Origin of the sequence: Pseudoroseomonas sp. WGS1072 (genome assembly GCF_049340465.1) — a bacterium.
GTDB lineage: Bacteria > Pseudomonadota > Alphaproteobacteria > Acetobacterales > Acetobacteraceae > Pseudoroseomonas.
This window is the reverse complement of record NZ_JBMPSU010000001.1, coordinates 2712623-2825616: the sequence shown is the minus strand read 5'-3', so window position 1 is coordinate 2825616 and position 112994 is coordinate 2712623. Positions and strand designations below refer to the sequence as shown.

At 72.3% G+C, this 112994-nt stretch carries 101 protein-coding genes, 1 tRNA gene and 1 other RNA gene (2 of these 103 running past the window's edge); 48 read left to right on the top strand and 55 right to left on the bottom strand.

What is annotated here, in order from left to right; translation table 11 throughout:
* The 13 genes from ftsH to ACF3NH_RS13225 form a co-directional block, all read right to left on the bottom strand.
* A protein-coding gene (gene ftsH / locus ACF3NH_RS13285; RefSeq protein ID WP_422923430.1) for an ATP-dependent zinc metalloprotease FtsH crosses the window boundary here: on the bottom strand, positions 1-794 show its start. 1132 nt of this gene lie to the left of the window's left edge; 794 of the gene's 1926 nt are visible here — the first part of the coding sequence; the start codon lies at positions 792-794; its stop codon lies beyond the left edge, outside the window.
* Positions 795-922: 128 nt separating this feature from the next.
* Positions 923-2140, bottom strand: coding sequence for a tRNA lysidine(34) synthetase TilS (gene tilS, locus ACF3NH_RS13280; protein ID WP_198367342.1), 1218 nt, complete (start codon positions 2138-2140; stop codon positions 923-925).
* A 24-nt stretch (positions 2141-2164) separates the two neighbouring features.
* Positions 2165-2998 carry a YbgF trimerization domain-containing protein gene (locus tag ACF3NH_RS13275; RefSeq protein WP_198367343.1) on the bottom strand — a complete coding sequence of 278 codons (834 nt, stop codon included), beginning with the start codon at positions 2996-2998 and terminating at the stop codon, positions 2165-2167.
* Positions 2999-3161: 163 nt separating this feature from the next.
* Positions 3162-3662, bottom strand: a complete 501-nt coding sequence (gene pal, locus ACF3NH_RS13270; RefSeq protein WP_198367344.1) for a peptidoglycan-associated lipoprotein Pal — start codon at positions 3660-3662, stop codon at positions 3162-3164.
* A 229-nt stretch (positions 3663-3891) separates the two neighbouring features.
* Positions 3892-5271 (bottom strand): Tol-Pal system beta propeller repeat protein TolB, encoded by a 1380-nt coding sequence (gene tolB / locus ACF3NH_RS13265; protein ID WP_198367345.1) that lies wholly within the window; start codon positions 5269-5271, stop codon positions 3892-3894.
* A complete protein-coding gene (locus ACF3NH_RS13260; RefSeq protein WP_422923426.1) occupies positions 5268-6263 on the bottom strand; it encodes a hypothetical protein in 996 nt (331 codons plus the stop codon). Before ACF3NH_RS13260 ends, tolB begins: the two co-directional genes overlap by 4 nt.
* A 165-nt stretch (positions 6264-6428) precedes the next feature.
* On the bottom strand, positions 6429-6926 hold the full coding sequence (gene tolR / locus ACF3NH_RS13255) for a protein TolR (protein WP_422923424.1): 498 nt from the start codon (positions 6924-6926) through the stop codon (positions 6429-6431).
* 4 nt (positions 6927-6930) lie between these two features.
* Positions 6931-7650 (bottom strand): protein TolQ, encoded by a 720-nt coding sequence (gene tolQ / locus ACF3NH_RS13250; RefSeq protein WP_198367348.1) that lies wholly within the window; start codon positions 7648-7650, stop codon positions 6931-6933.
* A 30-nt stretch (positions 7651-7680) separates the two neighbouring features.
* Entirely contained in the window at positions 7681-8133 is a 453-nt protein-coding gene (locus tag ACF3NH_RS13245; RefSeq protein ID WP_422923422.1) for a YbgC/FadM family acyl-CoA thioesterase, read from the bottom strand.
* Positions 8133-9173 carry a Holliday junction branch migration DNA helicase RuvB gene (gene ruvB, locus ACF3NH_RS13240; protein ID WP_422923420.1) on the bottom strand — a complete coding sequence of 347 codons (1041 nt, stop codon included), beginning with the start codon at positions 9171-9173 and terminating at the stop codon, positions 8133-8135. The genes ACF3NH_RS13245 and ruvB overlap by 1 nt, the downstream gene beginning before the upstream one ends.
* Positions 9174-9198: 25 nt before the next feature.
* Positions 9199-9822 (bottom strand): Holliday junction branch migration protein RuvA, encoded by a 624-nt coding sequence (gene ruvA / locus ACF3NH_RS13235; protein WP_198367351.1) that lies wholly within the window; start codon positions 9820-9822, stop codon positions 9199-9201.
* Positions 9819-10334: a crossover junction endodeoxyribonuclease RuvC gene (gene ruvC / locus ACF3NH_RS13230; RefSeq protein WP_422923418.1), complete on the bottom strand. Its 516-nt coding sequence runs from the start codon at positions 10332-10334 to the stop codon at positions 9819-9821. The genes ruvA and ruvC overlap by 4 nt, the downstream gene beginning before the upstream one ends.
* An 8-nt stretch (positions 10335-10342) precedes the next feature.
* The gene (locus ACF3NH_RS13225; RefSeq protein WP_422923416.1) at positions 10343-11092 is read right to left on the bottom strand and encodes a YebC/PmpR family DNA-binding transcriptional regulator; all 750 of its coding nucleotides are present in this window, start codon (positions 11090-11092) and stop codon (positions 10343-10345) included.
* Between the two features lie 175 nt (positions 11093-11267).
* Here ACF3NH_RS13225 and ACF3NH_RS13220 point away from each other — a divergent pair, with 175 nt between their 5' ends.
* The gene (locus tag ACF3NH_RS13220) at positions 11268-11864 is read left to right on the top strand and encodes a cytochrome b (protein WP_422923413.1); all 597 of its coding nucleotides are present in this window, start codon (positions 11268-11270) and stop codon (positions 11862-11864) included.
* 17 nt (positions 11865-11881) lie between these two features.
* A complete protein-coding gene (locus ACF3NH_RS13215) occupies positions 11882-12520 on the top strand; it encodes an MSMEG_1061 family FMN-dependent PPOX-type flavoprotein (RefSeq protein WP_198367355.1) in 639 nt (212 codons plus the stop codon).
* An 18-nt stretch (positions 12521-12538) separates the two neighbouring features.
* On the opposite strand, the gene ACF3NH_RS13210 is transcribed toward ACF3NH_RS13215, so the two are convergent.
* From ACF3NH_RS13210 to ACF3NH_RS13190, 5 genes are all read right to left on the bottom strand, one after another.
* Positions 12539-13360, bottom strand: coding sequence for a TIGR00282 family metallophosphoesterase (locus ACF3NH_RS13210; protein WP_422923411.1), 822 nt, complete (start codon positions 13358-13360; stop codon positions 12539-12541).
* A gap of 5 nt (positions 13361-13365) precedes the next feature.
* Positions 13366-13995, bottom strand: a complete 630-nt coding sequence (locus tag ACF3NH_RS13205) for a 5-formyltetrahydrofolate cyclo-ligase (RefSeq protein ID WP_422923409.1) — start codon at positions 13993-13995, stop codon at positions 13366-13368.
* Positions 13982-14136: non-coding RNA, 6S RNA (gene ssrS / locus ACF3NH_RS13200), on the bottom strand. Before ssrS ends, ACF3NH_RS13205 begins: the two co-directional genes overlap by 14 nt.
* Before the next feature lie 9 nt (positions 14137-14145).
* Positions 14146-14475, bottom strand: a complete 330-nt coding sequence (locus tag ACF3NH_RS13195; protein ID WP_198367358.1) for a cell division protein ZapA — start codon at positions 14473-14475, stop codon at positions 14146-14148.
* A 2-nt stretch (positions 14476-14477) separates the two neighbouring features.
* Positions 14478-14756: a hypothetical protein gene (locus ACF3NH_RS13190; RefSeq protein WP_198367359.1), complete on the bottom strand. Its 279-nt coding sequence runs from the start codon at positions 14754-14756 to the stop codon at positions 14478-14480.
* Positions 14757-14938: 182 nt separating this feature from the next.
* On the opposite strand from ACF3NH_RS13190, the gene ACF3NH_RS13185 reads away from it, so the two are divergent.
* The 3 genes from ACF3NH_RS13185 to thiE all read left to right on the top strand — a co-directional run bounded on the left by ACF3NH_RS13185 (position 14939) and on the right by thiE (position 17091).
* Positions 14939-15382, top strand: a complete 444-nt coding sequence (locus ACF3NH_RS13185) for a hypothetical protein (RefSeq protein ID WP_422923406.1) — start codon at positions 14939-14941, stop codon at positions 15380-15382.
* A gap of 106 nt (positions 15383-15488) precedes the next feature.
* Positions 15489-16406, top strand: coding sequence for a class I fructose-bisphosphate aldolase (locus ACF3NH_RS13180; RefSeq protein ID WP_422923404.1), 918 nt, complete (start codon positions 15489-15491; stop codon positions 16404-16406).
* Positions 16407-16464: 58 nt separating this feature from the next.
* A complete protein-coding gene (thiE, locus tag ACF3NH_RS13175; RefSeq protein ID WP_198367362.1) occupies positions 16465-17091 on the top strand; it encodes a thiamine phosphate synthase in 627 nt (208 codons plus the stop codon).
* A gap of 7 nt (positions 17092-17098) precedes the next feature.
* Here the strand turns inward: thiE and ACF3NH_RS13170 are convergent, their stop codons facing one another.
* The 3 genes from ACF3NH_RS13170 to ACF3NH_RS13160 form a co-directional block, all read right to left on the bottom strand.
* Positions 17099-17584, bottom strand: a complete 486-nt coding sequence (locus tag ACF3NH_RS13170) for a cupin domain-containing protein (protein WP_422923402.1) — start codon at positions 17582-17584, stop codon at positions 17099-17101.
* Positions 17585-17675: 91 nt separating this feature from the next.
* Positions 17676-18359: a glutathione S-transferase family protein gene (locus ACF3NH_RS13165; protein ID WP_422923400.1), complete on the bottom strand. Its 684-nt coding sequence runs from the start codon at positions 18357-18359 to the stop codon at positions 17676-17678.
* Between the two features lie 4 nt (positions 18360-18363).
* Entirely contained in the window at positions 18364-19074 is a 711-nt protein-coding gene (locus ACF3NH_RS13160; protein ID WP_422923398.1) for a glutathione binding-like protein, read from the bottom strand.
* 285 nt (positions 19075-19359) lie between these two features.
* On the opposite strand from ACF3NH_RS13160, the gene ACF3NH_RS13155 reads away from it, so the two are divergent.
* Together ACF3NH_RS13155 and ACF3NH_RS13150 are read left to right on the top strand one after the other, a co-directional pair.
* Positions 19360-21549 carry a two-component system response regulator gene (locus ACF3NH_RS13155; protein ID WP_422923396.1) on the top strand — a complete coding sequence of 730 codons (2190 nt, stop codon included), beginning with the start codon at positions 19360-19362 and terminating at the stop codon, positions 21547-21549.
* The gene (locus ACF3NH_RS13150; RefSeq protein ID WP_422923394.1) at positions 21546-24092 is read left to right on the top strand and encodes an ATP-binding protein; all 2547 of its coding nucleotides are present in this window, start codon (positions 21546-21548) and stop codon (positions 24090-24092) included. The genes ACF3NH_RS13155 and ACF3NH_RS13150 overlap by 4 nt, the downstream gene beginning before the upstream one ends.
* A 74-nt stretch (positions 24093-24166) precedes the next feature.
* On the opposite strand, the gene ACF3NH_RS13145 is transcribed toward ACF3NH_RS13150, so the two are convergent.
* On the bottom strand, positions 24167-25111 hold the full coding sequence (locus ACF3NH_RS13145; RefSeq protein WP_198367368.1) for a crotonase/enoyl-CoA hydratase family protein: 945 nt from the start codon (positions 25109-25111) through the stop codon (positions 24167-24169).
* Between the two features lie 337 nt (positions 25112-25448).
* Entirely contained in the window at positions 25449-25889 is a 441-nt protein-coding gene (locus ACF3NH_RS13140) for a PRC-barrel domain-containing protein (RefSeq protein ID WP_198367369.1), read from the bottom strand.
* A 193-nt stretch (positions 25890-26082) separates the two neighbouring features.
* On the opposite strand from ACF3NH_RS13140, the gene ACF3NH_RS13135 reads away from it, so the two are divergent.
* From ACF3NH_RS13135 to ACF3NH_RS13120, 4 genes are all read left to right on the top strand, one after another.
* Positions 26083-26286 carry a hypothetical protein gene (locus ACF3NH_RS13135; protein WP_198367370.1) on the top strand — a complete coding sequence of 68 codons (204 nt, stop codon included), beginning with the start codon at positions 26083-26085 and terminating at the stop codon, positions 26284-26286.
* Between the two features lie 213 nt (positions 26287-26499).
* Positions 26500-26787: a con-10 family general stress protein gene (locus tag ACF3NH_RS13130; RefSeq protein ID WP_232477267.1), complete on the top strand. Its 288-nt coding sequence runs from the start codon at positions 26500-26502 to the stop codon at positions 26785-26787.
* A 308-nt stretch (positions 26788-27095) separates the two neighbouring features.
* Entirely contained in the window at positions 27096-27389 is a 294-nt protein-coding gene (locus ACF3NH_RS13125) for a hypothetical protein (protein ID WP_422923390.1), read from the top strand.
* 43 nt (positions 27390-27432) lie between these two features.
* The gene (locus tag ACF3NH_RS13120) at positions 27433-28062 is read left to right on the top strand and encodes a PA2169 family four-helix-bundle protein (protein WP_422923388.1); all 630 of its coding nucleotides are present in this window, start codon (positions 27433-27435) and stop codon (positions 28060-28062) included.
* A gap of 63 nt (positions 28063-28125) precedes the next feature.
* Here the strand turns inward: ACF3NH_RS13120 and egtD are convergent, their stop codons facing one another.
* Both egtD and egtB read right to left on the bottom strand, forming a co-directional pair.
* Positions 28126-29064: an L-histidine N(alpha)-methyltransferase gene (gene egtD / locus ACF3NH_RS13115; protein WP_422923386.1), complete on the bottom strand. Its 939-nt coding sequence runs from the start codon at positions 29062-29064 to the stop codon at positions 28126-28128.
* Positions 29065-29068: 4 nt separating this feature from the next.
* A complete protein-coding gene (egtB, locus tag ACF3NH_RS13110; RefSeq protein ID WP_422923384.1) occupies positions 29069-30262 on the bottom strand; it encodes an ergothioneine biosynthesis protein EgtB in 1194 nt (397 codons plus the stop codon).
* Between the two features lie 264 nt (positions 30263-30526).
* On the opposite strand from egtB, the gene ACF3NH_RS13105 reads away from it, so the two are divergent.
* The 7 genes from ACF3NH_RS13105 to treY are packed head-to-tail and all read left to right on the top strand — an operon-like array spanning position 30527 to position 47826.
* Positions 30527-33796 (top strand): maltotransferase domain-containing protein, encoded by a 3270-nt coding sequence (locus ACF3NH_RS13105; protein WP_422923382.1) that lies wholly within the window; start codon positions 30527-30529, stop codon positions 33794-33796.
* A gap of 3 nt (positions 33797-33799) precedes the next feature.
* A complete protein-coding gene (treS, locus tag ACF3NH_RS13100; protein ID WP_422923380.1) occupies positions 33800-37093 on the top strand; it encodes a maltose alpha-D-glucosyltransferase in 3294 nt (1097 codons plus the stop codon).
* Positions 37086-39248 carry a 1,4-alpha-glucan branching protein GlgB gene (glgB, locus tag ACF3NH_RS13095; protein ID WP_422923378.1) on the top strand — a complete coding sequence of 721 codons (2163 nt, stop codon included), beginning with the start codon at positions 37086-37088 and terminating at the stop codon, positions 39246-39248. Before treS ends, glgB begins: the two co-directional genes overlap by 8 nt.
* A 1-nt stretch (position 39249) precedes the next feature.
* A complete protein-coding gene (gene glgX / locus ACF3NH_RS13090; RefSeq protein WP_422923376.1) occupies positions 39250-41367 on the top strand; it encodes a glycogen debranching protein GlgX in 2118 nt (705 codons plus the stop codon).
* On the top strand, positions 41364-43136 hold the full coding sequence (gene treZ / locus ACF3NH_RS13085) for a malto-oligosyltrehalose trehalohydrolase (RefSeq protein ID WP_422923374.1): 1773 nt from the start codon (positions 41364-41366) through the stop codon (positions 43134-43136). Before glgX ends, treZ begins: the two co-directional genes overlap by 4 nt.
* Positions 43133-45193, top strand: a complete 2061-nt coding sequence (malQ, locus tag ACF3NH_RS13080; protein WP_422923372.1) for a 4-alpha-glucanotransferase — start codon at positions 43133-43135, stop codon at positions 45191-45193. The genes treZ and malQ overlap by 4 nt, the downstream gene beginning before the upstream one ends.
* Positions 45190-47826 carry a malto-oligosyltrehalose synthase gene (treY, locus tag ACF3NH_RS13075; RefSeq protein ID WP_422923370.1) on the top strand — a complete coding sequence of 879 codons (2637 nt, stop codon included), beginning with the start codon at positions 45190-45192 and terminating at the stop codon, positions 47824-47826. The genes malQ and treY overlap by 4 nt, the downstream gene beginning before the upstream one ends.
* Before the next feature lie 13 nt (positions 47827-47839).
* Here the strand turns inward: treY and ACF3NH_RS13070 are convergent, their stop codons facing one another.
* Positions 47840-48808, bottom strand: coding sequence for a Gfo/Idh/MocA family protein (locus ACF3NH_RS13070; RefSeq protein ID WP_422923368.1), 969 nt, complete (start codon positions 48806-48808; stop codon positions 47840-47842).
* Between the two features lie 238 nt (positions 48809-49046).
* Here ACF3NH_RS13070 and secD point away from each other — a divergent pair, with 238 nt between their 5' ends.
* The 3 genes from secD (at position 49047) to ACF3NH_RS13055 (ending at position 53073) form a co-directional block, all read left to right on the top strand.
* Positions 49047-50633, top strand: a complete 1587-nt coding sequence (gene secD, locus ACF3NH_RS13065; protein WP_198367381.1) for a protein translocase subunit SecD — start codon at positions 49047-49049, stop codon at positions 50631-50633.
* A 14-nt stretch (positions 50634-50647) separates the two neighbouring features.
* Positions 50648-51619, top strand: a complete 972-nt coding sequence (secF, locus tag ACF3NH_RS13060) for a protein translocase subunit SecF (protein WP_198367382.1) — start codon at positions 50648-50650, stop codon at positions 51617-51619.
* Positions 51620-51894: 275 nt separating this feature from the next.
* Positions 51895-53073: an EAL domain-containing protein gene (locus tag ACF3NH_RS13055; protein ID WP_198367383.1), complete on the top strand. Its 1179-nt coding sequence runs from the start codon at positions 51895-51897 to the stop codon at positions 53071-53073.
* Positions 53074-53085: 12 nt separating this feature from the next.
* On the opposite strand, the gene ACF3NH_RS13050 is transcribed toward ACF3NH_RS13055, so the two are convergent.
* Positions 53086-54258, bottom strand: a complete 1173-nt coding sequence (locus tag ACF3NH_RS13050; protein WP_422923364.1) for an iron-containing alcohol dehydrogenase — start codon at positions 54256-54258, stop codon at positions 53086-53088.
* Positions 54259-54439: 181 nt separating this feature from the next.
* Between ACF3NH_RS13050 and ACF3NH_RS13045 the strand changes: the two genes are divergently transcribed.
* The 3 genes from ACF3NH_RS13045 to ACF3NH_RS13035 all read left to right on the top strand — a co-directional run bounded on the left by ACF3NH_RS13045 (position 54440) and on the right by ACF3NH_RS13035 (position 57729).
* Positions 54440-55849 carry an L-lactate permease gene (locus ACF3NH_RS13045; protein WP_422923362.1) on the top strand — a complete coding sequence of 470 codons (1410 nt, stop codon included), beginning with the start codon at positions 54440-54442 and terminating at the stop codon, positions 55847-55849.
* A gap of 109 nt (positions 55850-55958) precedes the next feature.
* On the top strand, positions 55959-57392 hold the full coding sequence (locus ACF3NH_RS13040) for an aldehyde dehydrogenase family protein (RefSeq protein ID WP_422923360.1): 1434 nt from the start codon (positions 55959-55961) through the stop codon (positions 57390-57392).
* A 7-nt stretch (positions 57393-57399) separates the two neighbouring features.
* Positions 57400-57729, top strand: coding sequence for a YnfA family protein (locus ACF3NH_RS13035; RefSeq protein WP_198367387.1), 330 nt, complete (start codon positions 57400-57402; stop codon positions 57727-57729).
* A gap of 62 nt (positions 57730-57791) precedes the next feature.
* On the opposite strand, the gene ACF3NH_RS13030 is transcribed toward ACF3NH_RS13035, so the two are convergent.
* Positions 57792-59003 (bottom strand): MFS transporter, encoded by a 1212-nt coding sequence (locus ACF3NH_RS13030; RefSeq protein ID WP_422923358.1) that lies wholly within the window; start codon positions 59001-59003, stop codon positions 57792-57794.
* 175 nt (positions 59004-59178) lie between these two features.
* Here ACF3NH_RS13030 and ACF3NH_RS13025 point away from each other — a divergent pair, with 175 nt between their 5' ends.
* The 7 genes from ACF3NH_RS13025 to ACF3NH_RS12995 all read left to right on the top strand — a co-directional run bounded on the left by ACF3NH_RS13025 (position 59179) and on the right by ACF3NH_RS12995 (position 66794).
* Positions 59179-60162, top strand: coding sequence for a TRAP transporter substrate-binding protein (locus ACF3NH_RS13025; RefSeq protein WP_422923356.1), 984 nt, complete (start codon positions 59179-59181; stop codon positions 60160-60162).
* 115 nt (positions 60163-60277) lie between these two features.
* A complete protein-coding gene (locus ACF3NH_RS13020) occupies positions 60278-60856 on the top strand; it encodes a TRAP transporter small permease (protein WP_198367390.1) in 579 nt (192 codons plus the stop codon).
* Positions 60853-62130: a TRAP transporter large permease gene (locus ACF3NH_RS13015; protein WP_422923353.1), complete on the top strand. Its 1278-nt coding sequence runs from the start codon at positions 60853-60855 to the stop codon at positions 62128-62130. The genes ACF3NH_RS13020 and ACF3NH_RS13015 overlap by 4 nt, the downstream gene beginning before the upstream one ends.
* On the top strand, positions 62130-62801 hold the full coding sequence (locus tag ACF3NH_RS13010) for a DNA-3-methyladenine glycosylase family protein (protein WP_422923351.1): 672 nt from the start codon (positions 62130-62132) through the stop codon (positions 62799-62801). The genes ACF3NH_RS13015 and ACF3NH_RS13010 overlap by 1 nt, the downstream gene beginning before the upstream one ends.
* A gap of 188 nt (positions 62802-62989) precedes the next feature.
* On the top strand, positions 62990-63592 hold the full coding sequence (paoA, locus tag ACF3NH_RS13005; RefSeq protein WP_422923349.1) for an aldehyde dehydrogenase iron-sulfur subunit PaoA: 603 nt from the start codon (positions 62990-62992) through the stop codon (positions 63590-63592).
* Positions 63589-64587, top strand: a complete 999-nt coding sequence (locus ACF3NH_RS13000) for an FAD binding domain-containing protein (protein ID WP_422923347.1) — start codon at positions 63589-63591, stop codon at positions 64585-64587. Before paoA ends, ACF3NH_RS13000 begins: the two co-directional genes overlap by 4 nt.
* Positions 64584-66794: a molybdopterin cofactor-binding domain-containing protein gene (locus ACF3NH_RS12995; protein ID WP_422923345.1), complete on the top strand. Its 2211-nt coding sequence runs from the start codon at positions 64584-64586 to the stop codon at positions 66792-66794. The genes ACF3NH_RS13000 and ACF3NH_RS12995 overlap by 4 nt, the downstream gene beginning before the upstream one ends.
* Positions 66795-66830: 36 nt before the next feature.
* Here the strand turns inward: ACF3NH_RS12995 and ACF3NH_RS12990 are convergent, their stop codons facing one another.
* Genes ACF3NH_RS12990 through ACF3NH_RS12980 form a run of 3 tightly spaced genes read right to left on the bottom strand, consistent with a single transcriptional unit; the run spans position 66831 to position 69490 of the window.
* A complete protein-coding gene (locus ACF3NH_RS12990; protein ID WP_422923343.1) occupies positions 66831-67598 on the bottom strand; it encodes an alpha/beta fold hydrolase in 768 nt (255 codons plus the stop codon).
* Positions 67599-67608: 10 nt separating this feature from the next.
* Positions 67609-68472, bottom strand: coding sequence for a DMT family transporter (locus tag ACF3NH_RS12985; protein WP_422923341.1), 864 nt, complete (start codon positions 68470-68472; stop codon positions 67609-67611).
* A gap of 7 nt (positions 68473-68479) precedes the next feature.
* Positions 68480-69490: an NAD(P)H-quinone oxidoreductase gene (locus ACF3NH_RS12980; protein WP_422923339.1), complete on the bottom strand. Its 1011-nt coding sequence runs from the start codon at positions 69488-69490 to the stop codon at positions 68480-68482.
* Positions 69491-69658: 168 nt separating this feature from the next.
* On the opposite strand from ACF3NH_RS12980, the gene ACF3NH_RS12975 reads away from it, so the two are divergent.
* On the top strand, positions 69659-70894 hold the full coding sequence (locus ACF3NH_RS12975; RefSeq protein WP_422923337.1) for an ABC transporter substrate-binding protein: 1236 nt from the start codon (positions 69659-69661) through the stop codon (positions 70892-70894).
* A 45-nt stretch (positions 70895-70939) separates the two neighbouring features.
* Here the strand turns inward: ACF3NH_RS12975 and ACF3NH_RS12970 are convergent, their stop codons facing one another.
* The 7 genes from ACF3NH_RS12970 to poxB form a co-directional block, all read right to left on the bottom strand.
* Positions 70940-71941 carry a Bug family tripartite tricarboxylate transporter substrate binding protein gene (locus ACF3NH_RS12970; protein WP_370592048.1) on the bottom strand — a complete coding sequence of 334 codons (1002 nt, stop codon included), beginning with the start codon at positions 71939-71941 and terminating at the stop codon, positions 70940-70942.
* Between the two features lie 51 nt (positions 71942-71992).
* Positions 71993-73120 (bottom strand): ABC transporter ATP-binding protein, encoded by a 1128-nt coding sequence (locus ACF3NH_RS12965; protein ID WP_198367400.1) that lies wholly within the window; start codon positions 73118-73120, stop codon positions 71993-71995.
* Between the two features lie 3 nt (positions 73121-73123).
* A complete protein-coding gene (locus ACF3NH_RS12960; RefSeq protein ID WP_422923334.1) occupies positions 73124-74038 on the bottom strand; it encodes an ABC transporter permease subunit in 915 nt (304 codons plus the stop codon).
* 12 nt (positions 74039-74050) lie between these two features.
* Positions 74051-74935, bottom strand: a complete 885-nt coding sequence (locus tag ACF3NH_RS12955) for a carbohydrate ABC transporter permease (protein ID WP_422923332.1) — start codon at positions 74933-74935, stop codon at positions 74051-74053.
* 68 nt (positions 74936-75003) lie between these two features.
* A complete protein-coding gene (locus ACF3NH_RS12950; RefSeq protein WP_422923330.1) occupies positions 75004-76341 on the bottom strand; it encodes an extracellular solute-binding protein in 1338 nt (445 codons plus the stop codon).
* A gap of 88 nt (positions 76342-76429) precedes the next feature.
* Positions 76430-77632, bottom strand: a complete 1203-nt coding sequence (locus ACF3NH_RS12945; RefSeq protein ID WP_422923328.1) for a diaminopropionate ammonia-lyase — start codon at positions 77630-77632, stop codon at positions 76430-76432.
* A 16-nt stretch (positions 77633-77648) separates the two neighbouring features.
* On the bottom strand, positions 77649-79382 hold the full coding sequence (gene poxB / locus ACF3NH_RS12940) for a ubiquinone-dependent pyruvate dehydrogenase (RefSeq protein WP_198367404.1): 1734 nt from the start codon (positions 79380-79382) through the stop codon (positions 77649-77651).
* Between the two features lie 219 nt (positions 79383-79601).
* Here poxB and ACF3NH_RS12935 point away from each other — a divergent pair, with 219 nt between their 5' ends.
* A complete protein-coding gene (locus ACF3NH_RS12935) occupies positions 79602-81041 on the top strand; it encodes an amidase (RefSeq protein ID WP_422923326.1) in 1440 nt (479 codons plus the stop codon).
* Between the two features lie 36 nt (positions 81042-81077).
* Here the strand turns inward: ACF3NH_RS12935 and ACF3NH_RS12930 are convergent, their stop codons facing one another.
* Complete coding sequence (locus ACF3NH_RS12930) at positions 81078-83726, bottom strand: response regulator (RefSeq protein ID WP_422923324.1); 2649 nt, start codon at positions 83724-83726, stop codon at positions 81078-81080.
* 128 nt (positions 83727-83854) lie between these two features.
* On the opposite strand from ACF3NH_RS12930, the gene ACF3NH_RS12925 reads away from it, so the two are divergent.
* Positions 83855-85042, top strand: coding sequence for a M20 family metallopeptidase (locus ACF3NH_RS12925; RefSeq protein WP_422923322.1), 1188 nt, complete (start codon positions 83855-83857; stop codon positions 85040-85042).
* Positions 85043-85075: 33 nt separating this feature from the next.
* Here ACF3NH_RS12925 and ACF3NH_RS12920 read toward each other — a convergent pair whose 3' ends face one another.
* From ACF3NH_RS12920 to ACF3NH_RS12900, 5 genes are all read right to left on the bottom strand, one after another.
* Entirely contained in the window at positions 85076-86650 is a 1575-nt protein-coding gene (locus tag ACF3NH_RS12920; protein WP_422923320.1) for a hypothetical protein, read from the bottom strand.
* A 125-nt stretch (positions 86651-86775) separates the two neighbouring features.
* The gene (locus ACF3NH_RS12915) at positions 86776-88413 is read right to left on the bottom strand and encodes an NAD(P)/FAD-dependent oxidoreductase (protein ID WP_198367409.1); all 1638 of its coding nucleotides are present in this window, start codon (positions 88411-88413) and stop codon (positions 86776-86778) included.
* Between the two features lie 252 nt (positions 88414-88665).
* Positions 88666-89802, bottom strand: coding sequence for a DegT/DnrJ/EryC1/StrS family aminotransferase (locus ACF3NH_RS12910; RefSeq protein ID WP_422923318.1), 1137 nt, complete (start codon positions 89800-89802; stop codon positions 88666-88668).
* Between the two features lie 46 nt (positions 89803-89848).
* Complete coding sequence (locus ACF3NH_RS12905; protein ID WP_422923316.1) at positions 89849-90853, bottom strand: NAD-dependent epimerase/dehydratase family protein; 1005 nt, start codon at positions 90851-90853, stop codon at positions 89849-89851.
* 230 nt (positions 90854-91083) lie between these two features.
* Positions 91084-91449 (bottom strand): RidA family protein, encoded by a 366-nt coding sequence (locus tag ACF3NH_RS12900; protein WP_422923314.1) that lies wholly within the window; start codon positions 91447-91449, stop codon positions 91084-91086.
* A 36-nt stretch (positions 91450-91485) separates the two neighbouring features.
* On the opposite strand from ACF3NH_RS12900, the gene ACF3NH_RS12895 reads away from it, so the two are divergent.
* Positions 91486-92217, top strand: coding sequence for an exopolysaccharide biosynthesis protein (locus ACF3NH_RS12895; RefSeq protein WP_422923312.1), 732 nt, complete (start codon positions 91486-91488; stop codon positions 92215-92217).
* Positions 92218-92340: 123 nt separating this feature from the next.
* The gene (locus tag ACF3NH_RS12890; protein ID WP_422923310.1) at positions 92341-92967 is read left to right on the top strand and encodes a hypothetical protein; all 627 of its coding nucleotides are present in this window, start codon (positions 92341-92343) and stop codon (positions 92965-92967) included.
* A gap of 13 nt (positions 92968-92980) precedes the next feature.
* Here ACF3NH_RS12890 and ACF3NH_RS12885 read toward each other — a convergent pair whose 3' ends face one another.
* The 3 genes from ACF3NH_RS12885 to ACF3NH_RS12875 are packed head-to-tail and all read right to left on the bottom strand — an operon-like array spanning position 92981 to position 94765.
* Positions 92981-93859, bottom strand: a complete 879-nt coding sequence (locus tag ACF3NH_RS12885; RefSeq protein ID WP_422923308.1) for a metal ABC transporter permease — start codon at positions 93857-93859, stop codon at positions 92981-92983.
* Between the two features lie 4 nt (positions 93860-93863).
* Complete coding sequence (locus ACF3NH_RS12880) at positions 93864-94610, bottom strand: metal ABC transporter ATP-binding protein (RefSeq protein WP_232477272.1); 747 nt, start codon at positions 94608-94610, stop codon at positions 93864-93866.
* Between the two features lie 26 nt (positions 94611-94636).
* A complete protein-coding gene (locus ACF3NH_RS12875; RefSeq protein WP_422923305.1) occupies positions 94637-94765 on the bottom strand; it encodes a hypothetical protein in 129 nt (42 codons plus the stop codon).
* Positions 94766-94871: 106 nt separating this feature from the next.
* Between ACF3NH_RS12875 and ACF3NH_RS12870 the strand changes: the two genes are divergently transcribed.
* The 6 genes from ACF3NH_RS12870 to ACF3NH_RS12845 all read left to right on the top strand — a co-directional run bounded on the left by ACF3NH_RS12870 (position 94872) and on the right by ACF3NH_RS12845 (position 101218).
* Positions 94872-96164 (top strand): DUF445 domain-containing protein, encoded by a 1293-nt coding sequence (locus tag ACF3NH_RS12870; RefSeq protein ID WP_232477274.1) that lies wholly within the window; start codon positions 94872-94874, stop codon positions 96162-96164.
* 154 nt (positions 96165-96318) lie between these two features.
* Complete coding sequence (efp, locus tag ACF3NH_RS12865) at positions 96319-96885, top strand: elongation factor P (RefSeq protein ID WP_198367416.1); 567 nt, start codon at positions 96319-96321, stop codon at positions 96883-96885.
* 80 nt (positions 96886-96965) lie between these two features.
* Positions 96966-97823, top strand: a complete 858-nt coding sequence (locus ACF3NH_RS12860) for an inositol monophosphatase family protein (RefSeq protein ID WP_198367417.1) — start codon at positions 96966-96968, stop codon at positions 97821-97823.
* Positions 97824-97887: 64 nt separating this feature from the next.
* A complete protein-coding gene (locus tag ACF3NH_RS12855) occupies positions 97888-98517 on the top strand; it encodes a hypothetical protein (protein WP_422923302.1) in 630 nt (209 codons plus the stop codon).
* Entirely contained in the window at positions 98514-99650 is a 1137-nt protein-coding gene (locus tag ACF3NH_RS12850) for a flagellar motor protein MotA (protein ID WP_422923300.1), read from the top strand. The genes ACF3NH_RS12855 and ACF3NH_RS12850 overlap by 4 nt, the downstream gene beginning before the upstream one ends.
* Positions 99651-99679: 29 nt before the next feature.
* Positions 99680-101218: a peptidoglycan -binding protein gene (locus tag ACF3NH_RS12845; protein WP_422923298.1), complete on the top strand. Its 1539-nt coding sequence runs from the start codon at positions 99680-99682 to the stop codon at positions 101216-101218.
* A 232-nt stretch (positions 101219-101450) separates the two neighbouring features.
* Here the strand turns inward: ACF3NH_RS12845 and ACF3NH_RS12840 are convergent.
* Positions 101451-101531: transfer RNA gene (locus ACF3NH_RS12840), tRNA-Leu, on the bottom strand.
* A 149-nt stretch (positions 101532-101680) separates the two neighbouring features.
* On the opposite strand from ACF3NH_RS12840, the gene cysE reads away from it, so the two are divergent.
* Together cysE and ACF3NH_RS12830 are read left to right on the top strand one after the other, a co-directional pair.
* Entirely contained in the window at positions 101681-102508 is an 828-nt protein-coding gene (cysE, locus tag ACF3NH_RS12835; protein WP_198367421.1) for a serine O-acetyltransferase, read from the top strand.
* Positions 102508-102966, top strand: a complete 459-nt coding sequence (locus tag ACF3NH_RS12830; RefSeq protein WP_198367422.1) for a disulfide bond formation protein B — start codon at positions 102508-102510, stop codon at positions 102964-102966. Before cysE ends, ACF3NH_RS12830 begins: the two co-directional genes overlap by 1 nt.
* 15 nt (positions 102967-102981) lie before the next feature.
* Here the strand turns inward: ACF3NH_RS12830 and ACF3NH_RS12825 are convergent, their stop codons facing one another.
* Positions 102982-103569 carry an HNH endonuclease gene (locus ACF3NH_RS12825; protein ID WP_370592050.1) on the bottom strand — a complete coding sequence of 196 codons (588 nt, stop codon included), beginning with the start codon at positions 103567-103569 and terminating at the stop codon, positions 102982-102984.
* A gap of 150 nt (positions 103570-103719) precedes the next feature.
* Positions 103720-104334: an alpha/beta hydrolase gene (locus ACF3NH_RS12820; protein ID WP_422923295.1), complete on the bottom strand. Its 615-nt coding sequence runs from the start codon at positions 104332-104334 to the stop codon at positions 103720-103722.
* Positions 104335-104439: 105 nt separating this feature from the next.
* On the opposite strand from ACF3NH_RS12820, the gene gluQRS reads away from it, so the two are divergent.
* A complete protein-coding gene (gluQRS, locus tag ACF3NH_RS12815) occupies positions 104440-105306 on the top strand; it encodes a tRNA glutamyl-Q(34) synthetase GluQRS (protein WP_422923293.1) in 867 nt (288 codons plus the stop codon).
* On the opposite strand, the gene ACF3NH_RS12810 is transcribed toward gluQRS, so the two are convergent.
* The 3 genes from ACF3NH_RS12810 to ACF3NH_RS12800 all read right to left on the bottom strand — a co-directional run bounded on the left by ACF3NH_RS12810 (position 105291) and on the right by ACF3NH_RS12800 (position 108950).
* A complete protein-coding gene (locus ACF3NH_RS12810) occupies positions 105291-106724 on the bottom strand; it encodes a mannose-1-phosphate guanylyltransferase/mannose-6-phosphate isomerase (protein ID WP_422923291.1) in 1434 nt (477 codons plus the stop codon). The two genes, gluQRS and ACF3NH_RS12810, sit on opposite strands and share 16 nt — an antisense overlap.
* A gap of 114 nt (positions 106725-106838) precedes the next feature.
* Positions 106839-108341 (bottom strand): tripartite tricarboxylate transporter permease, encoded by a 1503-nt coding sequence (locus ACF3NH_RS12805; RefSeq protein ID WP_422923289.1) that lies wholly within the window; start codon positions 108339-108341, stop codon positions 106839-106841.
* Between the two features lie 15 nt (positions 108342-108356).
* On the bottom strand, positions 108357-108950 hold the full coding sequence (locus ACF3NH_RS12800) for a hypothetical protein (protein ID WP_198367427.1): 594 nt from the start codon (positions 108948-108950) through the stop codon (positions 108357-108359).
* 416 nt (positions 108951-109366) lie between these two features.
* Here ACF3NH_RS12800 and ACF3NH_RS12795 point away from each other — a divergent pair, with 416 nt between their 5' ends.
* Entirely contained in the window at positions 109367-110566 is a 1200-nt protein-coding gene (locus ACF3NH_RS12795; RefSeq protein WP_422923287.1) for a M20 metallopeptidase family protein, read from the top strand.
* 14 nt (positions 110567-110580) lie between these two features.
* On the top strand, positions 110581-111564 hold the full coding sequence (locus ACF3NH_RS12790; protein WP_422923285.1) for a ketopantoate reductase family protein: 984 nt from the start codon (positions 110581-110583) through the stop codon (positions 111562-111564).
* Positions 111565-111592: 28 nt separating this feature from the next.
* Here the strand turns inward: ACF3NH_RS12790 and ACF3NH_RS12785 are convergent, their stop codons facing one another.
* Positions 111593-112519, bottom strand: coding sequence for a hypothetical protein (locus tag ACF3NH_RS12785; RefSeq protein WP_422923283.1), 927 nt, complete (start codon positions 112517-112519; stop codon positions 111593-111595).
* 23 nt (positions 112520-112542) lie between these two features.
* Entirely contained in the window at positions 112543-112761 is a 219-nt protein-coding gene (locus ACF3NH_RS12780) for a hypothetical protein (RefSeq protein ID WP_198367431.1), read from the bottom strand.
* A 103-nt stretch (positions 112762-112864) separates the two neighbouring features.
* Between ACF3NH_RS12780 and ACF3NH_RS12775 the strand changes: the two genes are divergently transcribed.
* Positions 112865-112994 carry the beginning of a DUF1491 family protein gene (locus ACF3NH_RS12775; protein ID WP_198367432.1) on the top strand. The gene runs 203 nt beyond the window's last position, so only the first 130 of its 333 coding nucleotides appear in the window; its start codon is at positions 112865-112867; the stop codon falls past the right edge of the window.

Here is a 112994-nt window from a genome sequence, read left to right as displayed (position 1 = left end):
CGATGGCGGCCCACCGCGTCGATCTCGTCGATGAAGATGATGCAGGGCGCGTTCTTCTTGCCCTGCTCGAACATGTCGCGCACGCGGCTGGCGCCGACGCCCACGAACATCTCGACGAAGTCGGAGCCCGAGATGGTGAAGAACGGCACATTGGCCTCGCCGGCGATGGCGCGGGCCAGCAGCGTCTTGCCGGTACCCGGGGGGCCGACCAGCAGCACGCCCTTGGGGATCTTGCCGCCGAGGCGCTGGAACTTCTGCGGGTCGCGCAGGAAGTCCACGATCTCCTCCAGCTCGCCCTTGGCCTCGTCGATGCCGGCCACGTCCTGGAAGGTGACGCGGCCCTGCTTCTCGGTCAGCAGCCGGGCGCGGGACTTGCCGAAGCCCATGGCCCGGCCGCCGCCGCCCTGCATCTGGCGCATGAAGAAGATCCAGACGCCGATCAGCAGCAGCATCGGGAACCAGGAGAGCAGGTAGTGGAAGAGCGGGTTGACGTCGCTCTCCTCCGGCCGCGCCACGACCCGCACGCCCTTGTCGGTCAGCCGGCTGACCAGGCTCGGATCCTCGGGCGTGTAGGTGGAGAAGTTGCGGCCATCCGCGAGCTGCCCCGTCAGGGTGCGGCCCTGGATGGTGACATCGCGGACGCGCCCGCCATTCACCTCATTCAGGAAGTCGCTGTAGGCGACCTGCTGGCCCGTCTGGCGGTTCGAGGACGAAGGCTGAAACAGATTGAACAGCGCCACCAGAAGCAGCGCCACAATCACCCAAAGCGCCAGATTGCGGCCGAAATTGTTCACCGTGCGGTTCCCATCCGTGTGCCGGCCAGCCTGCACATGCCGGCCCGGCGCCTGCGTAAGATAGGGCGCCCGACGCAATTCCGAAACCACGCCGTGCGCCTGATCTTACACGGACGACATTTATAGCCTCAGATCGGCCCTCCGGCGGGAGAGAATTCCGCCTTCGCCGCGACGCCGAGGCCCAGCGCCGGCACGCCCACCAGGGCGCCGCCCCGCCACAGCGCCGGAAGGCCCGCCGCCACGGGCGCCGGCAGGCCCCGCCGCTCCGCCCGCCGCAATCGCCCCGGACCCAGCGCGCCCAGCACCAGCCCCTCCAGGGCCAGCCCCCCCTCCCGCACCGTCGCGAGGCGCCAGCGACCGTCCCACACCGCCCCGGGGCGCGCCGGAACCGGCGCGGCGCAGGCGGCCGGCTCGCGGCTGAGCGTGTCGCCCGACCAGAGAACCCCGCCCAGCGTGCCGCCGCCGCGTTCCAGCAGGGCCGCCACGGCGGCCGTGGCCGGCGCGTGGCCGCCGCCGCCGATCATCCGCAGAAGCGCCGCGAGGGCATCCCGCGCCACGGCGTCGCGGCCCAGCGCGGCCCGGTCGAGGCTCGCCCAGCCTTCCGGATGCAGCACGGCCGCCGCGGCCAGCCGCGCGCGCAGCGCGGCCTCGCTGCCTCGCCGGCGGCCGGCGAAGGCGGCGGCGGCGGCGACCAGGGCTGCCGTGCCGGACCCGGTGCCGCCGGGATCGCGCATCGCCTGCCGCAGCGCCACGCGGGCGAAGCGGGGATCGTCATTGGAGGGATCGCGCAGCGGCCGCAGGCCCTGGGCGGCGAGCAGCGTCTCCAGCCGGGCCGGCGGCAGCCCGAGCAGCGGGCGCAGGATCAGCGCCTCGGCCGTGGCGCGCAGCGGCGCCATGCCGGCCAGCCCGGCCGCGCCGCTGCCCCGCAGGGCCCGGAACAGCACCGTCTCCGCCTGGTCCAGGGCATGCTGGCCGAGCAGCAGCCAGGGCCGCCCGTGGCGGGTGCAGGCCGCCAGCAGCGCCGCCAGGCGGGCCTGCCGCGCCCGTTCCTGCAGGGCGGCGCCGGGGGGCATGGCCAGGGCAAGGACCTCGGCCTCCAGGCCGAGCCGGCGCAGCAGGCGGACAGTCCAGTCGGCCTCGACCGCGCTGCCGGGCCTCAGGCCATGATCGACGACGAGGCCCAGCACGCTGCCGCCCCGCGCCGCGGCGAAATCCCGCGCCAGCAGGGCGAGCGCCAGGGAATGCGGGCCACCCGAGACGCCGGCGGCGAAGCGGGGCGCCGCGCCGAAGGGGCCCAGCGGTTCCATCAGGGCGGCGAACTCCGCCGCGTCCGGGGGCGCGCGCATGGCGGGGGCCGCCGCCCCCGGGCCTTAGCAGCCGCCGCGGCGCCGCGCCTCGGCCGCGCGGCTGGCCAGACCGCCGGAGAGCTGGGGAAACTGGCTGCGCAGATCGGCCAGCGTGGCGCAGGCCTCGCGCTTGGCGCCGAAGCCCAGGAAGGCATTGGACAGGCCGAGCAGGGCCTCCGGCGCCCGTCCCGAGCGCCGGTTGCGCTGATAGGCGTCGTCATAGGCCAGCGCGGCCGACTGATACTGCTGGCGGCCCAGCAGGGCATCGCCCAGGAGCAGTTGCGCGTCCTGCGCGCGGGCGCTGTTGCGGCTGGCGATCACCTCGCGTGCCGCGGCCTCGGCGGCGGCGTAGTCGCGGCGGCTCAGCGCGGCCTGGCCCTCGGACAGCGCCCGCTCGGGCGTGCGCGGCGCGGCGGCGGCCGGCTCGGCGGCGGGCTGCGCGGGCCGCGCCGGCGGGGCCGCGCCCTGTCGGCCGCCCCCGCCCCCCTGCTCGAGTTGCTGCAGCCGGTAATCCATGTCGCCCTGCAGCTTCTCCAGCGCCTGCTGGTTGGTGCGGAGGCGGTAGTCGAGCTGGTCGGACTGCCCGCGCAGCCGCCGTACCTCCTCCTCCAGGCTGTTCACACGATCGAGCAACTGGCTCAGCAACTCGTTGCCCCCGGCGGTGGCGCCGCGCGGCGCCACCGGGACCGGGGCGGCATAGCCCCCGCCGCCGCCACGCCGAAGGGCCTCCATCTCCTGGCGCAGCTGCAGGATCTGGTTCTGCAGAGCGATGCCCTCCCGGCTCTCCATCTGCGCCAGCGCCGGGGCGGCGCCCAGCATCGGCAGCAGCGGCGCGAGGAGGAGGAGCTTGCGGAGCATGGCGCGGATCCTTTCCGGGAAGCGGGCGGGCCCAGGGAGACGAGGCAGGGAGGCAAAACCAGGCGGCGGAGCGCGGACATGAAGACGGCGGCAACCGCGCTCGCGGATGCCGCCGCTTGTCTCAACCCAGCCGCCCCGCGTCAACGCGGGGCGTGACGGGCCCTCAGCGCACCACCGTGACGGCGCGGCGGTTCTGCGCCCAGGCATCGGCCGAGGAGCCCAGCGCCGCCGGGCGGTCCTTGCCGTAGGAGATGGTGCTGACGCGGCCACCGGCGACACCCTGGGCCACCAGCACGTCCCGCGCCGCATTGGCGCGGCGCTGGCCGAGAGCCAGGTTGTATTCGCGGGTGCCGCGCTCGTCGGCATGGCCCTCGACCGTCACCTGCGCCTGCGGATACTGCGCCAGCCAGGCGGCCTGCCGCTCCAGCGTCGGCCGCTGATCGGCGCCGACCGAGCTGCTGTCGGTGGCGAAGAAGACGCGGTCGCCGACATTGGCCACCAGATCCTCCTGGCTGCCGGGGCGGATCGCGCCGCTCATGCCGGCACCGGCGCCGAGGCCGCCGGCCCCCGCGCCGGCGCCCGTGGCGGCGCCGGAGGTGTCCTCGCTGGCGCAGGCCGCCAGCAGCGCGACGGCGGCCAGGGCACCCAGAAGCTTGGTCTGCATCATTTCGATTCCCGTGTCAGATCGAATTACAGCCGCGGTTACGCCGGGATTGGGGCGCGTTCAAGGCAGACAATCCGTCCCTGCGTGAATAGTTGCCCATTTTCTTGCGAGGAGTGGAGGCGCGCCCCTCTCCTGGCCCTTTCTTCTGCCATCGGGCCGGACAGACAAGTCCTCGTCGCCACTCTGTAAGTCCTTACTTACAATCAAGGGCGTCCGGCCCGGCCCCGCCTCAGGAGGAGAGCAGCGGCGACCAGCTCGGATCGGTCGCGTCCGTTGGCGTGATGACCTGGCGCTCGTTGAAGCCGGAGATGTCGATCATGGCGAGCCGGGCCGCGTAGCCGCCGCCCCGCGTGTCGCGCGCCTGGCTCTCGCGGTAGAAGGCCAGCACGCGGCCATTCGGCGCGAAGGTCGGGCCCTCCATGCTCCAGCCCTCGGACAGGATGCGCTCGCCCGAGCCGTCGGGGCGCATCACGCCGATGCCGAAGCGGCCGCCGGAGATGCGGGTGAAGGCGATCAGATCCCCCCGCGGCGACCAGACGGGCGTGGCGTAACGGCCATTGCCGAAGGAGATGCGCCGGACGCCGCCCCCGTTGGCATCCATGACATAGAGCTGCTGGTCACCGCCACGGTCGGAGTTGAACACGATCTGCGTGCCGTCCGGCGAGAAGCTCGGCGAGACGTCGAGCCCGCCGCCGGAGGTCAGCTGCCGCTCGCGGCGGGAGGCGAGGTCGACCACGAAGATATTGGCATCGCCCCCGCGCGCCGAGGAGAGCACCACGCTGCGCCCGTCCGGGCTGAAGCGGGGCGAGAGCGTCATGCCCTGGAAGTTGCCCAGCACCTCCTGCCGGCCGCTGTTCAGGTCGAAGAGGTACACGCGCGGCTGGTTGTTGGCATAGGACATGAAGGCGATCTGCCGCGCGTTCGGATGGAAGCGCGGGGTCAGCACCTGGAAGCTGCCATCGGTCAGGAAGCGGTTGTTCTCGCCGTCCTGGTCCATGATGGCCAGGCGCCGGGTGCGGCGATCGCGCGGGCCGGTCTCGGCGACATAGACGATGCGGGTGTCGAAATAGCCCTTCTCGCCCAGCATCCGCTCATAGATCACGTCCGAGATGACATGCGCGATCTGCCGCCAGTTGTTGGCCGCCGCGGTGTAGGCGGTGCCCTGCAACTGCTGCTCGGAGCCGACCTCCCAGAGACGGAACTCGATGCGCGCGCGGTCCCCCTGCGGCTCGGCCCGGCCGGTGACCAGCGCCTGCGCGCCGATGACCCGCCAGTCCTGGAAGCGCGGCCCGGCAGCCGCGGCCTCGCCCGACTGGATGTAGGCGCCCCGGTCGAGCGGCCGGAACAGGCCGGAATTGCGCAGGTTGTTGGTGATCACCTGGATGATGTTGCGCCCGAGCTGCTGCGCCTGCGGCGAGGAGCCGGCGAAGTCGGGCAGCGCGATCGGGATCGGATCGGTGCGGGCGCGGGTGATGTCGATGGTCTGGCCGGCCGCCGAGACGCCGCCGGGCGCCGGCGCCTGGGCCCGCACCAGGGAAGGCGCGGCCAGCAGGCCGGCTCCGCCCATCAGGGCGAGGCGGCGGGAGAAGAGAATGTTCTGCTGGGTCATCGGACGAGTCCCCTCGGGCTGAAGCGGAAGACCGTGTTGTTGAGTGACAGGATCTTCTCGCGGGGTAGAGGCAAAGGGCTGCACTTCGGATCGAGCAACGCGCGGCGCGCGCTTTCGTACACGGCGCGCACGCGCGGGTCGCCCGGCGTGCCGCCGGCCGGGCGCACATTGCGGATGGTCCCGCCCTGGTCGATGTCCACCCGCACCTCGACCGTGATCTGGTCGATCCCCATCATGCCGCCATCGACCGACCAGCATTCGCTGATCTTGTCGGCGACGCCCTGGCGCTCGCCGGCGGTGAGCAGGGCCGTGCCGCTGGGCGCGCCGCCTCCGGCGGCCGGGCGGCCCGCGGCCTCGGAGGGGCGGGCGCGGGGCGGCTGGTTCTGCTGCTGGCTGGCGCGCAGGCGCTCCAGCGTGCTCAGCACGGACTGGCTGCGCTCGGCGGTGTTGGGCGGTGGCGGGGTGGGCCGGTGCCGGGCTGCTGGCTGGGCTGCTGCGCCGGGGGGGCGGCGGAGGGCCGGGTCTCCGGGCGCGGCGGCGCCGGCTGCGCGGCCTGCGGCGCGGGGGTCGGCGCCGGCGGCGCCGGCGAGGGCGGCGGCGGCATCGGGAGGGGCGGAGACGGTGCCGCGGCCTGCTGCTGCGGCGGCGCCACCTCGCCCTGCGGCGCCGGCGGCGCGGGGGCCGGGGGTGGCGGCGCCGGCAGCGCCTGCGGCTGCGGCGCGGGCGGGGTCGGCGTGGGCACGGGCGGCGTCGGGCGCGGCGCGGCGGCCGGCGGCGTCGGGCTTGGCGGCGTCGGCGCGGGTGGCGTGGGCGCCGGCGGCGCGGGGGTGGGGGCCGGTGCCGGCGGCGGCGGCGGCGGCGGCGGCGGGCTCGGCGGCGTCGGCCGCGCCTCGGGCGTCGCCGGCTGGTTCACCGTGGGATTGGGCTCGGGCTCCGGGGCGGGCGGCGCCGGCATCGGCAGGGGCGCGGGCGCCTGGCGAGCTGGGGCGCATCCGGCGTCACCAGCTCGACCGGGATCGCTTCCTGCGGCGGCGGCAACTCCCGCCCGGGAAGCTGGAACAGGAGCAGCAGCCCGACCAGCGCGTGCAGCGCCGCCGAGATGCCGCCCCAGAATCGCAGGCCATGCGGGGCCATGAGGAGGTCCGTCCGGTCCCGTCTCAGCGCCGCGGCTGCGCGGGCGCGGGCGCCTGCCCAGGCTGCGCCGCCGGGGCGCCGGAGGGCTGTTCGGCCAGCAGCGCCACCTTGGTGAAGCCGGCGGAGGAGACAGTGCCCATGACCTCCATCACCCGGCCGTAATTGATGCCGCGGTCGCCGCGCACGAAGATGCGCCGCTCCGGCGCGCCGGCCGGCTGGGATTCCATGATGGCGCGCAGCTGCGGCACCAGGTTCTCCAGCGGCACCTCGCTCTCCTGCACGAAGATCCGGCCCTCGGCATTGACCGAGATGGTCAGCGGCTCGGTCTCCTGGTTCAGCGCGCTGGCGCTGGTCTTCGGCAGGTCGATCGGCACGCCGACCGTCATCAGCGGCGCCGCGACCATGAAGATGATCAGCAGCACCAGCATGACGTCCACCAGCGGCGTCACGTTGATCTCAGCCATGGCGCGGTAGCGGCCGCGCCGGCCCGGGCCGCCCGGCCCTCCGCTGGACATCGCCATGGCGTCAGCCCCGCTCCTCGGCCTGGCGCGACAGGATGGCGCCGAACTCGGCCGCGAAGCCCTCCAGCCGGCTGGCGAAGCGCGCCAGGTCGGTGGTGATCTTGTTGTAGGCGAGCACCGCCGGAATGGCGGCGACCAGCCCGATGGCGGTGGCGAAGAGCGCCTCGGCGATGCCCGGCGCGACCACGGCGAGGTTGGTGTTCTGCATCCCCGCGATGGCCGAGAAGCTGTTCATGATACCCCAGACGGTGCCGAACAGGCCGATGAAGGGGGCCACCGAGCCGACCGAGGCCAGGAACACCATCCAGCGCTCCATGCGGTCCATCTCCCGCTGGATGGCGACGTTCATCGCCCGCTCGGCGCGCTGCTGCACACCGGCGAGATGGCCGGTCTCGCCCTCGGGCCGGGCGGCGCTGCGCTGCCACTCGCGCATCGCCGCGCCGAACACGGCGGCGATCGGGTGGGTCGGGCGCTCGCCCTCTTGCTGCTGCAGGGTATCGAGACTGCCACCGGACCAGAACCGGTCCTCGAAGGCATCGGCGGCACGGTTCACCCGCCGGATGGTCGTGATCTTCTCGAAGACGATCGCCCAGACCCAGACGCTGGCCAGCAGCAGCCCGATCATGACCGCCTTGACCACCCAGTCCGCCTGCAGGAACAGGCTCCAGAGCGAAAGATCGTGTGCCACCTGACCGAGGTTCGACGCGCTCACGCTGTCACCCACGGCAATCTCCTTCTATCGCCTCCGGCCGCTTCAGGCCGGGGCAGGTCCATCGTCCAGCGCCGCGCGGAAGGCGCCGCGCCAGGGCTCGGGGACGGCCACCGGGCGCATCCCCTCGGCGCGCACGCAGACCAGCCCCACCCGCAACGCCGCCTTCACCCCGCCCGCCTCGTCCAGCACCCGCTGTTCCAGATCGACGGAAGCGCCGCCGAAGCGGAGAATCCGGGTTTCCACAACCAGGGGTTCGTCCAGCCGGGCGGGGGCCACATACTCCACTTCCATGCGCCGCACCACGAGCAACGAAGCGTGACGTTGAATCATAAGTTGATGCGGCAAGTTTATGGCACGCAACGATTCCGTCCGCCCGCGTTCTGCCCAACGCAGATATGTCGCGTGGTAGGCGATGCCGCCGGCATCCGTGTCCTCGAAATAGACCCGGACCGGAAAGCGGTGCGGCCAGACCGCAGCAGGGGGCGCCTTTGCCATCAGAGGTTGTCCCGCAGGAGGTCGGCCTGGGTGCCCGCCGGCGGCGCCATGCCCAGATGCCGCCAGCCGGGTTCGCCCAGCACCCGCCCGCGCGGCGTCCGCAGCACGAAGCCCTCCTGGATCAGATAGGGCTCGACCACCTCCTCCAGCGTGTCGCGCCCCTCGGCTAGGGCGGCGGCCAGGGTCTCGACGCCGACCGGCCCGCCATGATGGTGCTCGGCGATGCGGCGGAGATAGCGGCGGTCCATCGAATCGAGGCCCTTCGCATCCACCTCCAGCCGGTTCAGCGCGCCATCGGCCATGGCGCGGTCGGCGTGGTGGCCGGAGACCAGGGCGAAATCGCGCACCCGGCGCAGCAGCCGCCCGGCGATTCGCGGCGTCCCGCGCGAGCGGTTGGCGATCTCCTCGGCCCCTTCCGCGCTCAGCTCGAAGCCGAGCTTCTGCGCCCCCCGCCGGACGATCAGCAGCAGCTCGGCCGGGGTGTAGAACTGCAGCCGGAGCGGGATGCCGAAGCGGTCGCGCAGTGGCGTCGCCAGCAGCCCGGCCCGCGTCGTGGCGCCGACCAGGGTGAAGGGCGGCAGGTCGATCCGCACGGTGCGCGCCGCCGGCCCCTCGCCGATGATCAGGTCGAGCTGGAAGTCCTCCATCGCCGGATAGAGCGTCTCCTCCAGCGCCGGCTGCAGCCGGTGGATCTCATCGACGAAGAGCACGTCGCGCGGCTGCAGATTGGTCAGGATGGCGGCGAGGTCCCCGGCCCTCTGCAGCACCGGGCCCGAGGTGGCGCGGAAGCCCACGCCGAGCTCGCGCGCCACGATCTGCGCCAGCGTGGTCTTGCCGAGGCCCGGCGGGCCGTGCAGCAGCACATGATCCAGCGCCTCGCCCCGCGCCTTCGCCGCCTGGATGAAGACGGCGAGGTTCTCGCGCAGCGCCTTCTGGCCGGTGAAGTCGTCCAGCACCTGCGGGCGGAGGGTGGCCTCGGCGGCATCCTCCTCGCCCCGCTGCGGGTCCAGCACCCCCTCGCTCCTTGATGGGCCGCTCATGACGGGCGCCCGGACGGCAGATGGATCATCGCGGCGCCAACTCCTTCAGGGCCTCGCGGATCAGCGGCTCCAGCGCCGCCCCCTCGCCCAGCCGCTCGGCCACGCGGGCGACGGCGGCGCCGGCCTCGGGCCGCTTCCAGCCCAGATTGGTCAGTGCCGAGATGGCCTCGGCCACCGCCTTCTCGGCCGGCGGCAACTGCGCCGCGACGGCCACGGTGCCGGGCGAGACGCCGGGCCCGGTCGGCATCGCGCCGACCTTGTCGCGCAGCTCCGCCACCAGCCGCGCGGCGAGCTTGGCGCCCACCCCCGGCGCCCGGCTGAGCGCCCCGCGGTCGCCCGCCATCAGCGCCCGCGCCATGTCGGCCGGGGAGAGCGTCGAGAGCAGGGCCAGCGCCACCTTGGGTCCGACCCCCTGGATGGCGGTCAGCAGGCGGAACCAGTCGCGCTCCGCCGCCTCGGCGAAGCCGTAGAGGATGATGGCATCCTCCCGCACCACCGTCTCCACCAGCAGGGCGCCGGTGCCCGGGGGCTGCGGCAGGGCGGCCAGCGTGCGGGCCGAGCAGGCGACGAGATAGCCGACGCCGTTGACATCGAAGATGCAGCCACCCTCGAAGGGCGTGTCCAGCCTGCCGGTCAGCTTGCCGATCATGCCGGCACATAGCCCTTCGCCAGCGCCAGCCGGCTGGCGCGGTGGTGCGCGTGGCAGATGGCGACGGCCAGCGCATCGGCGGCATCGGCCCGCCGCAGCGTGGCGCCGGGCAGCAGGCGGCGCACCATGGCCGAGACCTGCACCTTGTCGGCATGGCCGGTGCCGACCACGGCGCGCTTCACCTCCATCGCCTGGTACTCGGCGACCGGCAGGCCGGCCAGGGCGGGCGCCAGCAACACCACGCCGCGCGCCTGGCCGAGCTTCAGCGCCGCACCCGGGTTCTTGTTGACATAGGTGTGCTCCACCGCCGCCTCCTCCGGGCACCAGTGTTCCATCAGCGCGTTGAGCGCGCGGTGGATCTGGCAGAGCCGCTCCGCGAGGGACAGCGCCGTGTCGGTCGAGATCACGCCATCCGCCAGATGGCGCAGCCGGCTGCCATGGCTCTCCACCACGCCCCAGCCGGTGTGCTGGAGGCCGGGATCGAGGCCGAGCAGGCGGATGGCGCCCCCCATGCCCCGCGTCAGGCCGAGAGCTTCTGCAGCACGGCGTCGGGCACCTCGAAATTCGCCGTCACCGTCTGCACGTCGTCGTGCTCGTCGAGCACGTCGATCAGCTTCAGCACCGAGCGCGCCTTCTCCTCGTCCAGCTCGACCGTGACATTGGGCCGCCATTCCAGCTTGGCGCTTTCGGCCGGGCCGAACTTCTCCTCCAGCGCGTCGCGCACGGCGAAAAGATCCTCGATGGCGGTCAGGACCTCGTGCCCCTCCTCGCCGCTGGCGACGTCCGCCGCGCCGGCCTCGATGGCGGCCTCGAGCATCGCCTCCGCATCCGCCGCATCGGCCGGGTAGCGCACCACGCCGTTGCGCTCGAACTGGAAGGAGACCGAGCCGGTCTCGCCCAGCGCGCCGCCATACTTGGAGAAGGCGGAGCGGATGTCGGAGGCGGTGCGGTTGCGGTTGTCGGTCAGCGTCTCGACGATGACGGCGACGCCGGCCGGGCCGTAGCCCTCGTAGCGCACCTCGACGTAATCCTCGCCCCCCGCCGCGCCCGTGGCCTTCTTGATGGCGCGGTCGATGGTGTCCTTGGTCATGTTCGCCACCCGCGCCGCCTGCACGGCCGAGCGCAGGCGCGGATTGGCCGCGGGGTCCGGCAGGCCCTGGCGGGCGCTGACCGTGATCTCGCGGATCAGCTTGGCGAAGACGCGGGCGCGCTTGGCGTCCTGCGCGCCCTTGCGGTGCATGATGTTCTTGAACTGGGAATGGCCGGCCACGCGATGCTACTCCGGGATTCTCGGGATGTTCCGGGCTTTGCGCGGAGCTATACCGCCGCCCGGCGCGGGATGCGAGGGGGCGCGGCCCGCCCCCCTACCCGCGGCGGCCACGCCTCCCCTTGATGGACAACGGGTGAACCGCACCTTACTGCAGTGCAATATCCAGGAGGCCTGCATGGAAACTCTTCCCTGGCGCGACACGCCCAGACGCTTCGGGCGCGTGAGCCGCATCCTGCACTGGGGCATGGCCGCGCTGTTCGCCTGGCAGTTCCTCGGGATGATCCTCAAGGTCACGCTCGGCCGGCATCCGGTGGCCGGCGTCTTTGTCGGCACGCATGCCTCGGTGGGCTTCCTGCTGCTGCTCCTGGTGCTGGCGCGGGGGAGCTGGGCCTTGTTCAACATGCGGTGGCGGCCGCAGCCCGACCGGGGCTGGCTCGGCTACGCCGCCATGGCGGGCCACCTTGCCCTCTATGCGCTGATGCTCATCGTGCCGGCCCTGGCCCTGCTGCGCAGCTACGGCTCCGGCCGCGCCTTCGCCCCCTTCGGGCTTCCCCTCTTCCCCGGCTTCCAGGGCGGCCCGATCGGCTGGATGGTGGCGCCGGGCAACGCCCTGCACGGCTGGCTCGGCTGGACCCTGCTGGCGCTGATCGCCGGCCATGTCGCCATGGTGGTGCTGCACCGCTTTGTCTGGCATGACGAGGTGCTGTCCCGGATGGCCGGCGGTCCGCGCCGGGGTCGGGCACCCCGGCCCGACCTGGCCGGAACGCGCTGAGAAGGAAGAGGCCGCGCATGAACGACGCCACCCGTCCCGCCGCGGCGGCGGACCATCTGATCACCAGCCAGGAGGCGCTGCAGGCGCATTACGCGCCACCGCGCGAGCTGGTGATGAAGAAGGTGGCCGACCGGATCGACCCGCGCACGGCCCGCTTCATCGCGGCGAGCCCCTTCTGCGCCCTGGCCACCTTCGGCGCGCGCGGGCCGCATTGCACGCCGCGCGGCGACGCGCCCGGCTTCGTGGACGTGCTGGACGAGAAGACCCTCGCCCTGCCGGACCGGCGCGGCAACAACCGCATCGACGCGCTGCGCGACATCGTCGACAACCCCGCCCTGGCCCTGCTCTTCCTGGTTCCCGGCGCGGGCGAGACGCTGCGCATCGGCGGGCTGGGGCGGATCAGCACCGATCCGGCGCTGTGCGAGCGCTACGCGGTGCAGGGCCAGACGCCGGCCACGGTGCTGCTGATCGAGGTGCGGGAAGTGTTCATGCAGTGCCAGCGCGCCATCCTGCGCTCCCGCGTCTGGGGCGAGCGGGCCAAGCCGCAGGACCTGCCGAGCGCCGGCGAGCTGCTGGCCGCGCACACCGGCGGCCTCGTCGACGCCGCGGCCTATGACGCCGAGGCGGCGCCGCGGGTCAGCGCGACCCTCTACTGAGCCTCGGAAGCCTGAGCCTTAGAAGTCCGGCATGGCGGGCGCCAGCAGCCCGCCATGCCGGACCGGCGCCACCTCCTGCGCCAGGCCGGTGGCGTCGTCGGTGCGGACCAGGACGCCGCTGAGCGTCGCCGGCCCCTCGGCCGGAGCCAGCTTCTCCCCCGGCACCTTCTTCCAGAAGCGCAGCGCCGCGCCGCCCTTCTGCATGCCGATGACGCTGTCATAGTCGCCGCACATGCCGGCATCCGTCATGTAGGCCGTGCCCCCGGGCAGGATGCGGTGGTCGGCGCTCGGCACGTGGGTGTGGGTGCCCACCACCAGGCTGACCTTGCCGTCGAAGCTGTGCGCCATGGCCATCTTCTCGCTCGTGGCCTCGGCATGGATGTCGATCATCGCCGCCTGCACCGTGCCGGCGGCGCCCAGGCTGTGCCGCGCCAGCTCGGCCTGCACGGCGCGGAAGGGATCGTCCAGCGGCTCCATGAACAGCCGGCCCATGGCGTTGATCACCAGCAGCTTCCGCCCGCCCGCGACCTCGACCACCGTGGCGCCGCGCCCGGGCGTGCCGGGCGGGTAGTTGAGCGGGCGGATCAGCCGTGGCTCGCCATCGATGAAGCCGATGATCTCCTTGCGGTCCCAGGAATGGTTGCCGAGCGTCAGCACATCCGCCCCGGCCACCAGGAAGGCGCGCACCATGTCGGGAGAGACACCGAAGCCGTGGCTGGCGTTCTCGACGTTGACCACCACCGCATCGGCGGCGAGGCGCCGGCGCAGCTCCGGCAGGGCCGCGGTCAGCGCGTCGCGCCCGGAGCGGCCGACGACATCGCCGAGAAACAGGATCCGCACGTCACTCAAACCTTCTCGATGGGGATATAACCACGCTCGGTGGCGATGCCGGCCAGCGGCCGGTCATTGGGGCCGGCCGGCACCGACGCCACCTCCTGCGCCGTATAGCCGACGCCGATCGCGGTCGCCGCCGGCAGCGCGGCCAGGGTCCGGTCATAATAGCCGCCGCCATAGCCGAGGCGCAGGCCCCGGCGGTCGAAGGCCAGCAGCGGCACCAGCAGCCAGTCCGGCACCGCCGTCCCGGCGCTCTCGGCAGGGACAGAGGTGCCGAAGCGGCCCGGCACCAGCGCCTCTCCCGGCCGCCACCGCCGGAAGAGCAGCGGCCGGCCGCGCGGCGGCGTGACCGGCAGGGCCAGAACATGCCCCCGGGCGGCGAGCGCGTGCAGCAGCGGCCGGATGTCGATCTCGGCGCCCATCGGCCAGAAGCCGCCGACCACGGCGCCGGGCGGCGGCGGGGCGGCCCGCAGCAGATGGCCGGCCAGGGCCTCGCCCGCCCCGGCATCGACCCCGGTATCGGCCAGGGCGTCGCGCCGTTCCAGGGCGCGAAGTCGCACCGCCGCCTTCGCGCTTGCCAGCGACGGGGGGTCCGGCAGGCCGGCTTCGAGGGGGGAGGGAATGTTGCGCGGAGCCGCCATGGCCGTTGGCGTCTTATCCTCCTAAGGCCTGCTAGCGCAGGTGGGCGCCAGATAGCCGGACCACGATCCGGCCAGAGCCAGCTCCCGGAGGATGCTTATTGGCCCCAGGGATAAATTGCCTGACGCGCCCGACAGCCCCGCGACGGACATTTAGGGACGGTCGAGCGTCGCGGCAATGCCCTCGATCCGTTCCGCGAGCCGGCCGAGACGCTCGGCCAGGCGGGGATCGGCGGCGGGGGCGGCACCGGACTGGCCCGCCCGGGCCTGGGACAGCTCGACGCGCAGGTCATGGATCTCGTCGGCCAGCAGCAGGGCGGCCAGCAGCAGCAGGCGGCTCTCGCCGAACTGCCCGCCCATGGCGCGGATCGAGGAAACCCGCCGGTCGACATCCGCCGCGAGCGCGATCAGATGCCCCTCCTGGCCGTCCTCGCAGGAGACGGGATGGGTATAGCCGCCAACGCGAACCGTGACCTGACCCAAGCTCAGCTCTCCTTGTGCTCGTCGTCCGGCAGGCCGGGCGACGTCGTCTCATCAAGCCCCGGCCCGGCGGGCTCCGCCGGGGCCTCGGCCCCTTCCACCTCCGCCAGCGCGCCCCGCAGCCGCAGCAGCGCGTCGTCGAGCCGCGCGGAGAGCGCCGCCAGGGCCTCCGGCGGAACGCCGGGCGGCGCACCCGCCGCCGTGTCCAGCCGGCCCAGCACCGCCGCCAACCGCTCGACCGCCCGTTCCAGCCGTGCAGCGGCCTGATCCACCGCGTCGCTCATGCCGCCGCCTTCGCCCCAGCGTGATACCTCATGATGAAGGCTTTAAGCGGCGCAAGCATCCAGGGTCAACGGATGCCCGTCCGGCGGTGCTTCCGCCCGCCTTCCATCGGAGCCTGGAAGCCCGCCGCCGCCGCCTCCCCGGACCATGGCGGGCCAGGCCTCGCCGCGCTATGCGGGGGCGCATGATCCTGGCTCCGGCCGTGACCGTGCATGATGCCGCCGGCGCGCGGATGGCCCTGGCCGCCGCCGCCCGGCGCTGCCCCGGCGCCACGCTGCCCCTCCTGTCGCCCCCCGGCGCCGCGCGCTGGCTCACGCCGGAGACCTTCCTGGCGATGCTGGCCCCCGCCCGGCGCGACTGGCCGGGACAGCCCTGCCTGCCGGTTCTGGACTGCGGCGATGCCCCCGGCTTCGCCCTCGCCGCGCTGCGCGCCGGCCTGCCCGCCGTGGTGCTGGGCGCCGGGGCGCCGGGACGGCCGGCGGTGGAGGCCGTGGCGGCCGCGCTGGGCGCCGCGGCCTGGCGGCGGGCGCCCCCTTCCCTGGTGCTGCGGCCGCCGCTCGGCAGCGCCATGGAGCGCGCGCTGGACGCCTGGCTCGACGGCGGCGCCGGTGACATCCCCCACTGGTGACATCCCCCGCTGGTGACATCCCCCGCTGGTGACATCCTGGGGGGGCTCGGCTAAGCCTGTACGGCCAGAATCCGGCGGAAACAACGCCGACACGGAAGGACGGACGATGCAGCTGACACCCCGCGTGAAGGACATCCTCTCCTGGTACGAGAGCGACAATCCCGGCACCAAGGCGAACCTCGCCCGCATCCTGATGGAGGGGAAGCTGGGCGGCACCGGCCGGCTGGTGATCCTGCCAGTCGACCAGGGCTTCGAGCACGGCCCGGCGCGCAGCTTCGCGCCCAATCCCGCCGCCTATGACCCGCGCTATCACTTCGAGCTGGCGATCGAGGCCGGGCTCAACGCCTATGCCGCCCCGCTCGGCATGATCGAGGCCGGCGCCGCGACCTATGCCGGCGCCATCCCGACCATCCTCAAGGTCAATTCCTCGAACAGCCTCTCCACCACCAAGGACCAGGCGGTGACGGGCACGGTGGCGGATGCCCTGCGGCTCGGCTGCTCGGCCATCGGCTTCACCATCTATCCGGGTTCGGAATACCAGTTCGAGATGATGGAGGAGCTGCGCGAGCTGGCCGAGGAGGCCAGGTCGGCCGGTCTCGCGGTGGTGGTGTGGAGCTATCCGCGCGGCCCCAATCTCGACAAGACGGCGGAGACGGCGCTCGACATCTGCGCCTATGCCGCGCACATGGCGGCGCTGCTGGGGGCGCACATCATCAAGGTGAAGCCGCCGACGGAGGCGATCTCCCTCGACGCCGCGAAGAAGACCTACGAGAAGAACCCGGTGCCCGAGATCGGCAGCCTGGCCGGGCGCATCCGCCATGTGGTGCAGGCCTGCTTCGGCGGCCGGCGGCTGGTGGTCTTCTCCGGCGGCGAGGCGGGCACCAGCGAGTCGCTCGTCGAGATGGCCAGGGGCATCCACGCCGGCGGCGGCAATGGCTCGATCATCGGCCGCAACACCTTCCAGCGCCCGAAGGCGGAGGCGCTGAGGCTGCTGTCGGACATCATCGCCGTCTACAAGGCCTGACCCGGCGGCCGGGGCGGGCCATCCCCGCTCCGCCGCCACTCCTGGATCCCAGCCTCCCATGCCCGACTGCCAGCTCTACCTGATCACCCCGCCCCGGATCGATCCCGGCCACTTCCCGGACCTGCTGGCCCGCGCGCTGGACGCCGGCGAGGTGGCCGCGTTGCAGGTGCGGCTGAAGGATGTGCCGGAGGACGAACTGCGGCGCGCCATCGACGCGCTGCGCCCGGTCGCGCAGTCCCGCGGCGTCGCCGTCCTGATGAACGACCGCGCCGACCTGGCCGTGGCGCATGGCTGCGACGGGGCGCATCTCGGCCAGGAGGATGGCGACCACGCGGCGGCCCGCAAGCTGCTCGGGCCGGACCGGACGCTGGGCATCACCTGCCACGGCAGCCGGCACCTGGCGATGGAGGCCGGTGAGGTCGGTGCCGATTACGTCGCCTTCGGAGCCTTCTTCCCGACCGCGACCAAGCAGGCCGAGCATCGCGCCGAGCCGGAGATCCTCACCTGGTGGACGGAGATGTTCGAGCTGCCCTCGGTCGCCATCGGCGGCATCACCGCGGCGAACTGCGCCCCCCTGGTGCGGGCGGGGGCCGATTTCCTGGCGGTGGTCGGGGCAGTGTGGAGCCATCCGGAAGGGCCGGAGGCCGGGGTGCGGGCGATGCGGGCGGCCATCGCCGCCGCGTGACCGGCTCTCAGGGCCGGCGGCGATAGGGCTGGCCGGTGACCGGACAGGCCGGCGGGTCCGGCAGGCGGGCGATGCGGGCCCGCGCCGCCGCGGCCTGGCCGGGCTCGGCGCACTGCTCATCCGGCCGCTGACCCTCGGGATAGGCGCCCAGCACCAGCAGATCCTCGCTTGCCAGCAGGCATTTGTGGCCGGTGCCGGCAGGCAGCACCACCACGTCGCCGGCCTGCAGCCGCTGCGGCACCGTGCCTTCCCCGCCCAGCTGAAGCAGGACCTCGCCCTCGATGATGGCCAGGGCCTCATGCGCGGTGGTGTGGATATGGACATGGCCGTAGATGCCGTCCCGCCAGGCGGGCGGCCAGCCATGGCCGGCGAACAGCGCCTCCGCCGCCTCGGCCCGCCGGGCCTCGAAGGCCTCGCGGTAGATCAGCACCGGCAGCCGGGGGTTGTTCGGCACCCCCTCCTGCTCGGCAAGCCAGATGGTTTCATACTCCATGGGCAGCTCCCTGACTGTGGCGGTTAACAGCAAGTTCTGTGAAGAGAACGAGCCGCCGCGCTCAGGGTTGCCGCTTGCGGTATCCTGTGCCTCAGGCCGCCGGGGCGTGGCGGGCCAGGCCGCCGAACAGGTCCAGCATGCGCTCGCGCCAGGCGGCCACCGGATCGTCCGGCTCCAGCAGCGCAAGCTCCGAGACCGACCGCGCCCACTGGAAGCCGCCGAAGACCGCGTAGTCGCCGTATCGCGGCGCCTCGCCGCCGAGGAAGGGCGCGTCGCGCAGCAGCAGCCGCAGCGGCTGCAGGCTGGCCCGGAACTCCGGCAGGCGCTGTTCGCGGCCGGCAGTCACCTGTTCCAGGGGCTGGCCGAAGCGGGCCTCGCGGCTGGCGCGGAAATAGGCGCGCTGCCCCTCGCCCAGCCAACGCGGGATGTCGCTGACGATCAGCCGGGCCAGTTGGGCGTTCAGCGTCGCATCGGCCCAGGCGTTGATGAACCGCGTGGCCGCCGGGTCACCGCCGAAAAGGCTCGGCCGGTCGGGATAGGCCTGCTCCAGATACAGGGCGATGGCCCAGGAATCGGCGACCACCGTCTCGCCATCCCGCAGGACGGGAACCTTGTCCTGGCCGGAGAAGGCGAGGGCCTCGCCCTCGGTGAAACGCCAGGGGATGCAGGCGGCGTCGAGCCCCTTGTGCGCCAGCGCCATCCGGCTGCGCCAGCAATAGGGGCTGAAGCGGCGCTCCGGGTCCTCGCCGGTCAGTTCGTAGAGCCCGAGCGCCATCGTCTCAGCCCTGCTTTCCGGTGGTCGAGGTCTGGCCGAAGAGGACCGCCCGGCTGTCCTCCGGCTTGATCGCCTGGGCGCTGAACTCCTCCGCCCGGGCATAGGCCCTGACCGTTCCCGGCCGCGCCTTGATGGCCGCGAACCAGCGCGCGAGGTTGGGGAAGTCCTCCAGCTTCTGGCCCTGCCGCTCATGCGGCACGATCCAGGGATAGATCGCCATGTCGGCAATGCTGTAGTCCGGCCCGGCCACGAAGGCGCGGTCGGCCAGGCGCCGGTCCAGTACGCCGTAGAGGCGGTTGGTCTCCTTCACGTAGCGGTCGATGGCGTAGGGGATCTTCTCCGGCGCATAGACGTTGAAATGGTGGTTCTGGCCCGCCATCGGACCGAGGCCGCCCATCTGCCAGAACAGCCACTGCAGCACCTCGGCCCGGCCCCGGATCTCCTGCGGGGGCGGGATGAAGCGGCCGATCTTGTCGCCCAGGTAGAGCAGGATGGCGCCGCTCTCGAAGAGCGACACCGGCGCGCCGCCATCCGCGGGCTCGGTGTCGAGGATGGCGGGGATGCGGTTGTTCGGCGCGATGGCCAGGAATTCGGGGCGGAACTGCTCGCCCTTGCCGATGTTCACGGGGTGGATCCGGTACGGGAGACCGGCCTCCTCCAGGAACATCGTGACCTTGTGGCCGTTCGGGGTGGTCCAGTAGTGAAGGTCGATCATGGCGGCGTTCTCCGGGCCTGGCCTGGGGGCCCGGCGGGCCGCAGGCGCCTTTGGGGCAGGACGCTACCGGCCCCCCGGGAGACCGGCAAGCCACCTTGTCCGGCCCGTCGCACCCGCCCTTCCGGTGGTCCTCTCCAAGCATCTCCGGACGGAAGGCCGCAAGGTGGTCGGGTTATTCGCCTCATGATTGTGCTTTGTGCAGCGGCCTCTCCCCCGTGTATATGATTTGTGACGCGGCCTCCGGCCGCGACGCCGCACGAGCCGGGGACAGGTCTTCAAGACATTATGGTAACCATCCTGATCCTCGACGACAGGACAACGAACCGGGACATCTTTTCGCGCCTCGCCGCCTCCCTGGACCGCGGCGCCAGGGTCGAGGCCTTCGGCGATCCCCAGCAGGCGCTCGAATGGCTGCGCGGCAACAGCGTGGACCTCGTGGTCACCGACTTCCGCATGCCCGGCATGGACGGCGCCGAGTTCACCCGCCGGCTGCGCGCCCTGGGCGACAATCCCGCCGTCGCCGACGTGCCGGTGATCGTCATCACCGCCTACAACGACCGTGCCTACCGCCTGCGGGCGCTGGAGGCCGGCGCCACCGACTTCCTGCTCAGCCCGGTGGACCACTACGAGTTCATGACCCGCGCCCGCAACCTGCTGCGGATGCGCTGGCAGCAGCAGGTGATCCAGCGCCGCGCGCGCAGCCTGGAGCAGGAGCTGGAGGACAGCGCCCGCACGCGCGAGGCGCTGCTGCGCGACAGCCGCAAGGCGCTGGCGCAGGTGATCGACACCGTCCCCGCCATGATCACCGCCGCCGATCGCCAGGGCCGCTGCGTCTTCGTCAACGCCAGTCAGGCGGCATTTTCCGGATCGACGCCGGAGGCGCTGGTCGGCAACGAGATCGAGCGGGTCTTCGGTGCCGAGCGCGGCGCCGCCTCGCGCGAGCGGGACCGCCGCGTCTTCGAGACCGGCGCGGCCCTGGCCGAGCAGGAGGAGGAGGCGGTCGGCCCCAGCGGCGAGGCGCGGGTGCTGGTCACCACCAAATCCCCGCTGCGCGACTCCGCCGGACAGGTCGTCACGGTGCTGACCACCTCGCTCGACGTCACCGACCGCAAGATGGCCGAGCGGCGGCTCAGCCACATGGCGCATCACGACGCGCTGACCGGCCTGCCGAACCGCATCTTCCTCAGCGAGCGGCTGCGGCACGAGTTGGCGCGCGGGCGGAACAGCGGGCACGCCTTCGCGCTCCTCTTCCTCGATCTCGACCGCTTCAAGTCGGTGAACGACGCGCTCGGCCATCACCTCGGCGATCAGCTGCTGCAGGAGGTGGCGCGGCGGCTGCAGCAGTCGGTCCGTCCGGAGGACACCGTCTCGCGCCTGGGCGGCGACGAGTTCGCCATCCTGCAGGCCGGCATCTCCGGGCCGGAGGATGCCGCGGCGCTGGCCGCGCGGATCGTCGAGAGCCTCTCGGCGCCCTTCGCCTGCGATGGCCAGGTCCTGTCCACCAGCGCCAGCCTCGGCATCACCCTCTCCCCGCGCGATGGCCGCGATGCCGCGGGGCTGCTGCGCAACGCCGACCTCGCCATGTACCGCGCCAAGGCCGAGGGGCGGAATGGATGGCGCTTCTTCGCCGCCGCCATGGACGAGCGGGCGCGGGAGGCCATGCGCGTCGAGCGCGACCTTCGCCTGGGTCTCGAGCGCGACGAGTTCGTGCTGCACTACCAACCCCAGATCTCGCTCCGCACGCACCGCATCGTCGGCGCCGAGGCGCTGCTGCGCTGGCGGCGGGGCGGCGGCGCCCTGGTCAGCCCGGGCGTCTTCCTGCCGGTGGCGGAGGAGACGGGGCTCATCGGCCCGATCAACGAATGGGTGCTGCGGGAGGCCTGCCGCCAGGCCGCCGCCTGGGCCCGGGCGGGGCGGCCGCTGCGGATCGGCGTCAACCTCTCGCCGATCCAGTTCCGCCGCCAGGATGTCGGGCAGATCGTGCGCCGCGCCCTGGCCGAGACCGGACTGGACCCGGCGCTCCTGGAACTGGAGCTGACCGAGGGCATCCTGATGGAGCAGGCGGTGGAATCCGCCGTCATGCTCCAGGAGCTGCGGCAGCTCGGCGTCTGCGTCTCGGTGGACGATTTCGGCACCGGCTATTCCTCCCTCAACTACGTCAAGAGCTTCCCGGTGGACCGGCTGAAGATCGACCAGTCCTTCGTCCGCGGCATGGTCAGCGATCCGAACGATGCCGCCATCGTGCGCACCATCGTGGCGCTGGGCCATTCGCTGCGGCTCTCGGTGGTGGCGGAAGGCGTCGAGACGGCCGAGCAGCTGGCGCGCCTCTCCCAGGAGAACTGCGACGAGGTGCAGGGCTACTACTTCAGCCCGCCCATCCCGGCCGAAGCCCTGTCGCGGCTGCTGGCGGAGCATGACCCGGCGGGAGCCTTCATCCCGGCGGCCAGTCCCGCCGAGCCCTACGGCGTGCCGTGAGCAAGGCCGCCACGCCGCCGCCCGGACGCCGCCCCGGGCCGCTGGCCTGGCTGCGCAACCGGCTGCGGGGGCGTCCGGACAGCGAGCACGAGATGAGCTTCAACCGCCTCGCTTTCGCGGCGGTCATCATCCTCTTCCTGCTGGTCGGCGGCGACTCCCGGGACGCGCTGCTGGCCATGGCGGTCTATGTCGCCCTCGCCCTTGGCATCCTGGGCCATATCCTGCTCGTGCCCGCCGCCTCGCCGCCGCGCCGGCTGGCCGCGCTGCTGCTGGATTGCGGCTTCCTGTCCTGGCAGCTGCACATCGGCGAGGAACCGGTGGCGCTGTTCTTCCCGATCTATCTCTGGGTGATCTTCGGCAACGGCTTCCGTTTCGGCCTGTCCTCGCTGCGGGTCGCCATGCTGGTGGCCTTCCTCGGCTTCGGCCTCGTCATCCTGACCACGCCCTACTGGAACGGCCAGCTCCACCTGTCGATCGGCCTGCTGATCGGCCTGCTGATCCTGCCGCTCTATGCCGGCACGCTGATCCGCCGCCTGTCCGCCGCGCGGCAGCAGGCGGAGGAGGCGAGCCAGGCCAAGTCGCTCTTCCTGGCCAGCGTCAGCCATGAGCTGCGGACGCCTCTCAATGCCATCATCGGCATGGGCGGCCTGCTGCGCGATACCCGGCTCGATGGCGAGCAGCGCGACATGCTGGAGACGGTGAACACCGCCGCGCATTCGCTGCTGGCGCTGATCGACAACATCCTCGACCTGTCGCGCATCGAGGCCGGCCGCATGCCGACCGAGACGGTGGACATCGAGGTGGGCCCGCTGCTCACCGAGCTGCGCCGCCTGCTGGCCGCGCAGTGCCGCGCCAAGGGACTGCGCTTCTCCCTGCACGTCACGCCGCGCACGCCGCTGCTGCTGCGCGGCGACCGCCGGCACCTGATGGAGGTGCTGCTGAACCTGGCCGGCAACGCGGTGAAGTTCACCGCGGAGGGCGGGGTCACCGTCGCCCTGGACGCCGCGCCGCCGGCGCCGGGCGAGACCCGGCTGCGCCTGACCGTGGAGGTCTCCGACACCGGCATCGGCATCGCGCCCGAGGCGCAGGAGCGGATCTTCGAGAACTTCACCCAGGCCGATTCCACCATCATCAACCGCTTCGGCGGCACCGGGCTGGGCCTGGCCATCTGCCGCCGGCTGGTGCGGCTGATGGGGGGCGAGATCGGCGTCACCTCCATCCCCGGACAGGGCAGCACCTTCCGCTTCACCGTCCTGGCCGAGGCGGTCACGCCGCAGCCCCGCCCCTCTCTCGCCGGCCTCGCCGTGGTGCTGCTCGACCCGGCGCCGATCCGGGCGGCGGCCCTGGCCGAGAAGCTGGCGGAGTTCGGCGCCGAGGCACGGCCGGCGGCCGGCGTGGAGGAGGCGGCACGCCTGATGCGGGCCCGCCCCGAAGGGCCGGAAGGGCGCTGCCTGCTGCTGGCCTATGCGCCGGTCGCCCTGCCCGCCGACGCGCCGGCGCATCCCCGGTTGCTGGTGGACGAGGCAGGCGCCGCGCCGGCGCTGCCGCCCGAGACGCTGCGCCGCGCGGCCGAGACCCTGCTGCCGCCCCAGGCCACCGGCGAGGAGCTGGCGCATGCTCTGCGCCTGGCCCTGGCCCTGGCCCCCGCCCCGGCCGGCGACGAGCCGCAGGAGGCGGCACCCCCGGAGGAGGCCGGGGCTGCTCCCGCTCCCGCTCGGCGGCCCGCGCGGCCGCTGCGCGTGCTGGTGGCGGATGACAGCCGGGTGAACCAGCGCGTTGTCGCCAAGATCCTGGAACGGGCCGGCCATGCCGTGCGGCTGGCCGACAATGGCGATGCCGCGCTCGACATCCTGGAGCAGGAGGCCGACAGCCTCGATCTGGTGTTGATGGACGTGAACATGCCCGACACGGATGGCATCGAGGCGACGAAGCTGTTCCGCGTCATGGCGCTCGGGCAGCCGCATCTGCCGATCCTGGCGCTGACCGCCGATGCCACGGAGGCGGCGGTGCGGCGCTGTGCCGAGGCCGGCATGGACGGCCACGTGACCAAGCCGATCCGGCCGGACGAGCTGCTGCGCCTGGTGGAGGAGCGGGCGCGCCCGCCCCGCCCGGGCCAGGCCGCGCCCGCCGGGCCGGTGACCGCCATCGCCAGCCACCCGCGCTTCCGCCCGACCAGCCCGGCGCTGGATGACGAGGTGGTGGAGAACCTGCGCCAGCTCGGCGGCGAGGAGTTCCTGCAGGGACTCGCGCGCGACTTCCTCGACGATGCGGGGGCGCTGATCGAGGAGATCGCCGCCGCCGCCCTGGCCGGCGACGCGACGCGCTTCCATTCCGAGACGCATGCCCTGCGCAGCAGCGCCGCCAATGTCGGCGCCCTGGCGCTCGCCCGCCTCTGCACCGAATGGCGCCGCCTGGGGCGGGAGGCGATGATGCGCGAGGGGGCGGACCTCGCGCAGCGGGCCCGTGCCGAGCTCGAGCGGACGCGCCGGGCCTACAGGGGCGATCTCGCGGACGATGCCGGCGCCGGCGAGCATCGCGGCTGAGCCACCCCGTCCCGGCCCCCCGCCGGGAAGACGGGCGCGTCCTCATGCGACCGGTCTGTTCGTGAGGCCGCGCATCACTCTGCGGCGTGCGCCAGCCCCGCGGAAGGCAGGCTGCCCAGCCGGCGCTCCTGCGCCGCCACCAGCCGGCCCATCTTCTTGAGGTCGGCCTCGCCCAGGTTCATCGCTGCCCCGGCCCACATCTCCACCACGTCGCGCAGTTCGTCGAGCGTCACCGGATCCACCCGGCGGCGGGCGCGGTGCATCGTCAGGTGCGCGTTGTGCTTGCGGCTGTGGCGGGCGATATAGTCGCGCGCCGCCACCTCGCCCTCGCCATCCTCGGCCAGCACATCGACCACGCCCATCGCGTGCAGTTCCGCGGCGGTGTAGATGCGGCCGGAGGTGATCAGCTCCTCGGCCTGCCGACGGCCGATGCGGCGCGAGAGGAAGCTGTAGGCGCCCATGCCGGGGAACATGTTGAACAGGATCTCCGGCAGGCCGATCTTGGCGCTGCGCTCGGCGACGATCATGTCGAAGGAGAGCGCGTGCTCGAAGCCGCCGCCCAGCGCGTCCCCCTGGACCAGCGCCATGGTGATGAGCGGCAGGCCGAAGGCGACGGTGTTCTTGTGGATCGCCTCCACCGCGATGTGGCCGTAGCGCACCAGCGAGGCATGGTCGCGCGAGCGGATGCGCTCGGCGAAGTGCGCCAGGTCACCGCCCAGATTGTAGATGCCCGGCACGGCCGAGTTCATCACGAACCAGTCCGCCGGCCGCTCGCCCAGCGCCGCGCGCTCCGCGAAGAGCGCGGACATGGCGTCCTGCATGCGATGCACATCCTGCATCAGTTCGAGGGTGTAGCTCGGGCGACCCTGCGGGCGCATGGTGCACCAGGCGGTGCGGCTTTCCGGCTCCAGGCGGAGTTCGAGATTGTCGAAGCGCAGGGCCGACAGGGCGACATGCGCCGGCGGCAGGCTGCGGCCAGCGGTCTCGGCGACGACGGGGGTGTTGCGATCGAGATACATGGAGGGTCTCCGGCTGGGTGGTCGTGCCACCGTTATGGTTGCGTAACATCCAAGTACCCTCCACCATGAAGGGCGTTGGCCTTGCCACGCGCACGCATCCTAGCCACCCCCTGCCCTCGCAGTATTGATTTGCTTTGTGCTCCTGACTGTAAGGTTTTGACAGCAATCGATCTGGATCTCGACGCGCCGGAACGACGGCGCCGCCGGCGACGCAGTGTCGCCGACGGCATCCCCGCAGCAGAGAATTCAAGTGTTACGACAACGACGCAGGGCCTCGCGGCCCACTCTCCCGGCAGCCGGCGCGTCGCGAGGACGGCGCCGGCCGTCCGGCCTCGTCTCAGGCGTCGTCGCGTGAGCCGTAGGGGGAAGGGCCGTAGAAGCCGCGCACACGCTCACCCCATTGCTGGTCGGACCAGTCGACCGCCTCCTCCCGCCGGAAGGACGGGGCCTGCTGGAGCTGCTCGGCGCTGACATCGGCGACATAGCCGCCGAGGCCGATGTCGTAGCGCAGCTGGTCCCAGGGCAGAGGGTAGTGGGAGCTGCCGATACCGAGGAAGCCGCCGAAGGACAGGACGGCGTATTCGACCACCCCCCGGACCTTGTCGATCATCAGCGCCTCGATCGACCCCAGCCGGTTGCCGGAGGGATCGAAGACCGCGGTGCCTTCCACCCGGTCCGAGGAGATCAGCCGCGCGCTGCCGCCCGGGGCGATCTCGTTGACCATCTCGTCATGCCGTCGCGCGGACGGGCCGGTGGGGTCGGTGGTCGGATCCGCCATGATGGTCTCCTCCAGCTGCGGGCCGGAACGGCCCTCGCGGAAATAACTCCCGGCGAAGCCGTGGGGTTCCAGGCGCGCGCGGGATGCAACTCTGCTGCCACCCCGCGTTTCCCCTCTGCATGCCATCTGCATACCACCGGCTCCACCGGCATCCGACTGCCAGGATGGCCTGCCACAGCGAGGAGAAGTCGCCATGTCCGATGCCCGAGACGACACCCCGGCCCGCGAACGCGTCATCGAGCCGCCGCCCGGGCATCACGAGGCGCCCATGCCGGAGAAGCCGATCCCGACCACCAAGGTACGGCAGGGGGTCACCTTCGGCCGTATGCGCTGGGTTCTCCTGGCGTCCCTCGTCCTGGTCATCGTCGCGTTCATCGTCGCCGCCATGGTGAGCTGAGGCTTGGCCGGCGTGAGAATGTCGTGTTGCATCAATGGGAAAACCTGCAACGAAGCCGCTGGCGGGGCGTTTTTGCGACAGGTGCCCGCGGCGTTGCCGGGCGTCGCTCCCGCGTGGGCTCGCTGAGCGGGTGGGAGCGGCGCCGGCGAGGACCGTGAGGCCCGGTGCAACCAGGCTCGCCGCTGGCGGGCGTACCAGGGAAGGATCACAGGGATGACCCAGCGCAAGGGCGGTAAGCAGGGTTTTGCCTCGATGGACCAGGCCAAGCAGCGCGACATCGCCTCCAAGGGCGGGCAGAGCGTTCCAGCGGCCAAGCGCAGTTTCGCCCAGGACCCGGCTCTCGCCGCCGAGGCGGGCCGCAAGGGTGGACAGGCCGTGCAGGCGGGGGACCGTTCCTTCTCACGTGACCGCAGCCTCGCGGCGAGCGCCGGACGCAAGGGCGGACAGGCGACTCATGGCCGCGCCGCGAACCGCGGTGCCGAAGCGGAGGAGCAGGGCTGACACCAGTCCGCCTAGCTTCCCGCCACGCCTCTGGATGACGACAGCATGCTGAACTTGAAACCAGGCCGCCCGCGGCTGAAGCCCTCGAGCCGGCTTGAGCGGCCTGTGCCGGACAGCCTTTCCTCCGCCTTGCGCGCCGAACTGGCGGAGCGGTTGCTGAGGCGGCGTCCGGTGGCGGGAGAGACCGGCCCCCGGCCGGCGCTTCCGTCGCCCGTCCCCGCCTCGGACCCGGAACATCGGGCGCCCTGAGTGCGAGACGGCGGCGGACCATCGGCCGCGATGGCCGGAACAGGAACGGGAGGAACACCATGTCCGATCAGTTGACCCCCCCTCGCCCACCGCAGGGTGAGGCCACGAACACGGCTTCCGGTTCCGCCGGTGAGGCGCGGCGCAGCCAGCTGACGCCGGAGGCGCCCTCGCCGCAGCCTCCGCCCGAGAGCCCGCCGATCGACCCGCCCTCGCCCGAACCGCCACCGCCGGAGACGCCGCCGCGGGAGGACCCGCAGCCGCAGCCGACCCCGCCCAGCGCGCGCAAGCATTTCCCGGAAACCGAATACGGGACCGGTGAATGCGAGCCGCCGCCGCCGTCCAACAAGGCCTGACGGCGGAAGGGGTGGCCATACACCGTTGAAGGATGTTCGAGAGATGAATGACCTGACCGCCCCCCAGCGGACTTCGCCTGGTAGCTCCGCCCTGAAGACGCTGAGCGCCTATCTGCATGACAGCCATCGGGGCTACGATCAGGGCCGCCGGCTGACCTCCGACCGCTTCCTGCGCATCGAGTTCGCGGAGCTGGCGGAGCGGCGGGAGAAGATGGCGCAGGATCTCGACCGCCTGCTGCACCTCGAAGGAGGCGAGCCGCGCCGCTCGGGCAGCACGCTGGGCGCCGCGCATCGCGTCTTCCTCGACCTCAAGGGCAGCCTTTTCGGCCAGGGCCGCCGTCGGGTGCTGCGCGAGGTGGTGCGGGGCGAGGCGGCGCTCGAGGATGCCTATGACGAGGCCCTGGAAGCCGATCTGCCTCAGGAAGCCCGCGGATTGCTGCACCGCCAGCACCGCCAGGTCCGCGCCACGCGCGACCGCTACGCCGCCATGCTCGACGAGGATGAGGACAGCACGGTGGCGGCACCGGCGGTGCAGGGCCATGGTCTGATCGCCCGGTTCAACCGGCTGACGCAGCCGCTGACCAGCAATCCGATCCTCTCCGCCATTCTGGTGACGGCGGCCTCCGCCCTCACGGCCCGCCTGCTGACCGGTGGCCGCAGCCGCCGCCGCTGAGGCGATCCGGTATGGAGAAGAAGGAGGAGGGTGGCCGGGATCGCCGGCCGCCCTCCTTGCGTGTCAGGCCAGGAGATGCAACGAGAACAGGTCGCCGGCATCCGTCCAGACCGCCTCCGACCGCCATCCCGCCTCGCTCGCCAGCGCGATCATGTCCTCCGGCCGCCGCTTGTAGCTGCTCTCGGTGTGGATGGTCTCGCCCGCGCCGAAGGCGATCGGCACGCCCGCCACCGCCACCGACTGCGCCACCTGGCTCTCCAGATGCATCTCGATCCGGCTGTCCTCGGCGTTCCAGATGGCCCGGTGGCGGAAATGCCCGGGCTGGAAGCTGGCGGCGGCCTCCCGGTTGAGGCGGTGCAGCAGGTTCAGGTTGAAGGCGGCCGTGACGCCCGCGGCGTCGTCATAGGCGGGGATGAGGATCTCGGGCGACTTCGGCAGATCGACACCGAGCAGGAAGCGCGCTCCCTCCCCCAGCGTGGCCCGCGCCGTTCGCAGGAAGCGCAACGCCGCCTCGCGGTCGAGATTGCCGATGGTCGAGCCGGGGAAGAAGCCGAGCAGCGGCCGCGGCAGCGGCGGCAGGGCCAGCGGCTGCTGGAAGTCGCCCACGATCGGATGCAGCGCCAGCGCCGGGAAGCGGGACTGCATCGCCGCCACGGTGGCGGCCACCGCGCCCGCGGCGATGTCGAGCGGCACATAGGCGCGGGGCTGCTCCAGCGCCGCCAGCAGCAGCGCCGCCTTGGTCACCGATCCGGCGCCGTACTCGACCACCGCGGCGCCTGGCCCGATCCGTGCGCGCAGCTCCGGGCCGATGTCGCGCAGCAGGCCGAGCTCGGTGCGGGTGACGTAGTATTCCGGCAGGGTGGTGATGGCATCGAAGAGGCGGCAGCCTTCGGGGTCATAGAGGAGATGCGGCGGCAGCGTCTTGCGGGGCGCGCGCAGCCCACGCAGCGCCACCTCGGCGGTGGCCGGATCGAAGCGCGTCTGGCTCGTCGGCATATCCATCGGGCTAGCCCTCCTCTGCCAAGCGCAGGCCGGTGAACTGCCAGCGCCGGTCGGGATGGAAGAAGTTCCGGTAGGTGGGCCGCGCATGGCCGGGCGGTGTTGCCTGCGAGCCGCCCCGCAGCACCATGGTGTTGATCATGAACTTTCCATTGTACTCGCCGACGGCCCCCTCCGGCGGGCGGAACCCCGGATAGGGACGGTAGGCGCTGCCGGTCCACTCCCAGACGAAGCGCCCCGCATCTTCCAGCAGGCCGCGCCGCGCCGCGCCTTCCCATTCCTGCTCGGTGGGCAGACGCTTGCCGGCCCAGCGGGCGAAGGCATCCGCCTCGTACCAGCTCACGTGACGCACCGGCGCCAGGGGATCGAGCGGCCGCAGGCCGGCGGGGGTGAATTGCAGCCAGTGGCCGTCGTGGCGTTCCCAGTAGAGCGGCGCCTCCCAGCCCTGCTGCTGCGCCGCCGCCCATCCTTCCGACATCCAGAGCAGAGGCTTGCGGTATCCCCCCTCCGCCATGAAGGCGCACCATTCGGCGTTGCTGACGAGATGCGAGGCGATGCGCGAGCCGTTGAGCAGCACGTCATGGCACGGGCGCTCATTGTCGAAGGCGAAGCCCGTGTTCAGCGCCCCGATGCGGATGATCCCCGCCTCCAGCGGCCGCATGGCGGCGGCCTCGCGGGACAACGGCGCCGGCTCCCGCCAGTCCGGCGCCAGCGCGGGCCGCAGCGGATTGAAGGAGAAGGCGTGCAGCATGTCAGTGACCAGGAGCTCCTGGTGCTGCTGCTCATGCTGCAGGCCGAGCTCCACCATCTCCAGAAGCTCCGGCGAGGGCTCGCGCGCCAGGAGGCGCTCCATCGCCGCGTCCACATGCGCCCGGTAGGCCGCGACGGCGCCGGTCGGCGGACGGGTCAGCAGGCCGCGCTGCGGGCGCGCATGCCGGGGACCGACCTGCTCGTAGTAGCTGTTGAAGAGGAAGGAGAACTGCCGGTCGAACACCACGTAGCCCGGCAGGTGCGGCTGCAGCAGGAACTGCTCGAAGAACCAGGTGGTATGGGCCCGGTGCCACTTGGCTGGGCTCGCATCGGGCATGGACTGGACGCACTGGTCCTCGTCCGAGAGGCTGGCCGCGAGACGTTCGGTGTGGTCGCGGACCGCGCGCCAGCGCCGGTCGAGCGCGACGCCCTCCGCCTCGAGCGTCAACATGGCGGACACCGGCCGGATCGGGCCGGAACCAGTCCAGGGCTCGTCGACATTCCTTCCCCCCCCCTCTTCTCGTGCTCGTTTCTCGTGCTCCGGGGGCTAACGCAGCCCTTTCCGGGCGGTTTCCAGGCCCTTGCGGCACGGCCCAAGCTTCACGAAACTTGCATGCGACCCTGACGTTGCCGCCTCGAGCCAGCGCCACTCCGGATGCGGGCCGCGTGCCGCAACCCGGAGCCGGCCCCCAGAACCGGCAAAGAGGACCCGCCCTTGCCTGGAGCAGCTTTCCCCAAGGCCATCTACTACCTCAATCCGCTGGCCGCCGGCCCCCTGGAAGCATGGCCGGAGACGCTTGGGCGGATCGTCGATCTGGGCTTCGACAGCCTGGCCATCGCGCCCCCCTTCGAGCCCGGCGCGTCCGGCAACCTCTTCCTGACACGGGACCATGCCCGGCTGCATCCCGCCCTCGGCGGCGGCGAGGCCTTGCCGGCCCTGCGGCGCATGGCGGAGATGGCCGGCGTCCACAACCTCTCCCTGCTGCTCGACCTGGTCCCCGACCGCATGGCCGCCGAGGCCCCGGCGCTGCGCCAGGGCCTGGCGGCGGAGCGGCTGGAGGCCGGCGCGCCGCCCGATCCGCGCCGCGAGCCCGACATGCTGGGCGGCGCGCGGCTGCGCCCCTCCCCCGAGCTGGCGGGCTGGTGGCAGGACCGGCTGCGGGACTGGGCGGAGGCGGGTGTCGCCGGGTTCCGCTGTCTGCAGCCGGGCTGGGGAGGTGGCGCGTTCTGGCGATCGCTGATCGACACGCTGCGGCAATCGGCCCCGACGACGGGCTTCATCGCCTGGACCCCCGGCCTGCCGGTGGGCGAGGTGGAGGGGCTGAAGGATCTCGGCTTCGACCTGACTGTCTCCTCCCTACCGTGGTGGGACTTCCGCGCGGCCTGGTGGGGCGAGGAGGTTACGCGACTGGCGCGGATCGCGCCGTTGCTGACCATGCCCGAGGCGCCTTTCGCGCCCCGCATCGGCAGCCGCTTCGCCGATCGCCACGAGGCGGAGCTGGCGGCGCGGCGGGCCCTGGACTTCGCCGCCGGGGCGGGCAGCGCCTGGCTGATGCCGATGGGCTTCGAATGCGGCGACATCCATCATATGCGCCATGACGGCGGCGCGGCCCGGCATCTCGCCGAGCTGCTGGCTTCGCCCCGGATCGACCTGCGCGCCGCCGTGGCGGCCGCCAATGTGGAGAGGGCCCGCGAGCCGGCCGCCGCCACGCGGCTGCCGCCCGCCCTGCTCTCGGCGCCGGGCGCCCCCGTGGTGCTGCTGCGCCACGCCCCGCTGGCCGGCGATCCGCGGCCGGAACGCGCCCGGCAGGCCAGGCTCATGGTGGTGGCCAACCCCTCCCTGCGCCAGCCGGTCCGGCTGGGGGCCGGCCAGCTGACGGGCGCGTTGCCCCGCCCCGGCCGTCTGCCGGAAGATGTCCTGAACGAGACCGGCCAGCTTGTCCTGGCCGCGGGAGAAGTCCGCTGCATGCCGATCCATGATGTCGCGCCGGTGCGTTTGCCGATCGGCGACAGCACGCAATCCGCCCTGGCCGCGGCCGAGGCGCCGCGCATCGCCATCGAGAATGTCCTGCCGGCGGTGGATGGCGGGCGCTTCCCGGTCAAGCGCAGCGTGGGGCAGCCCGTCACGGTGACGGCCGATATCTTCACCGACGGACACGGCAAGCTCTCGGCCAGCCTGTTCTGGCGCGCGGCCGACGGGGCGGAGTGGCAGGAGGTGCCGCTGGTCCTGACGGTCAACGACGTCTGGACCGCGACATTCGTGCCGGACCGGGTCGGCCGCTATTTCTTCACGGTCGAGGCCTGGGTCGATCACTACGCCGCCTTTTCCGACGAGATCGGCAAGAAGCACGCCGCGGGCGTCGATGTCGCGCTGGAGCGGCGCGAGGGCATGGCGCTGCTCGAGGCGGCGCAGCCGCGCCTGCAGGGTGAGGCGGCGGAGGCTCTCGCGGCGCTCGCCGCGCGCATCGCCGCGGCGGAGGACACCGAGGCGGTGACGCTCTTCACCGGCGCGGAGGCGCGGGCGCTGATGCACGCGGCCGATCCGCGCGACCATCGCCTGCGCCACACGCCCGTGCCGCTCGACGCCGAGCGGCGGGCGGCGGGCTTCTCCTCCTGGTACGAGATCTTCCCGCGTTCGCAGAGCGGCGACGCGACGCGCCACGGCACCTTCGACGACGTCATTCGCGCCCTGCCGCGCGTCCGCGACATGGGCTTCGACGTCCTCTACTTCCCGCCGATCCATCCGATCGGAAAGAAGAACCGCAAGGGGCGCAACAACACGCTGACTCCCGGCCCGGACGATCCAGGCAGCCCCTATGCCATCGGCTCGGAGGAGGGAGGGCATGACGCGGTGCATCCCGAGCTCGGCACCCTGGAGGATTTCCGCCGCCTCAGGGCCGCGGCGGCCGAGCACGAGCTGGAGCTGGCGCTCGACTTCGCCATCCAGTGCTCGCCCGACCATCCCTGGCTGCGCGAGCATCCCGAGTGGTTCGAGTGGCGGCCGGACGGCTCGATCCGCTACGCCGAGAACCCGCCGAAGAAGTACGAGGACATCGTCAACGTCGATTTCTACAAGCCCGGCGCCATTCCCTCGCTATGGATCACGCTGCGCGACGTCGTGCTGTTCTGGGTGGCGGAGGGCGTCAAGCTGTTCCGCGTCGACAACCCGCACACCAAGCCCCTGCCCTTCTGGGAGTGGATGATCGCCGAGGTGCGGTCGCGCGACCCCGAGGTGGTCTTCCTCTCCGAGGCCTTCACACGCCCCAAGGTGATGTACCGCCTGGCCAAGGTCGGCTATTCGCAGTCCTACACCTACTTCACCTGGCGCAACTCGGCCTGGGAGATGCGCCAGTACCTGGAGGAGCTGAACGAGGCGCCGCAGCGCGACTTCTTCCGCCCGCATTTCTTCGTCAACACGCCGGACATCAACCCGGTCTTCCTGCAGCATTCGGGCCGACCGGGGCATCTGATCCGCGCCGCGCTGGCGGCGACGCTTTCGGGACTGTGGGGTGTCTACAACGGCTTTGAGCTCTGCGAGGCCCGGCCCGTGAAGCCCGGCAAGGAGGAGTACCTCGACAGCGAGAAATACGAGATCAAGGTCTGGGACTACGACCGGCCGGGCAACATCACCCGCGAGATCACCGCCCTGAACCGCATCCGGCGCGCCAACCCGGCGCTGCAGACGCATCTCGGCGTGACCTTCCTGGCCTCGAATCACGAAGGCATCCTGTACTATGTGAAAGCGACGCCCGACCTTTCCAACGTGGTTCTCGTGGCGGTCTCGATGGACCCCCATCAGCCGTTGGAGAGCCATGTGGAGCTGCCGCAATGGGTGATGGGGCTGCCTTCGGGCGCGGCCCTGCTCGCCGAGAACCTGATGCAGGGCGGCAGCGAGGTCTGGAGCGGGACCCACCGCTTCCTCCGCCTCGACCCGCACGCCCTGCCCTTCGCCATCTGGCGCCTGAGCGCCGCCGACAAGGCCTGATCCATGCCGTCCAACGACAAGCCGCACCATCCGGCGGACCCGCTCTGGTACAAGGATGCGGTGATCTACCAGCTGCACATCAAGTCCTTCTTCGACTCCAACAATGACGGGGTCGGGGACCTTCCGGGCCTGATCGCGAAGCTGGACTACATCGCAGCCCTCGGTGTGGATGCCATCTGGCTGCTGCCCTTCTATCCTTCGCCCCGGCGCGACGACGGCTACGACATCGCCGAGTACAAGGCGGTGCACCCCGAATACGGCACGATGCGCGACATCCGCCGCTTCATCGAGGAAGTGCATGCACGGGGCATGCGCGTCATCACCGAGCTGGTCATCAACCACACCTCGGACCAGCATCCCTGGTTCCAGCGCGCCCGCCGCGCCAAGCCGGGATCGGCGCACCGCAACTATTACGTCTGGTCGGACACCGACAAGAAGTACGACGGCACCCGCATCATCTTCCTCGACACGGAAAAGTCGAACTGGACCTGGGATCCGGTGGCCGGTGCCTATTTCTGGCACCGTTTCTACAGCCATCAGCCCGACCTGAACTTCGACAATCCGCAGGTGATGAAGGAGGTGCTCTCCGTCATGCGCTTCTGGCTCGATGCCGGGGTCGACGGGCTGCGGCTGGACGCCATCCCCTACCTGATCGAGCGCGACGGCACCAACAACGAGAACCTGCCGGAGACGCATGTCGTCCTGAAGCAGATCCGCGCCGCGCTGGACGAGCACGCGCCCGGCCGCATGCTGCTGGCCGAGGCCAACCAGTGGCCGGAGGACACGCAGCAGTACTTCGGCGATGGCGACGAATGCCACATGGCCTTCCACTTTCCGCTGATGCCCCGCATGTACATGGCGATGGCGCAGGAGGACCGCTTCCCGATCACCGACATCCTGCGGCAGACCCCGGACATTCCCGAGAACTGCCAATGGGCGATCTTCCTGCGCAACCACGACGAGCTGACGCTGGAGATGGTGACCGACAAGGAGCGGGACTACCTCTGGGAGACCTATGCCTCCGACCGGCGGGCGCGAATCAATCTCGGCATTCGCCGCCGTCTCTCGCCGTTGCTGGAGCATGACCGGCGCCGCATCGAGCTGATGAACTCGCTGCTGCTCTCCATGCCTGGCACGCCGGTGATGTACTATGGCGACGAGATCGGCATGGGCGACAACATCCATCTCGGCGACCGCGACGGCGTGCGCACGCCGATGCAGTGGTCGCCCGACCGCAACGGCGGCTTCTCGCGCGCCAATCCCGCCAGCCTGGTTCTGCCGGTCATCATGGACCCGGTCTATGGCTATGAGGCGGTGAATGTCGAGGCGCAGTCGGCCGACCCGCACTCGCTGCTGAACTGGACGCGGCGCATGCTGACGGTGCGCCGCCGCCACCGGGCCTTCGGCCGCGGCAGCTTCGGCTATCTCTATCCCGGCAACCGCAAGATCCTCGCCTATCTCCGCGAGCATGACGGCGAAACCATCCTCTGCGTCTGCAACCTCTCCCGCACGGCCCAGGCGGTGGAACTCGACCTCTCCGCCTATGCCGGCCGCGTGCCGGTGGAACTGGTGGGCGGCTCGACCTTCCCGCCCATCGGCCAGCTCACCTACCTGCTCACCCTGCCGCCCTACGGCTTCTACTGGTTCATCCTGGCAACGGAGGCCGCCATGCCGAGCTGGCACGCGCCCGCGCCCGAGGTCATGACCGAGCTGTCCACGCTGGTCCTGCGTGGCGGTCTGGCCGAGGCCCTGGCTCCCGCTCCTCGTCGGATCCTGGAGCAGGAGGCGCTGCCGCAATACCTCGCCAAGCGGCGCTGGTTCGCCGGCAAGAACGGGCCCAGGATCGAGCCGCACCTGGCCTTCGCCGAGGCCCTGGCCGGCCGCACGGTGGAGGTGCTGCTGGCCGAGGTCGAGGTGGCCGAGGAGGCCGGCATGGCGCGCTACCAGCTGCCGCTCGGCATCGCCTGGGAGGATCAGAACCTTCCCGTGCTGACGCAGCAGCTCGCCCTGGCCCGCGTCCGCCGCGGCCGGCGCGTCGGCGTGCTGACCGATGCCTTCGCGCTGGACGCGCTGCCCTGGGGCGTGCTGCGCGGCCTGGCGGAGAAGGCGGTGATGCCGCTGCAGGAAGGCGAGATCCGCTTCCTGCCGACCTCGCTCTTCGATCTCGCCGCCATCCCGCCCGACGCCGAGATCCGCCGCCTCTCCTCGGAGCAGTCCAACTCCTCGCTCATCATCGGCGATCAGGCGGCGCTCAAGCTGGTCCGCCGCATCACCGAGGGCATCAGTCCCGAGACGGAGATGACGCGCCACCTGACCGAGCTCGGCTTCGCGCAGACCGCGCCGCTCCTGGGCGAGGTGGTGCGGGTGACGCCGGATGGCGTGCCGCGCACCCTGGTCGTGGTGCAGGGCTTCGTGCGCAACCAGGGCGATGGCTGGGGATGGACCATCGAGTTCCTCAACCGCGCCATCAGCGAGATGGCGCTGACGGAGGTGACGATCGGCGAGCAGGACGAGGTCTTCGCCGGCTACACCTCCTTCGCCGCGGCGCTCGGCCGGCGCCTGGCCGAGATGCACGCCCTGCTCGCGCAGGACAGCGAGAACGAGGCCTTCCGCCCGGAAGTCGCCGGCGAGAAGGATGGCAAGGCCTGGGCGCGGGGGGCGCGGAGCCAGGTCGAGGCGGCGCTGAAGGCGATCGGCGGCGCGCGGACGTGGGACAAGCCCGAGGACGCGGAGATCGCCGCCCGCCTGACGGGTGCCCGGTCGGAGATCCTGGCCGCGGTGGATCGGCTGGCCGCCGCCGCCGACGGGGCGCTGAAGACGCGCATCCATGGCGACTTCCATCTCGGCCAGGTGCTGGTGACGCAGGGCGATGCCTGCATCATCGACTTCGAGGGTGAACCGGCCAAGTCGCTGGAGCAGCGCCGCGCCAAGACCTCGCCGCTGCGCGACGTGGCGGGCCTGCTGCGGTCCTTCGACTATGTCGTCGCCACGGCGCAGCCGAACCACGGCACGGCGACGGACGAGAGCGCGGGGCGCCATGGCGCCTTGCTGGAGGTCTTCCGCAACCGCGCCGCGGCGGCCTTCCTCGACGCCTACCGCGCGGTGCATGCGAAGACACCCCGCCCCTGGGTGGCGCCGGAAGCGGAGGCGGCGCTGCTCGACCTCTTCCTGCTCGAGAAGGCGGCCTACGAGGTCTGCTACGAGGCCGCCAACCGCCCTGGCTGGCTCCCCATCCCGATGCGCGGGATGAACGACATGATGACCCGGCTGACGGGAAAGGATGCGCCGCATGACTGAGACGGACCTTCATCCCGACGCCCTGCGTGCCCTGCTGGACGGCCGGCACGGCGATCCCTTCGCCGTGCTCGGCCCCCATGACACGGCCTCCGGCCGCATCCTGCGCGTCCTTCTCCCCGGGGCGCTGGCCGTGACGGCGGAGGGCGAGGGCGAGGCGGTGTCCCTGCATCCGGTGGCGGAGGGTCTGTTCGAGGGCCGTTGCCCGGCAGGGTCCTACCGCCTGCGGATCCAGTGGCGCGAGGCCGTGCAGGTCACGGAGGACCCCTATGCCTTCCCTCCCCTCCTCGGCGAGCTTGACCTGCATCTGCTGAGCGAAGGCGCGCATCGCGATATCGGTCACTGCCTGGGTGCCCACCCGACGGTGATCGAGGGCGTGCCGGGCGTGCGCTTCGCCGTCTGGGCCCCGAACGCGCGCCGGGTCTCCGTCGTGGGCACGTTCAACAGCTGGGACGGGCGGCGCCATCCCATGCGCCTACGGCATGAGGCCGGCGTCTGGGAGATCTTCATCCCGCGCCTGGAGCCGGGCGCCATCTACAAGTACGAGCTGCTGGACCCCAATGGCAGCGTGCTGCCGCTGAAGGCCGATCCTGTGGCCTGGCGCACCGAGGCGCCGCCGGCCACCGGCTCGATCGTCGCCGATACCGGCGCGATCTGCGCCCTGCGCACCCCGCCTCCGCAGCAGGACCCGGCCGACCTGCCGATCTCGGTCTACGAGGTGCATGCCGGCTCGTGGATGCGCGGCGACGGCAACCGCGAGCTGGGCTGGGAGGAGCTGGGCGACCGGCTGATCCCCTACGTCACCGGCATGGGCTTCACCCATGTCGAGTTCCTGCCGATCATGTCGCACCCCTTCGGCGGCTCCTGGGGCTATCAGCCGCTGGGCCAGTATGCGCCGCACGCGCCCTTCGGTCCGCCGGAGCATTTCGCACGGCTCGTCGAGCGCTGCCATGAGGCGGGGCTTGGCGTCATCCTGGACTGGGTGCCGGCGCATTTCCCGACCGACGCGCACGGCATGGCGCATTTCGACGGCACCGCGCTCTACGAGCATGCCGACCCGCGCGAGGGCTTCCACCAGGACTGGAACACGCTGATCTACAACCTCGGCCGGCGGGAGGTGCGGAACTTCCTGATCGGCAGCGCACTGCACTGGCTGGAGACCTATGGCATCGATGCCCTGCGCGTCGATGCCGTGGCCTCCATGCTCTACCGCGACTACAGCCGGGCGCAGGGTGAGTGGGTCCCGAACATCCATGGCGGGCGCGAGAACCTGGAATCGATCTCCTTCCTGCAGGAACTGTCGGCGATCATCGCCGAGCGCTGTCCCGGCAAGCTGCTGATCGCCGAGGAATCCACCGCCTTCCCCGGGGTCACGCGCAAGGCCCGCGACGGCGGACTGGGCTTCGACTTCAAGTGGAACATGGGCTGGATGCACGACACGCTCCACTACATGGAGCAGGATCCGGTCTACCGGCAGTACCAGCATGGCGGCATGACCTTCGGCATCGTCTATGCCTATTCCGAACGCTTCATGCTGCCGCTCTCGCATGACGAGGTGGTGCACGGGAAGGGTTCGCTGATCCGCAAGATGCCCGGCGACGACTGGCAGAAATTCGCCAACCTGCGGGCCTACCTGTCCTTCATGTGGACCCACCCGGGCAAGAAGCTGCTGTTCATGGGCGGCGAGTTCGGCCAGTGGCGGGAGTGGAACCACGACACCTCGCTCGACTGGCACCTGCTGGACGAGCCCCGCCATGCCGGGCTGCAGCGGCTGGTGCGCGACCTCAACGGTCTCTACCGGGAGCATCCCGCCCTGCACGCGCTGGATTGCGACCCGGCGGGCTTCCGCTGGGTGGTGCTAGACGACAGTCAGAACAGCGTCTTCGCCTTCCTGCGCCTCGGCCCCGAGGGCAGCGCGCCGATGCTGGTCGTCTGCAACTTCACGCCCGTGCCACGCCAGGGATACCGCCTGGGGGCTCCCCTTGGCGGCGCCTGGGCGGAGGTCTTCAACTCCGACGCGGCTGTTTATGGTGGCGCGAATGGCGGGAATGGCGGCATGGTTCACGCAACCGCGGAACCCTGCCACGGGCTGGACCACAGCCTGGCGCTCGAGCTTCCCGGCCTGTCCACCCTGGTGCTGACACCGATGGAGCGTTGAATTGCCCCTGCTGCCGGACTGGTTGCTGCCCGGACGGCCTGATCCGCTGGGAGCGACCTGGGACGGGCTGGGCATCAACTTCGCGGTCTTCTCCGCCCATGCGACGCAGGTCGATCTCTGCGTCTTCGATGCCGCCGGGCGCCGCGAGGTCGCCCGGCTGCCGATGCCCGAATGCACCGACGAGGTGTTCCACGGCTATCTTCCCGAGGCGCGTCCGGGCCTGATCTACGGCTACCGCGCGCATGGCCCCTACCGCCCGCGCGAAGGCCATCGCTTCAACCCGCACAAGCTGCTGCTCGACCCCTACGGCAAGCAGATGGCCGGAACGCTGCGCTGGACCGACGCGCTTTTCGGCCACCGCATCGGCGCCCCGTGCGGCGACCTGAGCTTCGACCGCCGCGATTCCGCCGCCGCCATGCCGAAATCCGTGGTGGTGGACGACACCTTCAACTGGGGCGACGACCGCCCGCCCCAGGTGCCCTGGGACCAGACCGTCATCTACGAAGCGCATCTGCGCGGCCTCACGGTGCAGCGCGACGACCTGCTGCCCCGCGAGCGTGGCACCTTCGCCGCCCTGGCCGACCCGCGCGTCATCGAACATCTGCAGCGCCTCGGCATCACCGCCGTCGAGCTGCTGCCGGTGCATGCCTTCCTGCAGGACCGCTTCCTGGTCGAGCGACAGCTGCGCAACTACTGGGGCTATTCCACCCTCTCCTATTTCACGCCGGAGCCCGCCTATCTCTCGACCGGCGGCCTGGACGAGATCCGCGTCGCCATCCGCCGCCTGCACGCCGCCGGGATCGAGGTGATCCTCGATGTCGTCTACAACCACACCTGCGAGGCCGGCGAAACCGGCCCCACCCTCTCCTGGCGCGGCCTCGACAATGCCAGCTACTACCGCCTGACGCCGGGCGACGAGCGACACCACATCGACGACACCGGCTGCGGCAATACCGTCAACCTCTCGCATCCGCGCGTGCTGCAGATGGTGATGGACAGTCTGCGCTACTGGGCCACCGCCTTCCGGGTGGATGGCTTCCGCTTCGACCTGGCCAGCACGCTGGGGCGCGAGGCGGATGGCTTCGATGCCGGCTCCGGCTTCTTCGACGCCATCCGGCAGGACCCGGTGCTGTCGCGCCTGAAGCTGATCGCCGAGCCCTGGGACATCGGGCCGGGCGGCTACCAGCTCGGCCGGAACCCTCCCGGCTTCTCGGAATGGAACGACCGCTTCCGCGACGGGCTGCGCCGCTTCTGGCGTGGCGATTCCGGGCTGCGGCCCGAGCTGGCGGCGCGCCTCTCGGGCTCGGGCGAGCTGTTCGACCATCGCCGGCGGCGCCCCTGGGCCTCGGTCAACTTCGTCGCCGCGCATGACGGTTTCACCCTGCAGGATCTGGTCAGCTACACCGAGCGGCGCAACGAGGCGAATGGCGAGGAGAACCGCGACGGGCACGGCGCCAATTTTAGCGCCAACTGGGGCGTCGAGGGCCCGACCCACGATCCCGCCATCCTGGCGGGGCGCGAGCAGGTGAAGCGCGCCATGCTGCTCACCCTCTTCGCCGCGCATGGCACGCCGATGCTGCTCGCCGGCGACGAGTTCGGCCGCAGCCAGCAGGGGAACAACAACGCCTACTGCCAGGACAATCCGGTCTCCTGGCTGGACTGGTCGATGGCCGAGGCGCCGGCGGGCTCGGCCCTGCTCCGCTTCGTCGCCCGTGCCACCGCCCTGCGCCGCCGCCTCGCGACGCTGCGCAGCCCGGTCTTCCTGCACGGGCGCACCGAGCCATGGCCCGGCATCGCCGACACGGCCTGGTTCGACGAGGCGGGCGATCCGCTGGTGGAGGAGGACTGGCACGATGCCGAGGCGCGGCTGCTGGCGCTGCGCCGCGCCACTGCCGGCGGCGCATCGGATCAGGTGGAGGTGACGCTGCTGCTGGTGAATGGCACGGCCGCGGCGCATCGCTTCCGCCTGCCGGAACCCGCCCTGGCCTGGTCCCTCGCTCTCGACAGCGCGCGCCCCGATGACGCGGAACAACCCATCGCCGGATCGGAAGTTACCGTCTCCGGCCGCTCCGTTCAGCTCCTGGTGGCCCTGCTCTCCACGAAGGATCGTCCCGCATGACTCAAGCCCGGCCCCTGGATTTCGCCTTCGGCCCGCTGCCCCGGCCGGATGGCGGCACGCGCTTCCGCCTCTGGGCGCCCGGCCAGCCGGGAGTCACGCTGGAATGCCGCGAGGGCCCCGCCGCCGGGACCCATCCGATGCGGAGCGAGCCTGACGGCTGGTGGAGCGTCACCCTGCCGGCACCCTCCGGCACGCGCTACCGCTTTCACCTGGGCAACGGCCCGACCGTGCCCGACCCCGCCTCGCAGGCGCAGGACGGTGACGTGGATGGCTGGAGCGTCGTGGTCGACCATCACGCCTACCGCTGGCAGAACGATGGCTGGACGACGCATCCCTGGCCGCAGAGCGTCATCTACGAACTGCATGCCGGCGCCATGGGCGGTTTCCGCGGCATCATGGCGGAGCTGCCGCGCCTCGCCGCGCTCGGCGTCAACACCATCGAGCTGATGCCGGTGAACGACTTCGCGGGCGCGCGCAACTGGGGCTATGACGGCGTACTGCCCTATGCGCCGGACGAGGCCTACGGCACGCCGGACGACCTGAAGGCGCTGGTCGACGCCGCGCATGGCCACGGCCTCGCCGTGATGCTCGACGTGGTCTACAACCACTTCGGCCCCGCCGGGAACTACTGGCACAGCATCGCGCCGGATTTCTTCCGCAAGGACAAGCCGACGCCCTGGGGCGACGCCATCGACTTCCGCGAGAAGCCGGTGCGCGACTTCTTCATCGAGAACGCCATCTTCTGGCTGACGCAGTACCGTTTCGACGGGCTGCGGCTGGATGCCGTCCATGCCATCCCCGACCCGTCCTTCCTGCCGGAGCTGTCGGAGCGCGTCCGCGCCGCCTGCGGCAGCCGCACGGTCTATCTGGTGCTGGAGAACGAAAACAATGATGCGAGCCTGCTCGAGACCAGCTTCGACGCGCAGTGGAACGACGACGCGCATCATTGCCTGCACGTCCTGCTGACCGGCGAGACCGACGCCTATTACGCCGACTACGCCGACCGTCCGGCCGGGAAGCTGCTGCGCGCGCTGACCGAGGGCTTCGTCTATCAGGGCGAGGTCTCGGCCAATCTCGGCCATGCGCGTGGCCAGAAGAGCGGCCACCTGCCGCCCTCGGCCTTTGTCAACGCGCTGCAGAACCATGACCAGGTCGGCAACCGCGCGATGGGCGAGCGGATCTACAGCCTGGCTTCCGGCGAGGCGACGCGCGCCGCCCTGCTCGTCCTGCTCATGTCCCCCGCCGTGCCGATGCTCTTCATGGGCGACGAATACGGCTCCCGCCGGCCCTTCCTCTTCTTCACCGGCTTCCCGGACCCTGATCTGGCCCAGGCGGTGCGCGAGGGGCGGCGCAAGGAATTCGCCAGGTTCGCGGCCTTCACCGATCCGGAGCGGCGCGAGCGCATTCCCGACCCCAACCACCCCGACACCTTCGCCGCCAGCCGCCCGGATGCGGCCGAGGCCGGGCAGCCGGAGCAGGCGGCGATGGCGGCGCATGTGTCGGGCCTGCTGAAGCTGCGCGCCGCGCGCCTGGCGCCGCGGCTCGCCGGCACCACGCTGCTGAATGGCGCCATGCTGGGGGAGACCGGCCTGCGCGTGCAGTGGCGCCTGGGGGATGGCGCCGTGCTGACCCTGGCGGCGCAGCTCGGCCCGCGGGCGGTGGAATGCCCGCCCGGCTCCGGCCCTCTGCTGGCGAGCAGCGGCGATGTGGCGGAGGGGCGCCTCGGCCCCTGGTCCGCCGCCGCGTGGCTCTCGGACCCCGCGCTGTGAGCGAGGCGGAGGCCCTCGGCCGGCTGGCCCGCGCCGTCGGGCTGATGGCCGAGTGGGAGGACGCCAATGGCCGCCCGCAGCGCACGGCGCCGCAGACGCTGCGCCACGTGCTGTCGGCGCTGGGCCATCCCGCCGGCAGCGCGGCGCAGATCCGCGAGAGCCTCGCGGCCTTCCAGGCCGCCCGGCGCGCCAGCCCGCCGCCCCTGATCACGGCCGCCGCCGGCGCGCCGCTGCGGATCCCGCTCAGTCCGGGCCGCTACCTCCTGGCCGCCGCCGACGGCACCCGCGTGGAGGGCGAGGCCGCCCCGGCCCCGCGCGGCGCGATGATGACCGCGCCGAGCCTGCCCGGCTACTACACGCTCGAAGCCGGCGGACGGCAGGTGACGCTCGCCGTGGCGCCGGAACACGGCCACCGCATCACCGATGCCTGCCCCGGTGGCCGTGCCTGGGGGCTGGCGGTGCAGCTCTACGCGCTGAAGCGCGCGGGGGATGGCGGCATCGGCGACTACCGAGCGCTCGCCGCCTTCGCCGCCGGTGCCGCGCGGGAAGGCGCCGATGCCATCGCCATCAGCCCCGTGCACGCGCAGTTCACCGCCGACCCGACGCGCTTCAGCCCCTATGCTCCCTCGAGCCGGCTGCGGCTCGATGTCCGCCATGCCGATGGCGAGGACCTGCTGGACGACGCGCCCCCCTTCCCGCCCGAGCTGCGGGCGGAATGGGCGCGGCTGGAGGCCCTGCCGCTGATCGACTGGCCCGACGCCGCCCAGGCCCGGCTGGCCCGGCTGCGGCAGTTGCACACCGCCTTCCGCGACACCGCGCCGGCCTCCCTGCGCGCGGAATTCGAGGCCTTCCGCGCCGCGGGCGGGCGCTCGCTCGAGAATCACGCCCGCTTCGAGGCCATCCAGGCGGAGCAGGTCGCCGCCGGCCCGGGCCGCTGGCACTGGCGCGACTGGCCGGCCGGGCTGCAGGACCCGGAGAGCCCGGATGTCGCGGCCTTCGCGGCGGCGCATGCGGAGCAGGTGGAGTACCACGCCTTCCTGCAATGGCTGGCCGATCGCGGCCTCGCGGCGGCGCAGGCCGCGGCGCGCGCGCATGGCGCCCGCATCGGGCTGATCGCCGATCTCGCCATCGGCGTCGATGGCGGCGGCAGCGATGCCTGGGCGCGGCAGAAGGAGTTCCTCTCCGGCGTCGAGATCGGCGCGCCGCCCGACATCTTCAACACGCGCGGCCAGGGCTGGGGCATCACCACCTATGCCGCCGCAGGCCTGATCGCCAACGGCTTCGCCGCCTTCCGCGAGATGCTGGGCGCCGCCTTCCGCAATGCCGGCGGCGTGCGGCTCGACCATGTGCTCGGCCTGCGCCGACTCTGGCTGGTGCCCGAGGGCGCCTCCCCGGCCGAGGGCTGCTACCTGCGCTATCCGCTGACCGACATGCTACGCCTCGTCGCCCTCGAATCCTTTCTGCATGGCGCCGTCGCCATCGGCGAGGATCTCGGCACCGTGCCGGATGGCTTCCGGCCCAGGCTGCAGAAGGCCGGCCTCGCCGGGATGCGCGTCATGTGGTTCGAGCAGACGGGGCCGGCGGAGAATCCCGGCTTCAAGGACCCTGTCCGCTGGACGCGCGAAGCCGTGGCCATGACCTCAACGCACGACCTGCCGACCGTCGCCGGCTGGTGGGAGGGGCGCGACCTGGTCTGGCGGGAGGAGCTGGGCAGCACCATCGACGGCCAGGCCGCCACCCGGGCCGCGGAACGGCCGAAGCTCTGGGCCGCCTTCCGCCAGGCCCATGTCGCGGAAGGCGACGTGCCGGGGCCGGACGAGGCGGCGCGGGTGGCGGATGCCGCCGCCGCCTATATCGGCCGCGCCCGCTGCGACCTCGCCCTGCTGCCGCTCGAGGATGCGCTCGCCGCGGTCGAGCAACCCAACATGCCCGGCACCGTTGATGAGCATCCGAACTGGCGCCGCCGGCTGGACCCGCCGGTCGAGCTCCTGTTCCGGCACCCCGCCTTCGACCATCGCCTGCGCGTCCTGGCGCGCGCCCGGAGAGCCCCCGAGTGAACACCCCCCTGACGCCGCCCGCGACGACCCTTCCGCGCGCCACCTACCGCATCCAGTTCCACGCCGGCTACACGCTGGATGACGCGGTCGGCATCGTGCCCTACCTCGCCCGGCTCGGGATCAGCCATCTCTATGCCTCCCCGTTGCTGCCGGCGGCGCCGGGCTCGACCCATGGCTACGACATCACCGCGCACGATGCGATCAATCCCGCGCTGGGCGGCGAGCCGGCGCTGCGGCGGCTGGTCGCCGCGCTGCGGGCCGAGGGGATGGGCCTGCTGCTCGACATCGTGCCCAACCACATGGGGGTGGACGGGCCGCACAACCCCTGGTGGCAGGACGTCCTGGCCAAGGGCCGAGACAGCGATTACGCCCGCTTCTTCGACATCGACTGGGACAGCGCCGACCCGTCCCTGCATGGCAAGATGCTGGCCCCCTTCCTGGGCCGCCCCTATGGCGAGGCGCTGGCGGAGGGCGAGCTGAAGCTGGTGGCGGAAGGCCCGACCGGCGTTTCGGTCGCCTATTTCGACAACCGCTTCCCGATCGCGCCGCGCGAGGCCAATGCGCTGCTGGACGCCGATGACGGCTTCGCCGACTACGATCCGGCGACGCTGAACGGCGCCGCGCGGCTGCACGCCCTGCTGGAGCGGCAGAATTACCGCCTGGCCTGGTGGCGCACCGCGACGGACGAGATCAACTGGCGCCGCTTCTTCGACGTCACCGGCCTCGCCGGGCTGCGCGCCGAGGATCCGGAGGTCTTCGACGCGACGCACGAGCTGCTCCTGCGCCTCTATGCCGAGGGGCTGATCGACGGCGTGCGGATCGACCATGTCGACGGCCTCGCGGATCCGCGCGGCTATTGCCGCAAGCTGCGCCGCCGCATGATGGCCGCCGGCGCGCGCCGCCCGGCGGAGGCGCCCCAGGGCCCGCCCTACATCCTGGTCGAGAAGATCCTGGCCCCGGGCGAGCCGCTGGTCGCCGAATGGCGCACCGACGGCACCACGGGCTACGACTTCATGGACCAGGTCGGTGCCGTGCTGCACAACCCGGCGGGCGAGGCGCCGCTCTCCGCCCTCTGGCGCGAGACCTCGGGCCGCGATGCCGACTTCCCCGCCGAGGAGCTGGCCGCGCGCAAGCAGATCCTGCGCGACAACCTCGCCGCCGAGCTCGATGGCTGCGCCCGCGCCCTGCACCACCTGGCGCGCGGCCACATCCGCTCGCGCGATTTCTCCTTCAACGCCATCCGTCGCGTCCTGGCCGAGATGCTGCTGCATTTCCCGGTCTACCGCATCTACACCCGCGCCGGACGGCCGAGCACGGAGGATGCGCGGGTGTTGCAGCAGGTGGCCGAGGCGGCCCGCGCCCGCCTGCATCCGACCGATCACGTCGTGCTGACGCATCTTCTCTTCTGGCTGGCCGAGGAGAAGATCCGCACCCGCCCGCCCGGCGAGGCCCGCCAGGACCTGCTGCGCGCCCGCGCCCGCTTCCAGCAGCTCTCCTCCCCCACCGCGGCCAAGTCGGTGGAGGACACGGCCTTCTACCGCTACGGGCGGCTGCTCTCCCGCAACGAGGTCGGCTCGCATCCTGACCAGTTCTCGCTGCCGCCCGAGGCCTTCCACCGCGCCTGCGCGGCGCGCGGCGCGGCGCATCCGGCCGCCATGCTGGCCACGGCCACGCATGACCACAAGCGGGGCGAGGATCTGCGGATGCGCCTCGCCGCCCTGTCCGACATCCCGGACGACTGGGCGGCCGTGCTGCGCGGCGCGCTGTCCCAGGCCAGCGACCTGGTGCGGGACCTGCCCGCCGGCCCCGCGCCGGAGCCGGGCGACGCGGTGATGATCCTGCAGATGCTGCTGGCCTCCTGGCCGCTCGGCCTCGAGGTGCAGGACCGGGCCGGCGTCGGCGCCTGGCAGGAGCGGCTCGCCGGCTGGCTGCGCAAGGCGCTGCGCGAGGCCAAGCGGCGCTCCGGCTGGGCCATGCCGGACGAGGTGTATGAGGCGGCGGCGGAGGGCTGGATGCGCGGCGTGGTCGATCCCGCCACGCATCCTGACCTGGCCGCCGGCCTTCAGGACTTCGCCGCCCGGCTCGCCGCCGCCGGGGCGGTGCGGAGCCTGAGCCAGACCATCCTGCGCTACACCGTGCCCGGCGTGCCCGATCTCTACCAGGGCACGGAGTTCTGGGACGAATCCCTGGTCGATCCCGACAACCGGCGTCCGGTGGACTACGCGCTCCGCCGCGCGGCGCTGGAGAGCGGGGAGAGCCCCGAGGCGCTGCTCCCGGCCTGGCGTTCGGGCGCGGTGAAGCAGGCGGTCATCCACCGCCTGCTGCGCGCCCGCTGCGAGGTCCCCGCGCTTTTCGCCGAGGGGCGCCACGAGCCCCTGGCGGCCGAGGGGCCGGGGGCGGAGGGGCTGCTCGCCTTCTGCCGCCGCCAGGGCGGGGCGGCGCTGCTGGTCGTGGTGCCCTTGCGCGGCGCCGGACTGGAGGAGGCCGCGGACCGGCCGGGCGTGGGCATCCCCCTCCCGGAGGATCTGGCGGGACGCCGCTGGCGGTGCCTGCTGAGTGACGCCGAGATCGCGTCCGCCGTGCGCCTCGATCTGGCTGGCGGCCCGCTCCACCGGGTGCTGCTCGCGCAGTAAGGCCCCTCTCCGCTCAGATCCCGGCCGCGCGCAGGGCGCTGGCCACCGCGGCCTCGACCCGGAGGGCGGCGTCCAGCGCCGCCCGCCCGGCCCGGCCATCCACCACCACCGGCGCCTCGCCCCGGCAGGCGGCCAGGAAGGCGGCCTGCTCCGCCTCCAGGTTGTCGTGTTCCTGCCAGGACAGGGTCTCGATGCCGTGGCCGGGGATCTGCTCCAGCGCGGCGCCCTGCCCGCGGCGCACCAGCTTCAGCTCCCGCGCCAGGAAATCCAGGCTGGCATAGCCCTCGGTGCCGAAGACGCGCAGGCGGCGCTCCATCCTGAGGCTGGCGCGGCTCGCGGTCACGGTCGCCTGGGCGCCGTTGGCGAAGCGGAGCCGGGCATTGGCGATGTCGATACGGTCCGAGACGACCTTCGCGCCCACCGCCTCCACCCCCACCAGTTCGGCGCCGGCCAGGGCGATGACCAGGTCGAGGTCGTGGATCATCAGGTCGAGGATGACGGTGATGTCGAGGCTGCGCGGGCGGAAGGGGGCGATGCGCACCGCCTCCATGTAGAGCGGCCGCCCGACCCCGGCCCTGCCCTGCAGGGTCGCCATGCCGGCGCCGAAGCGCTCCACATGCCCGACCTGCAGCACCCGGCCCGCCGCCGCCGCCTGCGCCACCAGCGCGTCGGCCTGCTCCAGCGTGGCGGCGATCGGCTTCTCGACGAAGACATGACAGCCCGCCGCGAGCGCGGCCGTGGCAAGCTCGTGGTGGAAGGCGGTGGGGGCAGCGATGATCACCGCATCGGCCGCGGCCAGGAGCGCCGCCGGCGCCAGGACGGGGCATCCGGCCTCGGCGGCGACCTGCGCCGCCCGCTCGGGGCTGGCATCGGCCAGGCCCAGGAAGGCGACCCCCCCGCCGGATGCGGCCTTGGCCGCCTTCAGCGCGTGGAAGCGCCCGAAATGCCCCGCCCCCAGAATGCCCAGCTTCAGCATGCCCATGGCCTTTCCCGCCAACCCGGATCCATCGGACGCGATGTACAGACTCCGCCCCGCCTTGCCAAAAGCGGGTGCGCGAGCGTGGCGGAACGCAACACGGGTTGCGCGCGCGGCGCGGGCGCATCATTTTCCGCCGCTCCGGCGGGCCCGCCCCGCCGGAGCCTGAGAGACCGCGCTTGTCAGAGACGTCATTCGCCCCCGGCCGGCTGCCGCCGCGGGCACGAGGGGGGCCTGCTCGGCCATGCTGTATTTCGCACGGTGGAAGGTCGCCACCATTCTGGGCGTCATCCTCCTGGGCGTGCTGCTGACGCTGCCCAATCTCGTCCCCCGCTCCGCCATCCCCTCCTGGCTGCCGGCGCGGCAGATCTCCCTCGGGCTTGACCTGCGCGGCGGATCCTATCTGCTACTGGAGGTGGATCTGAGGGCGGTGGTGCGGGAGCGGCTGGAGAGCCTGGCCGACGGCGCCCGCACCCGGCTGCGCGCCGCCAATATCGGCTATCTGAACCTGCAGGCCGATCCGGCCAATGAGCGCCTCTCGCTCCGCCTGCGCGATCCGGCGCAGATCCCGGCGGCGCTCGCGGCGCTGCGCGAACTGGCCACCCCCGTCCCGGTGGGCGGCGGCGCCACCGCGCCCGATGTGACGCTGACCTCCGCCGCCGACGGCACCATCACCGCGACGCTGAGCGACGCCGCGCTGCAGTCCCGCGCCAGCGGCGCCGTCGAGCAGTCGATCGAGATCGTCCGCCGCCGCGTGGACGAGACCGGCGTGGCCGAGGCGCTGATCGCCCGCCAGGGGGCGAGCCGCATCCTGGTGCAGCTGCCCGGCGTCGAGGATCCGAACCGGATCAAGGAGCTGCTCGGCCGCACCGCGCGCATGACCTTCCGGCTGGTGGATGCGGGCGCCAATCCGCAGGCCGCCGTGCCGCCCCCCGGCGTCGAGTTCCTGGAGATGGAGCAGGGCGGCGGGCGCATCGCCGTGCGGCGGCGCATCGAGGTGGACGGCGCCAACCTGACCGACGCCCGCGCCGGGCAGAATTCGCAGACCGGCGAATGGGTGGTGAATTTCAGCTTCGATTCGATCGGCACCCGGCGCTTCGCCGAGATCACCCGGCAGAATGTCGGCCAGCCCTTCGCCATCGTGCTGGACAACAAGGTGATCACCGCGCCGCGCATCAACGAGCCGATCACCGGCGGGCGCGGCCAGATCAGCGGCAGCTTCACCGCCGCCACCGCCAACGACCTCGCCGTGCTGCTGCGCGCCGGCGCCCTGCCCGCGCCGCTGACGGTGGTGGAGGAGCGCACGGTCGGGCCGGAGCTGGGCGCGGACGCCATCCGCGCCGGGCTGATCAGCCTCGGCGTCGGCGCGGTCTTCGTCATCGGCTACATGGGGCTGGCCTACGGGCTGTTCGGCTGGTTCGCCAATCTGGCGCTGGTGGTGAACATCCTGCTGCTGATGGCCGCCCTGTCCCTGCTGGGCGCCACGCTGACCCTGCCGGGCATCGCCGGCATCGTGCTGACCCTCGGCACGGCGGTGGATGCGAACATCCTGATCAACGAGCGCATCCGCGAGGAGGTGCGCGCCGGCCGGACGCCGATCAACGCGCTGGAGGCGGGCTTCACCAAGGCCTCCGGCACCATCCTGGACAGCAACCTGACCAATCTGATCGCCATGGCCTGCCTCTACGTGCTGGGTTCCGGCCCGGTGCGGGGCTTCGCCGTGACCGTCGCGATCGGCACCATCGCCTCGATGTGGTCGGCCACCGTGCTGGTGCGGCTGATGGTCGCCGCCTGGTACCGCTCGCGCCGCCCCAAGGCCCTGCCGGTCTGAGGAAGACACACCGCATGTTCCTCTCCCGCCCCCTGTTCCGCATCGTCCCGGACGACACCGCCATCCCCTTCATGCGCGGCCGCGTGATCGGGATCATCTTCTCCGCCGTGATCTCCGTCCTCTCGCTCGTCCTGGCCTTCTACCCCGGGCTGGAGAAGGGCATCGACTTCCGCGGCGGCGTCATCATGGAGATCCGAACCCAGGGCCCGGCCGATCTCGCCACCCTCCGCACCACCATGAGCGGGCTCAACCTCGGCGATGTCGGCCTGCAGCAGTTCGGTGACGACAGCACGGTGCTGCTGCGCCTGCCGGTGCAGGGTGACGAGGGCGCCACCCAGGGCGCGGTGAACGGCGTGCGCGGCGCGCTGGAGCAGGTGGCGCCGGGCGCGCGCATCCTGCGCACCGAGGCGGTCGGCAACAGGGTCAGCGCCGAGCTGTTCCAGAACAGCCTGATCGCGCTCGGCATCTCGATGCTGGCGATGATGGCCTATATCTGGTTCCGCTTCGAATGGCAGTTCGCCGTCGGCGCCATCGCGACGCTGATCCTGGAGACCACCAAGGTCGTCGGCTTCCTGGCGGTCACGCGGATCGAGTTCAGCCTGACCACGGTGGCCTCGGTGCTGACCATCATCGGCTTCTCGATCAACGACAAGGTCGTGGTCTACGACCGGATGCGCGAGAATCTCCGCAAGTACAAGACCATGCCGCTGCGGCAGCTGATCGACAAGTCGATCAACGAGACGCTGAACCGCACCATCGGCACCTCGATGACACTGCTGCTCTCGGCGCTGCCGCTGGCGCTGTTCGGGGGCGACGCCCTGGCGGGCTTCGCCTGGACCATGGTCTTCGGCATCGTCGCCTCCACCACCTCCTCGATCTTCATCGCGGCGCCGATCCTGCTCTTCCTGGGCGAGAACCGGTTGCGGCGGGGGACCGAGGCCCCGGCCACCCAGGCCCGCGCCCCGCAACACAGCCCGGGGCGCTGATACCAGGGTCAGGGCCCGGCGGCGGCCTGCCGCGGGCCCGACTCCGGCGGCCGGCATTCCGGCCAGAAATGGAACCAACCCTCGCACGCCGCAGTTGAGCAGTGGGGCCCTACCCCTTAGGGCTTAGGCAGTCCATGCCGGGTCGTGCCACTCTACCGCTCAATTCGGCCAAAATTTAATCAAAAATATGAGACAATCCTTTGAGTTTGGACAAAAGTAACCATAGATCACCGAGACCGGCACATCGCTTCTGACGGCTGCCGGGAGGAGCGTTTATGGCGATCAGGTTACAACCCACGACCGGAGACGGCATACCGACGCTGCTCGTCCTGGCGCGGGACCTCCGCCTGATCGAACTGGCGCACACCGTCGCCGAGGATCTGCGCACGCGGCCCCCGGTGGTGGTTCCGGATGGCCATGAGGCCCTGGCGCGCCTCTTCGGCGTCTCGACGCCGCCCCGGCACATGATCTGCGAGGCCGCCGCCGCCGGCGAGCACCTGCCCACCCTGCTCGCCGCCGCCGCCGATCCGTTCTCCCCCACGGGCATCGTCCTGATCCAGGAGGAGGGAAGCCCCACCCCGCCGGCCGGCGTGGCCGTGGCCGCGCCCCGCCCGCATGTCGTCGCCCAGGCCCTGCGCCGCCTCGCGGCCGAGAAGCTGCAGGTGCCGACGGACGACCCGCGCGAGCTGGAGCGGGGTCTGGAGCGCGGCGAGATCACGGTGCGGTATCAGCCGGTCTTCCGCATCGCCGACCAGCGCCCGGTCCTGCTGGAAGGCCTGGCCCGCTGGCAGCGACGGGACGACACGCCGCTCAGCCCCGATGCCTTCGTACCCCTGGCCGAGCGCAGCGGCCAGACCCGCGCCCTCTCCCTGGCCGTGGCCCGGGCGGCCTTCAACGAGCTGGCCCCGGCGCCGATGCGGATCGGCGCCGCGCTGAGCCTGAACCTGCCGCTCGATGTGCTGCTGCAGCGCGACGTGCTGGGGGCCCTGCGGCGCCTGCAGCAGACCAGCGGCTTCCCGCCCTCGGCCCTGGTGCTGGAGCTGACCGAGACCACGCCGGTGCGCGACCGCTCGGCGCTGCGGCAGGCGCTGCTGCGGCTGCAGGCCGCCGGCCACCCGGTGCTGATCGACGACATGGGCCTGGAGGAGGACCGCGCCCAGCTGATCGAGCTGCCCTTCGCCGGCATCAAGCTGGACCGCCATCTGGTCGGCGCCATGCCCGGCAGCCGGCGCGCCCGCGCCGAGGTCGAGCGCCTCATCACCCTGGCCCACAACCGCCACATGACCGTCACCGCCGAGGGGGTCTCGGACAGCCGGTTGTGGCGCGCCGTGGCGCGGGCGGGGGCGGACAATGCCCAGGGCTATGCCATCGGCCGCCCGCTGCCCGCCCAGGTTCTGCCGGCCTGGGTGGCGGCGCGGCGCGCCGGCGCCCGGCTGGCCCGCCGCCCCGCCTGAGGCGCCGCCGCCTCAGCCCGGCTCGAAGGCCTCCCGATAGAGGGCGATGATCTCCGGCGCCGTCGGCACGCGCGGGTTGTTGGCCGGGCTGCCGGAGGCCAGGGCCTGCTCCGCCATGACCGGCAGCGCCGCCTCCCAGGCCTCGGGCGCGATGCCGAACTGGCGCGGGCTCGGCACGCCCAGCTCCTGGTTGAGCGCCCGCAACTCCCGCAGCAGGGCCTGCGCGGCGGCCGCGTCCGGCGTGCCCGCCTCGGCCAGCCCCATGATCCGTGCCGCCTCGGCATAACGGGACAGGCCCGCCTGCAATCCGAAAGCGGTGACGGCCGGCAGCAGCATGGCGTTGGACAGGCCGTGCGGCACGTGGAAATGGGCGCCGACCGGCCGGCTCATCCCATGCACCAGCGCCACCGAGCTGTTGGAGAAGGCCAGCCCCGCCAGCGTGGCCCCCTCCATCATCCCGGCCCGTGCCGCCGGGTTCTGCGGATCGGCATAGGCCACGCGCAGGTGCCGGGCGATCAGCTTCATCGCCGCCGCGGCATAGAGATCGGCCAGCGGATTGGCGCGGTGCGAGACATAGGCCTCCAGCGCATGGGTCAGGCTGTCGATCCCGGTATCGGCGGTGATGCGCGGCGGCACGCTGAAGGTCAGCTCGTAATCCACCAGCGCCGCGAGCGGCAGCGCGCCCAGTCCGGCGATCAGCATCTTCTCGTCCCGCGCAGTGTCGGTGATGACGGTGAAGCGCGTCGCCTCGCTGCCGGTGCCGGCGGTGGTGGGCACGCAGAGCACCGGCAGGGCGGCGCGATCGGCGGCGGCCGGCACCTTGAAGGCGCGGATATGCTGGCCGGGCTGCGCCGCCGCCAGGATGGCCATGGCCTTGGCCGTGTCCATCGGGCTGCCGCCGCCGAAGCCGATCAGGCAGTCGAAATGCCCCTGGCGCAGCGCCGCGACTCCCGCTTCCACCACCGTGTCGGTCGGGTCGGCCACGGTGTCGGAAAAGACCTTGGCGGCGATGCCCGCCGCCGCCAGCGGCGCCAGCACCCGGTCGATCATGCCGGAGGAGACGATCCACGGATCGGTGACGACCAGCGGATGCGACAGGCCGAACTCGCGCAGCAGCTGCGGCAGTTGCGTCAGCGCGCCGCCGCCGATGAGCAGCTTGCGCGGAGCCACCAGGGACAGGGACATGATTTCCTCCTCTGAGCCGCGGCGGGCCGGTGGCCTCGCCGTCCTGGGCTGAAACGGGGGCCGAAGCGGGGCCGGTGCCGCGTGGCGCCAGGATGACGGCTGGCTGCGGGCGCGGCAACGCCCCCCCCTTTGGCGCGTCCCTCTGGCGCCCGGCCCGCCCCTGGCCGAGGATGGGCGCCCCATGCTCCTCCTGCTGCAAGCCGCGCCGCTCCTCCTGCTCCTGCTGTTGCTGATCTCCGGCCGCGCCGGCCCGGCCCTGGCCTGCCTGGCGGGGCTGGCGGCCAGCCTGCCGGCGGTGCTGCTCACCCTGCCGCAACCCGGCCTGGCGCCGGGCTTCCTGGCCTGGGAGACCCTGCGCGCAATCTATCTGGCGATGCAGCCCGTCGGCGTGCTGGCGGGCGGCCTGCTCTTCCACATGGCAGTGACCCGCCTCGCCCCGGCGGAGGAGGCGAGCCTCACCCTCTCGCCCCGGCGCGTCTTCGCCGCCACGCTGCTGGGCGGGGCCTTCGTCGAAAGCGTCACCGGCTTCGCGGTGGGCGCCGTCTTCGCGCTGGCCGGGCTGCGCCGCATGGGCCTCGGCGGCGCGCCGGCGGGGGCGCTGGCGCTGCTGGCACTGACCCTGGTGCCCTGGGGCGGCCTCGGCCCGGGCACGGCGCTGGGCGCGGCGCTGATCGGCGTGCCGCCACAGGCCCTCGCCCTGGCCACGGCCGGGCCGCACGTGCTCTGGCTGCTGGCCCTGACGCCGCTCTTCTGGCGCCTCTCCGCCCGCGCCGGCGTGCCGGTGCCGGGGCGGGAGAAGCTGGCCCAGCTCCTGCTGATGCTGCTCCTGGCCGGGCTGCTGCTGCTGGCCAACCTGGCGCTGCCCTTCGAGACCGCCGGCATCCTGGCCGCCGGCCTGCCCCTGCTCTGGGTGCTCTGGCGGCTCGACCCGCCGCGCGGTCCGGCCGGCTGGCGGCGCGCGCTGACCATGCTGGCGCCCTGGGCGGGGCTGACCGCCGCGCTGCTGCTGGCCCGATCCTGGCACGGCGCCCCGGCCCTCCATCCCTGGCCGGACCTGCCGCCCCTGCCCGTCACGCATGTGGCGGTGGTGCTCTGGACGGTGGCGCTGCTGCTGCTGGCGCTCCGCCCTCTCGGCGCCGGCGCGGCCCTGGTCGACACGCTGAAGCGCGCGCGGCGGCCGGTGGTGGCGATGATCCTCTATGTCGTGCTCGGCCGCTGGCTGGCCGGCGCGGGCGTCGCCACGGCCCTGGCCGAGGCGGCGGCGGGCGCGCTCGGCCCTTTCGCCGCCTATGCGATTCCGCCGCTGGGCTTCGTCTCCGGCATGGTCACCGGCAGCAATGTCGGCTCCAACGCGGCGCTGATGCCGGTGCAGGCGGCCCTGGGCCAGGCGGCCGGCCTGATGCCGGCTTTCGCCGGCGGGCTGCACAACTCGGCCGGGGCGGCGGCGGCCGGCATGAGCTTCGGCGTCACGGCGATGATCTGCGGCCTGCTCGCCGACGGCACGCGGCCGGCGCAGATCTGGCGCCTGCTGCTGCCCTCCATGCTGGCCGTGGTGCTGATGGGCTGGGGGTGGCTCGCCTTTGCTCGATGAGGGCGCCGATGACGGCCCCGCGGGCTTGCCCGCCGCCGCCGCCCGTGCGGGCTTGCCCGCTGCCACCGAAAGCGTAAACCCTCCCCGCGAAAGATCGGAGGGGCACGCCATGCAGACTCATGGACACTGGATCAACGGCCGCGAGGTCGCCGCCGAGCGGATGATCCCCGTCATCAACCCCTCGGATGGCGGCGTCATGGCACAGATCGCGCGGGGCGGCACGGCGGAGATCGATGCCGCCGTGCGCGCGGCGCAGGCGGCACTCGATGGTTCCTGGGGCCGCCTGTCGGCCACGGAGCGCGGCCGGCTGCTCGGCCGGCTGGCGGCGCTGATCCTGCGCGACGCCGAGGCCCTGGCGCAGGCCGAGAGCCAGGATGTCGGCAAGCCGATCCGCCAGGCCCGCGCCGACGCCACCGCCTGCGCCCGCTACTTCGAGTTCTATGGCGGCAGCGCCGACAAGATGCATGGCGACACCATCCCCTATGCCGACGGCATGACGGTCATGACGCTGTGGGAGCCGCATGGCGTCACCGGCCATATCGTGCCGTGGAACTACCCGATGCAGATCGTCGGCCGCTCGGTCGGCGCGGCGCTCGCCATGGGCAATGCCTGCGTGCTGAAGCCGGCCGAGGACGCCTCGCTCTCCTCGCTGATGCTGGCGCGGCTGGCCGCCGAGGCGGGCTTCCCCAAGGGCGTCTGGAATGTCGTCACCGGCCTTGGCGAGGAGGCCGGCGCGGCGCTGACGGCGCATCCGGGCATCGCGCATGTCTCCTTCACCGGCAGTCCCGAGGTCGGCACGCTGGTGCAGTCGGCCGCGGCGAAGCACACCATCCCGGTGACGCTGGAGCTGGGCGGCAAGAGCCCGCAGATCGTCTTCCAGGATGCGGACCTCGACACCGCGGCCGCCACGGTGATGAACGGCATCATCCAGAATGCCGGCCAGACCTGCTCCGCCGGCTCGCGCGTGCTGATCCAAGCGCCGGTCTTCGACCGCCTCGTCGCCGATCTCTCGGCGCGCTTCGGGCGGCTGGAGGCCGGCCCGGCCGAGCGTGACCTCGACCTCGGCCCGGTGGTGAACGCCGATCAGCAGAGGCGGGTGAAGTCCTTCCTGCAGGCCGCCCGTGCCGACGGGCTGAGCTTCGCCGGCCAGGGGCGCATCGCCTCCAACGCGCCGGAGGGCGGCTTCTACGTGCCGCCCACCCTGCTCGCCGATGTCGCGCCCGATCACCGGCTGGCGCAGGAGGAGGTCTTCGGCCCGGTGCTGACGGCGATCCGCTTCAGCGACGAGGCCGAGGCGCTGGCCATCGCCAACGGCACGCCCTTCGGCCTGGTGGCCGGCGTCTGGACCGCCGATATCGGCCGCGCCATGCGCCTCTCGCGCGGGATCCGGGCCGGGCAGGTCTTCATCAACAACTATGGCGCCGGCGGCGGCGTGGAACTGCCCTTCGGCGGCGTCAAGCGCAGCGGCCATGGGCGCGAGAAGGGCTTCGCCGCCCTGGCCGGCTTCGCCTCGCTCAAGACCATCGCCATCCGGCACGGCTGAGCCAGGCATGGTCCGCGCCGCGCTGCTGTACGGGGGTGCGGCGCTGGCCGAGATCGGCGGCTGCTTCGCCGTCTGGGCCTGGTGGCGGCTCGGGCGCGGCGCGCTCTGGCTGCTGCCCGGCCTTGCCCTGCTGCTGCTGTTCGCCTGGCTGCTGGCGCAGGTGGACAGCGCCGCGGCCGGGCGCGCCTATGCCGCCTATGGCGGGGTCTATATCGCCACGGCCCTGCTCTGGCTCTGGCTGGCCGAGGGTGTGGCACCCGACCGCTGGGACCTGATCGGCGGTGCCGTCTGCCTGCTGGGGGCGGCGCTGATCCTGCTCGGGCCGCGCGGCGGCTGAAGGGAAGCGGCGCCTCAGCCGCGCGGCGGCGGGCCATCTCAGCCGCGCTGCGGCAGGCCATCTCAGCCGCGCTGCGGCAGGCGCCCCAGCCGCAGCGCGGCCAGCAGCGCCACCGCCAGCCCGCCGGAGAGCAGGGCGGCCACGCCCGCCCATCCGCCCCGTTCCCAGGCCAGCCCGCCCAGCGGGCCGAGCAGGCTCGCGCCCATGTAATAGGCGAAGAGATAGAGCGAGGAGGCCTGGGCACGTGCCGCCCCGCCCCATTGGCCGACCCAGGCGCTGGCCATCGCATGCGAGCCGAAGAAGCCGAAGGTCAGCACCGCCAGCCCCAGGACGATCACCGGCAGGGCCCCGGAGAGGGTCAGCGCCAGCCCGGCCAGCATGGCGAGCACCGTCAGCCACAGCACCCGCCGCCGGCCGAAGCGGTCGGCCAGGCCGCCGACCAGGGCGGAGCTGCCGATGCCGATCAGGTAGATGCTGAAGACCAGCGCGACGCCCGCGTGGCTGAGCGCGAAGGGCGGCGCCAGCAGGCGGTATCCGATGTAGTTGTAGACGGTGATGAAGCTGCCCATGAACAGGAAGCCCAGCAGGAAGAGCAGCCGCATGCCGCCATCCCGCAGGTGCAGCGCGAAGCCGGCGGCCAGCCCGCGCCAGGCCAGGGGCCGCGGCACGAAGCGGCGCGAGGCCGGCAGGCACCACCAGAAGACCAGCGCCGAAACCAGGCCGAGGGCGCCGACGCCCCCCGCCGCCCAGCGCCAGCCGCCCCAGTCCAGCAGCAGGCCGGCCCCCACGCGGCCCAGCATGCCGCCCATGGCCGTGCCGCTGACATAGAGGCCCATGGCATAGCCGCTGGAGCGCGGGTCGACCTCCTCGGCGATGAAGGCCATGGCGACGGCGGGCAGGCCGCACAGGGCGATGCCGAGCAGCACGCGCAGCGCCAGGAAGCTGCTCCAGCCCGGCGCCGCCGCGGCGGCCAGCGTCAGCAGGGCGGAGGCGATGACGGAGGCGACCATGACCGGCTTGCGGCCCAGCGCCTCGGAGGCGGCGCTGGCCACCAGCATGCAGACGGCCATCACCGCCGTCGGCAGGGAGAGCGACAGGCTTGCCGCGGCCGGGCTGACCCCGAAGGCCTCGGAGAAGGCCGGCAGCAGCGGCTGCGCCACGTAGAGCAGGGCGAAGGTGGCGAAGCCGGCGCAGAGGAAGGCCAGGTTGGTGCGACGGAAGGCGGGGGTACCGCGCTGGATGTAGGGGGCTTCCTCACCCGGACCCCGCCTCATCCTGGGGCCGTCATGCCTGCCGCGCGCAAGACTCGTCTTTCCCCACCCCGTGTGCCGCAGCAATCAGATCATTCGCGCGGCTCCGCCGCAACAGATTGAAAGGCGGCAGGGCCTCCCCTAGAAGGGACCTCCAAGGCGGTCCGGGGCGAACCGGGGACAAGGGAGGATCATGATCATGGGCATCATTCGCCGCGCGGCACTCGCTGCCGGGCTCGTCGCGGGGCTGTCGGCCGTCACGCCGGCCGCGGCGCAGACTCAGTTGACCCTGCAGCACCCGCTGCCCACCGCCAACAGCCATTACGGCGCCGGCGCCATGGCCTTCAAGGAGAGCCTGGAGAAGGCCTCCAACGGCCGCTACCGCGTCACCATCCAGCGCAACGACAATGAGCGCGAGATGATCGAGAGCGTGCAGATCGGCACGCTGGATCTGACCATCACCTCCACCGGCCCCGTCGGCAACTTCGTCCCCGAGGTGCGGACGGTGGATGTGCCCTTCCTGTTCCGGGACTACGCCCATGCGCGCGGCGCGCTCGACTCGCAGATCGGGCAGGACATCCTGGCGAAGTTCCCGGCCCGCGGGCTGGTCGGCATCATCTGGATGGAGAACGGCTTCCGGCATCTGACCAACAGCCGCCATGAGGTCCAGACCCCGGCCGACATCCGTGGCCTGAAGATCCGCACCATGGAGAACCAGGTGCACATGCGCGCCTTCTCCACCCTGGGCGCGCTGCCGACGCCGATGGCCTTCTCCGAGCTGATCCCGGCCCTGCAGCAGGGCACGGTGGACGGCCAGGAGAATCCGATCCCGGTCATCGTCGCCAACAACATCAACCAGGTGCAGAAGTTCCTGACCCTGACCGGCCATGTCTACTCGCCGGCCCTGCTGATCGGCTCGCCGGCGCTGTGGAACGGGCTCAATGCCGCGGACAAGGCCCTCTTCATGGACGCGGCCCGCGCGGCGCGCGACGCCAACCGCGCCAAGGTCAGCACCGATGAACAGAGTGGCATCGATGAGCTGCGCCGGCGCGGCATGACGGTGGTGACCCGCATCGACACCGAGCAGTTCCAGGGCGCCCTCGCCACCGCCTTCGCGCAGTACGAGAAGGATCTCGACGCCGGGCTGCTGAAGCGCCTGCGCGACTGGAAGCCGCAGCCCTGACCGACCGCGCCGCCCGGCCGCCGGGCGGTCCGCCTCCTCCGCCATGATCCTCCGGGACCCCACCCATGCTCCAGCCGAACGCGGCGATCCAGACACGCCCGGGACCAGCGCGGACGTGAACAGCATACCCCTTCAGGTCATCGGCGTGGCCAGCTTCCTCGGAACCCTGCTGGCCCTCTGGATCGGCCGCTCCGCCCCGGCGACCCGCGGCGCGATCCTGAGGATCGACCGGATCGGCATCGGGCTCGCCGCCCTCCTGGCCAGCCTGGCCCTGGTCGTCGCCTGTTTCGCCGGGCTGTGGCAGGTCATCGCCCGCTTCGCGACCGGGACGCCGGCCATCTGGAGCGAGGCCCTGGTGCGGACGGCGCTGATCTGGATGGCCATGCTGGGCCTGGCCATGGCGCTGCGCGCCGGCGCCCTGGTCAGCATCGACGTGGCGCACCGCTACAGCCATGGGGCGCTGCGGCGCGGGCTTCAGGCAGTGGCGCTCTTCGCCAACTGGCTGCTGATGGGCGTGCTGTTCTGGTTCGGCTGGAGCATGGCGCTGCGCGTGCGGTTCCAGGAGATGGCCGGGCTCGAGGTGCCGATGTCCTGGGGCTACGCCGCCATCCCGGCGGGTGCCCTGCTCGCCATCCTGGGCGCGCTGGGGCATTTCCTGGACCACCGCTCGACCGAGTTGGAGAACGCCGTATGACCAGCGCCATGCTCGGCGTCATGCTCGTCGGCTTCGCCATCGGCATTCCCGTTGCCGTGGCCATCGGCCTCGCCGCCATCATCGGCATCGAGGGCTGGACGCGCTTCCCCCTGATCGTGGCGGCGCAGCAGATCTTCGTGGCGCTCGACAGGTTCCCTCTTGCCGCCATCCCCTTCTTCATCCTGGCCGGCAACCTGATGGATGTGGGCGGGATCAGTCGCCGGCTGGTCGAGTTCGCCAAGTCCATGGTCGGTGGCGTGCAGGGTGGCCTGCCCGCCACCTGCATCGTCACCTGCATGATCTTCGCGGCGATCAGCGGCTCCTCCGTCGCCACCACCTTCGCCATCGGCACCATCATGATCCCGGCGCTGGTCAGGCACGGCTATCCGATCGGCTTCGCCGCCGCCCTGCAGGCCACCGCGGCGGAACTCGGCGTCATCATCCCGCCCTCGATCCCGATGATTCTCTACGGCGTCGCCACGCAGGTCTCGATCCCCGAACTGTTCCTGGCGGGCTTCGTGCCGGGAGCGCTGGTGGCCATGGCGCTGGTCGGCACCGTGCTGGTCTGGTGCCGCATCCAGGGCTGGGGCAAGCATGACGGCGATGGCCGCCTGCCCTTCCTCGCCGCGCTCCGCCAGGCCGGCTTCGCCCTGCTCATGCCGGTCGTGGTGCTGGGCGGCATCTATGGCGGCGTGACCACGCCGACCGAGGCGAGCGTGGTCGCGGTCTTCTACGCGGTGCTGGTCGGCATGTTCCTGCACCGCGAGCTGTCCTGGCGCGACCTCTACCCGATCCTGCGCAAGTCGGTGATCTCCTCCTCGGTGATCCTGTTCATCATCGCCTGCGCGGCGCTGTTCTCCTATCTGCTGAACCGGCAGGGCGTGCCGGACGCCGCCGCCGCCTGGCTGGTGGAGACCTTCGACAACGGCAATAGCTTCCTCTTCGGCGTCAACGTCTTCCTCTTCATCGTCGGCATGTTCGTCGAGACCAGCGCCAGCATCATCGTGCTGGCGCCGATCCTGGCCGATGCGGCGCAGCGCCTCGGCATCGACGGCGTGCATTTCGGAACCGTCATGGTGGTCAATCTGGCGCTGGGCATGATCACGCCGCCCTTCGGCGTCAATCTCTTCGCCGCGGCGCAGGTGGCGGGTTGCGGCATCGAGGTCATGATGCGCTATCTCTTCGTCTTCATCGCCGTGATCCTCTGTTGCCTGATGCTGATCACCTACATGCCCGCGCTGACCACCGCCCTGCCCACCCTGTTCTTCCGCTGATGCGCCCGCCGAGCCGCCCGGCCCGCGGACTGGCGCCCCGCGCCGCCCGCGCCCACCTCGCCACGGACCCGGTCCTCGGGCCGGTGATCCGCCAGGTCGGCGCCATGACCCTGAAGCCGCTGCGGCGCGAGCCCTATGAGGCGCTGGTGCGGGCGATCGCGCATCAGCAGGTGCATGGCCGCGCCGCCGAAGCCATGCTGAACCGCCTGATCGCGCTGTTTCCCGGCCAGGACTTCCCGCATGCCGAGGGCGTGCTGGCCCTGCCCGAGGACGCCCTCCGCGGCTGCGGCTTCTCGGGCGCCAAGCAGGCGGCGATCCGTGACATCGCGCTGAAGTCCGTGGGCGGCCTGGTGCCGAGCCGCGCCGCCGCGGCGCGCCTGTCGGATGAGGAGCTGATCCAGCGGCTGGTGGCGCTGCGCGGCGTGGGGCGCTGGACGGTGGAGATGCTGCTGATCTTCACCCTCGGCCGGCCCGACATCCTGCCGGTGGACGATTTCGGCGTCCGCGAGGGTTATCGCCTGGCCGCCGGGCTGGAGGCGCAGCCGAAGCCGAAGGCCCTGGCCGAGATCGGCCTGGCCTGGGCGCCGTACCGCTCGGCCGCCGCGTGGTATCTGTGGCGCGCCGCCGATCTCGCCAAGGACGGCCGTTTCAAGGCACCCGCCGCGATCTGAGCCGGGATCCGGGCCGACCTGGCCGGCGGCCGGAAACCTCGTCCCGCATGAGGGTTTATAGCTCGCATCGGCGCTGACCCGGCCTGCCACCAGGTCAGCCCGCCGCCAAGGGACCGCGCCCCCGCCCGGGCGCGCCATGGCGTGGCGGTCCGCGCCCCGCGGGCCTTCGCGAGACAGGGACGAGAAGCATGATCGATGACGCGCATGCCGCGCCGCGCCGGCAGGCGCCGGGGTCGGCGATGACGAGCGAGGCCTCCATGGCGGCGGGCTCCGCCGCCGCGCCCCGCCTGGACCTGCGCCTGACGGTGAACGGCGAGGAACGCAGCCTGCGGCTCGATCCACGGGTCACCCTGCTGGACGCGCTGCGCGAGCATCTGCGCCTGACCGGCAGCAAGAAGGGCTGCGATCACGGCCAGTGCGGCGCCTGCACGGTGCTGGTGAACGGGCGCCGCATCAATGCCTGCCTGACGCTCGCCGTGATGCATGAGGGCGACAGCGTCACCACCATCGAGGGCCTCGGCACGCCCGAGGCGCTGCACCCGATGCAGGCCGCCTTCGTCAGGCACGACGGCTTCCAGTGCGGCTATTGCACGCCCGGCCAGATCTGCTCCTCGATCGCGGTGCTGGAGGAGATCCGGGCCGGCATTCCCAGCCATGTCACGGAGGATCTGGAGCGGATCGAATTCGGCGAGGCGGAGCTGCGCGAGCGCATGAGCGGGAACATCTGCCGCTGCGCCGCCTATCCCAACATCATCGAGGCCATCCGCGAAGTCCAGGAACAGGGCGCATGAGGGCCTTCACCTACGAGCGGGCGGAGAGCCCGGCCGCCGCCGCCGCCGCCGTCGCCCGCAATCCCGAGGCCCGCTTCATCGCTGGCGGCACCAACCTGCTCGACCTGATGAAGCTGGAGATCGAGGCGCCGAGGCACCTGGTCGATGTCAACCGACTCGGCCTCGACCGCATCGAGGAGACTCCGGAAGGGGGCTTGCGGATCGGCGCGCTGGTGCGCAACACCGACCTGGCCGCCGATCCGCGCGTCCGGCGCGACTATGCCGTGCTGTCGCGCGCCCTTGTCGCCGGCGCCTCGGGGCAGTTGCGCAACAAGGCGACCACCGCGGGCAACCTGCTGCAGCGCACCCGTTGCCCCTACTTCTACGATCCGGCCATGCCCTGCAACAAGCGGCGGCCGGGTTCGGGCTGCGGCGCCATCGGCGGCTTCAGCCGCAACCTCGGCATCCTGGGCACCAGTGAGCACTGCATCGCGACGCATCCCTCCGACATGGCCGTGGCCATGCGGGCGCTTGATGCCGTGGTGGAGACCATCGACGCCGAGGGCGCGGCCCGCCGGATCCCGATCGCCGACTTCCATACCCTGCCCGGAGACACGCCCGAGATCGAGACCGTGCTGCGGCATGGCGAGTTCATCACCGCCGTGACCCTGCCGCCGCCGGCGGGCGGCATCCACCTCTACCGGAAGGTGCGCGACCGCGCCTCCTATGCCTTCGCCAGCGTGTCGGTGGCCGCCGTGGTCCATCCCGGCCAGGGTGCCTCGGGGGGTGGCATCGCCTCGGCGCGCCTCGCCTTCGGCGGCGTCGCGCACAAGCCCTGGCGCGTCGCGGAGGCGGAGGACCGGCTGGCCGATGGCGGGGATGCCGAGGCGGCCGCCGAGGTGGTGCTGCGGGGCGCCCGTCCGACCGGGCAGAACGCCTACAAGCTGCCGTTGCTGCGGCGGACCCTCGCCGGCGTGTTGGCGCAGGCCCGGCAGGGCCGAGGAGAAGAGCGATGAAGTTCGACACGCCCGCCGGCCCCAACCCGTCCGACCGTGGCCGCGTCCTCGGCCAGCCGCGCGACCGCATCGACGGGCCGCTGAAGGTGTCGGGCCGCGCGCCCTATGCCTATGAATACCATGCGGAGGCGCCCGGCGCGGCCTATGGCTGGATCCTCGGCGCCAGCATCGGCAAGGGGCGCATCGCCCGTATCGACCGCCGCGCGGCGGAGGCCGCGCCGGGCGTGCTGCTGGTCCTGACCCATGAGAACGCGCCCGAGCAGGGCGAGGACAGCGACTACGCGGCGCCGCAGCTCCAGGGGCCGGAGATCCTGCATTATGGCCAGGCCGTCGCCCTCGTCGTCGCCGAGAGCCTGGAGGAAGCGCGCGCGGCCGCGGCGCTGATCGACATCGCCTATGACGCGGCACCGGGGCATTACGACCTGGCCGAGGAGCGCGACCAGGCCAAGCTGCCGGAGTCCGGCCAGACGCCACCGCGCACCGATGTCGGCGACTTCGAGGCCGGCTACGCCCGGGCGCCGGTGACCCTCGACGTCACCTACACGACGCCCGACCAGTCGCAGGCGATGATGGAGCCCCATGCCAGCATGGCCCTCTGGGAGGGCGACACCCTGACCCTCTTCACCTCGCACCAGATCATGCACTGGGCGCAGGAAGGCGTTGCCGCGACGCTGAGGATGCCGCAGGAGAAGCTGCGTGTCGTCAGCCGGTATGTCGGCGGTGGCTTCGGCTCCAAGCTGGAGGTCTATGCCGATGCCGTTCTGTCCGCCCTGGCGGCACGGCTGCTCGGCCGGCCCGTCAAGGTGGCGCTCAGCCGGCCGCTGATCTTCAACCACACGACCCATCGCGCCGCGACCATCCAGCGCCTCCGCATCGGCACCGAGCAGGACGGGCGGATCGTCGCCATCGCGCATGAAAGCTGGTCGGGCGACCAGGAGAGCGGCGGCACCGCCGAGGAGGCCTCCAGCCAGACCCGCCTGCTCTATGCCGGCGAGAACCGCATGACGCGCAACCGCCTCGCCACGCTCGATCTTCCCTTCGCCGGCTCGATGCGGGCGCCCGGCGAGGCGGTCGGCCTTCTGGCGCTGGAATGCGCCATGGACGAGCTGGCCGAGAAGCTCGGCATGGACCCCATCGAGCTGCGGGTGCGCAACGACGTCGGATACGCTCCGGAGGAAGGTCCGGCGAAGCCCTTCTCCAGCCGCAAGCTGGTCGAATCCCTCCGTGTCGGCGCGGAACGCTTCGGCTGGGAGAAGCGCACCGCGCCGGGCCTGCGGCGCGAGGGGCGCTGGCGGATCGGCCTCGGCGTCGCCGCCGCCGTGCGGCCCAACCTCGCGCAGCCCTCGCAGGCGCGGCTGCGCCTCGACGGCCAGGGCCAACTCACCGTCGAGACGCAGATGACCGATATCGGCACCGGCAGCTACACCATCCTGGCGCAGGTGGCGGCCGAGATGCTGGGCCTGCCGCTCGAGGCGGTGACGGTGCGGCTGGGCGACACGGACTTTCCGAAGGCCTCCGGCTCCGGCGGGTCCTGGGGGGCGAACAGCTCCGGTGCCGGCGTCTACGCCGCGGCGGCGGAGCTGCGAGGCATGATCGCGCGCAAGGCCGGCTTCAACGCCGATGACGCCGTCTTCGAGGATGGCGGGATCCGCGCCGGCAACCGGCGCATCGCCCTGGCGGATATCGCCGGAGCCGAGGGGCTGGTGGCCGAGGCCGGCATCGAGTTTGGCGACCTCAGCGAGAAGTATGCCCAGGCGAGCTTCGGGGCGCATTTCTGCGAGGTCGCGGTGGATGCCGACACGGCGGAGATCCGCATCCGCCGCATGCTCAGCGTCGCCGCCGCCGGCCGGGTGCTGAACCCCAAGACGGCGCGCAGCCAGTGCCTGGGTGGCATGACCATGGGCATCGGCGCGGCGCTGATGGAGGAGGCGGTGGTGGACCGCCGGCACGGCCTGTTCATCAATCACGACCTGGCCGAGTACCAGGTGCCGGTGCATGCCGACATCCCGCATATGGACGTGATCTTCCTGCAGGAGGAGGACGACAAATCTTCCCCCATCAAGGCGAAGGGCATCGGCGAGCTCGGCATCTGCGGCGTCGGCGCGGCGGTCGCCAACGCGGTGTACAACGCGACCGGCGTGCGCCTGCGCGACTATCCGCTGACCCTCGACAAGCTGCTGCGGGAGATGCCCGCCGCGGCGGCCTGAGGCGCCGGCCGGGCCGCCTCGGCGCCCGGCGGGTTCTCAGTCGAGGAAGGCGCCCAGCGCGGCGAGGAAGCCCTCCGGCCTCTCCGCATGGACCCAGTGACCGGCGCCCTTCACGGTGGCGAAGCGCGCCGCCGGAAACAGCGTCCGGAACAGGGGGCGGTGCTCGGCGCGGATGTAATCCGAGGTCTCGCCCGCCATGATCAGCGTCGGGCCGGGATAGCCGGCGCCGTCGGAGCAGGGCGGCGCGGCCTCGATCACGGACAGCGCCGCGGCGGTCTGCGCCAGGCCGTTGCGCCAGGCCGGGACGGCGCCGCCCAGGTCCAGGTTTTGCAGCAGGAAGCCCCGCACGCCGGGACTGGGAATGGCGGCCGCGAGGCCGGCATCCGCCTGTCGCCGCGTCAGGCCGGGGGTCAGCGGCAGGGCCAGCATGGCCTCGGCATAGGGCCGGAAGGCCGGTGGATAGTCCACCGGCGCGATGTCCACGACGACCAGCCGGGCGACGAGGTCCGGGCGGGTCAGCGCCAGCGTCATCGCCACCTTGCCGCCCATGGAGTGCCCGAGCAGAATGGCCGGGGTGGCGCCTTCCGCCGCCAGGGTCTCCGCCACATCCGCGGCCATGGCGGGATAGCTCATCTCCGCATCGTGCGGCGAGGCGCCATGGTTGCGCAGGTCCAGCGCCAGGACGCGGCGCGAGGCCGCCAGCGCCCTCTGCACCCCGGAGAAATTCTGCGCCTGCCCGAACAGCCCGTGCAGCAGGACCAGAGGCGTGCCGCCCTCTCCCATGCCGACGCTCCGCAACCGCATCGCTCCCCCCTCACCCGCGCGTGGCGACGATCACGCTGCTGCCGATCAGCAGCCCGCCGATGATCACGTCCATCCCCAACGGCTCGCCCAGCCAGAGCGTGGAGACGATGACGCCGATCGCCGGCGCCAGCAGGAAGCCCACCGAGGAGACCGCGCCCGGCAACCGCCGGCCGGCCTCGATCACCGCCCAGGTGCCGAGCGGCGCGACGATGCAGCCGACGGCCAGCGCATGCGGCCAGGCGCCGGGGCCGATGCCGCCCCCCGGCTCCATCAGCAGCGCCATCGGCACCAGGACCGTCCCGCCCAGCAGGAAGCACCAGGGCAGGTTCTCCAGCATGGTCGCGCGGGGCGGCACCCGGCGGGTGACGATGATGGCGCAGGACCAGAGCAGCGCCGCCAGCACGAGCATGCCGTGGCCGAGGAGCACGCCCGGCTCGCCCCAGTCCACCGCCCAGGGGCCCGCCAGGGCGGCGACGCCGGCCAGCCCCAGCCCCGCCGCCAGCCAGCGCGCGGGCGAGATCTGCTCGTGCAGCACCAGGACCGAGAGCGGCACCAGCCAGTAGATGGTCACATTGGCCAGCACGGCGGTCCGCCCGGCTGGAACCAGCGCCACGGCCAGATGGCTGAGCGCGAAGAAGCCGCCGAGCTGCAGCAGGCCAACCGCCAGCACCGCCGGCCAGTCGCTCCGCGCCGGCAGGCGCAGCCGGCGCAGGATCAGCAGCGCCACCCCGGCGACCAGCGCGCCGAGCAGCGTGCGGGAGACCGCGAACCAGAGCGGCGTGGCATCCGCCAGCGCCGCCTTGGTGATCGGCCAGGCGCCTCCGAAGAGGGTGACGGCGATGAGGAGGAGCCGGAGATCGGCGAGGCGGAGCATCCGCAGGTCAGTGGTCGGCGACCGCCAGCATGATCTTGCCGATGTGTGTGCTGCTCTCCATCAGGGCATGCGCGGCCGCGGCCTCGGCGAGCGGGAAGACCTTGTGGATCAGCGGCCCGCTCTCGCCCCGCGCCAGCAGCGGCCAGACCCTGGTCTCCAGCTCGGCGGCGATCGCGCCCTTCTCGGCGGTGGTGCGCGGGCGCATGGTGCTGCCGGTCACGGTCAGGCGCTTCAGCATGATCGGCCGCAGGTCCACCTTCTCCGCCTCATGTCCCTGCAGGAAGGCGATGATGACCAGCCGGCCGTCCTTCGCCATGCAGCGCAGGTTGCGCTGGAAGTAGGCGGCGCCGACCATGTCGAGCAGCACGTCCACGCCCTCCTTGTCGGTCAGGCGGCGCACCTCCTCGAGGAAGTCCTGGGTCCGGTAGTTGATCGCGGCATCGGCGCCGAGCTTCAGCATCGCGGCGCATTTCTCGTCGCTGCCGGCCGTGGCGAGGACACGCGCACCGAAGGCCTTGGCGAGCTGGATGGCGGTGACGCCGATGCCGGAGGTGCCGCCATGGATCAGCACCGTCTCGCCCGCCTTCAGCCGGCCATGGCCGAACAGGTTCGCCCAGACGGTGAAATAGGTCTCCGGCAGCGCCGCCGCGCGGATGGCGTCGAACCCCGACGGCCAGGGCAGGGTCTGCGCCTCGGGCGCGGTACAGTACTCAGCATAGCCGCCGCCATTGGCCAGGGCGCAGACCCGGTCACCCGGCTTGTAGCGGCGCGCCTCGGCCCCCACGGCGACGACCTCGCCGGCGACCTCGAGGCCGATCACCGGACTGGCGCCGGGCGGCGGGGGATAGAGGCCCTTGCGCTGCTGCACGTCCGGCCGGTTCACCCCGGCCGCGAGCACGCGGATCAGCACCTCATCCGGCCCCGGCCGCGGCAGGGGGCCGCGCGCAGGAACCAGCACCTCGGGCCCGCCGCCCTCCCCATGGGTGATGAACGTCATCTCCTGCGGCGGCTTCGTCATCGGCGTCCCTTCCTCGCGCAGATATCATCCTGCGGAGGCGGAGGGTCGGCGCCACGGGAGGTTCCGTCAAGCGGCGCGGACCATCTGTCACCGAAAAGGCACGCGGCTGTTGCACGGCGCGCGCGGTGGCCCCAGCATGGGCCTCCGCCCGCCCTGCCGGAGGGGTCCATGCCGCCAGTCCGCCGCCGCATGTTGCCGGGGCTTGCCCTCGCGCTCGGAGCATGGCCGCGCCGGTCCGCGCGGGCGCAGGCACGCGCTTCCGCGGCGGAGCTGCGGATCGGCGCCATCTATCCCTCCTCCGGCCCCTTCGCCCTTCTGGGCGATGAGAGCTTCCGCGGCCTGGAGCTGGCGGTCGAGGCCCGCAACCGCCTGGGCGGGGTGCAGGGCCGGCCGCTGCGGCTGGTGCGCGCGGAGGCGGCGGACGCGGCGCAGGCCGGCGAGGCGGTGCGGCGCCTCTCGGCCGCGGGCCCCGAGCGCGTGGCGGCGATCTTCGGCACCGGCGCGTCGGTCCTCTCCGCCGCCGCGACCCAGGCGGCCGAGCTGCAGGGCATGCCCTATTTCGAGCTGGGCGCCACGGCGGATTCCATCACCGGGCGCGGCTTCCGCCATGTCTTCCGCACCTGCCCGCATGCCGGCGACCTCGCCCTGCTGTCGCTGCGCGCCGTGTCGCAGCTGGTGCCGGCCCTCTGGCCCGGCGAGGGCGGCGAGCCGCGCATCGCGGTGCTGCACGAGGATGGCCTCTGCGGCCGGGCGGTGGGCGGGCTGCAGGAGGCGGGGCTGCGCGGCGCGCCCGGACTGCTGGGCCGCTTCCCCTATGTGCCGGGCGGGCAGGACCTGCCGGCGATGGTGCAGCGGCTGCGCGCCGGCCACGCCCGCTTCCTGGTGCACACGGGGCCCGCCGGCGAGGTGCTGACGCTGTTCCGCGCGATGCGTGAGGCGCAGTGGCGCCCGGCCATGGTGATCGGCGCCGGGGCCGGATACAGCCTCGCCGATACCGCGCAGGCGATGGGCCGGGCCTTCGAGGGCGTGATGAGCGCCGACGTGCCGCCTTATGCCGCGGCCGGGCCGGCCGGCGAGGCGGCGCGCGAGCTGGCCGAGGCCTATACCGGCACCTACGGCCATCCGCCCCGTTCCGGCCACAGCCTGGCCAATTGCGCCGGGGCGACGCTTTGCCTGGAGGCGCTGCACCAGGCCGGCTCGCTGGAGGCGGGGCGCATCCGGGCGGCGGTGCTGGCGCTCGACATCAGCGCGGCGGAAGGCCCCTTCGGCTGGGGCGCGGCCTTCGATGAGGCCGGGCAGAACCGGCGCGCGCCCCTGGTGCTGTCACAGTGGCAGCACGGCCGGCTACTGCCGGTCTTTCCCGCCGAGGCCGCCGCCGCGGCCCCGCGGCCGGAACTGGGCTGAGCGCGCGCCGCCCCGGCATCCGCGGGGCCAGGGCGGCGGAAAGGCTCAGTCGGCCTTGATGCCGGCCTCCTTGATGATCGGCTCCCACTTGGCGATCTCATCCGTCAGCCACTTCGCGGCGGTCTGCGGCGTGGTGTCGCTGCGGGTGGTCATGGTCAGGTCGGCGAGGCGTGCCTTCACCGTGTCCATCGCCATCACCTTGTTGATCACCTCGTTGAGCTGCTGGACGATCGGCTGCGGCGTGCCCGCCGGGGCCAGCACCATGTGCCAGGTATAGGCCTCGTAGCCCGGCACGCCGGCCTCGTTGAAGGTCGGCATGTCCGGCAGCTGCGGGATGCGCTCGGCGGAGGAGATGGCCAGGCCGCGCACCTCGCCGCGCTGGACGAAGGGCAGCGCGCTGTTGGCCACGTCGAGCATCATCGCCACCGTGCCGTTCAGCAGATCCGGCATGGCGGCGGCCGAGCCGCGATAGGGGATGTGGTTCACCTTCAGCCCGCCGGCCTGCTTCAGGAACAGCTCGCTCGCGAGATGCAGCGCGGCGCCGTTGCCGGTGCTGGCGTAGTCGAACTCGCCGGGATTCTTGCGGAACAGCTCGATCAGTTCCTGCAGCGTCTTCGCCGGCACGTCCTTGTTCACCATCATCAGCATCGGGATGGTGCCGACCATGGCGACGGGCGCGAAGTCCTTCACCGGATCGAAGGGCAGCGTCGGGTAGATGGCGCGGATCGCCGCCTGGGCGATGGTGGTGTAGAGCAGCGTGTGCCCGTCCTTGGGGGCCTTGGCCACGGCATCGGCGCCGACCACGGTGCCGGCGCCGGTGCGGTTCTCGACGATGACGCGTTGCGGCAGGGTCTTCGACAGTTCCTCCGCGATCAGCCGGGCTGGGATGTCGGTCGGGCCGCCGGCCGAGAAGGGCACCACCAGGCGGATCGGCTGGTTCGGCCAGGCCTCCTGCGCCCGCGCCGTGCCGGGGAGCAGGGCGGGCATGGCCAGCGGCGCGGTCAGGGCGGCGCCCGCGGCGAGGAGAGTGCGGCGAGACATCGTCATCAGTTCTGATCCCAGGATATTCTCAGACAGGCTGCCATATTTGCACGCCTGTCACGTCGTGGCCAGGAGCGCCGGCCGCCGCGCGGCCTCCCCTGCCCCCGCCGGCGAGGCGCCACGGCCGCCCTCGCCGCCGATCCGCTGCCCGCTCCCGCTGTCGAAGAAATGCAGGCGGGCGGTGTCGAAGCCCAGGCGCAAAGCGGCGCCCCGCGCCGGGGCCAGCTCCGCCGGCCGGTGCAGGGCCATCGCCGCCCCGCCCGCCAGCCGCGCGTGCACCAGCAGGCTGGCGCCGAGATCCTCCACCAGCGCCACCTCGGCCTCCAGATCCCCCTCCCCCACATGCTCGGGGCGGATGCCCAGGGTCACCGCCTGCCCGGCCGGCAGGCGAAGCGGCAGCGGCACCACCACGCCCCCCTCCAGGCGGAGCCCGGCGCCGTCCGGCGTCACCGCGCCCGGCAGAAGGTTCATCGCCGGCGTGCCCAGGAAGCCGGCGACGAAGAGGCTGGCCGGCGCGGCATAGACCTCGCGCGGGCGCCCCTCCTGCTCCACCCGGCCGCCCCGCATCACCACCAGGTGGTCCGCGAGCGTCATCGCCTCCTGCTGATCGTGCGTGACCAGCACCGAGGTGGCGCCAAGCTGCTCGTGCAGGCGGCGCAGCTCGAGCCGCATCTGCACCCGGAGCTTGGCGTCGAGGTTGGAGAGCGGCTCGTCATAGAGGAAGACGCGCGGCCGGCGCACCATGGCCCGGCCCATGGCCACGCGCTGCCGCTGGCCGCCCGAGAGCTGGCCCGGCCGCCGATCGAGCAGCGCATCGAGGCCGAGCGCCGCCGCCGCCTCCGCCACCCGCGCCTGCCGCTCGGCCCGCCGCACGCCGCCCACCTTCAGCGGATAGCCGATGTTCTCCGCCACCGTCATGTGCGGATAGAGCGCGTAGTTCTGGAAGACCATGGCGCAGCCGCGGTCCTTCGGCTCCCGCTCGTTCATCCGCGCGCCGCCGATGCGCAACTCGCCGCCGCTGATGCCCTCGAGCCCGGCGATCATGCGCAGCAGCGTGGACTTGCCGCAGCCCGAGGGGCCGAGGATGACGGTGAAGGCCCCGGGCGGCAGGACGAGATCCAGCTCGTGGATGGCGATGCTGGCGCCGTAGCTCTTGCGCGCGGCGATGAACTCGATGGCGGCCATGTCTCACTTCTCCGTCTGCACCAGGCCGCGCACGAACCATCGCTGCATGAGCACGACGATGGCGAGCGGCGGCAGCATGACCAGCAGCGCGCCGGCCATGACGATGTTCCATTCCGGCAGGCTGTCGCCGCGCGGCACCATGCGCGCGAGCTCGACCATCACCGTCGCGCGGTCGGGCTCCGTCGTCACCAGCAGCGGCCAGAGGTACTGGTTCCAGGAATAGACGAAGAGGATGGTGGCGAGCGCGGCCATGGTGGTGCGCGAGAGCGGCATCAGCACGTCCCGCAGGAAGCGCAGCGGCCCCGCGCCATCCATCTTCGCGGCCTCCACCAGCTCCTCCGGGATGGTCAGGAAGAACTGGCGGTAGAGGAAGGTGCCGGTGGCGGTCGCGACAAGCGGCAGCACAAGCCCCACCGTGCTGTTCAGCATCTGCCATTCCAGGCTGACGCGGATGCCGGCCACGGCCTCGATCAGCCCGGTCAGCCCGGTCACGTCCAGGATCGCCTGGAACGGCCGCAGCGCGTTGGCCGCCACCGCGTAGGTCGGCACGATGCGGACCTCGAGCGGCAGCATCAGCGTGATGAAGATGATCCAGAACACCACCATCCGCGCCCGCCATTCGAAGAAGACGATGGCGAAGGCGGCCAGCATGGCGAGCGCGATCTTGCCGATGGTGACGCCGAGCGCGACGCCGAGGCTGGTCAGGAAGCGCTGGGCGAAGTGGCCGCGCTCCCAGGCCGCCACGACATTCTCCCAGAGATGCGCGCCGGGCAGCCAGTTGATCGGCATGCGGTTGACCCCGGCGAGGTCATGCGTGGCGGCGACGAAGGCGAGCCAGACCGGCAGCAGCAGCGACAGCGCCGAGAGCGCCAGCAGCAGGTGCGTGGCCAGATCCAGCCAGGGGCGGCGTTCAACCATGATGCGTCCCCTTCAGCGGTAGTGCATCTTCCGCTCGACGAAGCGGAACTGGATGAAGGTGAGCGCGACGACCAGGCCCATCAGCACGATGCTCTGCGCGGCCGCGCCCGAGTAGTCGAGGCCTTTGAAGCCGTCGGAATAGATCTTGTAGACCATGAGGTCGGTCGCGCGGGCCGGACCGCCGGCGGTCATGATGTCCACCAGGCCGAAGCTGTTGGTGAAGCTGTCGGTCAGGTTGATGATGACGAGGAAGAAGAAGGTCGGCGCCAGCAGCGGCATCTGGATGTCGCGCATGCGCCGCAGCGGCCCGGCGCCGTCCATCGCCGCCGCCTCGTTCAGCCCGCGCGGGATGGATTGCAGACCCGCCAGGAAGAAGACGAAGTTGTAGGCGACGAGCTGCCAGGCGCCGGCCAGGATCAGCATGAGCAGGGCATGCGTGCCGTTCAGCGACGGGTCCCACAGGCCCGGCATCATGGCGTTGAACAGGCTGAAGACGCCGGCGCGCGCATCGAAGACGAAGCGGAAGATCATGCCGATGGCGGGCGCGGCGATGGCGTAGGGCCAGATCAACGCCAGGCGCCAGCCGCGGCTGCCCGCCACCTCGCGGTCGACGAAGAGCGCCAGCAGCAGGCCAATGCCGATGGCCAGGGCCGAGGTCGCCACCGCGTAGAGGATGCTGACCCGCACCGAGGACCAGTAGTGCTGGCTCGAGAAGACCTCGGCGAAGTTCTGCCAGCCGACCCATTCCCGGCCGCCGCCCCAGGGCTGTTCCAGGGTGAAGGCCCATTGAAAGGCCTCCCCGGTCGGCCAGTAGAAGAAGACGAAGATGATGAGAAGCTGCGGCAGGACCAACATCCAGGGCAGCCAGGGCGAGCGGAAGGTGGCGCGGCGTTGCAAGCGAGATCATCCCCGATCGGGTCAGGAGAGAGCCGCGCGGGGGGATGCCTCCCCGCGCGGCGGCGGCGTCAGGGCAGGCTCTTGCCGCGATAGGTCTGCTCGAAGCGGCGGAGCAGCTTGTTGCCCTCGCTCTCGATGGCGTCCAGCGCCTGGTCCACCGTCTTCTGGCCGGCGAAGGCGGCCTGCATCTCGCTGGCGTAGAGGGCACGCACCTGCATGAAGTTGCCGAGGCGCAGGCCGCGCGAATTCTCGGTGGGCTCGGTCGCCAGCAGGGATTCGACGGCGATGTCGCGCCCGCGATTCTCGGGGCGGTCATAGAAGCCGCTGGCCTTGATGCCCTCGTAGCCGGCGCGCGTCACCGGGATGTAGCCGGTGTTCTGCGCCATGAAGAGTTCCTGCTGCGGCTGCGCGATGAAGTTCAGGAAGGCGGCGGCGCCCTTGTACTCCTCCGCCGGGCAGCCCTTCAGGACCCAGAGCGAGGCGCCGCCCACCATGCTGTTGGTGCGGCTGTGGCCCTCGTAGAGCGGCAGCATGGCCGGGGTCCAGTCCAGCCCCTGCTTCTGCGTCCGGGTGATCGCGGCGTGGTTGGCGATGGAGGACATCATCATCGCGCAGTCACCCGAGGCGAAGCTCTCCGGCAGGTTGCGGCCACCCTGCCGGGTGCGGACCTGGATCAGCCCTTCCTTGTACCAGTTGTACAGGGTGTTGGCGTGCTGGCGGAACAGCGGGGCGATCCTGATCTCGGCGTCGAGCCCGCCGAAGCCGTTGCCCTTCGTCGCCATCGGCAGATTGTGGATGGCGTTGAACTGTTCCCAGTGCTGCCAGGAATCGAAGTCGATCGCCATCGGGCAGGCATGGCCCTCTGCCTTCAGCGCGCGCACCGCGCGCTCGACCTGCTGCCAGGTGGCGGGCGGCGCCTCCTGCCCGACGGCGCGATAGGCGTCGCGGTTCCAGTACATGACGGCGGTGGAGGAATTGAAGGGGAAGCTCAGCATCTCCCCCTTGCTGGTGGCGTAGTAGTTGCCGATCGAGGAGATATAGTTGTCCCACTTCACCGTGTAGCCGTTCTGGGCCATCAGCTCGCGCGCCGGCACGTACTGGCCGGAGAGCATCAGGTCGGTCGTGCCGACGTCATAGACCTGCACGATGGTCGGGTGCGCCTTGGCGCGGAAGGCCGCGATGGTGTTCTGCAGCGCGTCCTGATACTCGCCCTGGCCGGTGCAGACGATCTCGAACTCGGTCTGCGAGGCGTTGAAGTTCCGGCAGTACTGCTGCATCACCTCGCCGAGCTGGCCGGAGAGCCCGTACCACCAGTTGAACTTCTGCCGCTGCTCCTGCGCCTCAGCGCCCGTGGCGCCGAGAGCGATGGCCATCGCGGCGATCAGCGCCGTCCTGCGGAAATGCATGATCCCGCTCCCCTTCTCCAGATCGGGGGCGGGACTTAACGGCTTCGGGTGACAGAGGCTTTTCGGTTGCGTGACGCTCTGGAGACACTCAGCCGGGCGGCGTGCCGACCAACTCCGTGTAAAGCGCCGGATCGGTGGCGCCCTCGGTGCCGAACAGCAGCACGCGGCTGTCGGCGGAGAGGCCCAGCGCGTCGCGCGCCGCGGGGTCGGCCACCGCCAGCAGCAGGCCGGCCAGGCCGGCGACGGCGCTCTCCCCCGCCACCACGGGCGGCGACTGGCGCGCCAGCAGCCGCATGCCATCCACCGCCGCCGCGTCCGGCACAGCCATGAAGGCGAAGGCCGCCCGCTCCAGCTCCTGCCAGGCGAGCAGGCTCGGCTCGCCGCAGGCCAGCCCGGCCATCAGCGTGTGCAGGTCTCCGGTGACGGTGGACGGACGGCCAGCCTCGGCGCTGGCTAGCAGGCAGGCGGCCTGCTCCGGCTCGACCACGACCAGGCGCGGCACCGCCTCGCCGTACCGGGCGCGGGCCTGGGCGGAGACCGCCGCCGCCACGCCGCCGACGCCGCCCTGGATGAAGATGTGCGTGGGCGGGGCGGGCAGCGCCGCCATGGCCTCCTCGGCCATCAGCCGGTAGCCCTGCATGACGTCGCGCGGAACCTCGGTATAGCCGGGGTAGGAGGTGTCGGAGACGACGAACCAGCCCTCCCGCTCCGCCGTCTCCGCCGCCACGCGCACGGCGTCGTCGTAGTTGCCCGGCACCACGCGAATCTCGGCGCCGTAGGCGGCGATGGCCTCGCGCCGGCCCGGACTGACCGCCTCGTGCACGAAGATGACACAGCGGGCGCCGCAGCGCTGCGCGCCCCAGGCGACCGAGCGGCCGTGATTCCCATCGGTGGCGCAGGTCACGGTGACGTCCGCCGCCGCGCCGGCATGCCGCCCCGCCATGAGGTCCGCCACGCTGGCCGATTGCGCCACGCCGCGCCGCGCCAGCCCCGACACCAGGAGCCGCGCCACGGCATAGGCGCCGCCCAGGGCCTTGAAGCTGCCCAGGCCGAAGCGCCCGCCCTCGTCCTTGTAATGCACCGCGGCGAGCCCTGCCTGCCGCGCGATGGCGTCGAGCGCGCGCAGCGGCGTCACGGCATAGCCGGGCCAGGCCGAGATCTCGGCGGCGGCGCGGCGGAAGCCGCTCTCGGGCAGGACCACCACGCCCGGCGTGCCGGGGTTGGGGTTCAGGAACAGGCGGAAGGGATGCTGGGCGATCATGATGCCGGCCAGTCTGCCGGTATCGCGCACCGCCGTCCACGCCGCCTCAGCGGAACAGGTTGGTCCGCACCAGTTCCATCACGGCGTCGCCCCGGCCATTCATGACGGCCCGCGCGGTGTAGAGGCTGAAGCCCTTCATCTGCTCCAGGGTCAGCTTGGGCGGCATGGTCAGCTCCTGACGGTTCACCACCACGTCCAGCAGCGCCGGGCCCGGATGCGCCAGCACGGATCGGACGGCATCCTCCAGCGCGCCCGGATCCTCGACCCGAAGGGCGAAGGCGCCGGCGCCGCGCGCCATGGCGGCGAAGTCCGGATTGACCAGTTCCACCCCCGTCTCCAGCAGGCCCGCCGCCTTCATCTCGAGCTCGACGAAGCCCAGCGAGCCGTTGTTGAACACCACCACCTTCACCGGCAGCCTCTCCTGCGCCAGCGTCAGGAAATCGCCCAGCATCATGGCGAAGCCGCCATCGCCCGAGAGCGTCACCACCTGCCGGCCGGGAAAGGCCGCCTGCGCGCCGATCGCCTGCGGCAGGGCATTGGCCATCGAGCCGTGCACGAAGGAGCCGAGCAGGCGCCGGTGGCCGTTCATGCGGAGATAGCGCGCCGCCCAGACGGTGGGCGTGCCGACATCGGCCGTGAAGACCGCATCCTCCGCGGCCTGCTCGCTCAGCACCCGCGCCAGGTGCTGGGGGTGGATCGGCGGCCTGCCGGCGCTGCCCTGGGCCAGCTCGTCCAGCTCCTCGCGCGCCTTGCGGTAGTGCTTCAGGCAGGCGTCGAGGTAGCGGCGGTCCTGCTTCACGGCGAGCCGCGGCAGCAGCGCCCGCAGCGTGGCGCCGACATCGCCGACGAGGCCGAGGTCGATCCGCGTGCGCCGGCCCAGATTCTCCGGCCGCAGGTCGATCTGCGCCACCCGGGCATCCTCCGGGTAGAACTGGCGGTAGGGAAAGTCGGTGCCGAGCATCAGCAGGGCGTCGCAGCCCATCATGGCGTGGTAGCCGGAGGAGAAGCCGATCAGCCCGGTCATGCCGACATCGTAGGGATTGTCGTATTCGACGAAGTCCTTGCCGCCCAGCGCATGCACGATGGGCGCCTTCAGCGCCTCGGCCAGTTGCAGCAACTCGGCATGCGCGCCCTGACAGCCCCGGCCGCAGAGCAGCGTCACCTTGCCAGCGCCGTTCAGCAGGTCGGCCAGGCGGTCGAGGTCGGTCTCCCCGGGGCGCGACAGGGGCGCCGGCGGCAGCAGCGCCTCGGCGGTCGCGCGCGCCGGGGCCGCCGCGGCCCGCATCGCCACATCCCCCGGCATCGCGACCACGGCGACGCCGCGCCGGCCGACGGCGGCGCGGATGGCCAGCTCCAGGGTGCGCGGCATCTGCGAGACATCGGAGACGGTCTCGCAATAGACGCTGCACTCGCGGAACAGCGCCTCGGGCCGGGTCTCCTGGAAGTAGCCCGAGCCGATCTCGGGGCTCGGGATCTGCGCGGCGATGGCGAGCACGGGGGTGCGCGAGCGGTGCGCGTCGTAGAGGCCGTTGATCAGGTGCAGATTGCCCGGCCCGCAGGAGCCGGCGCAGACCGCCAGCCGGCCGGTGAGCTGGGATTCCGCCCCCGCCGCAAAGGCCGCCGCCTCCTCGTGCCGCACATGCACCCAGTCGATGCGCCCCTGCGCCCGCAGCGACTCCGTCAGCGCGTTGAGGCTGTCTCCCACCACGCCATAGATGCGCTCCACCCCGGCGGTGGCGAGGGTCTCGGCGAAGATGTCGGCGACGGTCGGCTGAGCCATGGCATGCACTCCCTGAGAGGACCTTCCAGCCAACGCCGCCGGCGTCCCCGCGTTTGCATGGCCGGCAGGCGTTGCTGCAATGCAGCATGCACATCCTGCGGCCTGGATCGGCGCGGGCCGCCCCTCCCGCCGGGCAGTCCTGGGTGGCACCGGGCGGCGGTTGCGCCACCCTGGCCGCTGGCCCAGAACCGGCGCCGAAGCAGGAAGCGGAAGTCCCCGATGTCCGATACCGATCCGGCCCTGATGACGGCCGAGCAGCTCCTCGACCTCTATGCCCGCCGCCGCCTCTCGCCGGTGGAGGCGCTGCAGGCGGTGCTCGAGCGCGTGGCCCGCTACAACCCCTGGGTCAATGCCTTCGCCGTGCTGAACCCGCGCGCCCTGGCCCAGGCGGGGGAGTCGGCGGCGCGCTGGGCCGCCGGCCGGCCGATCGGGCCGCTCGACGGCGTACCGGTCACGGTCAAGGACGTGATGGACCTTCAGGGCTTCCCGACCCGGCGCGGCAGCAAGACCACGGACCCCCGGCCCGCCGCCGGGGACGCCCCGGCCGTGACCGGGCTGAAGGCGGCCGGCGCCGTCATCTTCGGCAAGACCACCACCACCGAGTTCGGCTGGAAGACGCCGGGGGACAGCCCGCTCCACGGCATCACCCGCAACGTCTGGAATCCGCAGCGCACGGTGGGGGGGTCCTCCTCCGGCGCGGGGGCGGCGGGCGCGGCCGGCTTCGGGCCGCTGCATGCCGGCACCGATGCCGGCGGCTCGATCCGCATCCCGGCCGCCTATTGCGGGCTCGTCGGCCTGAAGCCGAGCCACGGCCGTGTGCCGCAATGGCCGCAGGACCTCTTCCCCGGCGGCTTCGGCCAGCTCTCCTGTGCCGGGCCGATGACCCGCTCGGTGCGCGATGCGGCGCTGATGCTGTCCGCCATGGCGCAGCCGGACCTCCGCGATCCCTTCTGCCTGCACGAGGAGCCGCGCGACTGGCGCGAGGGGATCGAGCGGGGCGTGGCCGGGCTGCGGGTCGCCGTGGTGCGCCGGCTCGGCGCCGCGCCGCCGGTCGATGCCGAGGGCGAGGCGGCGGTGCTGGCGGCGGCGCGCCTGCTCTCGGAACAGGGCGCCCTGGTCGAGGATGCCGACCCCGACCTGCCGGACACTCGGGCGGCCTTCGGGCGGATCCGGGGCGCCGCCCTGGCGCGGCAGGTCGCCGCGACGGCCCCCGAGAAACGCGCCCTGCTCGATCCCGGCCTGCTGGAGGTGGCGGGGCGCGAGGCCGGCCTGTCCGCCCTCGACCTCATGGCGGCGGAGGCGCTGCGGGCCGAGGCGGCCCACGCCATGGCGCGCTTCCACCAGCGCTACGACCTGCTGCTCTGCCCGACCACGCCGACCGCCGCCTTCGATGCCGACGCGCCGACCGTGAAGCCGGCCGAGGCGCTGTGGCGCGACTGGGCGCCGTGGACGCTGACCTTCAACCTGACGCGGCAGCCCGCGATCACCGTGCCCTTCGGCCTGGACGAGGCGGGCATGCCGCGCGGGGTGCAGATCGCCGCGGCGCAGCTGCGCGACGATCTCTGCCTGCGGGCCGCGCGGGTGCTGGAACTGGCCACCGCCCCGCCCGTCGCCCGGCCGGAGGCGCAGGCCTGCGCCGGTCATCACCACCATCATTGACGGTCCCGGCGCCGGGAGGCGGTCCGCCGGACCGCCTCAGTGCATCGCGGTGGCCTTGCGGCAGGCCTCCCGGAGCGCCGCCTCCAGCTCGTGCATGGCGAAGGGCTTGGCCAGGAAGACCAGGCCCCCGCGCAGCTCCGGAGGCAGGTCGATCGAGCTTTCGGCGTGGCCGCTGGCCAGCACCACCGGCAGCGCGGGATGCAGCGCCCTGGCCGCGCTGGCCAGCGCCAGCCCGCTCATGCCCGGCAGGCTGAGATCGGTGACCAGGACGGCGGGCGCCGGGTGGCTGCGCAGCCAGGCCAGCGCCGTCTCGCCGCGATCCGCCTCCTCCGGCACCAGGCCGAAGAGCTCGGCCATCTGCGCCAGGTTCATGCGGATCAGCGGATCGTCCTCGACCAGCAGCACGACCTCGCCCTCGGGCCAGCCCTCGGCCTGACCGGCCTCGCCCGCCGGCGCGGCGCCGCCCGCCCGGCCGGCCGGCGCGGCCAGCTGCGGCGACGGCTCTTCAGACGGCTCCTTCGGCGGCTCCCCCGGCGGCCCTTCGGATGGACCGCCGGGAAGGGCGCGGCGGAGGTGCCGCGCCAGATCCTCCTGGCGATAGGGCTTGCTCAGCAACTGCACGCCGGGGTCCAGCCTGCCGTCATGAATGAGCGCGTCCGCGATATAGCCTGACGTATAGAGCACCTTCAGCCTCGGCATCATTTCGCAGGCCCGGCGCACCAGTTCCGGCGTGCGGATCGGCCCGGGCATGATCACATCGGTCAGCAGCAGGTCGACATGCAGCCCGCTCGACAGGACGGTCAGCGCGGCCGCGGCGTCCTCCGCCTTCAGCACCCGGTAGCCGAGATGCCGCAGCATGTCGACCACCGCCTCGCGCACCTCGGCATCGTCCTCGACCACCAGGATGGTGCCCTGGCCGCTCGGCGCGGGCGCCGCCTCCTCCGGCGGTGCCTCCGGATCGGCCGCCGACAGGCTGCGCGGAAGATAGAGCCGGACCGCCGTGCCGTGTCCCGGCGCGCTGTGGATCCGCACATGGCCGCCGGACTGCCGCACGAAGCCATAGACCTGCGGCAGGCCGAGCCCCGTGCCGTGCCCCTCCGACTTGGTCGTGAAGAATGGCTCGAAGACACGCGCCAGCACCTCCGGCCCCATGCCGATGCCATTGTCCTCGACCGCGAGCAGCACGTGATCGCCCGCCGGCGGATCCGCGCGCTCCCGGCCGCGGATCTCCTCCGCCGTGGCATTGGCCAGCAACAGGACCAGACGGCCTCCCTCCGGCATGGCGTCGCGCGCGTTGATGGCGAGGTTGAGCAGCGCGTTCTCGAGCTGCGCCGGGTCGATCCGCGTTGTCCAGAGGTCCGGCGCCACCCGCGTCTCCACGGCGATGCGTTCGCCGAGGGTGCGGCGCAGCAGTTCGGCGGTCTCCTCCACCAGCCGTCCGAGATGCAGGACGCGCGGCGCCAGCGGCTGCCGCCGGGCGAAGGCCAGGAGTTGCCGGGTGAGCTGCGCGCCGCGCTCGGTACCGGAGCGGGCATGGCGCAGCTGCCGGCGCGCCGTCTCGCTGCCGCCGATCTGCATCGCCAGCAGATCGAGGTTGGTGCTGATCACCTGCAGCAGGTTGTTGAAGTCGTGCGCGATCCCGCCGGTGAGCTGGCCGATCGCCTCCATCCGCTGCACCTGGCGGGCGCGCTCCTCCTCCCGCTCCCGCCGCGTCACGTCGATGCAGGTCAGGACGAATCCCCTCTCCGGCATCGGATTGCGATACACCTCCAGGATCCGCTCGCCCCGGCGCGCCACCAGGGGCCCGGCCCGGCCCTCCCCCGCCAGGAAGATCCCGGACGCGCCGGCGCCGCGCCCCAGTTCCAGAGCCTCGAAGGCGGCGCGGGGCGTGCCGGCGCGCATCAGCCCGGCCGGCAGGTCCAGCAGTTCGGCGCAGCGCCGGTTCCAGGCGACCAGCGCGTCCCCCGCATCGAAGGCGAGAATGCCTTCCTGGCTGCTCTCCAGCGTCGATTGCAGCACCGCGCTCTTGGCATCGAGCGCCGCCTCGGCGAGGCGAAGCCGCCGGTTGCCGCGCATCATCAGCAGGCCTCCGCCCAGGATGATCGCCGCGGCCATCAGGAAGGCCACCACGCCCAGGAGCAGATTGCGCCGGTCGCCCGCCTCGGTAAGCGCGCTGCTCCTCTCCAGCTCCGCCCGCCGGGTCGCCAGCAGCTCGTCGATCAGGGACTGGATGGCCTGCGTGCCCTCGCGCCCGTCATCCTGCTGCATCCTGGCGCGCGCGGCCTCGAAGCCATCCCGGCGGACGATGGCGAGGCTGTGGGTCAGGGCATCCTGCCGCAGATCGGTCCATTCCTCCAGCCGCGCCACCAGGCTGCGTTCGCGCGGGCTGAGCGGCTCCATCCGACGGAGCTCCGCCAGGCGGGGCGGGATCCGCCTCATCGCCGCCTCGTAGTCGCCGAGGTCGCCGGCCCGTTCGGTCAGGATGAAGCCGCGCAGGCTGGTCTCGGCATCGTGCAGGTCGGACCACAGGGAACGCGCCACGTCGGCGGCACGGAAGCTGCGCCGGTGGGCCTCCCGCATGTCCCGGAGCTGTTCGCTCCACTGCGCCATGAGCAGGGCGCTGAGCGAGAGGCCCAGAAGCGCCACCGCGCAGGCCAGAACCGGCAGGCGCCGCCGAAGCTGCATGGCTGTCTCCCGTTGGGCGGTCGAACCGGCCGGCCGCATCTTGCCGTTCCGGCGCCGGGGCGTCCATGCCTTCCCGCCACCCGCGGCTTCGGCCACCCTGGCGCCCTTTCGAGGCAGAGGAGAGTCGCATGAGCGATCTGGAATCCCGCATCGCGGCCTGGCTGGCCGGGCGCCAGCAGGAGATGCTGGACGAGCTGGAGGCCATGGTGAACACCGATGGCGGCAGCTACGACAAGGCCGGGGTCGATGCGGTGGGCGAGCGCGTGAAGGCGTTCTGCGGCCGCCACGCCATTCCCGTCGAGGTGATCCCCGGCCGCGATTACGGCGACTGCCTGCGCGCCACCGTGGCCGGAGAGGCGACGGGGGCCGGCGGCGCCGGCAATGCGCGGCGCAACATCGTGCTGATGGGTCACCGCGACACCGTCTTTCCCAAGGGCGAGCCGGCGCGCCGGCCCTTCCGCGTCGAGGGCGGCATCGCCACCGGCCCGGGCGTCTGCGACATGAAGGCGGGACTGGTGCAGAACATGTTCGTCCTGGCCGCCTTCCAGGCCTGCGGCGGGGCGCCCGGACCGCTGGTCGGGCTGTTCACGGGGGATGAGGAGATCGGCTCGCCGGAAGGGCGGCCGGTGATCGAGGCCGAGGCGCGGCAGGCCCGCGTGGTCTTCAACAGCGAGCCCGGCCGGCCCTCGGGCGGCGTGGTGACCGGCCGTAAGGGCGGCGTCTTCATGGTGATGGACATCGCCGGCAAGGCCGCGCATTCCGGCGGCAACTTCGAGGCCGGCATCAGCGCCATCGAGGAGCTGGCCTGCAAGGTGCGGGCGATCCATGCGCTGACCGACCTGGCGCGCGGCATCACCCTGAATGTCGGGCTGGTCTCGGGCGGGCAGAGCGTCAACACCGTCGCGCCCTGGGCGCAGGGGCAGATCGATCTGCGCTATGTCGAGCCCGCCGACCGCGACATGGTGATGGGCCGCATCCACGAGATCGTGGAGCGGAGCTTCGTCCCCGGCACCAGCGCCCGACTGTCGATCAAGGGCGAGTTCCTGCCGCTGGCCCGGAACGCCGGCACCGAGGCGGTCTTCGAACTCTACCGGGCGGCGGCGGCCGACAGCGGCTTCGAGACGGCGGGCGAGTTCACCGGCGGCTGCGCCGACAGCGGCTTCACCGCCGCCCAGGGCGCGCCGACGCTCTGCGCCGTCGGGCCGGTCGGCGGCAAGGCGCACAGCCCCGAGGAGTATCTGGAGGTCGCGAGCATGGTGCCGCGGGCCCAGGCGCTGGCGCGGGCGATCCTGCGGCTGGAGGCGGCGAACCTCTGAACCGCCGGCCCTGTGGCCCGGCCGGGCGGCACCTCACCCGGTGCCGGCCGCCTGGCCGCAGCCCTCGCCCTGGCGGCGATAGACCTGCAGCCCATCGACCACGGCGATCTGCCGGTAGCGGGCCCAGACGGCGGCGAAGCCGGCATTCGCCTGGGACAGGATGGCGGGGTAGTTCATCGCCTCCCCTCGCCGGTCCACCACGACGAGGTCCGGGCAGCCCTCCATGAAGTCCTGCACCACCCAGTGGCGGATCGGCCATTCCTCCGGCGCCACGCCGTCCTGTCGCGCCTTCCAGATCTCGCCGCGCAGCGCCCACATGGAATCGAAGCGCGAGGCCCAGGTCACGTTGGTGTCGTTGATCACCGGAAAGCCGAGGCCGATCCATTCGGAGAAGGCGACGTAGCTGCGCACCTTCTCGCGCCGGATCAGCCGCTCCAGCCGGACCTCCGTGGTGGTGTCCGGCTCCACCGCGAGCACCAGGCGCTCATAGAGGCGGCCGGAGGTCTGCGCGGCGAAAAGCGTCAGGGGCGCCAGGGCGGCCAGCAGCAGGACGGGCCGCAGACGCGCCGCGCCGGCGCCGCGCCGCAACGCCTCGATGACCCAGCAGAGCAGCGCGAAGGTCACCATCATCAGGGCGGGGATGCGGTGGTAGAACCAGTTCTTGCCGTCCAGGAACATGACGATCGTGGCGGCGGCGGCGAAGCCGGTCAGGACCAGCAGCAGGCTGAACAGCGGATCGCGCCGCGGCGTCACCGCCAGCAGCAGGGCACAGACGGCGAGGCCGGCCAGCAGCAGGCGCGATTCCCGCAGCAGCACCCAGAAGCTGGAATCCGTGCCGCCATAGAGGGTCAGCGCCAGCGGCACGGCGCGCTCCACGAAGGCGGGATAGAAGACCAGGATGCTGGCCGCGTAGAGCCCGGCGACGGCGAAGGCGGCGATCGGCGAGAAGCGGATGCGGAAGCCCCGATGCAGCCAGCCGGCCAGCTCGATCACCGCCAGCCCCAGCAGGTAGCGCGGCTTCAGGGCGCAGCCCAGCCCCGCCAGCGCCCCGGCGCCGAGCGCGAGGCCACGCCGGACCGGCAGGCCTTCCAGCTTGCGGACCAGCAGCGCCAGATGCGGCAGCACGGCGATGACCATGAGGTGCTCGCGCTGGCCGAACTCCACACCGGGCATGGCGAGCAGCACGCAGGCGATGGCCGCGAAGGTCGCCACCGGCTGGGCGAAAAGCGGCGCCACGCCCCGCAGCAGCCGCGCCGTGCCCCAGGCCGAGCCGAGGGCGGCGGCGGCGAAGAGCGGCAGCGCCACCTGCTTGGCGGTGAGCCCGAGCGCATCGGCGATCATCACCGGGATGGCGCTGACCCAGACGATCAGCGGCGGATTGACCTCGACGATGTCGATGTAGAGCTCCTCGCCGCGCAGCCATTGCCGGGCCACCCAGAGCAGCCAGGCGACGTCGTCCTTCATCGGCGAGCGGAGCAGGGCGAAGAGCACGAGGCCGAGGGTCGCGCCCACCAGGCCCAGGCAGATCCAGCGCAGCCGCGTGTCATCCCGCAGGCGTTGCTCGCCGTGAGGAAGCTCCCCTGGCGCGCCCGGCAAGCTGTAACTCACGTCACCAACCCCCTGTCGCCCCTCGGGGCTTCGATTCGCGGCCATGCGGCGGCAGCCCGATGGCTAAGCTCTCATTTTGGTGAGATTGCGGCATAAAGTGGAAAAAGGCGAGGGCGATGCGGGGCTCAGGCCGCCCGCTCGGCCAGGGGCCGGTCCAGCAGGCTGCGCGCCACCGCCTCGGCCGTCCGGATGCCGTCCACGCCGGCGGAGAGGATGCCGCCGGCATAGCCCGCCCCTTCCCCGGCCGGGAACAGGCCCTGCGTGTTCAGGCTCTGCCCGTCCGCCCCGCGGCGGACGCGCACCGGAGAGGAGGTCCGGGTCTCGACGCCGGTCAGCACGGCGTCCGCCCGGGCGTAGCCGCGGATCTGCCGGTCGAAGGCCGGGATTGCCTCGCGGATGGCGGCCACCGCGTAGTCCGGCAGGCAGGCGGCGAGGTCGGTCGGCGTCACACCCGGCCTGTAGGACGGGATGACCTCGCCGAGCGCCGTGGAGGGCCGCCCGGCCAGGAAGTCGCCCACCGTCTGCGCCGGCGCGCGATAGTCGCCGCCGCCGGCCTCGAAGGCCAGCTCCTCCAGCCGCTGCTGCAGCGCGATGCCGGCCAGCGGCCCGCCGGGATAGTCGCGTTCCGGCTCGATGCCGACGACGATGGCGGCATTGGCGTTGCGCTCGGCGCGGGAATACTGGCTCATGCCATTGGTGACGACACGGCCCGGCTCGCTGGCCGCGGCCACCACCGTGCCGCCCGGGCACATGCAGAAGCTGTAGACCGAGCGGCCGTCGCGGCCGTGATGCACCAGCTTGTAGTCGGCGGCGCCCAGCGTCCGGTTCCCCGCGAAATCGCCGAAGCGGCAGCGGTCGATCATCCCCTGCGGATGCTCGATCCGGAAGCCGATGGAGAAGGGCTTGGCCTCCAGGTAGACGCCGCGCGCCTGCAGCATCGCGAAGCTGTCGCGCGCGCTGTGGCCGAGGGCCAGCACCACATGGTCGGCCCCGATCCGCTCGCCGCTCTCCAGCACCACGCCGCGCACCTGCCGCGCGCCGCCGCGCGTCTCGATCTCGAGGTCCGTCACCTTGCTCTGGAAGCGGTACTCGCCGCCCAGCTTCTCGATCGTCGCGCGCATGCTCTCGACCATCGTCACCAGGCGGAAGGTGCCGATATGCGGCTTGGAGACGGTCAGGATCTCCTCCGGCGCGCCGGCCCTGACGAACTCCTCCAGCACCTTGCGGCCGTGATGCTGCGGGTCCTTGATCTGGCTGTAGAGCTTGCCGTCGGAGAAGGTGCCGGCGCCGCCCTCGCCGAACTGCACGTTGCTCTCCGGGTTCAGCACCGACCTGCGCCACAGGCCCCAGGTGTCCTTCGTGCGCTCGCGCACCACCTTGCCGCGCTCCAGGATGATGGGACGGAAGCCCATCTGCGCGAGCACCAGCCCGGCCAGCAGCCCGCAGGGCCCGGCGCCCACGACCAGCGGACGGTTGGCGAACCCCTCGGGCGCGCGTCCCACGAAGCGGTAGCGCATGTCCGGGCTGGGGCCGATCTGGCGGTCCCCCGCGTGCCGGCGCAGCACCGCGGCCTCGTCGCTTAGGGTCAGGTCCAGGGTGTAGATCAGCTGGATGTCGGACTTCCGCCGGGCGTCGTAGCCGCGGCGGAACACCTCCAGGCCGAGCAGCTCGGCCTCCGGGATCGCGAGCCGCGCCAGGACGGCGGCGCGCAGCGCCTCCGGCGGGTGGTCGAGCGGCAGCTTCAGTTCGGTCAGGCGCAGCATGGCACGGTTCTTCCGGATGGGGCGGGGTCGATCCGCCAAGGGAAGGGCACGGGGGGAAGGGCAGCGGCGTCCTATAGGCGAAAGCGGCCGGGCTTCGCCAGGATTTCACCCCCGCTCCCGCCGCGCTCCGGGCAGGCCGGACCATCATGACCGGCGAGCCCTGCCGCGATTCCACCGCCCTTCCGCGCATCGCGTCGCGGGCGGCGCCCATCGGGCCTCACCGATGCGGCGGAGCTCGAAGGCGCGTCCGTATCACCCCGCGACGACGCGCAGCGCCGCGCAGACCGTCTCCACCTGCCGGTCGGTCAACTCGGGGTGGATCGGCAGGCTGAGCACCTCGCGGCTGGCCAGCTCGGTCTCGGCGCAGCCCGAGGGGCCGACCGGCGTGCGGCCGAGATAGGCCTCCTGCAGATGCACCGGCACCGGGTAGTGGATGCCCGTGCCGATGCCCAGCGCCCGCAGCCGCGCCGCCAGCTCGTCCCGCTGCGGACTGCGGATGACGTACTGATGATAGACATGCTCGACATTGGCCCGGCGGACCGGCGCGGCGATGGCGGAGCCGGCCAGGGCGGCGTCATAGGCCGCGGCGATCTCCCGGCGGCGCGCATTGCCCGCGGCCAGCAGCGGCAGGCGGACGCGCAGCACGGCGGCCTGGATCTCGTCCAGCCGGCTGTTCACGCCGATGGCGTCCGAGATGTAGCGCCGCTTCCAGCCGTATTGCCGGATGGCGGCGATGTTCTCCGCCAGCACCTCGTCCCGCGTCGCCAGGATGCCGGCATCGCCGAGCGCGGCCAGGTTCTTGGTGGGATAGAGGCTGAAGGCGGCGGCGTCGCCCAGCGTGCCGACCATCCGCCCGTCGATCCGCGCGCCATGCGCCTGGGCGCAGTCCTCGATGACGACGACGCCGTGCGCCCGGCAGGCCGCCATGATCGGCGTCATGTCGCAGGGATGGCCGTAGAGGTGCACCGGGATCACGGCGCGGATCGGCGGCAGGCCCGGCGGCGGGTCCTCCAGCACGGCGGCCAGTTCCTCGGGGTCCATGCCGTAGGTGTCGGGGTCGATGTCGATCAGCAGCGGCGTCGCCCCGGTCATCTCGATGGCGGCGACCGTGGCGACGGCGGTGTGCGACACGGTGACCACGCTCATCCCCGGCCCGATGCCGAGGCCGCGCAGGATCAGCATCAGCGCGTCGGTGCCGTTGGCGCAGCCGACGGCGCGCGGCAGGTCCAGCCATTCGGCGAACTCCCGCTCGAAGGCCGCGCCTTCCGAGCCCAGGATGTACCAGCCGGACTGCAGCACGCGGCCGACGGCGGCATCGATCGCCGGCTGCTGGGCGCGGTAGGCGGCGCCCGGGTCTGCCTGGGGAACGGTGATCACGGGCACGTCCATCGGCCCATCTCCTCGGCGCGGCCGCTCGGCCGGCAGTGACAGTTGGTTAAAGGTAGTCGGCGAGGCGCGGCCGCAGCCAGTCCAGGCTGCGGCGGAGCCCTTCCGGCAGCCCGACCGCCGGCGCCCAGCCGGTGGCCTTGCGGAAGGCGGTGTCGTCGGCATGGAAGCTGCCGATGTCGATGGGCGCGCGGTCGGCGGGGAATTCCTTCACCACGTACCGGCCCTGCCCGTCATGGGCAGCGATCGCGGCCTCCGCCAGATCCCGCAGGGAGACCGGGGCGGCACCGCCGATGTTGAAGGCCCCGCCGTGGCAGGCGGGGGTCACGGCCGCCGCCAGGAAGGCGGCCACCACGTCGTCCAGATAGGCGAGGTCGCGCAGCTGCGCCCCGCCCCAGACCTCGAAGGGCTCGCCCTCCAGCAGGCGGCGGAACCAGATGCCGAGAAAAGTCTGGCGGGCATCCTTCACGCGCAGGCGTGGACCGTAGCAATTGGTCAGCCGCAGCGAGACCACCGGGCGGCCCGTCACCCGGCCCTCCATCAGCCAGTACTGCTCGCCCGCCAGCTTGGAGACGCCGTTGGCATCGGGCGGGTTCAGCGGATGCCTCTCATCCACCGGCAGGTAGAGCGGACGGCCATAGAACTGGCGGGTCGAGGCATGCACCACGACGGCGCCGGGGGAGCCCTGACGCAGCGCCGCGATCAGCCGGAGCTGCGCCGTGGCATTGATCGCGAGATCCGCGAACGGGTCCGCCATGCTGCCGGCGTGGCTGGTCTGGGCGGCGAGGTTGAAGACCGCGTCGAGGCCGCGCGTCAGCGGCGCCAGATCGGCCTCGCGCAGATCGGCCTCGACCAGCTCGACCCCCGCCCCTGCCAGGTTGGCGCGGTTCGCGCCGCCCTCGGGCAGCATGGCGTCCAGCGCGGTGACGCAGGCGCCGCGCGCCGCCAGGGCGTGGCAGAGCCCGCTGCCGAGGAAGCCGGCCCCGCCCGTCACCAGAACGCGGCGACCCGCCCAGCCTTCCGCCGCCATCAGCGGGATGCCGGCGTCGCTCACCGGAGGAACCCGGAGGCCTGGGGATGCGATGCGCTGGTCATGCGGCGGCCACTCTCTCGGCGTAGGACAGCAGCCTGTCCGGCGATTGCGGCGGAAGCGCGGCCGGGCTTTGACCCCGGCATGGCGACCGCCGCCCGGAAGAATGCCGCGAAGCCTTGCCGGATTGAAGCGTTTTCCTCACGCTTTCGAGAGCATTCTCCGCCTGCTCCCCGCGGCCGCGCCGGCCGGCGTCAGCGCGGCGCCAGGGCGATGCCGGTGATCTCCACCTTCCAGCGCGGATCGACCAGCTTCCCCTCGATGGTCATGCGCGCGGGCTTGTGGGCGGGATCGAGCCAGCGGTCCCAGGCGCGGTTCATGGCCGGCGCGTCGGCGATGTCGGTCAGCACGATCTGCACCTGCAGCAGCGCGCGCTTGTCGGTGCCTGCCTCGGCCAGCAGGGCGTCGATCTGCGCCAGGATGTCGGCGGTCTGGCCCTCGGCATCCAGGCTGGCGTCATCCGCCACCTGGCCGGCCAGGAAGACCAGGCCATTGGCAACAGTGGCACCGCAGAGGCGTTGCTCCTCGGCCAGGCGGCGGACAAGGGTGGTTCCGGTCATGGATTCTCCTCATGGGTCGGGAGGAGGGAGAGTGGCATGGCGACAGGGCGCGGGCGAGATGGGCGGGGCCCGGACGGGCGTTCCGGAGGCGGGCTTAGCCGCGACCTCATCGCGCGCGCCTTCCAGGGCGCCATGCAGCGCCGGCGCATCGCCCCTCTTCCGCCGCCCGCTGGGCTGAACGACCTGCTCGACCGCGTCGAGGCCGCCTGCGCCCATGCCGAGACCGTCTCCTGCCAAGCCATCCTGGACCAGATCGGGCAACGCTCCTTTGGCGCGCTGCTGTTGCTGCCCTCGGTCGTGGTGGTGTCGCCCCTCTCCGGCATCATCGGCCTGCCGACGGCGATGGCGCTGATGATCCTGCTGCTCGCCGGGCAGATGGTGCTGGGGCGGCGGGAGGCCTGGGTGCCGCGACGCCTGTGCCGCCACAGCCTCGGCTGCCACCGCCTGCATCGGGCGATGCGCCTGCTGCGGCGGCCGGCCCGCTTCGTCGACCGCCTGTTCCGTCCCCGCCTGACCGGCGTGACGCAGGGGCTGGGCACGCGGGCCATCGCCGCCACCTGCATGGTGCTGGCCCTCTGCATCCCCCCGCTGGAGATGCTGCCCTTCTCCACCACCATCGTGGCGGCGGTGATCGCCGTCTTTGCCCTGGCCCTGGTGGCCAATGACGGGGCCATGGCGATCCTGGGCTATGTGCTGACCCTGGGACTGATCGGCAGCGCGGCCGGCCTGCTGGGCGCGGCGCCGGAGCTGCTGCGGAGCGTGGCCTGAGGCCGAGGCGGCGCACCCACGGTTGAACACGATCCGGTGCGATCGGCCGATTCTGGTTCCTGGGACGACGGGACAGCGATAGTCTCGTTACATGAGATTATCTCACTGACAGGAGCCCGCGCCGTGTCCCGCCCCGTTGCCCTCGCCATCGCCGTCCTGCTGAGCCTCGCCGCTCCCGCCGCGGCTCAGGTCCATGACATCGCCCGCGCGGGCGGCTGGGACGCCTTCCAGGGCCGGAGCAACGTGGGCACCGCGCTCTGCGGGCTCAGCACGGCCGGATCCGCCGGGCGCTTCTTCGCCATCAAGCATTTCTCCGGCAACGACCATTTCAGCATCCAGGTCAAGAAGGAGAGCTGGCGCATCCCGGAGGGCACCGCCATTCCCGTCGCCCTGACGATCGACGGCCTTCCCGTCTGGACGGCGACCGCGCACGGCGAAGGCCGGTGGATCAACTTCAACCTCTCGGGCACGGAGAAGATCGTGGACTTCCTGCGGCAGTTCCGCGGGGGCCTCGCCATGTCCCTCACCTTTCCGGCGGGCTCGGAGCCGGACTGGAGCTTCAACCTGCGCGGAACCTCCGCCGTGACCGAGGCCGTCATCGCCTGCATGGAGCGGCACAGCCTGCGGGGCGGCGCGCCGACCCAGCCTTTCGGCAGTTCGGCCCCGGCGCCCTCGCCGCGCTCCGCCCCGACCCAGCCCTTCGGCGACGGCGGCATCCCGGTCGGCGGCCGCCCCGCGCGCCGGACCTGACGGAACCGGCCGCTCAGCCGGTAAGGTGCGGGCGCCGCAGCAGGCGGGGCAGCAGCCCATCCACCGGCCCGGCCAGGACCGACAGCACCCAGCCCGCCCCCGCCACGAGCACGATGGCCGGGCCGCTCGGCAGGTCGAGGTGGTAGGAGAAGAGCAGCCCCGCCCAGGCCGAGACCAGGGCAATGCCGACGGCCGCATAGGTCATGCCGCCGACGCTCCGCCCCCAGTGCCGCGCCGCCACGGCGGGCAGCATCATCAGCCCCACCGCCATCAGCGTCCCGAGCGCCTGGAAGGCGGCCAGCACGTTCAGCACCACCAGCGCCAGGAAGAGCATGTGCCAGGCGCCGCCCCGCGCCCCGGCGGCGGCGGCGAAGCCGGGGTCGAAGCATTCCAGCACCAGCGGCCGCCACGCGAAGGCCAGGACCAGCAGCGTCAGGCTCGCCACGCCCGCCATCATGAGCAGCGCCGGATCGTCCACGCCCAGCACGCTGCCGAACAGCAGGTGCGACAGCTCCACCGAGCCGGCGCGGGTCGAGATCAGCGTCACGCCCAGCGCCAGGGCGACGAGATAGAGCGCCGCCAGCGCCGCATCCTCCCGCCCCCCCGTGGCGCGCGAGAGCGCCCCGGCGCCGATGCCGACCGCCAGACCGGCGACGAGGCCACCGATCGACATGGCGGTGACGGACAGGCCGGCGACGAGGAAGCCTGCGGCGATGCCGGGCAGGATGCCGTGCGCCAGCACGTCGGCGGTCAGGCTCATCCGCCGCAGCACCAGGAACACGCCGAGCGGCGGCGCGGCGAGGGAGAGCGCCAGGCAGCCGATCAGCGCCCGGCGCAGGAAACCGAATTCGGCGAAGGGCGCCCAGGCGTAGTCGTGCAGCAGCGCCAGCATGGCGTCAGGCGGCGCTGCGGATGCAGGCCTCGGCCTCCTGGTCCCAGCCCTCGGCCATCATGCGCGCCTTCAGCCGGTTGGCGGCGGTCAGCACCTCGGCCGTCGGCCCCCAGGCGATGGGCTCGCGCGCCAGCAGCAGGGTCTCGGGGAACTGCTCGCGCACCATCTCGAGGTCGTGCAGCACGGCCAGGATGGTGCGGCCCTCGCCATGCCAGCGGCGCACCAGGGCCAGCAGATCGGCGGCGGTGCGGGCATCGACGGCATTGAACGGCTCGTCCAGCAGGATCACGGGCGCGTCCTGCACCAGCAGTCGGGCGAAGAGCACGCGCTGGAACTGGCCGGCGGACAGGCTGCCGACGGGCCGCGCCTCGAAGCCCTCCAGCCCGACGGCGGCGAGCGCCCGACGCGCCGCGGCGCGCTCCTGCGGCCGCAGCCCGCGGAAGGCGCCGGCCCGGCCCCAATGACCCAGCTCCACCACCTCCCGGCAGGAGATCGGGAAGGCGCGGTCCAGCGCCGCCGCCTGCGGCAGCAGGGCGATGTCCTGCCGGCGGCAGCGCACCCGCCCCTCCTGCGCCGTGTGCAGACCGGCGATGGCGCGCAGCAGGGTGGACTTGCCGGCGCCGTTGGGGCCGACGATGGCGGTCAGGCTGCCCGGCGCGAAGCGGCCGCTGATATGGTGCACGGCCGGCCGGCGGCCATGCGTCAGGGTCAGGTCGGCCAACTCGATGCCGTGGTCCAGAACCGGGTTCATGCCGCCGGGGTTCATGCCGAAGACGTTCATACCGACAGGGCCCAGGCCACGCCGCCCCAAAGCAGCGCCAGCAGCGGCACGGCCAGCGCCAGCCGCGCGGCGGCGCCGGCGGCAAGGTCGAGGGGATCGGGCAGGGAGAAGCCGGCGCGGGTCATCACATGGTATGAAATAACATCCCCGCCGGCCGAGGCAAGGCGCCTTTCTCGCCCGCCCGGCTCCCGGCCGGGGGGAAGGCGCACTACCTTTGGCCCGATGCACGGCATGGCCCCCCCTCCCGAACGACCGCTTCCGCCCGATCCGGAGGCCGAGCTCCGCCGCAACCTCCGGCGCTATCGCCGCTTCGCCGGCGGGCTGCTGCTGCTCATGGCGGCGCTGATGCTCGGCGCCTACCGCCTGCCGCCCGGGTACTGGACGGAGCTGCTGCAGGCCTCTGCCAAGGCCGGGCTGGTCGGCGGGCTGGCCGACTGGTTCGCGGTCACGGCGCTGTTCCGCCGCCCGCTCGGCCTGCCCATCCCGCACACCGCGATCATCCCGCGGCAGAAGGAGCGCCTCGGGCGCGGCCTCGGCCGCTTCGTCGCCAACCATGTCTTCACCGAGGCGGAGATGCAGCGCGTGCTCGGGCGGCTCGATCTCGCCGCGCTGCTGCGGCGGATGCTGGCCGACCCGGCGACCAGCCGCACCGCCGCCGAGGCCCTGGCCGCCAGCCTGCCCCGCCTGCTGGACGCGGTGGAGGATGGCCGCGCCCGGCGCGTGCTGCTGCGCCTGCTGCCGCGCATGGTCTCCGGCCCGGCGGCGGCACGGATGCTGGCGCGGCTGCTGCGCGCGATGATGGCCAGCGGCCAGCACCAGGCGGTCTTCGGCCTGGCGCTCAGCCAGATCAAGGCGCTGCTCGCGGCCAAGGAGGAGGATCTGCGCGCCGCCATCCAGGCCCGCGTGCGCGCCGAGGGCGGCGCGGTGGTGGGCTGGCTGGCCGGCGGCACCGTGGCGCGCCGTATCCTCACCGGCATCAACCAGGAGCTGGAGAAGGTGGCGCCGGACGACAGCGCCCTCCGCCATGCCTTCGAGGCCTGGCTGGAGAGCGAGATCGAGCGCCTGGAGAACGACCCCGAGCGGGCCACCGCCATCGGCCGGGCGCTGCGGCAGGCCCTGGCGCACCCGACCGTCGCCGCCTGGCTGCTCGATGTCTGGTCGCGGCTGAAGGCGGCGCTGGCGGCGGACGCGGCCGATCCCTCCGGGCGCAGCGTCAGCCTCCTGACCGGCACCTTCGCCAATCTCGGCACGCTGCTGGCCGAGGATGAGGGCGCCCGCGCCCGGCTCAACCACCTCGCCCAGGCCACGCTGCGCGGCAGCCTGGTTTCCGCCCAGGCGCAGCTCGCCGACTTCATCGCCGGCGTGGTGGCGCGCTGGGACACGGCCACGGTGGTGGAGAAGATCGAGCTGCGGGTCGGGCGCGACCTGCAGTTCGTGCGCATCAACGGCACGCTGGTGGGCTTCCTGGCCGGCGGCGCGCTCTTCGCCCTGCTGCAGGCCGTGTTCGGGCACGTGGCGCACTGATGGCCTGACCGCCGGCGAAATTCACCCCGTCCCGACCGCGAGGTTGCCTGATGCCGCCCGGACAGGCTAAAGCGCGCGCCGCCCGGACGGTGGCGCCATGCCGCCTGCCGCCCTTTTCGTTCCTTCACGTCTCCATCGAGCAGGTGCCCCGCCCATGAAGCAGCAGGCCAATCAGATGCGCCCCGGTCAGGTCATCGAGTATGAGGGCCGCCGCTGGACCGTGCTGAAGATCCAGATCATCACCCCGGGCAAGGGCGGCGCCTTCATCCAGGTTGAGATGCGCGACATCAAGACCGGCACCAAGAAGGATGACCGCTGGCGCACGGCCGACACCGTCGAGCGCCTGACCACCGAGGACAAGGAGTTCACCTACTCCTATGCCGATGGCGACAACCTGGTGCTGATGGATCCCGAGACCTTCGAGCAGACCATCGTCCCGGCCGCCATCCTGGGCGACCGCCTGCCCTTCCTCGAGGAGAACATGACGGTCTCCGTCAAGCTCATCGAGGGCGACCCGGTGGCCATGGACCTGCCGCAGCAGGTGACGCTGGAGGTGGCCGAGGCCGACCCGGTGGTGAAGGGGCAGACCGCCTCCTCCTCCTACAAGCCCGCCCTTCTCTCCAACGGCGTCAAGACCATGGTGCCGCCCTTCATCACCGCCGGCGAGCGGATCGTGGTGAAGACCGAGGACGGCTCCTACGTCGAGCGCGCCAAGGGCTGAGGCCCTTCGCGGCGGCCCTTCCGCTCCCCCCGGGGCCGCCGACCGACCCACCGTCCCCTTACCGCCGGAGTATCCGCGCCGTGGCCCCTTCCGCCCGCCTCTCCCCCGCCCTGAACGTCGTCGTCGCCGCCGCCCAGAAGGCCGGCCGCCGCCTGCTGCGCGATTTCGGCGAGGTGGAGCAGCTGCAGGTCAGCATGAAGGGTCCGGGCGACTTCGTCTCCCAGGCCGATATGCGCGCCGAGGAGACGCTGCGCGCCGAGCTGGGCCGCGCCCGGCCCGGCTTCGCCTTCCTGGGCGAGGAGCAGGGCGAGAGCGGCGACAAGGACTGGGAATGGCGCTGGGTGGTCGATCCGCTCGACGGCACCACCAACTTCCTGCACGGCATCCCGCACTGGTCGGTCTCGATCGGCATCGAGAGGCGCACCGGCGAGACCACCAGCGAGGTCGTCGCCGGGGTGATCTACAACCCCGCCGCGGACGAGCTGTTCTGGGCCGAGAAGGGCAGCGGCGCCTTCCTGAACGACCGCCGCCTGCGCGTCTCCGGCCGGCGCGACATGCTCTCCGCCGTCTTCGCCACCGGCATCCCCTTCGCCAAGGTGCAGCGTAAGGCGGAGTTCAGCGCCACCCTCGCCCGGCTGATGCCGCATGTGGCGGGCATCCGCCGCATGGGCTCGGCCTCGCTCGACCTCGCCTGGACCGCGGCCGGGCGCTACGAGGGCTACTGGGAGCTCGGCATGGCCAAGTGGGACGTCGCCGCCGGGCTGGTCATCCTGAAGGAGGCCGGGGGCATCGCGACCGATCCGGAGGGCGGCGACTGCTACGCCAGCGGCCATATCGTCGCCGGCAACCCCTTCCTGCAGCCGAAGCTGCGCGAGGTGGTGCAGGACGGCATCGCCGTGGTGGGCCGCGCCCGCGCCGAAGGCCGCGGCGAGGCCTGATCCGCCGGCGCGGGCGGGCGGTGCTGTTGCCGCCGCCGCCGCCGCAACCTAGGGTGCGCGCATCATGGCCCCGCCCCCGTCGATCCCCGCGCGCCGCCGCGCCCGCCCGCCGCTGACGCGCAGCCCGGCCCCGGCGGGGCGGGCCGCCCTGCTGGGCCTCGCCCTGCTGCTCCCGCCGGCCGCCTCCTGCCGCGCCGCCGCCGGCGAGGAGGCCGCCACGCTGCCGCCACCGCCCGCCGCCGCCGCGCCCGCGCCGCCCGATCTGAGCCGCGCGCCGCGCCCGGGCGTTCCGCTGCCGCGCCCGGACATCGCCCTCCCCCGCGGCATCGCGCCGGCGCCCGAGGGGGGCTGGCTGGTCACCGGCCCGGCCGCGCGCGGCGCGCCGGATGCCGCCGCCGCGGCCGCCCTCGCCGAGATCGGCCGCTGGCTCGCGACCGCGACCGCCGGCCGCGTGACGCTGCTGGCGCAGGTCGCCGGGCCGGTGCAGGATGTCTCGGTGGCACGTCGCGATTCCCTGGCGCATGGCCTGGCCATCCGCGCCGCCCTCGAGCGCGGCGGGCTGGACGGCACGCGCATCGACACCCGCCCCCTGGGACGCACCTCCGAGGCCCGCGACGCCATCCTGCTGATACCGCCCACTCTCCGCGCCGCGCCGGAGAGCCCGGCCCTCCAGCCGAGCACGACCCGCCCATGACACGCCCGACCCACTACCTGCTGCGGATGCTGGCCTTCCTGGCCGCCGTCGCCCTGCTCTGCGTCGTGCTCTCGGGCAATCTGCTGACCGCCTTCGCGGCGAATCCGGTGCTGAACACGGTCATCCTCGGCGTCCTGCTGCTCGGCATCGCCTGGAACATCCGCCAGGTGCTCGGGCTGAAGCCGGAGGTGGAGTGGCTGGAAGGCTTCCGCGGCAACCGCACCGGTGCCACGCCGCGCACCGCGCCACGGCTGCTGGCGCCGATGGCCTCGATGTTCTCGGCCCGCCGCGGCGAGCGCCTCTCGCTCTCCGCCCCGGCGATGCGCGGCGTGCTCGACGGCATCGCCTCCCGCCTCGACGAGAGCCGCGAGCTGTCGCGCTACATGACCGGGCTGTCGATCTTCCTCGGCCTGCTCGGCACCTTCTGGGGCCTGATCCTGACCATCGGCTCGGTGGCCGAGGTGATCAACTCCATGTCGGTCGGCTCCGGCGACCTGAACCAGCTGTTCAACCAGCTCAAGTCCGGCCTGGCGCAGCCGCTGTCGGGCATGGGCATCGCCTTCTCCTCCTCCATGCTCGGCCTCGCCGGCGCCCTGGTGCTGGGCTTCCTCGACCTGACCGCCGGGCAGGCGCAGAACCGCTTCTACTACGAGCTGGAGGAATGGCTCGCCGGCGTCACCCGCCTCTCCTCCGGCGTGCTGGGCGGGGATGGCGAGATGGGCGGCTCGGTGCCCGCCTATGTCCAGGCGCTGCTGGAGCAGACCGCCGAGAACCTCGAGAACCTGCAGCGCATCATGGCGCGCGGCGAGGAAGGCCGCGCCGCCTCGGCCCAGGCCCTGCACACCCTGACCGAACGGCTTTCGGTGATGACCGAGCAGATGCGCGCCAGCCAGGTGCTGATGCAGCGCATGGCGGAGGCGCAGTCCGGCCTGGCCCCGGCGATCGCCCGCCTCGCCGAGGGCAGCGCGGAGGATGACGCCGCCCGCATCCACCTGCGCAACATCGAGCTCTACCTCGCCCGCCTGACCGAGGATGTCGCCCAGGGCCGCGCCCAGGCGACCGCCGAGATCCGCAGCGAGATCAAGGTCCTCTCCCGCACCATCGCCGCCCTGGCCGAGGACGGGCCGCGATGAGGCAGGCGCCGGCCGGAGGGGGCTGAGCCATGGCGCTCGGGAGCGGCCGGCGCGGCCAGCGCGAGGGCGTCAATGCCTGGCCCGGCTATGTGGACGCCCTGTCCACGCTGCTGATGGTCATCATCTTCGTCCTGCTGGTCTTCGTCCTGGCCCAGGGCTTCCTCTCCGTCACCCTCTCCTCGCGCGACCAGGCGCTCGACCGGTTGAACCGGCAGGTCGCCGAGCTGGCCGACATGCTGTCGCTGGAGCGGAGCCAGGGGGAGGAGCTGCGCGGCAATCTCGCCCGCATGGGCGACGAGCTGCGCGCCGCCGCCGCCGCGCGCGACGCCGCCCTGGAGCAGGTCGGCAGCCTGCGCGCCGAGCGCGACCGACAGGGCAGCGAGCGCGCCGCGCTGGAAGCCGCGCGGGACGGCCTGGCGGCGCGGCTGGCCGATCTCGAACTCGCCGCCGGCGGCGCCGCCAGCCGCATCGCCAGCCTGGAGGAGCGTCTCGGCGCCGCCCAGTCGCGCGCCGAGACGCTGGGCGGCGACACCGCCCAGACGGTGCGCGACCTGACCGAGGCGCGGCGCGCCCTGGCGGCCGAGCGCGAGGCCCTGGCCGCCGCGCGGCAGCAGCTCGCCCAGGCGCAGGGTCGCGCCGGCCAGGCCGAGGCGGCGCGCGAGGCCACCGTCGCCGAGCTCGCCGCCGCGCGCCGCGATGTGGAGGCCCTGCGCGCCGAGGCCGCGCGGCTCAACCAGACCGTCACCGCCGACCGCGCCACCATCGAGGCACGGCTGGCCGACATCGCCCGCCTGACCCAGCAGGTGCAGCAGCTCACCGCGCTGCGCGACGAGCTGGAGCGCCGCGCCGAGCAGGCCCTGGCCCGTGCCGGCAGCGAGGGCGAGGCGCGCGCGGCGGCCGAGGCGCAGAGCGGCGAGCATGCCCGGCTGGCCGAGAGCGCGCGGGCCCAGGTGGCGCTACTGACGCGGCAGGTCACCGAGCTGCGCGACGAGATCGCCCGCGTCTCGGCCCTGCTGAGCCGCGAGGAGCAGGAAGGGCGCGACAAGGACGCGCAGATCACCCAGCTCGGCCAGCGGCTGAACGCCGCGCTGGCGGCGCGGGTCGAGGAGTTGCAGCGCTATCGCAGCGACTTCTTCGGCCGGCTGCGCGCGGTGCTGGGCGACCGGCCGGATGTCCGCATCGTCGGCGACCGCTTCGTCTTCCAGAGCGAGGTGCTCTTCCCGGTCGGCAGCGCCGAACTCTCCGCCACCGGCCGGCAGCAGCTGCAATCCCTGGCCAGGGAGCTGCTGGAGGTGAGCCGCCGCTTCCCGCCGGACCTGCCCTGGGTGCTGCGCGTCGACGGCCACGCCGATCGCAGCCCGATCCGCGGCAGCACGCGCTACGCCTCGAACTGGGAGCTCTCCTCCGCCCGCGCCATCGCCGTGGCGCAGCTGCTGATCGCGGAGGGCCTGCCGGCCGAGCATGTGGCGGCCACCGCCTTCGCCGAGCACCAGCCCCTCGACCCCGGCGACTCGCCCGAGGCCCTGGCCCGCAATCGCCGCATCGAGTTGCGGCTCACCGACCGCTGAGGCCGGCGCGTGGGACGATGCGGCGCCGAGACGAGGCGGGACCGGGGATTTTCCGACTTGCCGAGTTTGCTGTCAGGCACAGCGGATTCCGCCATCGGGGCGACGCCCCGCCGGTCGCCTCGCCGGCTTGTCCGTGACTTATCCCCAGGCTGATCCACCGGATCTGGGGATGAATGCGGGACCGCCCTGAGGGAACGCGACGGAGGCGGGGAATGGAGGGATCGCGCGGATATGCGAGAGGGGGGACTCGAACCCCCATGACCGAAGTCGGACGATTTTGAGTCGTCTGCGTCTACCGTTCCGCCACTCTCGCGGGCGCCGCGACGGCATAGCGCATGCCGGCCAGCGCGTCACGCGGTGATGCGGGGAGAGGGGGTCTGGCTCCGCCGCATGGCGCTTGACCCGTCCTCCCGCCGGCGCCAGCTTGCTCCGCCCGGACGGCCGTTCTGCCGAGGAGCCCGCATGAACCAGCTCGCCAAGCCTGTCGCGACGGCTGATGCCGTGAGCCTCGATCCCGTCTGGTGCCGCATCCGCGACGAGGCCCAGCGGGCGGCCGTGCAGGAGCCGGAGCTGGCGGGCTTCCTTCACGCCGCGGTGCTGCAGCACGACACGCTGGAATCCGCCCTGGCCGGACGGATCGCGGCGCGGCTGGAGCACGCCGACCTGCCGAGCGCGCTGCTGCGCCGCAGCCTGGAGCGCCATCTGGCCGAGGACCCGGCGCTGCGCCACGCCGTGCGCCGCGACATCCTGGCCGTGGTGGACCGCGACCCGGCCACCAGCCGCGCCCTGGAGCCCCTGCTCTACTACAAGGGCTTCCACGCGCTGGGCGCGCATCGCCTTGCCCATGCGCTGTGGCTGGAAGGCCGGCGCGACCTGGCGCTCTGGGTGCAGTCGCGCAGCTCGTCGGTGTTCCAGACCGATATCCACCCGGCGGTTCGCATGGGCCACGGCATCTTCCTCGATCATGCGACCGGCCTGGTCATCGGCGAGACGGCCCTGATCGAGGACGATGTCTCGCTGCTGCAGGGTGTGACGCTGGGCGGCACCGGCAAGGAATGCGGTGACCGTCATCCGAAGATCCGCCACGGGGTGCTGATCGGGGCCGGGGCGAAGGTGCTGGGCAATATCGAGGTGGGCGCCTGCGCCCGCGTCGCCGCCGGCTCGGTGGTGCTGAAGCCGGTGCCCTCGGGGTCCACGGTGGCCGGGGTGCCGGCCCGGGTCGTGGGCCAGGCGGGCTGCGCCGAGCCCTCGCGCGCCATGAACCAGATGCTGGATACCGGGTCGAACTGATGCCGCTGCTGATCGCGGCGCTCGCCGCGGCCGCCCCGCTCCTGGCCATGGCGTCGGAGCGGTGGGGCGGGCTGAACCCCTGCCTGCTCTGCCTCTGGCAACGCTGGCCCTACTGGATCGCCGCCGCCCTGGCGCTTGGCGCCCTGCTGCTGCCACGCCGGCTGATGCTCACCCTGGCGGGGATCGCGGTGCTGGCTTCCGCCGCCGTGGCGCTGGTGCATGTCGGGGTCGAGGCGCATTGGTGGCCCTCCCCCCTGCCCGGCTGCGCCGCGCCCAGCGCCGGCGGCGCGCGCAGCGTGGAGGATCTGATGAGCAGCCTCGCCGCCACCCCGGCCAAGCCCTGCGACGAGGCGACGTTCCTCATCCCCGGCCTGCCGGTCTCGATGGCGGCGATGAACCTGCTCTATGCCCTGGGGCTGGGCGGCTTCGCCCTGGCGATGGCGCGGCGCCGGCGCTGAGCCGGCGGTTCCGCCTCAGCTCTCCAGCTCGGTGTCCCAGTAGAGATAGTCGCGCCAGCTTTCGTGCAGGTAGTTGGGCGGAAACATCCGTCCATTGTCCTGCAGTTCCCAGCTCGTCGGCTGGCGCGGCGTGTGGCGCGGGAACATGCGGATCTCCTGCGGCAGCTTCGAGCCTTTCCGCAGGTTGCAGGGGCCGCAGGCGGTGACGACATTCTCCCAGCTCGTGCGGCCGCCCCGGCTGCGCGGGATCACATGGTCGAAGGTCAGTTCCGGGGTCGGATGCTCCTGGCCGCAATAGACGCAGGAGAAGCCGTCGCGCAGGAAGACGTTGAAGCGGGTGAAGGCCGGACGCCGCGCCGCCGGGATGTACTCGCGCAGCGCGATGACGCTGGGCAGGCGGATCGTGTGGTTGGGCGAGCGGACGGCGGTCTCGTATTCCGATAGCACCGAGACGCGGTCGAGATAGACCGCCTTCACCGCGTCCTGCCATGACCACAGCGACAGAGGATAGTACGACAGCGGACGGAAATCCGCGTTCAGCACCAAGGCCGGGAAGCCGCCGGACCCAGTGCCGTGGCCTCCCAGTGACATCCCGTCAGGCAAACGCCGCTCCTTTCAAGCTGCGCGCCTCAAGCCATGGGGCCGGTCCGGTCGGGCAGGCCCCAGATTTCGTGGCGCCGCCGGTGTGCAGCGGATTCATGCCAGCCCCGCGCGACCGGCGCAACCACTCGCCTCGCAGGTTTCACGCCACGGTCACGCTGCCCCGCCCGGCCCCGCCGCCAGCCGTTGCAGGAACAGCGCTCCGGCCGAGAGGCCGGCCTCGTCGATGCCATGGGCCAGACGCGGGGTGTAGAGCGACTCGACCGGGACCCCGGCGGCCCGCAGCGCCCGTTCGGCGGCGCGGCTCGCCTCGGCCGGAACCACCTCGTCCGCCTCGCCATGGACCAGCAGCACCGGCGGCCGGGCGCGGATCTCGGCGGCCAGGCTCTCCTCGCCGATCAGCCGGCCGGAATAGGCCAGGATGCCGGCCGGCGGCACGGCCCGGCGCAGGCCCGTATACAGCGCCATCATCGCGCCCTGGCTGAAGCCCATCAGCGCCACCGCGCCCGGCGGCAGGTCCGCCGCCACGCATTCGGCCTCGATCAGCGCGTCCAGCTGCGGCCGCGCGGACTGGATGCCGGCCAGCAGCGCCGCCGGGCTGCGGTCCTCCAGGCTGAACCATTGCCGGCCATAGGGGCCGCCGTCGCAATCCTGCGGCGCATGGGGCGCGATGAACAGCGCATCGGGCACCGCCTGCGCCCAGTGCGGCGCCAGGTCGATCAGGTCGTTGCCGTCGGCGCCGTAGCCGTGCAGCAGGAGGACGAGCATCCTCGCGGCGCCTCCCGACTTCGGTCCCCAACGCGGTCCATCCAGCCTGGCCATCCGGGCCTCCTCTTGCTGCGGTCAGGCTCCATCCGCTACGCGCGAAGCATCATGGCCGCAACCGTCGTCACGCGCTTCGCCCCCAGCCCGACCGGCCAGCTGCACCTGGGCCATGCGCACAGCGCCCTGCTCGGCTGGCGGCTGGCGCGCGAGACCGGCGGCCGCTTCCTGCTGCGCATCGAGGATATCGACCCGGTGCGCTGCCGGGCCGGGTTCATCGGCGGCATCGAGGAGGACCTCGCCTGGCTCGGCCTCGACTGGGACGGGCCGGTGCGCCGCCAGTCCAGTCATCTGGACGAATACCGGGCCGTGCTCGACCGGCTGGCCGATGCGGGGCTGCTCTACCCCTGCTTCTGCACCCGTGCCGAGATCGCCCGCGAGATCGCCGCCATCGGCCATGCGCCGCACGGGCCGGACGGTCCGCTCTACCCCGGCACCTGCCGCCATCTCACGCCGGCCGCGCGGGCCGGGCGCCTCGCCTCCGGCGCGCCCTATGCGCTGCGCCTCGACATGGCGGCGGCGCTGCGCCGGCTGAAGGGGCCGCTCTCCTTCCTGGAATGCGGCGAGGGCCGCCGCCGCTGCGATCCGGCCCGCTTCGGCGACGTGGTGCTGGCGCGGAAGGACATTCCCGCCTCCTACCACCTCTGCGTCACGCATGACGACGCCCTGCAGGGCGTGTCGCTGGTGACGCGGGGGGAGGACCTGCGCCCGGCGACCGATCTGCACCGCCTGTTGCAGGCGCTGCTCGGCTGGCCGGCGCCGCGCTACCGCCACCACCCCCTGCTGCTGGGCGCCGACGGGCGGCGCCTGTCGAAGCGCGACGGGGCGCCGACGCTGACCGCCCTGCGGCAGGCGGGCCACAGCCCGGCCGAGGTGCGGGCGATGGCCCTGGCCGGCCAGCCTCAGCTGCGGCCGTAGGTGTCCTCGAAACGGACGATGTCGTCCTCGCCGAGATAGGCGCCGGACTGCACCTCGATCAGCGTCAGCGGGATCATGCCGGGGTTCTCCATGCGGTGCACGCAGCCCAGCGGCAGGTAGATGGACTCGTTCTCGCGCAGCATGATGCGCTCGGAATCCCGCTCGACGATGGCGGTGCCGGCCACCACCACCCAATGCTCGGCACGGTGGAAGTGCTTCTGCAGGGAGAGCTTGGCGCCGGGCTTGACCGAGATCTTCTTCACCTGGAAGCGGTCGCCCTTGATCAGCCCCTCGTAATGGCCCCAGGGGCGGTACATGCGGCGATGCTCGGTCGCCTCCTTCCGCCCGTGGGCCTTGAGCTGGCCGAGGAGGGTCTTGACCTCCTGCGCCCGGTCCCGGTGCATGGCCAGCACGGCATCGTCGGTGACGACGATCACCGCGTCCTCCAGCCCGACGATGGCGGTGAGCACGCCCTCGGTGCGGACGTAGCAATTGCGGGCATCGAGCAGCTCGACCGGGCCGGTCGTCGCATTGCCCGCCGCATCCTTCTCCGACACATCCCACAGCGCCGCCCAGGAGCCCACGTCGGACCAGCCGATGGCGGCCGGCACCACCACCGCGCGGCGGGTCTTCTCCATCACCGCGTAGTCGATGGAGATGTCCGGCGCGGCCCGGAAGGCGGCGGGGTCGAGGCGGACGAAGTCGAGGTCGCGGGTCGAGGCGGCGACGGCGGCGCGGGCGGCGGCGAGCACCTCGGGCGCCAGCGCCTGCAGCTCCTCCAGCAGCGTGCGCGCGCTGGCGACGAACATGCCCGAGTTCCACAGGTGCCGCCCATCGGCCAGGAAGCCGGCGGCGGTGGCCGCGTCCGGCTTCTCGACGAAACGGGCGATGGTGGAGACGCCCTCCAGGCCGGCGACCGGCACGCCGGTCTCGATATAGCCATAGCCGGTCTCGGGCGCGGTCGGCCGCATGCCGAAGGTGGCGATATGGCCGGCGCGGGCGGCGGCGGCGGCGCGCGTCAGGGCGGCGTGCAGGGCGGGCACGTCGCGGATCGCGGCATCGGCCGCCATCAGCCAGAGGATGGCCTCGGGATGCGCCTCCTGCGCCAGGACCGCGGCGACGGCGATGGCCGGGGCGCTGTTGCGGCCGACCGGCTCCAGCACGATGCGCGGCTCGGCCACGCCGCCGAGGCGGAGCTGCTCCGCCACCAGGAAGCGGTGCTCCTCGTTGCAGACGACGATCGGCGCGCGGAAGCCTGACCCCTCCGCCCGGGCGGCGGTCTCCTGCAGCATGGTGCGCTCGCTCAGCAGAGGCCAGAACTGCTTCGGGAAGCCTTCCCGCGACAGGGGCCAGAGGCGGCTGCCACTTCCTCCGCAGAGGATCACCGGCACAATCGGATCGGTTGGGGAGCCGGGCATGCAGTCAACCTTCGCTGGAATCATGGGACGAGGTTCTAAGGACCAGTCCAAAAAAAGAAAAGCCGCCCCGGTTGCAGCCGGGGCGGCCCATTGTTCACGACTTGGTGGCGGCTGTTAACCCGCCATCGCCGCTTCCTTCTTCTTGCGAAGGCCCGGCAGCAGCATCATGCCCAGCGCCAGGGCGGAGATCGCCAGCAGCACGCCGGAGATCGGCCGCTCGACGAAGACCATCGGGTCACCGCGCGAGAGCAGCATGGCGCGGCGCAGGTGCTCCTCCATCATCGGGCCGAGCACGAAGCCGACCAGCAGCGGCGCCGGCTCCATCTTCAGCTTGGAGAAGACATAGCCGAGCACGGCGAAGAACACCGTCTGGTAGACGTCGAAGACGTTGTTGTTGATGGAGTACACGCCGATCGCGCAGAAGGTCAGGATCGCCGGGTACATGAATTTGTAAGGGACCTGCAGCAGCTTCACCCACATGCCGATCATCGGCAGGTTGATGACGAGCAGCATCAGGTTGCCGATCCACATGGAGCAGATCAGGCCCCAGAACAGGTCGGGCTGCGCCTCGACCATGCGCGGCCCGGGCTGGATGCCCTGGATGATCAGGGCGCCCACCATCAGCGCCATGACGGCGTTGGAGGGGATGCCCAGCGTCAGCAGCGGGATGAAGCTGGTCTGCGCCGCGGCGTTGTTCGCCGCCTCGGGACCGGCCACGCCCTCGATGGCGCCATTGCCGAACTCGTCACGCCCCTTGGAGAGCTTGCGCTCCATCATGTAGGAGCCGAAGGAGGCCAGCGAGGCGCCGCCACCGGGCAGGATGCCCAGCGCCGAACCGATGACCGTGCCGCGGAGCACGGAGGGCATGGCGCGCTTCCATTCCTCCTTGGTCAGGAACAGGCTGCCGACCTTGGCCGAGAGCACCGAGCGGACCTCGGGACGCTCCAGGTTCAGGATGATCTCGGCGATGCCGAACACGCCCATGGCGATGGCGGCGAAGTTCAGGCCGTCCGACAGCTCGGGAATGCCGAAGGTGAAGCGCTGCTGGCCGGTCTGCACGTCGGTGCCGACCAGGCCAAGCGCCACGCCCAGCACCACCATGCCCACCGACTTCACCACCGAGCCCTGCGCCAGCACGGCCGAGATGATCAGGCCCAGCAACATGAGCGAGAAGTAGTCGGCCGGTCCGAAGGACAGCGCCACCTGGGTCAGCAGAGGACCCGAGGCGGCGACGAGGATGGTGGCGACGGAACCGGCGAAGAAGGAGCCCAGCGCCGAGATGGCCAGCGCCGCGCCGGCGCGGCCGTTGCGCGCCATCTTGTAGCCTTCCAGCGTGGTCACCACCGAGGAGACCTCGCCCGGCAGGTTCAGCAGGATGGCGGTGGTCGAGCCACCATACTGGGCACCGTAGTAGATGCCGGCCAGCATGATGATGGCCGTGACCGCCGGCTGGCCGAAGGTGATCGGCAGCAGCAGGGAGATGGTCGCGACCGGCCCGATGCCCGGCAGCACGCCGATGGCCGTGCCGATGAAGGCGCCGAGCAGCGCGAAGAGCAGGTTGTCGAAGCTGAGCGCGACACTGAAGCCGTGCGCCAGGTTGGCGAGAAGAAGTTCCATGGTCGTCCCTGTGCCTCAGAAGGTCGGCCAGACGTTCACGCGGATGTCGAGCTCATAGATGAACACCCACCAGCAAAGGGCCAGCAGGAACACCACGCAGCCCAGCACGCCGAGGGGCCTGTGCTCCGGATCGGCCAGGGCCGAGACGACCACCATGGCGGTGATGGCCAGGAACAGGCCGCCCTGGTCCAGCAGCACGCCGAAGACGGTCATCGCCGCCAGGATCACCGCCATCTTCCGCCAGCCCGGGCTGACCGCCATGATGGCGGCGCCGATGCACATGGCGATGCCCAGCGCGTACCAGTTGGCGGACAGGGCCGGGATCGCCGCCAGCATCGGATAGGCGAAGATGGCCACCGCGACGCCGACGAAGAGCGTGGTGAAGTCGAGCTTGGTCCACTTCTCCAGCGGGTCGAGGCCGCCGAAGAAGGAGGTGACCAGGACAATCATCCCCAGCCCGAGTTCCAGCCAGAAAACGAGCATCGGCATGTAGCCGGGGCCCATGCGTCGCGCCGAGCCCAGCGTGTGCTCGGTGTTCAGCCAAAGGCCGATTGCCGCCAGCAGCACCAGAAAGATGCCGGAGGCAAGGTCTTTCGCGTTAATCCTCATGCCGATCCCTTCTTGAACCCGCGCGCCGGAGGCACGCCCCTGTGCACTGGGCACTGAAGGGCCCTGTCAGATGCCGGGGCCCTTGTCGTGATGCTTTAGCTCTTTGATGGCAGGTTGGGTCCGGACGGCCTTTGCCATCCGGGCCTCGCTTATCGTGGAAGGGCTGGTCTGTCAGGCGTCCTGCCGGCTCTGCGCGGCGGCGCCGGAAGCGTCACGCCGTCAGTCTTGGGACATGTCCCGGCAACGCCCTGCTTCTTACCCTCCCCTTCCTTATCGTCGGAATGCCGCGCAACCTATGGCACGGCGCCGCGCATCGGCAAGGCGCGTGAATATTATGGACGAAAGTTCATCTTACTGCAGCGCAATAAAGTTAGCCCCGTCGCATCCAATGCGTCTCGAATGGGAAGTTTTCATTGATGAAGCGCGATAATCTGACCAACGACCCCTCCCGCAGGTTGCGGGACTCCAGCCGGGCACTCGCCCCCGCGCTGATCGCCCTGCGTCGGGACCTGCACGCCCATCCGGAACTGGCCTTCGAGGAGCGGCGCACCGCCGGCCTCGTCGCCGCCGAACTCGGCCGCCTCGGCATCCCGCACCGCACCGGCGTCGGCCGCACCGGCGTGCTGGGCATGATCGAGGGCGGGCTGCCCGGCCCGACGCTGGCCATCCGGGCCGACATGGACGCGCTGCCGATCCAGGAGGAGACCGGCCTGCCCTTCGCCAGCGCCGTCCCCGGCAAGATGCATGCCTGCGGCCACGACATCCACACCGTCACCCTGCTCGGCGTCGCCGCGCTGCTCCAGGAGATGGCGCCGCAGCTCGCCGGCCGCGTCGCGCTGGTGTTCCAGCCGGCGGAGGAGACGCTGGAGGGCGCGGCGGCGATGATCGCCGATGGCGCGGCCGAGGGGCTCGACATGGCGCTCGGCTTCCACAACCATCCCGACATGCCCGTCGGCAGCCTCGGCTTCGTGCGCGGCGCCTGCCTCGCCGCCGCCGACCGCTTCGACCTCGTGCTGCGCGGCCGCTCGGGCCATGCCGCGCATCCCTATGCCGCCGTCGACCCGATCGTCGCCGCGGCCCATTTCGTCACCCAGGCGCAGACCGTCGTCTCGCGCGAGGTCCGGCCGCTGCACCCGGCCGTCGTCACCATCGGCCAGTCGGCCGGCGGCACCACCTACAACATCATCCCCGAGCGGGTGCATCTGAAGGGTTCGGTCCGCACCCTGCACCCCGCGGCGCGGGACACGGCGGAAGCGGCGCTGCGCCGCCTGGCCGAGGGCATCGCCACCGGGCTGCGCGTCACCGCCAGCATGGAGTATCAGCGCATGGTGCCGCCGCTGGTGAACGACGACCGCGTGCTCGAACCGGCGGTCGCCGCGCTGGCCGCCCAGTTCGGCGAGGCCGCGCTGCTGGAGGGCGAGCCCAGCATGGGCTCGGAGGATTTCTCCGCCTTCGCCGAGCGGGTTCCGGCCTTCCAGCTTCGCATCGGCGCCGGCGCCCCCGGCCGCGCGGATCGCCTGCACAACGCCGATTACCAGCCCGACGAGGCCTGCATCCCCAACGGCGTCGAGGCGCTCTCGCGCATCGCCCTCGACCTGCTGTCGCGCCACAACTGAAAGGAATCGAACGGATGAAGATCTGTGTGTTCGGGGCGGGGGCGATCGGCGGCCATCTCGCCGCGCGCCTGGCGCTCGGCGGCGCCGAGACCAGCGTCGTGGCGCGCGGGCCGCAACTGGCGGCGATCCGCGAGAAGGGCCTGACCATCCAGGCGCCCGACGGCCATCATACCGTGCGCGTGGCGGCGGACAGCGCCGCGGCGCTGGGGCCGCAGGATGCCGTCATCGTCACCGTCAAGGCGCCCTCCCTGCCGCAGGTGGCGGCGGCGATCGGCCCCCTGCTCGGGCCGGACACCACCGTGGCCTTCGTGATGAACGGCATCCCCTGGTGGTACTTCGACCGGCACGGCGGCGATCTCGAGGGCCGCCGGCTGCCGGCGATCGATCCGGGCGAGGCGGTGCGGCAGGCGGTGGGCATCGACCGCACCCTGGGCGGCGTGGTCTATTCCGCCTGCACCGTCACCGAGCCGGGCGTGATCAAGGTGGAGCACGCCAGCAACCGCGTCATCCTGGGCGAGCCGGACGGGCGCGACAGCCCGCGCGCCCGCGCCATCGCCGAGGCGCTGAGCGCCGGCGGCATCTCGGGCGAGGTGACGGACGCCATCCGGCGGGAAGTCTGGGCCAAGCTGATGGGCAATCTGGCGCAGGGGCCCTTCACCATTCTCTCGCGCCAGGGCATCGGCCCGACCCTCGCCGAGCCGGCGGTGCGCGCGGCGATCCTGCGCGCCATGAAGGAGGCCATGGCGGTGGCTGCGGCCCTCGGCCATCCCTTCGAGTACGACCTGGAGAAGCGCGTCGCCGGTTCCGCCAAGCTGGCGCACAAGCCCTCCATCCTGCAGGATCTGGAGCTGGGCCGGCCGATGGAGGTCGAGGCGCTGTTCCGCACGCCGTTGCAGCTGGCCCGCCTTGCCGGGGTGGAGACGCCGACCCTCGACCTCTCCGTGGCCCTCGCCACCCAGGCGGCCACCGCCGCCGGACTCTACGCGCCGCCCGCCTGACCGGAGCGAAACCGCCGGGGCGGCCTCGTCACGCCCCGGCCGGCAGCGCCGACTGCCCCAGCACCCAGCCTTCCCAGCGCCGCACCCAGGGATCCGCAGGCACGAAATCCGGCCGGGCGCCCTCCAGCACGCCGATGACGCAGAGCAGGCCGAGCAGGCTGTCGAACCGGTCCTCGCCCGCCGCATCCGCGCCGAAGCCATCGTCCAGCGCCGCCGCCAGCGCGGGATCCGCCGACACGTTCAGCCTCGCCATCGCCAGCCGCAGGGCGGGCGCGGCGGCCCGGCGCACCTCGGGGACGCGCTTGCTGCCCCCGAGCACGAGGCCGAGATGGCGCAGGGCCTCGGCGGGATAGGTTTCCGCCAGCACCGCGCGGCCCGGCGCCAGCAGCGCGCGGACGGAGCCCTCGAAGGGCCAGAGGCGGAGCGGCACGCCCGCCGCCAGCGCGGGGTGGAGCCAATCGCGCCAGGCCGAGATCGCCGCCTTGCCGGTCTGGTTGGCGCCGAGCGTCCAGAAGAGCGGGGCGCCGGCGGGGCGCTCGGCAGTCGCCAGATCGCAGAGGCGGCAGAGGGCGCGCGGCCCCTCCAGGCCCAGCGCCGCCGCATGGGCGGCGCGCGTCATGCCGCGCAGGCCGCGCGCCGGGTAGAAGGGGCGCGCCGGCGACACCGTCTCGAGCCCGGCGCTGACCTCGAAGAAACCAGGGGTCTCGCCGAGGCCGCGCAGGAAGGCCGGGAAGCTCTCCTCCGGCCGGGTCGCGGCATAGGCGCGCGGCAGGCCGAGCGGCAGGTCGAGCCCGAACAGCAGCGGGTGGCCCTCCGCCAGCAGACGCGCGGTGAGCGCCGCCGGATCGCCCACCGGGCGGGGCGCGCCGGCGCGCCAGCCCGCCGCGTCCCGGCGCGCCAGCGTCACCCAGCGCTTGCGGGGGTCGATGCTCCAGTCGGCATGGGCGGCCAGCACGGTGCCGGCCTCCTGCTCCAGGCTCAGCCGATCGGCCGCTGCGCCCGCTCCAGCAGGCGGGCGAAGAAGCCCGGCTTCTTCGGCTCGCTGGCCTTGGCCGCGGCCGCGGTGGCCTGTTCGCGCTCCTGCGCCTTCATGGACAGCCACTTCTCCAGGCTGACCCCGGCCTTGGCGGCGCGCTTCGCCTCATAGGCGCGCTGCCCTTCCGTCAGCTTCGGCTGACCCTTCGCCTTCTCCGCCATGATCCCTCATCCTCGCGGCACCCACGCCGGCAGGGTGAATGCCGCGCGGCAGGGCCCGCCGCAAGGGGTTGCATCTGGCGCCCGCCACGTCACTCTTTCCGGCATGGAAGCAAGGGTGAAGGCCGGGCTCTGGGCCCAGATGGCGTTGCGGCTGGCCGATCAGTCGGGCCGGTCCGGCATGGTGCTGCGCAAGGGAGACCCCGATTCCGGCGGCATCCTCTGCCTGCTGCGCG

Excerpts from the sequence above, each read along its gene's own strand:
- tilS (WP_198367342.1), bottom strand. The coding sequence starts at position 2,140 with ATGCGCGCGCCCCCGGACGCGGCGGAGTTCGCCGCCCTGATGGAACCG.
- ACF3NH_RS13275 (WP_198367343.1), bottom strand. The coding sequence starts at position 2,998 with ATGCTCCGCAAGCTCCTCCTCCTCGCGCCGCTGCTGCCGATGCTGGGC.
- pal (WP_198367344.1), bottom strand. The coding sequence starts at position 3,662 with ATGCAGACCAAGCTTCTGGGTGCCCTGGCCGCCGTCGCGCTGCTGGCG.
- tolB (WP_198367345.1), bottom strand. The coding sequence starts at position 5,271 with ATGACCCAGCAGAACATTCTCTTCTCCCGCCGCCTCGCCCTGATGGGC.
- ACF3NH_RS13260 (WP_422923426.1), bottom strand. The coding sequence starts at position 6,263 with ATGCGCCCCAGCTCGCCAGGCGCCCGCGCCCCTGCCGATGCCGGCGCC.
- tolR (WP_422923424.1), bottom strand. The coding sequence starts at position 6,926 with ATGGCGATGTCCAGCGGAGGGCCGGGCGGCCCGGGCCGGCGCGGCCGC.
- ACF3NH_RS13245 (WP_422923422.1), bottom strand. The coding sequence starts at position 8,133 with ATGGCAAAGGCGCCCCCTGCTGCGGTCTGGCCGCACCGCTTTCCGGTC.
- ruvB (WP_422923420.1), bottom strand. The coding sequence starts at position 9,173 with ATGAGCGGCCCATCAAGGAGCGAGGGGGTGCTGGACCCGCAGCGGGGC.
- ruvA (WP_198367351.1), bottom strand. The coding sequence starts at position 9,822 with ATGATCGGCAAGCTGACCGGCAGGCTGGACACGCCCTTCGAGGGTGGC.
- ruvC (WP_422923418.1), bottom strand. The coding sequence starts at position 10,334 with ATGGGGGGCGCCATCCGCCTGCTCGGCCTCGATCCCGGCCTCCAGCAC.
- ACF3NH_RS13220 (WP_422923413.1), top strand. The coding sequence starts at position 11,268 with ATGGAAACTCTTCCCTGGCGCGACACGCCCAGACGCTTCGGGCGCGTG.
- ACF3NH_RS13215 (WP_198367355.1), top strand. The coding sequence starts at position 11,882 with ATGAACGACGCCACCCGTCCCGCCGCGGCGGCGGACCATCTGATCACC.
- ACF3NH_RS13205 (WP_422923409.1), bottom strand. The coding sequence starts at position 13,995 with ATGGCGGCTCCGCGCAACATTCCCTCCCCCCTCGAAGCCGGCCTGCCG.
- ACF3NH_RS13190 (WP_198367359.1), bottom strand. The coding sequence starts at position 14,756 with ATGAGCGACGCGGTGGATCAGGCCGCTGCACGGCTGGAACGGGCGGTC.
- ACF3NH_RS13185 (WP_422923406.1), top strand. The coding sequence starts at position 14,939 with ATGATCCTGGCTCCGGCCGTGACCGTGCATGATGCCGCCGGCGCGCGG.
- ACF3NH_RS13180 (WP_422923404.1), top strand. The coding sequence starts at position 15,489 with ATGCAGCTGACACCCCGCGTGAAGGACATCCTCTCCTGGTACGAGAGC.
- thiE (WP_198367362.1), top strand. The coding sequence starts at position 16,465 with ATGCCCGACTGCCAGCTCTACCTGATCACCCCGCCCCGGATCGATCCC.
- ACF3NH_RS13170 (WP_422923402.1), bottom strand. The coding sequence starts at position 17,584 with ATGGAGTATGAAACCATCTGGCTTGCCGAGCAGGAGGGGGTGCCGAAC.
- ACF3NH_RS13165 (WP_422923400.1), bottom strand. The coding sequence starts at position 18,359 with ATGGCGCTCGGGCTCTACGAACTGACCGGCGAGGACCCGGAGCGCCGC.
- ACF3NH_RS13160 (WP_422923398.1), bottom strand. The coding sequence starts at position 19,074 with ATGATCGACCTTCACTACTGGACCACCCCGAACGGCCACAAGGTCACG.
- ACF3NH_RS13155 (WP_422923396.1), top strand. The coding sequence starts at position 19,360 with ATGGTAACCATCCTGATCCTCGACGACAGGACAACGAACCGGGACATC.
- ACF3NH_RS13145 (WP_198367368.1), bottom strand. The coding sequence starts at position 25,111 with ATGTATCTCGATCGCAACACCCCCGTCGTCGCCGAGACCGCTGGCCGC.
- ACF3NH_RS13140 (WP_198367369.1), bottom strand. The coding sequence starts at position 25,889 with ATGGCGGATCCGACCACCGACCCCACCGGCCCGTCCGCGCGACGGCAT.
- ACF3NH_RS13135 (WP_198367370.1), top strand. The coding sequence starts at position 26,083 with ATGTCCGATGCCCGAGACGACACCCCGGCCCGCGAACGCGTCATCGAG.
- ACF3NH_RS13130 (WP_232477267.1), top strand. The coding sequence starts at position 26,500 with ATGACCCAGCGCAAGGGCGGTAAGCAGGGTTTTGCCTCGATGGACCAG.
- ACF3NH_RS13125 (WP_422923390.1), top strand. The coding sequence starts at position 27,096 with ATGTCCGATCAGTTGACCCCCCCTCGCCCACCGCAGGGTGAGGCCACG.
- ACF3NH_RS13120 (WP_422923388.1), top strand. The coding sequence starts at position 27,433 with ATGAATGACCTGACCGCCCCCCAGCGGACTTCGCCTGGTAGCTCCGCC.
- egtD (WP_422923386.1), bottom strand. The coding sequence starts at position 29,064 with ATGGATATGCCGACGAGCCAGACGCGCTTCGATCCGGCCACCGCCGAG.
- egtB (WP_422923384.1), bottom strand. The coding sequence starts at position 30,262 with ATGTTGACGCTCGAGGCGGAGGGCGTCGCGCTCGACCGGCGCTGGCGC.
- treS (WP_422923380.1), top strand. The coding sequence starts at position 33,800 with ATGCCGTCCAACGACAAGCCGCACCATCCGGCGGACCCGCTCTGGTAC.
- glgB (WP_422923378.1), top strand. The coding sequence starts at position 37,086 with ATGACTGAGACGGACCTTCATCCCGACGCCCTGCGTGCCCTGCTGGAC.
- treZ (WP_422923374.1), top strand. The coding sequence starts at position 41,364 with ATGACTCAAGCCCGGCCCCTGGATTTCGCCTTCGGCCCGCTGCCCCGG.
- ACF3NH_RS13070 (WP_422923368.1), bottom strand. The coding sequence starts at position 48,808 with ATGGGCATGCTGAAGCTGGGCATTCTGGGGGCGGGGCATTTCGGGCGC.
- secD (WP_198367381.1), top strand. The coding sequence starts at position 49,047 with ATGCTGTATTTCGCACGGTGGAAGGTCGCCACCATTCTGGGCGTCATC.
- secF (WP_198367382.1), top strand. The coding sequence starts at position 50,648 with ATGTTCCTCTCCCGCCCCCTGTTCCGCATCGTCCCGGACGACACCGCC.
- ACF3NH_RS13055 (WP_198367383.1), top strand. The coding sequence starts at position 51,895 with ATGGCGATCAGGTTACAACCCACGACCGGAGACGGCATACCGACGCTG.
- ACF3NH_RS13050 (WP_422923364.1), bottom strand. The coding sequence starts at position 54,258 with ATGTCCCTGTCCCTGGTGGCTCCGCGCAAGCTGCTCATCGGCGGCGGC.
- ACF3NH_RS13045 (WP_422923362.1), top strand. The coding sequence starts at position 54,440 with ATGCTCCTCCTGCTGCAAGCCGCGCCGCTCCTCCTGCTCCTGCTGTTG.
- ACF3NH_RS13040 (WP_422923360.1), top strand. The coding sequence starts at position 55,959 with ATGCAGACTCATGGACACTGGATCAACGGCCGCGAGGTCGCCGCCGAG.
- ACF3NH_RS13035 (WP_198367387.1), top strand. The coding sequence starts at position 57,400 with ATGGTCCGCGCCGCGCTGCTGTACGGGGGTGCGGCGCTGGCCGAGATC.
- ACF3NH_RS13030 (WP_422923358.1), bottom strand. The coding sequence starts at position 59,003 with ATGAGGCGGGGTCCGGGTGAGGAAGCCCCCTACATCCAGCGCGGTACC.
- ACF3NH_RS13025 (WP_422923356.1), top strand. The coding sequence starts at position 59,179 with ATGGGCATCATTCGCCGCGCGGCACTCGCTGCCGGGCTCGTCGCGGGG.
- ACF3NH_RS13015 (WP_422923353.1), top strand. The coding sequence starts at position 60,853 with ATGACCAGCGCCATGCTCGGCGTCATGCTCGTCGGCTTCGCCATCGGC.
- ACF3NH_RS13010 (WP_422923351.1), top strand. The coding sequence starts at position 62,130 with ATGCGCCCGCCGAGCCGCCCGGCCCGCGGACTGGCGCCCCGCGCCGCC.
- paoA (WP_422923349.1), top strand. The coding sequence starts at position 62,990 with ATGATCGATGACGCGCATGCCGCGCCGCGCCGGCAGGCGCCGGGGTCG.
- ACF3NH_RS13000 (WP_422923347.1), top strand. The coding sequence starts at position 63,589 with ATGAGGGCCTTCACCTACGAGCGGGCGGAGAGCCCGGCCGCCGCCGCC.
- ACF3NH_RS12995 (WP_422923345.1), top strand. The coding sequence starts at position 64,584 with ATGAAGTTCGACACGCCCGCCGGCCCCAACCCGTCCGACCGTGGCCGC.
- ACF3NH_RS12990 (WP_422923343.1), bottom strand. The coding sequence starts at position 67,598 with ATGCGGTTGCGGAGCGTCGGCATGGGAGAGGGCGGCACGCCTCTGGTC.
- ACF3NH_RS12985 (WP_422923341.1), bottom strand. The coding sequence starts at position 68,472 with ATGCTCCGCCTCGCCGATCTCCGGCTCCTCCTCATCGCCGTCACCCTC.
- ACF3NH_RS12980 (WP_422923339.1), bottom strand. The coding sequence starts at position 69,490 with ATGACGAAGCCGCCGCAGGAGATGACGTTCATCACCCATGGGGAGGGC.
- ACF3NH_RS12975 (WP_422923337.1), top strand. The coding sequence starts at position 69,659 with ATGCCGCCAGTCCGCCGCCGCATGTTGCCGGGGCTTGCCCTCGCGCTC.
- ACF3NH_RS12970 (WP_370592048.1), bottom strand. The coding sequence starts at position 71,941 with ATGACGATGTCTCGCCGCACTCTCCTCGCCGCGGGCGCCGCCCTGACC.
- ACF3NH_RS12965 (WP_198367400.1), bottom strand. The coding sequence starts at position 73,120 with ATGGCCGCCATCGAGTTCATCGCCGCGCGCAAGAGCTACGGCGCCAGC.
- ACF3NH_RS12960 (WP_422923334.1), bottom strand. The coding sequence starts at position 74,038 with ATGGTTGAACGCCGCCCCTGGCTGGATCTGGCCACGCACCTGCTGCTG.
- ACF3NH_RS12950 (WP_422923330.1), bottom strand. The coding sequence starts at position 76,341 with ATGCATTTCCGCAGGACGGCGCTGATCGCCGCGATGGCCATCGCTCTC.
- poxB (WP_198367404.1), bottom strand. The coding sequence starts at position 79,382 with ATGGCTCAGCCGACCGTCGCCGACATCTTCGCCGAGACCCTCGCCACC.
- ACF3NH_RS12935 (WP_422923326.1), top strand. The coding sequence starts at position 79,602 with ATGTCCGATACCGATCCGGCCCTGATGACGGCCGAGCAGCTCCTCGAC.
- ACF3NH_RS12930 (WP_422923324.1), bottom strand. The coding sequence starts at position 83,726 with ATGCAGCTTCGGCGGCGCCTGCCGGTTCTGGCCTGCGCGGTGGCGCTT.
- ACF3NH_RS12925 (WP_422923322.1), top strand. The coding sequence starts at position 83,855 with ATGAGCGATCTGGAATCCCGCATCGCGGCCTGGCTGGCCGGGCGCCAG.
- ACF3NH_RS12915 (WP_198367409.1), bottom strand. The coding sequence starts at position 88,413 with ATGCTGCGCCTGACCGAACTGAAGCTGCCGCTCGACCACCCGCCGGAG.
- ACF3NH_RS12910 (WP_422923318.1), bottom strand. The coding sequence starts at position 89,802 with ATGGACGTGCCCGTGATCACCGTTCCCCAGGCAGACCCGGGCGCCGCC.
- ACF3NH_RS12900 (WP_422923314.1), bottom strand. The coding sequence starts at position 91,449 with ATGACCGGAACCACCCTTGTCCGCCGCCTGGCCGAGGAGCAACGCCTC.
- ACF3NH_RS12895 (WP_422923312.1), top strand. The coding sequence starts at position 91,486 with ATGGCGACAGGGCGCGGGCGAGATGGGCGGGGCCCGGACGGGCGTTCC.
- ACF3NH_RS12885 (WP_422923308.1), bottom strand. The coding sequence starts at position 93,859 with ATGCTGGCGCTGCTGCACGACTACGCCTGGGCGCCCTTCGCCGAATTC.
- ACF3NH_RS12880 (WP_232477272.1), bottom strand. The coding sequence starts at position 94,610 with ATGAACCCGGTTCTGGACCACGGCATCGAGTTGGCCGACCTGACCCTG.
- ACF3NH_RS12875 (WP_422923305.1), bottom strand. The coding sequence starts at position 94,765 with ATGACCCGCGCCGGCTTCTCCCTGCCCGATCCCCTCGACCTTGCCGCC.
- ACF3NH_RS12870 (WP_232477274.1), top strand. The coding sequence starts at position 94,872 with ATGGCCCCCCCTCCCGAACGACCGCTTCCGCCCGATCCGGAGGCCGAG.
- efp (WP_198367416.1), top strand. The coding sequence starts at position 96,319 with ATGAAGCAGCAGGCCAATCAGATGCGCCCCGGTCAGGTCATCGAGTAT.
- ACF3NH_RS12855 (WP_422923302.1), top strand. The coding sequence starts at position 97,888 with ATGGCCCCGCCCCCGTCGATCCCCGCGCGCCGCCGCGCCCGCCCGCCG.
- ACF3NH_RS12850 (WP_422923300.1), top strand. The coding sequence starts at position 98,514 with ATGACACGCCCGACCCACTACCTGCTGCGGATGCTGGCCTTCCTGGCC.
- ACF3NH_RS12845 (WP_422923298.1), top strand. The coding sequence starts at position 99,680 with ATGGCGCTCGGGAGCGGCCGGCGCGGCCAGCGCGAGGGCGTCAATGCC.
- cysE (WP_198367421.1), top strand. The coding sequence starts at position 101,681 with ATGAACCAGCTCGCCAAGCCTGTCGCGACGGCTGATGCCGTGAGCCTC.
- ACF3NH_RS12830 (WP_198367422.1), top strand. The coding sequence starts at position 102,508 with ATGCCGCTGCTGATCGCGGCGCTCGCCGCGGCCGCCCCGCTCCTGGCC.
- ACF3NH_RS12820 (WP_422923295.1), bottom strand. The coding sequence starts at position 104,334 with ATGCTCGTCCTCCTGCTGCACGGCTACGGCGCCGACGGCAACGACCTG.
- gluQRS (WP_422923293.1), top strand. The coding sequence starts at position 104,440 with ATGGCCGCAACCGTCGTCACGCGCTTCGCCCCCAGCCCGACCGGCCAG.
- ACF3NH_RS12810 (WP_422923291.1), bottom strand. The coding sequence starts at position 106,724 with ATGCCCGGCTCCCCAACCGATCCGATTGTGCCGGTGATCCTCTGCGGA.
- ACF3NH_RS12805 (WP_422923289.1), bottom strand. The coding sequence starts at position 108,341 with ATGGAACTTCTTCTCGCCAACCTGGCGCACGGCTTCAGTGTCGCGCTC.
- ACF3NH_RS12800 (WP_198367427.1), bottom strand. The coding sequence starts at position 108,950 with ATGAGGATTAACGCGAAAGACCTTGCCTCCGGCATCTTTCTGGTGCTG.
- ACF3NH_RS12795 (WP_422923287.1), top strand. The coding sequence starts at position 109,367 with ATGAAGCGCGATAATCTGACCAACGACCCCTCCCGCAGGTTGCGGGAC.
- ACF3NH_RS12790 (WP_422923285.1), top strand. The coding sequence starts at position 110,581 with ATGAAGATCTGTGTGTTCGGGGCGGGGGCGATCGGCGGCCATCTCGCC.
- ACF3NH_RS12780 (WP_198367431.1), bottom strand. The coding sequence starts at position 112,761 with ATGGCGGAGAAGGCGAAGGGTCAGCCGAAGCTGACGGAAGGGCAGCGC.